This is a genomic window from Nitrospirillum karajorum (assembly GCF_036348415.1).
Lineage (GTDB): Bacteria > Pseudomonadota > Alphaproteobacteria > Azospirillales > Azospirillaceae > Nitrospirillum > Nitrospirillum amazonense_B.
Map to the genome: position 1 here is coordinate 169,800 of NZ_JAZBQB010000004.1, position 115,343 is coordinate 285,142.

Here is a 115,343-nt window from a genome sequence, read left to right on the forward strand (position 1 = left end):
GGCGATGGCGCGGGCCGCCTGGTCCAGGTGAAGGTCGGTGGAACTGGCGATGATCACGCCCTTCACGGCGCCATCGGACAGGGCCGTGTCCAGGTCGGTCACCTTGGCGCCGGTTTCGGCGGCCACGGCGTCGGCCGCGGCGGTGTTGGGGTCGGTGACGTACTTCAGGCGCAGAGCCGGATGGGCCGCGACGTTGCGGGCATGAATACGGCCGATGCGGCCGGCGCCCAGGATGGCGATGTCGAACATGCAGGCTCCCTGTCAAGGCCTGGCCGCCCGGCGTGTCCGGAGGGTCGCCGTCCGGCGGGCGGTCACGATCATATTATGGAATGAAAATATCATACCATGGGGTATGATGGAATATCCATAACGCCGGGTGGCGTTGCCTTCGCCCGGTGACCGTTTATTCTTAGGGTCATGTCGAATTCTGGAGGGACGATGACGGAGAGTGCCACCGCGCCGCGCACGGCGGAAGAGCTGCGCGCGGCCATATTGGAACGCTACGACACCTTCAGCAAGCGGCTGCAGCAGATCGCGCGTTTCGTCCTGGACCATCCGGACGATCTGGCGTTGGAAACCTTGGCGGTGGTGGCCGAACGCTCGGGCGTCCAGCCGTCCGCCATCGTCCGTTTCGCCAAGGCGCTGGGCTATTCCGGCGCCATGCCCATGCAGCGCCTGCTGCGGGATGGCCTGCTGGCCAACCACACCGCCCTGGGCTATGGCGAGCGGGTACGCCAGTTCAACGCCGCCTTGGACACCCAGGCCGGCGCTGGCGACGACGGGGAATTGCTGGCCGAGTTCGTGGACCGTGACACGCTGGCGCTGGAAAACCTGCGCCAGACCATGACCAAGGCCGAACTGGCCCGCGCCGTGAAGCTGATCGATCAGGCCCAGACCCTGTACATCATGGGCTTCCGCCGCGCGTTCCCAGTGGCCTCGTACTTGGCATATTCGTTCCAACAGGTGGGCAAACGCACCGTCTTCGTCGACGGCGTGGGCGGATTGACCCGCCAGCAGATCGGCGCCATCGGCGAGTCCGACCTGCTGATCGCCGTCAGCTATCACCCCTATGCCGAGGAGACCGTCCACGCAGTGGAAGGGGCCGTGTCGGCGGGGGCCAAGGTCCTGACCATCACCGACAGTCTGGTCAGCCCCATGGCCAAGATGGCGGCGCACGTCCTGCAGGTGCGCGAGTCCGAGGTGCGCGGCTTCCGCTCGCTGGCCGCGTCCTTGTGCCTGGCGCAAACCCTGGTCATCAGCCTGGCGTTCGAACGGGAACGGGCCGGTGCCCGCACCGCCCCGCGCACCCGGCGGCGGCGGTCATGAAATCCATTTCCGATATTTTATTTACAAAAACATAGAACGTGGAATATACGTTCCATTCTATCGGGTGCTGATCCGGGCACCCCCAAGGCTGGAACCGGCATGGCGTCTTCTGCGCAATCCCCCGTCCAAACCCTTCCCAAGTCGCTGGATCTGATCGCCATCGGCCGGTCCAGCGTCGACCTTTACGGCCAGCAGGTGGGCGGCCGGCTGGAGGACATGGCCTCCTTCGCCAAATACCTGGGCGGCAGTCCCACCAACACGGCGGCCGGTGGCGCGCGCCTGGGCCTGCGCACCGGGCTGGTCACCCGGGTGGGGGCGGACCATATGGGGCGCTTCATCCGGGAGGAACTGGAACGCGAGGGTGTGGACGTCACCGGCGTGGTGTCCGATCCGGCGCGACTGACCGCCCTGGTGGTCCTAGGCATCCGCGACCGGGACAATTTCCCCCTGATCTTCTATCGGGAGAACTGCGCCGACATGGCGCTGGACGTCGCGGATCTTGATGCCGACTGGCTGGGCCGCACTGGCGCCGTCCTGATCAATGGCACCCACCTGTCGCAGCCGGGCGCCTTTACCGCCAGCGTGGCGGCGGCCCGACTGGTGAAGGGGACCGGCGGCCGGGTGGTGTTCGACATCGACTACCGGCCGGTGCTGTGGGGCTTGGCCGGCCTTGATCGGGGGAGGACCGCTTCGTTGCCCACGCCGGGGTCACCAACCGCCTGCGCGAGGTGCTGCCCCTGTGCGACCTGATCGTCGGCACGGAGGAGGAGATCCACATCCTGGGCGGCGTGACCGATACGGTGTCGGCCCTGACCGCCATCCGCGGCCTGACCAACGCCGTCATCGTCTGCAAGCGCGGGGCGGATGGCTGTGTGGCCTTCCCCGGGGCCATCCCGGGCGCGGTGACCGACGGGCTGGTGGTCCCCGGCTATCCGGTCGAGGTATTCAACGTCCTGGGTGCGGGCGATGCCTTCATGGCGGGCTTCCTGCGCGGCTGGCTGCGGGATGAACCCTTGGAACGGTGCTGCGCCTGGGGCAACGCCTGCGGTGCCATCGTTGTTTCCCGCCATGGCTGCGCCCCGGCCATGCCCACCTGGCCGGAACTGGAATGGTTCCTGGCCCAGCCCAGCCTACCCCGCCGCCTGCGGGATAGCGCTGAGCTGGAACACATCCATTGGGCCACCACCCGTCGGCACCGATATGACGAACTGACCGTCCTGGCTGTGGACCACCGCAGCCAGTTCGAGGATCTGGCGCGGGAGCTGGATGCCGATCCCGCCCGCATTCCCCAGTTCAAGGCCCTGGCCCTGAGGGCGGTGGAGCGGGTGGCCGGCGGCGATGACCGCTTCGGCCTGCTGCTGGACGGCCGGTACGGCTTCGATGCGCTGGCCAGCGCCGCCGACGCCCCTTATTGGATCGGCCGCCCCATCGAGGAGCCGAAGTCCCGCCCGGTGGTGTTCGAAAGCTCCGCCGACGTGGCCACCGAACTGACGGAATGGCCCTTGTCCCATGTCGTCAAATGCCTGGTCTTCTACCACCCGGATGATCCGGAGGATTTGCGGGAGCGGCAGGAGCGGCAGTTGCTGCGCCTGTTCGACGCCTGCCGCAAGACGCGGCATGAGATGCTGGCCGAAGTGATCGTCCCGGCGGGATTGCCGGTCGACGCCACGACGGTGGCGCGGGCCATCCGGCGCTTCTACGCCATCGGGGTGAAGCCCGATTGGTGGAAGTTGGAGCCGGTGGCGGACCCCAACGCCTGGCGCAACATCGAGGCGGCGGTGCTGGAGAACGACCCCTATTGCCGCGGCGTGGTCCTGCTGGGCCTGTCCGCGCCGGAGGAGGAGCTGCTGGCCTCCTTCCAGGCCGCCGCCCCGTTCGGCATCGTGAAGGGCTTCGCCGTCGGGCGCACCATCTTCTATGATGCCGCGCGCGGCTGGCTTGCCAACCGGCTGGATGAGGATGAGGTGGTGGCCATGATGGCGGGCAAGCTGAAGACCCTGGTCGATGCCTGGCGGCAGGCCCGCGCCGCCGCCATGGGCGGGCGGGCGGCGTGACCGGCGCACGGCGGCGCCTGACGGCCGCCCAGGCGACCGTCCGCTATCTGGTGGCGCAGCAGGTGGATGGGCACGGCGGGCCGGTGCCATACTTCGCCGGCTGCTGGGCCATCTTCGGCCATGGCAACGTGGCCGGGTTGGGGGAGGCGCTGCAGGCCAGCCAGGATGTGCTGCCCACCTACCGCGCCCATAATGAGCAGGGCATGGCCCATGCCGCCATCGCCTACGCCAAGCAGGCGCGGCGCCGGCGGGCCATGGTCTGCACCACCTCCATCGGTCCTGGCGCCACCAACATGGTGACGGCGGCGGCGTTGGCGCATGTCAATCGCCTGCCGGTGCTGTTCCTGCCCGGCGACGTCTATGCCAGCCGCCGGCCGGACCCGGTGCTGCAGCAGATCGAGGACTTTGGCGACGGCACCGTGTCGGCCAATGATTGCTTCCGGCCGGTGTCGCGCTATTTCGACCGGCTGACGCGGCCGGAACAGATCCTGGACGCGCTGCCCAAGGCCATGGCCATCCTGACCGACCCGGCGGCCTGCGGCCCTGTCACCCTGGCCTTCTGCCAGGATGTGCAGGCGGAGGCCTGGGACTATCCCGAGGATTTCTTCGCCCCCCGCCTATGGCGCATCCGCCGCGCGCCGGCCGACCCCTATGACCTGGCCGACCTGGTGGTGCGCATCCGTGCCGCGCGCCGGCCGCTGATCATCGCCGGCGGCGGCGTGCTGTATGCCGGGGCCGAAACCCTGCTGGCGGACCTGGCGGCGGCCACCGGCATCCCGGTGGCGGAGACGCAGGCCGGCAAGGGCGCGCTGACCTGGGACCATCCATGCAACCTGGGCGCCATCGGCGTGACCGGCACCGGGGTGGCCAACGCGGCGGCGGCCCAGGCGGATCTGGTCATCGGCATCGGCACCCGCCTCCAGGATTTCACCACCGGGTCCCGCGCCCTGTTCCAGGGAACGGAGCGCACCTTGGTCCAGGTCAATGTGTCGGCCCATGACGCGGCCAAGCAGGGGGCCGTGGGCGTGGTGGGTGACGCCGCCGCCGTGCTGGCCGGGCTGGCGCCGCTGCTGGCCGGGTGGCGGGTGCCGGCCGATTGGGCGCGGTCCCTGGCGGCGCCGGCCTTGGCCTGGGATGAGGCTTGGCAGGCGGCCACGGCGGCCCCGAAAGACGGGGGCGCGGCCCTGCCCACCGATGCCCAGGTGCTGGGCGCGGTCTGGCGCCAGGCGGCGCCCGACGCTGTCGTGGTTTGCGCCGCCGGCGGCCTGCCCGGGGAACTGCACAAGCTCTGGCGGGTGCGGCGGCCCGGCGGTTACCATGTGGAATACGGCTATTCCTGCATGGGGTATGAGATCGCCGGCGGCCTCGGTGTCAAGCTGGCGGAGCCGGAGCGCGAGGTCCATGTCCTGGTGGGTGACGGCAGCTATCTCATGATGAATTCCGAGATCGCGACGGCGGTCATGCTGGGCCTGTCGCTGACCATCACCGTGCTGGACAACCGGGGCTTCGGCTGCATCAACCGGCTGCAACGCGCCACCGGTGGCGCGCCCTTCAACAACCTGCTGGCCGACACCCGCCACACGGCCCTGCCGGCCATCGACTTCGCCGCCCACGCGGCCAGCCTGGGCGCGCAGGCCACCAAGGTGGCGGACATCGCGGGGCTGGAGGCGGTCCTGGCCCAGGCGCGGACGGGTGGGGGTGTGCACGTCATCGTCATCGACACCGACCCGGCCGTGTCCACCCCGGCAGGGGGCGCCTGGTGGGATGTGGCCGTGCCGGAAGTGTCCGAGCGGCCGTCCGTGCGTGCGGCCCGCGCCGCCTATGACGAGAAAACAAAAGACCAACGCTAGGGAGAGCAGCCCCCATGTCCATCCGCCCCGGGTCCATCCGCTTCGGTGTCAGCCCCATCGCCTGGATCAACGACGACATGCCCGAGCTGGGCGGGGCGACGCCGGTGGAAACGGTGCTGGCCGATGCCCATGCCATCGGGTTCAGCGGGATCGAACTGGGGGGCAAATTCCCCCGTGATCCCGGGGCGCTGAAGCCCTTGCTGGCCAGCCATGGCCTGGATCTGGTGGGCGGCTGGTACAGCGGCGGCCTGCTGGCCCACGACGCTGAGGCGGAGATCGCCGCCCTGCAAGGGCACCTGGCCCTGCTGAAGGCCATGGGCAGCACCGTTTTCGTCCATGCCGAAACCAGCAACGCCATCCATGGTGACCGTGCCCGGCCCCTGGCGCGAACGCCCCGGCTGGATGAGGCCGGGTGGGCCGCCTTCGGCCGGCGGCTGACCGATGTCGCCGACTACATCGCCGGGCAGGGGCTGCGTTTCGCCTATCACCATCACCTGGGCACGGTGGTGGAGCGGCCGGAGGACCTGGCGCGCTTCCTGGCCCACACCGGCTCGTCGGTGGGCCTGACGGTGGATACCGGCCACGCCGCCCTGGGCGGCATCGACGCGGTGGAGGTCATCCGCACCCATCCGGCCCGCGTGGCCCATGTCCATTGCAAGGATGTGCGCCAGCCGGTGTTCCAGGCCCTGATGGACCGGGGGGCAGCTTCCTGGACGGCGTGCTGGACGGCATGTTCACGGTGCCCGGCGACGGGCGCCTGGACTATGGCGCCGTCATGCGCGCCCTGGCCGATATCGGCTATGCCGGCTGGGTCATCATCGAGGCGGAGCAGGATCCCGCCAAGGCCGACCCGCGCCGCTATGGCGAGATGGGCTTGCGCCACCTGCAACAGGCGGCTGCCGGTGCCGGCCTGGCGGTGGTGTCATGAGCGCGTCCCCGCTGCTGGTGCGGCCCCAGGCGCCGGACGCCAACGGCCGTGTGCTGGAGGTGACGCCGCAAAGCGCCGGCTGGGCCCACGTCGGCTTCCGCCTGCACCGGCTGGCCCCGGGCCAAGCCTTGGACGCGGTGGAGCCGGGGCGCGAGGCCTGCCTGGTGGTGCTGTCGGGAACCGCTCAGGTGGCGGCGGCGGGGCTGGATCTGGGGCCCGTCGGCGGTCGCGCCAGCGTGTTCGAGGATAGGGCGCCAGGTGCCGTCTATGTGCCGGCGGGCCAGGATTATCGCGTGGTGGCGACGGATGCGGTCGAATTGGCCGTCTGCACCGCTCCGGGACACGCGGCCGCCGAGGCCCGCGTCATTCCGGAAACGGAAATGCCCCGTGAGGTGCGCGGCCAGGGCACCAACACCCGGTACGTGCGCAACATCCTGCCGGAGGGCAAGCCGGCGGACAGCCTGCTGGTGGTGGAGGTCATCACCCCCGGCGGCCACTGGTCCAGCTATCCGCCGCACAAGCACGACACGGCGGAGGCCGGGCATGAGACGGCGCTGGAGGAAACCTATTACCACCGCCTGAACCCGCCGCAGGGCTTCGCTTTCCAGCGCGTCTACACCGACGACCGCAGCCTGGACGAAACCATCTGCGTGCAGGACGGCGACCTGGTCATGGTGCCGCGCGGCTACCACCCCGTGGGCGCCCCCCATGGCTACGACCTGTATTACCTCAACGTGATGGCGGGTCCGGAACGGCGCTGGATATTCCGCAACGACCCCGCGCACGACTGGATCATGCGGCGGTAGGGGGTCACCCCGCCGTCCTTACCGCGACATCGGGAGTCACCGCCGCCCCGGCTTCGCGCTGGTCGAACCGCGCCCGGGCCCGCAGGATCTCCGGGGTATTGGTGCTGGCCCAGTCCGCCAGTTGAGTCACCGTGTGCAGCAGGTTCTCCCCCAACGGCGTCAGCGCATAGTCCACCCGGGGGGGCACGGTCGCGAACACCGTGCGGGTAATCAGCCCATCCCGCTCCAGACTGCGCAATGTCAGCGTCAACATGCGCTGCGAGATCCCTTCGATACAGCGCTTCAGTTCACTGAAGCGCTTGGGGCCCGATCCCAGCATGACGATGGCAAGGACACTCCATTTGTCCCCAACCCTGGTCAGCACCTCCCTGACCAACAGGCAGGACGACTCACCCCTGAATCCCACGGTTCCCCCAGTGTGCCTCGGTGACCTGAAAGTGCCGTCTTGTGCGTCCATTTGGTTCCCTCAATATACCCGATATCGAAATGAAACCAGGTTATCTGGTGTAACTAAGGGGCATATCTGTGACCATACTCCATGTCGACAGCAGTATACATGGCGATAAGAGCGTGAGCCGTGCGCTCAGCCATTCCACCGTCGCCCATCTCGCCGCGCTGAACCCGACCCGACCCATCATCCGGCGGGATCTGGCTGCCGCGCCGTTGCCCCATTTGGTATCGGGTGAGACCGATCCCTCCGTGGCGGAGGAATTCCTTTCCGCGCAGACCATCATCGTCGGGGCGCCGATGTACAATTTTGGCATTCCCTCGCAGTTGAAGGCCTGGTTGGACCGGTTGGCCATTCCCGGCAAGACCTTCCGTTATGATGCCCACGGTCCCGAGGGCTTGTGCGGCGGCCGCAAGGTCATCGTGGTTTCTTCCCGGGGCGGCGTTTTCTCCGCCGGCTCGCCCTATGCAGCCTTCGACCACCAGGAAGGGCATCTGCAGGCCTTCTTCACGTTCCTGGGCATCCCGGACATCACCTTCGTCCGGGCCGAGGGCCTGGCCCTGGGTGAGGAGGCCCAGCGGCGCGCCCTGCAGACGGCGGAGTCAGAAATCCTCAAACTCGTCGCCTAAAGCGGAGGCGAGGCATACCATGCCCATCCGGATTTCCCCCTTGGGTCGCGTCAGGACGCGTCATGGCGGGCCCAATTTTTCGGTGAGCGGGATCGACCTGCACGGGGCGGCGGGGGACCGCTGCCCCGTCATGGTCCTGGACGACTTCCTGGTTAGCGGCCGGCCATTCCCGCCCCATCCCCACGCCGGCTTCTCGGCCGTCACCTATGTCTTTCCAGACTCCAAGGGCGGTCTGCGCAGCCGGGACTCCCTGGGCAATGACGTCCAGGTCGGCCCCGGCGGTATCGTCTGGACAGAGGCCGGCAGCGGCATGCTGCACCATGAGCTGCCTACCCAGCCCGGCCAACCGCTCCACGGATTGCAATTCTTCGTGAATGCCCGCCCGGCCAACAAACTGGCACCCCCCAGAGTGTTGTGGCTGGATGGGCATGAGGTGCCCGCGTGGCGGAACGATGCGGGCGACCAGGTGCGCATCGTCGTCGGTGAGTTCGGCGGTGTCGTCTCCCCCATGATCCCGCGGGAGCCCTTTTCCCTCCTTGACCTGAACCTGCGCACCACGCTTACCCTTCCCCTCGCGGCGGACCAGGTCTGTGTCGTCTATGTCCTGTCCGGCGAGATCAGCCTAGGGGCCGGCCATGACACCATGGCGTTGACAGCCGCCGACGTCGTGACGCTGCACGGCGATGACGGCCCCCTGACAGTCCAGGCGCGTAAGCCAGCCCAGGCGCTGGTGTTCCTCGGATTGGAGATGCCCGACCCGGTGGTCATGCACGGTCCGTTCATCATGAACGCGCCGGCGCAAATCAACGACGCCATCCTCCGCTACCAAAAGGGCGAAATGGGCAGGCTCGCGCCCCTCCCGGGTGATGAGTAAGGCCGCCGTGCCATCCAGGCTTCAGAAGCCATCTGGAATCACAGAGGTATGATCATGACGAAGTCGATCGCCATTCTCGGCGCCGGCCCTGGCCTTGGCGCGTCCCTGGCCCGCACGTACGGGAAGCAGGGGTATGCTGTCGCCCTGGTGGCTCGGCGGGCCGCCGCCCTGGAGGCGATGGTGGCCCAGCTGAGCGGCGAGGGCATCACGGCCGCCGCTTTCACCGCCAATCTGCGGGATCCGGTAGAGGTCACAGCGGCCATGGCCGATATCCAATCGCGCTTCGGAGACATCGAGACCCTCTATTACGGTCCCAGCGCGCCAGAGGTGTTCGTTCCGGCCTTTTCCCTTGCGCCCGATGACGTCAAGGCGAAGACAGAGCTTTTCCTTTACGGCCTGGTCGCCGCGGTGCAGGCGGTGCTGCCCGGCATGCGACGGGCGAAAGCGGGCACCATCCTCGTTGCCCTGGGCGGATCGGCGGCCGTTGGCCTGCCCTTCATGAGCGGCCCAGGACCCGCCCTGGCCGCGGCGCGGAATTATCTCCACTCGCTGCATGGCGAGTTGGCCAATGAGGGCATCTACGTGGGCATGCTCACCCTTTCCGCCGTCATTCGGCAGAGCGCCTGGCATGCCGGGCTGATCTCGGGTGACATCAAGATCGATCTGCCGCCGGGCTTCGCGATCCCGGAGATCGAGCCCTCGGACCTGGCCCAGATGCTCTGGCAACTGGCGGAGGCCCGCCAGGCGCCGGAATTGGTTTATCCGGCCGCACCCTGACGGGACTGGGGGCCTGTGATGAGTCATGGGCCCCACCGGCCGCGTGAGCGGCGGTTGGAATGGACCGGTGACCTATCCCTCTGTGTTCAACAAACAGGGCTTGAGACGCCCTACGGTCCATCGGCCATCTGCGCGCCCGCCGAATTCCAATTTCATATGCGCGTCAGCTTGAAATAGAATTTTCAAATCAAAAATAGTTAAAATAGAAAAAATGAATTGACTTGGCTCCCCGTCGGGCGTTCCTTTGTGGCTAGAACGGTGCGCTGAATCCGTGTTCCCCGGGGCGGGTGCCCAGGGAGCCAGCCGCCGCTCCACAAAAATCGGGGAGCAAGACATGGGCCTGGGCAAATTCAGGGCTGGCCTGCTGGCGGGATCGACGATGTTGGCGTTCTCGCTGCCGGCCATGGCGGGTAGCATCACGGGCACGATCGTGGACCCGGCAACGGGCAAGCCCCTGCCGGCCACGGCCATCACCATTCCCGGTACATCCTACACCACCGCCTCGGGTGAGGACGGTACCTTCACCCTGGCCAACGTGCCGGAAGGGACCTACATGGTGACGGCTGCGCGCGCCGGCCTGCACACCAGTTCGACCCGCGTGACCGTGCCCAAGGATGGCTCGGTCATGGTCAGTTTCGAGGCGTACTCCGCGGCGCTTGAGGAAATCGTGGTGGCGGCCAACCGCTATCAGGCCTCCAGCCTGCAGATGAACGCCAGCAACACGGTCGACGTCATGTCGGCGGCGGACCTGGAACACACGGCGGTGCACAACGTGGCGGAGGCCTTGGGCCTGCTGCCGGGCGTGAACGTCATGAACACGGGCCAGTCCTTCGTGGGCGGCATCGACGGCGCGTCGCGCGGCGAGGGCATGTTCACCTCCATCCGCGGCCTGAACGGCGAGTACAACGTCAACCTGATCAACGGCGTCAACGTGGCCCAGGGCATGCCCTACAGCCGCGAGGTGCAGTTGAGCCTGCTGCCTCCCTCGGGCCTGAGCACCATCGTCGTCAACAAGACGTCAAAGGCCGACATGGACGGCGACGCCATCGGCGGCACCGTCGATTTCCGCACGCCCACGGCCTTCGACTACAACCAGCCGCTGATGTTCAGCTTCACCGCCAGCGGCCGGCTTGAGACACGGGCGCAGGACTACAACAAGAGCAGCCTGGGATACGGCCTGGCGGGCGAGGCGGCGGGTAAGTTCGGCCGCGACAACCAGTTCGGCGTCTATGTCAGCGCCTATTACGACATCCGCCATTACGCCAACAGCGAAATGGGCGCGGTGATGGAGTCCACCTGCTGCGACAACGCCTGGGCCTTCGCCGTGGCCAACGCCGACGGCAGCAACCCCAGCAACCTGGACCCGTCCAAGAACCTGGAGACCACGGGTTTCAACGCCGGCGTCTCCTCCGGCTATACGGAGCGCTACGGCGGCAACGTCTCGCTGGACTGGCGACCGGACGACACCACCAGCGCCTTCTTCCGCCTGGGCTACGCCGTGGCGCAGACGGAACAGAACAGCACGCTCAGCCAGTTGGTCGGCATGAACGTGACCTATGACCAGATCGGCAGCACCAGCCTGTACCGACCCAATATCCAATATCTGTCCACCCGCCTGTGGTACGAGACCAACCCGGAATATTCCGATCTGGCGACGGCGCAGCTGGGTGGTGAGAAGAAGTGGGGCAACTGGACCGTCAGCCCCAGCGCCTTCATCAGCTGGGGCGACAATGACCGCCCCAACCACATCGAAATCTCCACCCGCTCCACCCAGAACGACGGCAACGGCTTCGCCTACGGCAACAGCACGCTGGCGACGTATGTGAACGACCTGCCCTATCCGCTGGTCAGCTCACAGATCATTTCGCAGTTGGGCAACGTCGCCAGCCTGCCGGCGCGCGACCGGGGCGAGCTGACGGAACAGTACAGCGGCCAGGTGCGCGGCGGTGGCAAATTGGACGTCCGCTACGACGTGAACGCCGGTCCGCTGGACTTCATCAAGTTCGGCGTGAAGTACCAGGACAGCGAGCGCCAGGTGACCAACCGCGACTGGTACAACGGCAACTTCAGCGACGGCCGCACCTTCGGCTCGCTGGGCATCATCAGCGGCAATTATTCGTCGGTCTATCCGGGCGTCTACAATTGGTCCGTGCCGGTGATCGACCAGGCCGCCCTGTTCCGCCTCTACAACACCTATTCCAGCCCCAGCAACCTAGACAGCTGCAGCAGCCTGTATGTCAACAACTGGAACTGCAACACCCAGAAGGGGACGGAAGCGGTGTCGGCCGCCTATGTCCTGGCCAACCTTAAGTTCAACGACCTGGAGGTCATCCCCGGCTTCCGGTTCGAGCACACGGCTATCCACAACACCTTCTGGGTCACGCCGCACGATGCCGATGGCAACGAGCTGGCGGGGCATTGGGGCTATAACTCCACCCACTACAATGAGCCGCTGCCCAGCATCTTCGCCAATTACCGGCCCAACGACGATTCCGTCTACCGCGCGGCCATCTGGACCAGCTACACCCGTCCGCCCTTCGTGCAGTTGGGCGGCGGCTCGCAGACCAGCATTTCCAACGGCGTCACCACGATCACCGAAGGCAACCCCAACCTGAAGGCCATCACCGCCGTCAACTATGACGTCTCCGGCCAGTGGGACACGGGCCACGGCGGCAACCTGATGGTGGCGGGTTATGCCAAGCAGCTGTCGAACTACATCTACGATAACGGCAGCACCTATACCAACTCGGCAGTCACCAACAGCAGCTCTGTGATCTTCCACCACCCCACCAACGGCGGGGATGGTCAGGTCTATGGCATCGAACTGTCCGCCCGGCAGAAGTTCCAGGACATGCCGGCGCCCTTCGATGGCTTCGGCCTCGGCGCCAACCTCACGCGGCAGTGGACCTCGGTCAACACCAAGGCGGCGGGGCTGGACCCGAACGAGCGCATCCAGAACGCCCCGGAATGGATGGCCAATATCGAGGCCTTCTATGAAAAGGACGGCTTCACCCTGGACCTGATCTATCACTACACCGGTGCCTATGTGGCCCAGTACGATTACCTGGGCCTGGGCAGCAGCTGGGATGACCTGTGGGTCCGGTCGTCCCAGCGGGTGGATCTGCATGCCGGCTACGACTTCGGCTACGGCGTTCGGGCCGACCTGTCGGTGGCCAACCTGTTCGACGACGTGTCCTACTGGTCGCACATCGGCAAGTCGAGCCTGGCCATCTCTGACGTGGTGGAGACGGGCCGGACCATCCTGGTCAGCATGAAGTACAGCTACTGATCCGCTTTGAGATGAAGGGTCCCGGTGGCGATCACCGGGACCTTTTTCTATTCTGCGCGGGTCTGATCGGCGGCGTGATCCGCGATCTGAACCAGCGATGACGGAGGGCCTTTCCCATGATGACACGGCGTGACCTGCTGGGCGGCGTCGCCACGGCGGCCCTGGTGCCGCTGGCGGGCGGTGTGTCGGGCGCCTTCGCCGCCGCCAAGGCGGCCGGGGGCTTTTGCCGGCATGTCGACCCCTTCATCGGCACCGGTGGCCATGGCCATACCTTCCCCGGCGCCACCGTCCCCTTCGGCATGGTGCAGTTGAGCCCCGACACCAACACTGCCGGCTGGGACGCCTGTTCCGGCTATCACATCCAGGACACCACCATCCTGGGCTTCTCCCACACCCATCTCAGCGGCACGGGCGTGGGTGACATGATGGACGTGCTGGTGGTCCCCAGGGTGGGCCCGGTGCGGTTGGATCCCGGCACGCCCGAGGCCCCGGGCGAGGGCTACCGCGCGCCCTTCGACCATGCCGATGAACAGGCGTCGCCCGGCTATTACCGTGTACGTTTGAAAGACAGTGGCATCGAGGCCGAACTGACGGCCACGGCGCGGGCGGGCCTGCACCGCTATCGCTTTCCCAAGGGGAAGGACGGGGCGCACCTTCTCATCGACCTGGCGCACGGCTACCAGGACCCCGCCGGCTCGGTCACCCGCATCACCGGCGCCACGTTGCGCCTGGTGGGCAACGACACGCTGGTCGGCGGCCGCCAGGTTCATCAGTGGGGGCAGGGGCGCGTCATCCACTTCGCGCTGAAACTGTCACGGCCCTTCGCCGGGGCAAGGCTCTACACCAACGATCACGCCCTGCCTGAGGGGGCTAGGGAGGTGCAGGGCGCTGCGCTGAAATGCGTGCTGGACCTGCACGACGCCGCGTCCGCCCCCCTGTTGGTCAAGGTGGGACTGTCGGCCGTCGACGTGGACGGCGCCCTGCGCAACCTTGAGGCTGAAATCCCCGGCTGGGATTTCGACGGCGTGCGCGCGGCGGCCACAGCGGCGTGGGAGGCGGAGCTGGGCCGCCTGGCGATCACCAAAGGCGGCGACGCCGCCGACCTCAAGATTTTCTATACCTCGCTCTACCACGCCCTGCTGGCGCCCACCCTGTTCAGCGACGTGGACGGCCGCTACCGCGCCATGGACAGCACCGTGCGCCAGTTGCCGGCCGGGGCCAACAACTACTCCACCTATTCACTGTGGGACACCTATCGCGCCCTGCATCCGCTGTTCACCCTGGCGCAGCCACCCCGGCGCGTGGGCGACATCGTCGGCGGCCTGGTGCGCATGGCGGAGGAAAGCCCCGCCGGGCCGCCCGTCTGGCCGTTGCAGGGCACCGAGACGGGCTGCATGATCGGCTGGCATTCCGCCGTGGTGCTGGCCGAAGCCGCGGCCAAGGACATTCCCGGTGTCGATTACGCCCGCGCCTGGCCCATTTTCCGCAAACAGGCGTTCCAGGGCCAGACCAGCGGCCTGCCGGAATACCGGCGCCTGGGCTATATCCCCAGCGACACGGTGGAAGAGGCGGTCAGCAAGACCCTGGAATACGCCTATGACGACTGGGCGATCGCGCGGCTGGCCGAGGCGGCAGGCGCGACGGAGGAGGCCCGGACCTTGCGCCAGCGTTCCCTGAACTATCGCGCCCTGTTCGACCGCGACGTCACCTTCATGCGCCCGCGTTTCACCGACGGCAGCTGGGCGCAGGCCTTCGACCCGCGCGGTATGGGCCATAGCCGCAAGTGGCGCGATTTCACCGAGAGCAACGCCTGGCAGGCGACCTTCCTGAACCAGCACGACATCTATGGCTACATGGCCATGTTCGGTGGGCCGGCGGCATTCGAGGCCAAGCTGGATGAGCTGTTCACCACCAGTTCCGACCTGCCGGACGACGCGCCGCCGGACATCGCCGGCCTGGTGGGCCAGTACGCCCATGGCAACGAGCCCAGCCACCACATCGCTTACCTCTACGCCTATACCGGTGCCCACCATAAGACCCAGGCGCGGGTGCGCAGCCTGCTGAAGACCATGTACCGGGCGGACCCGGATGGCCTGGCCGGCAACGAGGATTGCGGCCAGATGAGCGCCTGGTACCTGATGAGCGCGCTGGGCCTATACGCCGTCGACCCCGTCACGCCCATCTACGTCTTTGGCTCCCCCCTGTTCGACCGGGTCGAGGTGGCGGTGGGTGAGGGCCGGACCCTGACCATCGAGGCCGCCGGCAACGCGCCCGACAGTCCCTATATCCAGTCGGTGACCTGGCAAGGCAAGCCGTACACCCGCAGCTGGATCCGGCATGCCGACCTGGTCCGGGGCGGGCGGCTGGTATTCACCATGGGGCCCAAGCCCAACCCCGCCTTCGGCGCCGGCAAGGACGACCAGCCGCCCTCCTTCACGGGCTCAAGCGCTTGAGACGCTTTTGCCGTTCCGTCAGCCCCCTGGACATGGCATGATTTATTTAATTCATTTTCATTAAGATAAGCCTGTCCAGGGGGCGCTCATGTCACACAGTTCCTTGCCGTCACGCCGTGCCCTTCTGGCCAGTGGGGCGGCGACCGGCGTCCTGTCGCTGGCGGGACCGGGCGCCCTGGCCGCGCAGCCGGTACCGGCGCCCCGGCCCTGGGGGGCCGTGCCCACGGCGCGGCAACTGGCGTGGCATGAGATGGCCGCCTACGCCTTCGTCCATTTCAGCATCAACACCTTCACCGACCGGGAATGGGGCTATGGCGATGAGTCGCCGGCCCTGTTCAACCCCACCGATTTCAGCGCCGACCAGATCGTCGGATCCGCTAAGGCCGCGGGCCTGACCGGCCTGATCCTGACCGCCAAGCATCATGACGGCTTTTGCCTGTGGCCCAGCCGGTATACCGAGCACTGCATCCGCAACAGCCCCTACAAGGATGGGCGGGGTGACATTGTCGGTGAAATGGCGGCGGCCTGCCATCGGGCGGGCCTGCGGTTCGGGCTCTACTTGTCGCCGTGGGACCGCAATCATGCGGAATATGGCCGGCCGGCCTATATCACCTACTACCGCAACCAGTTGCGCGAGCTGCTCACCAGCTATGGCCCCCTGTTCGAGATGTGGTTCGACGGCGCCAACGGCGGCGATGGCTATTACGGCGGCGCGCGGGAGAAGCGTTCCATCGACGCCGAAAGCTATTACGACTGGACCAACACCTGGGCCCTGGTGCGGCAGTACCAGCCGGACGCCGTGGTCTGGGGCAACTGGGGCCGGGATTCTCATGGGCCTTGGGGGGCGGACGCCCGCTGGGTGGGAAATGAGGAAGGCTACGCCGGCGAGCCCTGCTGGGCGACCGTGGGCGACGCCCCCTACACCCAGGAGATCGGGGAGCATGGCGTGCGGGGCGGGGCGCACTGGCGTCCGGCCGAGGTCGACGTGTCCCTGCGTCCCGGCTGGTTCTGGCACGCCCGCGAGGATGCCGACGTGAAGTCGGTGGGCCGCCTGGTGCGGCTGTATTTCGAGTCCGTGGGCCGGGGCGCCAACCTGATCCTGAACCTGCCGCCCGACCGGCGCGGCCGCATCCCCGATCATGACGCCGCGATGCTGGCGGGCTGGGGCGATACCCTGCGCGCGACCTTCGGCACGGACTTGGCCAAGGGGGCCGTGCCGCGGGCCAGCGCGACGCGCGGCCCAGGCTTCGGCCCGGACACTGTCCTGGATGGGCGGCCGGATACTTATTGGTGCCCCCCCGACGGCATCAGGGCCGCCGACCTGGTGCTGGAGTGGCCGGCACCCCGCGTTTTCGACGTCATCCGCCTGCGCGAGTACCTGCCGCTGGGTCAGCGGATCGGCACCTTCACCCTGGAGATCTGGGAGGGCGACCGGGCGGACTGGGTCGAGGTGGCCCGCCACACCGCCATTGGCAGTCAGCGCCTGGTGCGCCTGCCGGCGCCGGTGACCACGACGCGCTTGCGGTTGCGCATCCTGGACGCCGACGCCTGCCCGGCCATCCGCGAGGTGGGTCTGTTCCGCCTGCCCGACTTGGTGGAAGAGCCGGCCATCCACCGTGACCGCCGCGGCATGGTCACGCTGTCCAGCGACCTGCCGGGCGCCGCCCTGCACTACACCACCGACGGCACCACTCCGACCCCGCACTCACCCCTCTATCAGGATCCGTTTCCCCTGCCGGACGGCGGCATCGTCCAGGCCCTGTGCCATCTGCCGCGCACCGGAGCCAGCAGCGCCGTTGCCAGCCGGATCTTCGATGTGTCCAAGGCGGACTGGCGGATCGTGTCGGCCACGGCGCCGGGTGCCGAGGCGATCATCGATGACGATTCCGGCAGCCTCTGGGTTACCGGCGGTGCCGCCTTACCCCATTCCGTCGTCGTGGATTTAGGCGAACGGCGCCCGTTGAAGGGCGTCACGCTGCTGCCGGCCGGTCAGCGTCCGCCGGGCGTGGGGGCGCCCGCCGGCTATCGCATCCAGGTCAGCGAGGATGGCAAGGACTGGGGCCCTGCGGCGGTGGGCGAGTTCGCCAACATCGCGGCCAATGCCAGCGAGCAACGGGTGATGTTCCCGGTGGTGCGGCCGGGCCGTTTCGTTCGGCTGGAAATCACCCGCACCGCCGGCGGTGAAGGCCAGGTGGCCTTCGCGGAATTGGGCGTGGTGACGCGCTGAACGTCAGGCCCTGGGGATCGTCAGGGCCAGGAGATCGTCAAGGTTTGGGGATCAGCCAGGTTTCCGCCACCTGGTGTCCCCGGCCGCTGCCGCCCATGCCGGGCGGACGCGTCCATTCCAGGTCCAGCGTCCCGCCACGGGTCGCCGCCTGCGGAATGTCGAACTCCAGCGTTGACGGGTTGCGCGGGCGGCCCAGGGGCGGGTGGATCTCGATATGGCCGTTGGCGACCAAGCGCATGGGCAGGGCGTAGTCTTCGCCCGCATAGGTCACGCGCAGGGTGTACTGGCGCGCGGGATCAAGATGCCGATAGCGCAGATGGATCGGCCGTTCGTACAGCGTCTCGGCATAGGTGATCCAGGACAGGCGCCAGCCGTCGTCGGGGATCTTGTCGGCGATGCCGTCAATGGCGCTGTCGTAGAGTTCCGGGTCCTGGGCATAGTCCCGCCCCCGCACCAGATGCGGCTCCTTCCAAGGATCGCCCAGGTCGTCATACAGGCTGCCCGGCGCCGGCTGAGCCCAGGCGACGATCTCCGCCAGCCGCTTCTGTCGCGCGGCCTCATCCGGCAAGCGGGTGATATCCTCGAACTGCCGCGTCAGCCAAACGCGGTCGTTGAGGCTGGTGTCCACGCGGTCCAGGTTGGCCCCGCGCTCGATTCCCGACGCGCCATAGCGGCTGACGCTCAGTTGCAGGCCGACATGGGCATAGAGACGCCCCGCCAGGTCAAAAAGTTTGTCTCGCAGGCGGCCGGTCTCCGCCCCATCCGGCTGTGCCAGCGTTGCCGAGGCCGCCGCCATCGCGTCCAGGCTGCCTCGCGCGGGCGCCTGGGCCAGCAGGGCCAGGGCCTGCGCCTCGCGACTCCCTTCGGCCGTGGCCCGGGCCCGGGCGTAGGCATCGTAATAGGCGCGATAGAGCAGGGACTCGAAACGCCAATTGTCCGTCAGCGCGGGCAGGCCCGCCAGGGCCTGGAAGCCCTGCAAGGTGGCGTCGATGCCGCCGTTGTCCTTGATGGGGCCCACCCAGGCACGTTCCAACCCCATGATCAAGGCGGCCAACCGGTCGCCCGCGCCGGCATCGAGGAAATAGCGCGCATAATCGCGCAGGATATCCTCGGGTCGGGTGGTCGGATCCCAGCCCAGCCGCGTCCACAGCGCCTTGTTGACGTCATCGTTCACCCCTTCCGAATAGGTGACGAAGCCGGCGGTAAGCCCGGCGAAGTGCCGGAAGATCAGCGTCTGGGCCTCAGGGCGGGGATTGACCGGTTCCCGCCCCTCCAGCAGGGCGAAGGCGGGATCCCACCGCGGCACCGGGAACTGGGCGTGCAGGGTGTGGCCGATGTCGGGATAGAATTGGACGGGATAGACGCGAGGCACCCGGGCGCGCTGCACCGGCAGTGAATCGCGCGATTGAGGTCCAAAGAAAACCCCGGTCAGCCAATCCGGGCGCTGGGCCACCAGGCGATAGAAATCCTCATAGTGCGCTTGGTCGAACCCCTGGGCGGACACCCAGAGCTGGGCGCCCGGATGATAGCGCCGCAGGATACGCGCCTCCCGTTCCAGCAGGGGGAACAGCAGGGCGGGGGGCGTATGTCCCGGATCTCCGCCCGGCACGTACAGGGCATGGATGTGCGGAAAGCGCCGGACCAGATCCTCGAACGCGGCCAGTTCCTGGTCCACCGTCGCCGGGTCGGCGTAGTTGTCGCGCATCTCCGGGTAATAGAGATCGCAATCCAGGCCGTACTTGTCCAGCAGGCGGGCGATGCCCAGGGTCGTGTCCAGGGCCGGGGCCGGAAACAGGGGGCTGGTCGGCTCATCGTCCGAGGCCGGGGCGATTAGCTGGATGGCATTGGTGCCGAACACCGCCAGGTCGCGGATGTGCTGTTCGAACTGCGCCAGCGTCCAGGCGTCATAGGTATTGTTCTTGAAGCGATAGCCGATCTGATGGCCGCGCACCGGCTGCGCCGGGCTGGTGGACAGATTCAGCGGATGATCCAGGACGACATGGCCCGGCGTCATGCTCAGCGTGCGCAGGACATGCCCGATGCCGAACAGGACGCCACGGCTGTCATTGCCGGCGATGACCAGGGTGGTTTGCCGCCCATGGCTTTCGGTCCGAAGGCTGTAGCCCTCGGGCTTGGTCGCGCCGGCGGCATGGGTGATAACAATGCGCACGGGTGCGTCGTCCATGGGTGCCGGGTCCTGGGACGGCGACACCTGGGACCAGGCGATGCCGGTGCGCTTGCGCACCTCATCCACCAGCATGTCAACGGCGGCGGCCTCCGGCCCCTGGACCCGCAGGGCCACGACAACGGCCGCCGACAGATCCAAGGGGGATACCGTCTGCGCAACACCTTGGATGGGGTGGGACACGGCGAAGGCCACGGTGGCCAGCACCACCGCGGCCCAATGCCGAGGGGACACCATTACAGCGTGCGTTCCCACAGGCGCGCGGCGCCGCGCACGCCGGAGGAATCACCCCAGCGGGCCGGAACCAGCTTCGCCTCCCAGACGTCGGTGAAGAGATAGGGCCGGATGGCGCCGGCCAGCCGGTCATAGATCTCGGTGACGTTGGACAGGCCGCCGCCAAAGACGAAGACGTCCGGATCGACGATGTTGCTGACCAAGGCCAAGCCGCGACCCAGCCGGTCGATGAATCGATCGAAGGCCGCGACGGCGTCCGGCTCGTGGCGCCGCATGCTCTGGATGATGGTCTCGGCGTCCAGTTTGCGCCCCGTGACCGCCTTGAACTCCCGGCTCAACCCCGTGCCGGACACCCAGGTTTCCAGGCAGCCCTTATTGCCGCACCAGCAGTCGGGCGCCGGCACCTCATCGGCCTTGGGCCAGGGCAGGGAGACGTGGCCCAATTCACCGGCCAGGCCGTTGGCGCCCTCGATCAGGCGGCCATCGATCACCAGCCCGCTGCCGCACCCGGTGCCGAGGATGACGGCAAAGGCGATGCGCGCGCCGGCGGCAGCGCCGTCGACAGCCTCGGACAGGGCCAGGCAGTTGGCATCGTTGGCAACCCGGACCTCACGGCCCAGGGCGGCGGCAACGTCGCTGTGGAAGACGCGCCCGTTCAGCCAAACCGAATTGGCGTTGCGCATGAGCCCGGTCTGCGGCGAAATCGAGCCAGGGACACCGATGCCAACCGTGCCCTGCGCGCCCGCTTCCGCTTCGACCCGGCTGACCAGGCGGCAAATGGTGGCGATGGCCGCGTCGTAGCTGCCAGGATTGGGCTCGCGCAGCCGCGACAGGAAACGGCCGTTGAGATCCAGGGCGGCGGCCTCGATCTTCGTGCCGCCAAAATCGACCCCGATTTGAATCATGCGTAAGCCCTCATGCAGGCTGCTGGTAGATGACAGAGATTAGGCTGTGCCTGTCGCCCCTGTTCGGCGCCTTTGCTCCGGCCCGTTGAAAGAACCATACCGATTAAAAAGGTAAAATTAAATAATTAATGCCGTCATTCGGCCGCCGTTTTCATAAGAGTTGTGCGACTGGGCAAAAGGCGGTCGTTGAAGGGCAGCAACGCCGCCCCCACCGCGGGGGCGTCGGTGGCCGTGGCAGCGCGATGGACGGGAACGATGACGGGAATGACCCCGGAATGCGCCCGCAACCGATCGTTGATCATCGCCGCCAGGCGGTCGATCAGCGGGGCCGGCAAGCGTCCGCCGAAAAACACCGCCTCCGGGTTCACCAGGCAACTGACGGCAACGATGGGCGTGGTCAGCAGTTCGGCCGCCAAATCCAGCCAGTCCGCCAGAAGCTGTTGGCCGATGTCGTCCAGTTCCAGCAACTGTTCCGGCCGGGTGACGATGCTGCCCCGGGCGGCGAGATAGGCAAACAGCGCCGACAGCGAAACCGCCTCTTCCAGGGTGCGGGCCTGGGTGCGGGGGAGACGATGGGCAGGAAGCCCAATTCGCCGCTGCGTCCCTGGGCGCCCCGAAAGTAGTGGCCATCGATGACCATGCCGCCACCCAGGCCCTGGTTGATCAGGACATAGAAAAAGCTGGGGTCGCGCAGGCCATAGCCGAACTGAAGCTCGCCCAGGGCGGCGGCGGCGGCGTCGTTTTCCACGAAAACCGGCAGCGGCGTGACCGCGGTGAACAGGCCGGCGATATCCGTCGTGCTCCAGGCCTCGAAACTCTTGGGACGGTTGGGCAGGTTCACCCGGCCGAGGTCATCGGGCAGGGCAACGCCAATGCCGATGATGCGGCTGAGGGGGAAAGCCTGGGTCCGCGTCAACGTGTCCATCTGCGCCGTGAAAAAGGCGCTGACCGCCTCCGGCAAGGGGAAGCACGCTTCCAGGACGGCCCGGTGGCGCACCTGCCCCAGCAGGTCCAGGACCACCAGGGTGACGTTGTCACGATCCACGTTCACGCCGATGGCGAAACAGCCGTCCGGGTTGATGGCCAGGCGCATGGCCGGCTGCCCCCGGGTGCCCTGCATGCGGCCCACTTCCAGGATCAGGCCGTCATTCAGCAACCGCCGGGTGATGTTCGCGATGGCCGGGGGGGTCAGCCCTGTCAGCCGGCCAAGGTCGGCGCGCGTGAGCGGCCCGCTGACGCGAATCGCCTGCAGCATCACCCTCTGGTTGTGGTCGCCGGCGCGCTCCAGGTTCGTGCCGGAAAGGCTGGCGCCCAGGGTGGGGTGAAGGTCTGGAGGTGGGGGGCTGAGGGGCGGCTGCATCCGGCCGTGTTCCCTTTTTCAAATTAATTGTTTATTCGTTCCCATGATGAGACACCGCTGTCATAGACACAATGACGCATTTGCGGGCGGGCGAAGAAAATTAGCCAGAGAGTTGCGTCAGGCTAACGTCATACCGCCATCGCGTTGCCCCGCCACCCAGGTGTCCAGGACCCGCTGGTCGGCGTCCAACAGCACCAGGTCGGCCTGGAAGCCGGCGGCCAACTGACCCAAACGCCCGTCCAGTCCAAGGAAGCGCGCCGGGTACAGAGACGCCATGCGCAAGGCCTCTTCCAGATCAAGACCCAGCAGGCTCATGGCGTTGCGCACCGCCTGCGCCATATCGATGTCGGCGCCGGCCAGCACGCCGTCATCCGTCACCAAGCGGCCGTCACGGCGGTGTATGCGGTCGCCATACAGGGTGAAGCTGATGGCGTCCGTTCCGGTCGGCGGCATGGCGTCGGTGACCAGCATCATCTTGCCCCGCGGCTTGACGGCCAGGGCCAGGGCCAGCAGGTCGGGATGGACGTGGATGCCATCGACGATCAGGCCACACCAGGCGTCCTTGGCGGTCATCGCCGCGAGGGCGATGCCCGGCGAGCGGTTGTTGATGGGCGGCATGGCGTTGAACAGGTGCGTGAAGCCGCGCAGGCCGGCGCGCACGGCCGCCTGCGTGCGCTCATGGCTGGCGGCCGAATGGCCCCCGGCCACCACCACGCCCGCCCGCACCAGGCGGGCGATGTCCGCATCCTCCACCTGCTCCGGCGCCAAGGTCAGCAGCACCCGGCCCAGGTCCCCGAATTGCCGGGGCAGGGCGCACAGCCGGTCCAGGTCCACCCCGTTCGGGCGGCGGATATGGCTTTCCTTATGAACACCGCGCCGGGCGGCGCTCAGGAAGGGGCCTTCCAGGTGAACGCCGATGATGCCGCTGCCGGGCACGGTGGCGGCTTCGGCGGCAGCCTCCGCTGCGGACACCATGGTGTTGAGGTCGTCGGTGATGACGGTCGGCAGCAGCGCCGTGGTGCCAAAGCGCCGATGCGCCGCCGCGATGGCCAGGGCGCCGGCGACGGTGGGCGTGTCATTGAACAGCACACCGCCGCCGCCGTTGACCTGCGTGTCGATGTAGCCAGGGGCCAGCAGGCTGCCTTCCGGCAGGGTGACCCGGGCCGCCCCCGCCACGGTGGCGACGGCGGGCACGATGTCCAGGATGTCGGTACCATCCAGCAGCAGGGCGTGACCGTCCAGCAGCACGTCCCCGGTGAACAGGCGGGCCCCCGTCAGAAGTTGGCGCATGTCAGACGGTCTCCGTCACCTTGGCCAGGTTGGGCGGCACATCCGGGTTGAGGCCCCGCCCGGTGGCGATGCGGTGGATACCCATGTAGAAGCTCTGCACCGAGGCCAGCGGGGCCAGTTCCGCCGGGATGCCGGGCACCGTCGGCAGCGGCACCACGCCGGGAATGTCGGTGGCCGTCGAGAGTACCGTGGCGCCCAGGCTCACCATGCGGCGGATGGCGTCCAGGGTCGGCGGCAGGGTGGCGTCATCCTGCGTCAGCGCCAGCACCGGGAAGTCAGGCCCCACCAGGGCCAGGGGGCCGTGGATGACCTCGGCCGCGCTGAAGGCGTCGGCGTGCAGACGGCTGGTCTCCTTGCACTTCAAGGCCATTTCCTGGGCCGCCGCCGCGCCCAGGCCGCGACCGGTGATGTACAGGCCGCGGACCGTCGCCAGGTGTGACAGGCCGGGGTACCAATCCAGCGCGGCCGCCTTTTCCATCCATTCGGGCGCGCTGGCCACGGCGGCCAGCAGGACCGGATCGGCCTGCCAATGCGCCACCATCTGCAGGAAGGCGAACAGCGAGGTCAGATAGGACTTGGTGGCCGCGACGCTTTTTTCCGGGCCGGCGCACAACGGAATGGCCACGTCCACCATCTGGAACAGCGGCGACGTCTCATCGTTCACGAAGGCGACCGTCAGCGCGCCGCCGGCCTTGGCCGTTTCCGTCAGGCGCAGCAGGTCGGGGCTGCGTCCCGATTGCGACACCGCGACGTACAGCGAGTCCTTCAGATGCAGGGGCGTCTGGTACAGCGACACCACCGACGGACCGATGGAGGCGACGGGCAGGCCCAGCCGGGTCTCGATCAGGTATTTGCCATAGGTCGCGGCATGGTCGCTGCTGCCCCGCGCGCCGGTGACGACGAAGCGCGGCGCCAAGCGGCGCAGGCGATCGCCCAGTTCCTGGAACAGGGGCGCGCAGCGCTCAATCTGACGACGCATCGCATCAGGGGTTTCGGCGGCCTCACGGGCCATCAGGGGGGTGGTCGTGCTCATGGCAGGGCGCTCTTGGCGATTGGGCGTTGGGTTATGTCGCGGGGGGCGGCTTGGCGGGCCATCAGCAGGGCGCCTTCCAGCGCGTCCCCCTCCGGTTCGACCAGCAGGGACCGGGCCCAGGGGCTGAGCCACGGCGTCAAGGGGGCCGACAACCCGCCCATCAGGCACAGGTTCGGGGCGCCCAGGGCGTGCAGATGGCGGATGTAGGTTTCCAGCTCTTTCGCGGCGCCCGAGATGATGGAGCAGGCGACGGCGTCGCCCTTGGCGGCATGGGCCAGGACATCGGGCGCCAGGCGGCCATAGTCGGCAGGGCCCGCATCGTTCACCCAGCCGACGACGGCAGCCGGCGTGCCGCCTAGGCGGTCGCGGATTTGCCGGGTCAGGCCGGTTTCCGGTGCCAGATTGTCATGGGCCCGCAGCGCCAGGCGGATGGCCTCCCGCCCGATGCTGGCGCCGCTGCCCTCATCGGACACCTCGAAGCCCCAGCCGCCGACCGCATGGCCCCGGCCGCCGATCAGGGCATAGCCGGCGCTGCCGGTGCCGGCGATCAGAATGGCGCCATCCCGGCCGGAGAAGGCGCCCAGGCAGGCGGCGTGCGCATCGGTCTCGGCGGCGAGGCAGGCGAACGCCGGGCCGGCGGCCCGGGTCCGTATGCTGTCCGTCGGCGTCACGATGCCGGCCAGACCCAGGCCGACATGCAGCCGGGGGAAGATGCTGGCGTCCAGCCCGGCCTGGGCCAGGGCTGCGTGCGTGGCCTCCAGGATGCTGGACCAGGCGCGATCCAGCCCCAGCCGGATGTTAGCGGGGCCGCCCAGGCCCTCGCCCAGCAAGGTGCCGTCGGCGGCGCGCAGGCGGGCACGGCATTTGGTGCCGCCGCCGTCGACGCCTAGATAGTAGCGATCGGGTGTCATGAGCATTTTCAGAAATGAACGAGGGATCAGGCGAGGGAAGGGACCTCGGCGACGACCTTGCGGCCGACGCGGTGGCCGTAGAGCGCGTAGAACAGGATGTAGAGATAGGCCGGCGCCATCAGCGCGAGGAACACCGCCTGGAAGGGATAGTGCTGTTTCAACTGCACGAACAGCTGGGGCAAGACGGCGCCGCCGGCGATACCCATGATCATCAAGGCCGACCCGACCTCCGTCCGCCGACCCAGGCCACGGATGCCCAGGGGGAAGATGGCGGGCCACATCATGGCGTTGGCGAAGCCCAGCGCCGCCACGCACCCAACCGAGACATATCCACTGGTGGCGAAGGCGGCGACGGTCAGGATCACGCCCAGGATCGCCGACAGGGCGAGATAGCGCTCCTGCGACAGGACCTTGGGAATGAGCAACAGCCCACCCAGGTATCCCGCCAGCATCGCGGCGAGGGTGAAGGAGGTGAAGAACTTGGTCTCATCCAGCGGCAGATCGAAACCGTGACCGTAGGTGCCGATGGCATCGCCGGCCATGACCTCGACACCGACATAGAGGAAGAGGCACAGGACGCCCAGCCACAGGTGCGGCGCGCGGGACAGGGCGGGGGCGGCATCACCGGCCGAGTCGTCGGCGCCAACATTGGCCTCCGCCGAAACCTCGGGCAGGGACGAGCGGATGACCCATACCGCCAGCACGGCCAGCAGCGCCGCCATGACCAGATAGGGCATGTGGATCTTCGCGGCGAAGGCGGACAGCAGCATTTCCCGCGCTTCCGGCGTCGGGGCCGCCTTGACCTGCTGGTCCAGGGTGTCGATGCCGCTCAGCACCAGGGCGCCGATGACGATCGGCGCCAACATGCCGGCGACCTTGTTGCAGATGCCCATGACGGCGATACGCTGCGCGGCGCTGTCGATGGGGCCCAGGATGCTGATGTAGGGGTTGGCGGCCGTCTGCAGCAGCGACAAGCCGGCACCGATGACGAACAGCCCCGTCAACGCCCCGGGATAGACCCGAATCGTGGCGCACTCGCCAAAAATGACGGCGCCGATGGCCATGACGAACAAGCCGAACCCCATGCCCTTCTTCATGCCTGTCCGCCGCAGCACCCAGGAGGAGGGCAGGGACAGGAAGAAATAGGACAGATAGAAGACCATGGGGATCAGGAAGGCGTTCACGTCATCGAGATTGAAGGCCAGCTTCACGAAGGTGATCAGCGGGCCATTCAGCCAGGTGACGAAACCAAAAATGAAGAACAGGACGCCGATGACCACCATGGAGGCGCGATTCTGGTTCGGTGAGGGGGGCGGTTTCACAAAGGCCATGGGCGCCATCCTTAATCGGTGATCAGGGTCCGGGATCGTGAAAGGAACAACTGGGGGCAGTGTTCAGAGGGGGCAGAGTCGGGTGTGATATGGCCGTCCGCCAGCCCTGGGCAGGTTCAGCGGTCCCGTCCGCATCCTGCCGGATTTCCTCGCTTCCGCCATCACCCGTTGCCTTATAATCACGCCAAAACGGGATTTATGAAAGCAAATTAAAAAAAAATTGACGCCGGGGAGGCTGTGCGGCACTTTGGTTACGGTAACAACGCCTCCAGTATTGCCGATACGGAGCGAAGCGATATTCAAGAGATCGGCAGGATCTACAAGAATAAAGCACAGCAGGGGAAACCACATCATGGGATTTAAGAAATACGCCTTGGTTACCACCATGCTGATGAGCATGGGGACGGGTTCGTTCATAGCAGCGCAGGCCTATGCGGCCGACGCCAATCCTGACGATGAGCTGCAAGAGATTGTCGTCACCAGTATTCGTAAGAGCCTTGAGCGCTCCATTGAAGTGAAGCGCCAGGCGAATGCCATCGTTGACGTCATCTCCGCCGAAGGCGTGGGCAAGTTCCCCGACACCAACGTCGCGGAATCGCTGTCCCACCTGCCCGGCATCAGTGTTGACCATCAGTTTGGCGAAGGTGAAAAGATCAGCATTCTGGGCACCGACCCGGCGCTGAACCGCATCCTGGTCGATGGCCAGACCATCGCCTCGGCCGACTGGGGCGGTAACCCCAACGACCCGAACAGCCGCACGTTCAACTACAGCCTGCTGTCGCCGGAAATCATCGACCAGGCCGAAGTGTACAAGTCCACTGAAGCTCGCATCGACGAAGGCAGCCTGGGCGGCACCGTCATCATCCACACGCGCAAGCCGTTGGATTTGGACGCCAACACCATGCGCGGCTCGGTCGGCTATTCGTACAACACCCGGTCTGAGCTGGGTAACCCACGCGGTTCCTTGCTGTACAGCTGGAAGAATCCGGCCAGCAACTTCGGTGTGATGGTCGCCGGCACCTATGACAAGCAGGACCTGTCGCGCGCCGGTATCGAGTTCTTCGGCTACCAGAAGGGCAGCACCATCACCTCCAACCCGACGGTGACGGGCAGCGGCAGCCTGGCCAACGCCACTTTCCCGGCCGGTATCAACGCCGCCTATTTCAAGCAGACCCGTGAGCGTGAGGGCCTGCAGGGTGCCATCCAGTACGAGCCGACCGACACGATCGACCTGAACCTGTCCGGCCTGTTCATCCACGGCGTCTACAACAACTTCAGCCAGTCGCGTTTCATCTACCCGGCGGCCAGCACCAACCTGTTCAACGCCGTGACCATCAACAACGGCCTGATCACCAGCGCCTCGCTGGGCAACGGCGCCTACACCGAGTTGGACACGAACTACCGCAAGACCACGGTGCAGACGGCCCGTGTCAACCTGGCCGGCACCTGGACGCCGACCAAGGATTGGAAGGTCTACACCGACGTGGGCTACACCCGCGCTTTCGGTGGTAAGGACCCGGAATACCTGCTGTCGTTCTATTCTTCCACGCCGTACAGCTTCTCGTACGACGGCACGCACACCAACGTGACCTCGACCGACGGCTCGTCGTCCATGGACAACATGGCCACCAACGGCACCGGCAAGCAGGTTGGCGGCATCGCCGCCCAGCTGAACGCCGACTCCGAGGCCTACGGCCAGATGGATGTGACCCACGACATCAACTGGGGTCCCATCACCACCATTCAGGCCGGCGTCAAGTACACCGACCATATGAACACGGTCCGCGCCTATGGCAGCCGCACCTATTCCAACGGCAGCACGACGCTGGCCCAGTTGGGCGGTTCCCAGGTGCCGAGCGGCCTGTTCGATGGCCTGAACGCCTCGGGTGACTGGCTGAACTTCTACACCATCAGCCAGGACGCGGTGATCAACTACCTGAAGGGCCTGAACACCACCTACTACCGGGACTTCGGTTCCGAGTACAAGGTGACGGAGCAGAACAGCGCTGCTTACACCCAGGTCAACTTCGCCGGTGAAAAGTACCGCGGCAATGTCGGTGTCCGTTATGTCCACACCGCCGACGACATCAAGTATTGGGAATACGACAACGGGGCCAGCGACCCCTATGGCGTGACCCAGACCAGCCGCTATGGCCGCTTCCTGCCGACGTTCAACTTCGCCTACGACGTGGCCGACGATATCATCGTTCGCTTCGGTGCCGCCAAGGTGATCGCCCGTCCGCGCTACGCCGACATGGCCGGTGCCTTCTCCAAGGACGATACCCAGCACACCGCCAGCGGCGGCAATCCGAACCTGAAGCCCTACGAGTCCAACAACTACGACGTTTCGGCCGAGTGGTACTTCAACAAGGACTCGCTGGTTTCGGGTGAGTTCTTCTTCCGGCAGATTTCGTCCTACATCGTCAACACGGCGACCGACATGGTGCTGCAGGACAACACCCATGGCGGCACGGCGGTTTACAGCGTGTCGACGCCGGTCAACTACTCCGATGCCAACGTCAAGGGCTTCGCGGCGATGTATCAGACGAACATCGCTTACGGCTTCGGCGTCCAGGCCAACTACACCTACTCCATCGCCGATACCGGCAGCGCCAACATCAACATGCCGTACCTGTCGCGGCACACCTTCAACTTCATCCCGTACTATGAACAGGGCCCGATCCAGGCCCGCGTGAGCCTAGGCTGGCGTTCGCCGTACTTCACCAGCATCGGCCGCCTGGACTCGCGTAACATGGTCGACTCTTACATGCAGTTGGACTTCTCGACCACGTACAGCATCGACGAGCACATGCAGGTCACCCTCAACGCGTCCAACCTGCTGGATGAGATGTACTACTGGTACAACAACACCAAGGCGGCGCCGATCGGTTACTACAAGAACGGCAGCGTCTACTCGATCAACATGTCCTACAAGATGTAATCCTTCCTCCCCCTGGGCCGCCGCCCGTGCTTTGGCGGCGGCCCATTCTTTTTTAAATTAAAGAAAATACCTGGCAGAATAGCCTGTGGGCGGTTGTCCACGATAGGCATGGGTCCTTCTCTATCCCCGCCTTTTGGCGGGGCCAACGGCAGGGGAGCCTGAGGGTCATGGGATTAGGAACAAAGGGCGGGTTTGGCCTTGCGGCCGCCACTCTCGGGCTTGACGCCCTTATCCGGCGGGCCGGCATGACCGACGGCCGTCCATTCCCCTCCTTCCCCTTGATGGTCTACAGTGGCCCGACGGCCGGGGCGCAAGGCCAGCGGCCTCGCGCCCTGGGCCGTGCCCGGCCCTGTGGCTGAGCGGCACGCCACTCCCATCCAACAAAACCCAAAACCGGAGGCAAAACATGACCCGCCCCTCTTCCCGACGCCTGATCCATACGCGGATCAGGGCCGGCCTGCTGGCGGCGGCGTTGGCGCTGCCACCGGCCACCGCGGCCCTCGCCGCTTCGCCGCAGCCGGCGACCGCCCCGACCGCCCCGACCGCGTCCCTATCCCCGGCGCAGATCGATGCGCAGTGGGAAAAGCGCGGCGCGAAGCATGTGCCGGAGATTGCTGCGGAATTGAAGCAGGTGGACGAGGGCGACGCGCAGGGTCCCTTCCGTCCCGACTGGGCGTCGCTGAAGGCCTATCAGGTGCCGCAGTGGTATGCCGATGCCAAGTTCGGCATCTTCATCCATTGGGGGCTCTACTCCGTTCCCGCCTTTGGCAGCGAATGGTACTCGCGCCTCATGTACACCAAGGGCACCAAGGAATACGAACACCACATCAAGACCTTCGGGCCCCAGGACAAGTTCGGCTACAAGGACTTCATCCCCCTGTTCAAGGCGGAGAAGTACGATCCGCGCGCCTGGGCCAGCCTGTTCCGCGCGGCCGGCGCCCAATATGTGGTGCCGGTGGCGGAGCATCACGACGGCTTCGCCCTATACGATACCAAGCTGTCGGATTGGTCGTCCGTGCGCATGGGCCCCAAGCGCGACCTGATCGGCGAGTTGGCCCGGGCGGTACGGGCCCAGGGCCTGCACCTCGGCCTATCATCCCACCGGGCGGAGCATGACTGGTTCTTCGACGAGGGGCGCAAGATCCCGTCGGACGTGAACGATCCGCGCTACGCCGACTTCTACGGCCCGGCGCAACTGCGCGTGAAGGAGAAGGGCACCGACGACGCCGATGTGTTCGGCGACTTCACGCCGGTCTCGCAGGCCTGGCTCAGCAACTGGCTGGCCCGGTCGGCGGAGTTGGTGGACCTTTACCACCCCGACCTCATCTACTTCGACTGGTGGATCAGCCACCCGGCGTTCCGCAGCACGTTGCCGAAGTTCCTGGCCTATTACTACAACGCCCAGGCCAAGCTGGGTGGTTCCGCCATCGTCAATTACAAGATCGGCGCCTTCCCCGAGGGCGCCGGCGTGCTGGACATCGAACGCGGCCAGTTGCCGGGCATCCAGCCGCGCGTGTGGCAGACCTGCACGTCCATCAGCAATGACAGCTGGGGCTATGTCGAGAATGACACCTATAAGTCGCCTCAGGCGCTCATCCACCTGCTGGCCGACGTCGTGTCCAAGAACGGCAACCTGCTGCTGAACATCGGGCCGCGGGCCGACGGCAGCATCCCGCAGGGTGCGCAGGACACGCTGATGGCCATGGGCGCCTGGCTGAAGGTGAATGGCGAGGCCATCTATGGCACCCGCCCGTGGCGCCAGTTTGGCGAAGGCCCCACCGAGGTGGCCAGCGGCTCCTTCCAGGAAACCAAGACCAAGCCCTACACGGCGCAGGACTTCCGCTTCACCACCAAGGGCGGGACGCTGTACGCCATCGAGCTGGGCTGGCCGGCGGAAGGCGAGGTGGTGATCCACAGCCTGAAGGCGGATGACGCGGTGAAGACCGTGACCCTGCTGGGCGCCCAGGGCGGCACTCCCGTGAACGTCCGCCAGGAGGCCGACGGCCTGCACCTGACGCTGCCCAAGCGCCCCGACGAGGGCGGGGAGGGCGCCGTCGCCGCCTACGTTTACCGCATCGAGATGCACTGAGCGGGCACGGCCAAAGGCCGCCCGCGAGGCTGATCCCCGGCCGCGAAGCTGATCAAGGAGATTTCATGAAACGTCTGTTGGGAACGCTGGCCGTCGGCCTGTCCATGATGGCGATGGCCTGCACGTCTTCCGTGGCGCTCGCCGCTGGGGCAGCCACTGGGGCTAAGGCGCCGACGGCGCTGTTCTATATGATGGAAACCCAGAAATCGATTAACTCGTTCGAGCAGCACATCGACAAGATCGACCTGCTGGTTCCCACCTGGTACGGCGTCGACCAGAACGGCCTGGTGTATGGGCAGCCCAACCCCTATGTGCTGAAGCTGGCGCACGAGAACAAGGTGCCGGTGATGCCCATCATCTCGCCGGTGGACAAGCAGAAGTTCCATGAGCTGATCACCAGCGAGACGGCCAAGAAGGCCATGATCGCCTCGCTGTTGCAGCAGGCCAAGGAACACGGCCTGATCGGCTATCAGTTCGATTTCGAGAATATCGCCTGGACCGACCGCGACGCCTTCACCCTGCTGATCAAGCAGACGGCGACCGCCCTGCACGGCGCCGGCCTGAAGCTGTCCATCGCCGTCGTGCCCAACGCGCCGGGCCATGCCGGCCGCGGCCCCTTCTCCAAATGGATGTGGGAATTCTGGCGCGGCGCGTTCGACTACAAGGCCATCGGCGACGCCGTCGACCTGTTCTGCCTGATGACCTATGACGAGCACACCCGCTGGACCGTGCCCGGCCCCGTCGCCGGCATGCCTTGGGTCATGGAGCACCTGAAGTACGCGCTGCAGTTCATTCCCAAGGAAAAGCTGTCTCTGGGCATCCCGCTCTACGGTTACCGCTGGTACACCGACAATCCGGTGAAGCCGGACGGGACCGAGGCGTCCAACATCGCCGGCGCCTATTTCGATGCTGATGAGTCCATCCCGCAGGCCAAGCAGTATGGCGCGCAGATCCAGTGGGATCCGGTGGAGCACGAGGCTTTCTATTACTTCTACCGCGACCAGATGCGGGAATGGGTGTTCATGCCCGAAGCCCGCAGCTTCCACGACCGCTATGCCCTGGTGAAGGAATACGGTCTGGAAGGCTTCTGCTCCTGGGTCCTGGGGTCTGAAGATCCCAAGGTTTGGGACGAGTTGCCCAAGTCGCAGCGCTGACGCACGAAAGGGGATGGGTGTGAGGGGACTGGGGAAGCGGACCACGACGGCGGTCCTGGCCATGGCCTTGGGTGTTGCTCTGGGCGCCCAAGGGGCCGCACCCTTGATGGCATCCGCCGCGGAAGCGGCACCGCCGCCCTTGATTCCCCTCGCGGCCCAAGTCAATCCAGGGCAGGGCACCTTCACCCTGTCGGCGGGGGCGGTCATCGCCGTTCCCGCCGGCGACGCCCAGGCCCGGTTCGCCGCCCTGCAACTGGCCGATCTGGTCCGCCGCGTGCGCGGGCTGGACCTGATGGTGCGGGAGGGCCGCCAGGGGGCCGCCATCACCCTGGCCCTTCAGGCCGATGCGCCGGTGACGCAGGCGGAAGGCTACACCCTGGAGGTGACGCCCAGCGGTGCCCACATCACCGCCCGGGATGAGGCCGGTCTCTATTATGGTGCCATGTCCCTGGCCCAACTGCTGACGCCGGAGGCCGCACCCGGGGCGGACCAGGGACCGGTGACCATAGCGGCGCAGGAAATCCGTGACTGGCCGCGCTTTTCCTGGCGCGGCATGATGCTGGACGTGGCCCGTCACTTCCAGCCGCTGGACAGCGTCAAGGCTCTGATTGACCAGATGGCGGCGCACAAGCTGAACCGCCTGCACCTTCATCTCACCGATGACCAAGGCTGGCGGCTGGAGATCAAGCATTACCCGGAACTGACCAAGGTCGGCGCCTGGCGCACACCGCCCAGCGTCGTTTCCGGACAATCCACGACGCCCTATGGCGGGTTCTATACCCAGGACCAGATCCGCGACCTGGTCGCCTATGCCGCCGCCCGGCACATCACCATCGTGCCCGAGATCGACATGCCCGGCCACGCCCAGGCGGTCATGGCCTCCTACCCCAAGATCGGCGTCACCGGCGCCCGGCCCGCCGTGGCGGTGGACTGGGGGGTGAACCCCTACCTGTTCAATGTCGATGAGCCCAGCTTCACTTTCATCCAGACCGTGCTGGACGAGGTGATGGCCCTGTTCCCCTCCACCTACATCCATGTCGGTGGTGATGAGGCGCTGAAGGACGAGTGGAAGTCTTCGCCCAAGGTCCAGGCGCGCATGCGCACGCTAGGCCTGAAGGATGAGAACGCCCTGCAAACCTGGTTCATCGAACGGGTTGGCCAATATCTGGCGGCCCACGGCCGGCGCATGATCGGCTGGGACGAGATCCTGGAGGGCGGTATCCCGCCCACGGCCACCATCATGTCCTGGCGGGGCATCAAGGGGGCGGTGGACGCCGCGCGCATGGACCATGACGTGATCCTGTCGCCGGCCCCCACCCTGTACCTGGACAGCCTGCAAAGCCGCCGCGATGACGAACCGGCGGGGCGCCTGGCCATCGTCACCCTGTCCGACATCTACGCCTACGACGCCATGCCGGCGGAACTGAGCGCCGAACAGGCCCATCATGTGCTGGGCGGCCAGGCCAACGTCTGGACCGAATACATGATGACGCCGTGGCATGTGACCCACGCCGTCTATCCCCGCATCGACGCCCTCGCTGAAGGCCTGTGGTCCCCGAAGGACAAACGCGACTGGCGGGGCTTCCTGGATCGGCTGCCGGCGCAGCTCGCCCGCTATCGCCACCTGGGCGTGGACGCCGCCGACAGCGCCTTCGCCGTCGACTTCACCGTGGAGGGCGGCGCCAACGCGGCGCTCGCCGCCGGCACGGCCACGGTGGCCCTGTCCAACCAGGCGGGTGTGGGCACCATCCGCTACACCACGGACGGCAGCACGCCGACCAGCGCCTCGACCCGCTATGAGGCGCCGTTGCACCTGACCCTGCCGGCCACCCTGAACGCCATGGTGTTCAGCGACGCCGGCCAGGTGCTGGCCGCCCCCCGCCGCTATGACCTGACGGCCGAGGCGCTGCGCACCCGGCAAAGTGGAGAGCTTCAGGCCTGCCCGCAGGGGGAAATGGGCCTGCGCATCCCGCTGACGCCCGACGCCACGACCAAGGGCCCCGTGTTCAACGTCAACCTGTTCGACGCCTGCTGGGTCTATCCCAAGGCCCGCCTGGACGGCGTCACCACCCTGACGGTGAACGCGGCCCGCCTGGCGCGCAATTATGGCCTGGCCCACGACGCGGTGAAGGTGCGCAGCCATCCGGCCAACACCCCCAACGGGGAACTGGTGGTGCACGTGGACGGCTGCGACGGGCCGGTCGCCGCGACGGTGCCGCTGCCGTCCCCGGCGACAGCACCCCAGCAGTTCCCCCTGACCGCCCGCCTGCCCGCCACCACGGGGCAGCGTGACCTATGCCTGATGTACACGGCACCTATCCAAGGTCCGCTATATGCCATAGGAAGCGTCAGCCTGCGGGCCGCCCCATGAGTAAGCTGATGCCGAATCAGAGGAAATTCCCCATGTCCCGTGCCCTTCACCGCCCGCAGTCCCTGGCATTGGTCCTGGCATTGGCCCTGGCGGCGCCCGGCCTCGCGTCGGCGGCGGTGGTGACGCGCGACCTGGACCAGGGCTGGACTTTCCGCCTAGCGCCGCAGGATCCGGCCGCCAAGGCCCATGGGGGGAGACGCAGTGGCGGGCCGCCACCGTGCCAGGCGCGGTGCAGACCGACCTGTTGGCCCTGGGCCGCATCGGCGACCCGTTCTATCGTGACGCCGAGGCCGGCCTGCAGTGGATCGGCCTGGCCGATTGGGACTACCGCACCACCCTGTCGGTGGATGAGGCGACGCTGCGCCACGACCATGTGGACCTGGTTTTCGAGGGGCTGGACACCTTCGCCGACGTCAGCTTGAACGGCAAACCGCTGTTGTCGGCCGACAACATGTTCCGCCGCTGGCGCGTGCCGGTGAAGCAGGCCCTGCAACCCGGCGCGAACACCCTGTCGGTGGCGCTGCATTCCCCCATCGCCAAGCTGCAGCCCTGGCTGCTGAAGCAGCCCTACGCCCTGCCGGGTGAGTTCGACAGCGCCTTCGGTGACGAGCCCGTGGGCAAGCAGACGTCGAATTACGTGCGCAAGGCTAATTACCAGTATGGCTGGGACTGGGGCCCGCGCTACGTCACCCTGGGCATCTGGCGGCCGGTGCGGCTGGAGGCCTGGAACGGCCCCCGCCTGGCAGACTTCCACATCGCCCAGCAAAGGGTGGACTCCAGCGCCGCCAGCGTGCGGGCGGAGTTCGAGATCACCGCCGACCATACCGGCAGTGTGCGCATCACCGTGACGCCCACGGCGCCGGACGGCACGGCCCTTCCCGCCGTGACGCAGGACGTGACGCTGGACGCCGGCACCAACCAGGTCAGCCTGCCGCTACGCATCGATCATCCGCACCTGTGGTATCCGGTGGGCTATGGTGCGCCCGACCTCTACACCTTCAAGGCGACGATCAGCGATGGGGCGGAGGTGGTGGCGACCACGGCGCGCCGCACCGGCCTGCGCCAGGTGGAACTGCGCCGTGCGCCTGACCAGTGGGGCAAGAGCTTCGAGTTCGTGGTGAACGGCATCCCCGTTTTCGCCAAGGGCGCCAACCTCATCCCCATGGACAGCTTCCCCAGCCGGGTGCCGGCCGAAGCCGCCCGCGCCCTGCTGCAATCCGCCCGTGACGCCAACATGAACATGCTGCGCATGTGGGGTGGCGGCCACTACCAGGACGACGCCTTCTACGACCTGGCGGACGAGATGGGCATCATGGTGTGGCAGGACTTCATGTTCGGCGGCGCCATCACCCCCTATGACGTGGCCTTCCGCGAAAGCAGCCGGGCCGAGGCGGTGGACCAGGTGAAGCGCCTGCGCGACCACCCCAGCATCGTCCTATGGTGCGGCAACAACGAGGTGCAAACCGGCTGGGAATCCTGGCCCGACCGCCAGACGTTCAAGGACAGCATCGCGCCGGCGGAGCGGGAACGCATCGTCACCGGCATGACCGTGCTGTTTGGTGACGTGCTGCGTGGCGTGGTCACCAAATATGCCGGCGGCGTGCCCTATTGGGCCAGTACCCCCAGCACCGACTTCGACGGCCCCGCCGATGTCATGGACGACGGCGACAAGCATTACTGGAAGGTGTGGTCCGGTTCCGCCCCGCTGGAGGATTACCTGGACACCACGCCGCGCTTCCAGTCCGAGTACGGCCTGCAATCCTTCCCCGTGATGCGGACCGTCCGGGCCTTCGCCAACGCCGAGGACCTGGCCAGCCCGAACTCGCCGGTCATGCGGGCGCACCAGAAGTTCGCCAATGGCAACGGCAATGACCGCCTGCTGTTCTACATCCGCAAATACTATGGCGAGCCCAAGGACTTCGCCGCCTTCGTCTACCTCAGCCAGGTGATGCAGGCGGAGGGCATCCAGATGGCGGCGGAACACCTGCGCGCCTCCCGCCCGCACAGCATGGGCTCCCTCTACTGGCAGCTGAACGACGTCTGGCCGGGCGCCTCCTGGTCCAGCATCGATTATTTCGGCCGGTGGAAGGCGCTGCAGTTCCATGCCCGCCGCTTCTACGCCCCGTTGCTGGCGGCGGCCCAGCGCCATAACGGCAAGACCGACATCCACCTGGTGTCAGACCTGACCGCGCCGCTGGCGGCGCAGTGGCGCCTGCGGGTCATGGACCTGGACGGTACCGTGCGGCAGGAGCGGACCACGCCGGTCACCCTGGCGCCGCTGTCCAGCACGGACGTCGGCACCTTCGAGGATGCCGCCCTGCTCAAGGGGGCCGATCCGGCCCGCACCGTTGCGGTGGTGGAACTGCTGCAGGGTGGCCAGCCGGTGTCGCGTGAGATCGTCTATTTCGCCGACGCCATCGACCTGGCCCTGGCGGATCCGGGGCTGACCGCGGACCTGCAGCCCGCCGCCGATGGTTATACCCTGACGATCAAAGCGCAGCGCCTGGCCCGGGGCGTCTGGGTGGAGTTCGGCGACCGGGATGCCAGCCTGTCGGACAACGCCTTTGACCTGTTGCCGGGCCAGACGATCTCGCTGGCCGTGCGTAGCGCCGCCGACATCGCGGCCCTGCGCCAGGCGCTGTCCGTGCGCTCGCTGGCCGGCGCCACCAAGGGCCCCCGGTCGTGAGGGCGCGGTTGGCGCGCGGCCGCGCGGCCGCTTGGGGGGTGTTGCTGGCTTTGGCCCTGCCCACCGGCGCCTGGTCCCAGACCGGGGCCGCCCCGTCCGATGCCGACGCACTGGTCAACCACATGACCCTGGCGGAGAAGATCGGCCAGATCCAAAGTGCCGCCCCCGCCATACCGCGCCTGGGCGTGCCCGCCTATGAATGGTGGAATGAGGGGCTGCACGGTGTCGCCCGTGCCGGCTACGCCACCGTCTTTCCCCAGGCCATTGGGCTGGCCGCGACCTGGGACACCGACCTGCTGCGCCGGGTGGGTGATACCGTCTCCACCGAGGCGCGGGCCAAGTACAACGTTGCAGGGGGGGCCGCCGGCGCCAAGGCGGACCACGACCGTTACCAGGGCCTGACCATCTGGTCGCCCAACATCAACATCTTCCGCGATCCGCGCTGGGGCCGGGGGCAGGAGACGTACGGCGAGGACCCCTATCTGACGGGACGCCTGGGCGTCGCCTTCATCCAGGGCATCCAGGGCCCGGATCCCGCCCATCCCAAGGCCATCGCCACCGCCAAGCATTTTGTCGTGCACAGCGGACCGGAAGCGGGCCGGCATTCCTTCGACATCGACGTGGCGCCCCATGACCTGGAGGCGACCTACCTGCCGGCCTTCCGCGCCGCCGTGACGGAAGGGCAGGTGGGCTCCATCATGTGCGCCTACAACGCCCTGCACGGCATCCCCGTCTGCGCGGATCCGGAATTGCTGAACGGCCGGCTGCGCCGGGATTGGGGCTTCAAGGGCTACGTCGTGTCGGACTGCGACGCCGTGGACGACATGACGCGCTTCCACCATTACCGCGCCGACAACGCCGCCTCGGCCGCTGCCGCCGTGTTGGCGGGCACCGATCTCAACTGCGGTGGCGGCGGGCGCTACGCCTATGCCGACCTGGGCGCCGCCGTCAGCCAGGGCCTGGTGACGGAAGGGGCGGTGGACCAGGCGGCCCGCCGCGTCATGGCCGCCCGCGCCCGGCTGGGCGCCTTCGCCGCCACCGATCCCTATGCCGACATCGGCGCGGAGCGTATCGACGACGTGAACGCCCGCGCCCTGGCGCTGGAGGCGGCGCGCAAGTCCATCGTGCTGCTGAAGAACCGCAACAACGCGCTGCCGCTGGCGCCCGGAACCAACCTGGCCGTGGTGGGCCCCAACGCCGACGCGCTGGGCGTGCTGGAGGCCAACTACCACGGTACCGCGGTTCAGGCCTACACGCCCCTGGCGGCGCTGCGCATGGCACCCGGCCTCGGCACCATCCGCTATGCCCAGGGCTCCGCCCTGGCCGAAGGGGTGCCCGTGCTGGTGCCGGAAACGGCGCTGCGCACGGGAGCGGGCAGCGGGGCGGAAGCCGGCCTGACCGGTGACTACTTCGATAGCCTGGACTTCAGCGGCGAACCGCAGGTGACCCGCACCGACCGCACCATCGATTTCGATTGGGACAAGGTGCCGCCGGTGCCAGGGATGGACGCGCGGCGCTACGCCGTGCGCTGGACCGGCCTGCTGGTGCCGCCGGGCCCCGGCGACTACACCCTGGCCGTGCGCGTCGACCGCTGCTTCGATTGCCGGGGGCATGATCCCATCCGCCTGTACCTGGACGGCCGGCTGGTGCTGGACGACCCCGGCACCGGCAAGGACAGCGATCTGATGGTGCCCCTGCACGTCGAGGGTACCAGCCCCCATCGCCTGCGCCTGGAACTGGTGCATAGCGGCCAGGACCAGGGCGTGCGCCTGATGTGGCTGGCCCCGGCGGAGGTGCAGCGGGCGGAGGCCGTGGCCGCCACCAAGGGCGCCGGCGCCATCATCGCCTTCGTCGGCCTGTCGCCGGACGTGGAGGGCGAGGAACTGGGCATCGCCGTTCCGGGCTTCGACGGCGGCGACCGCACCGACATCGGCCTGCCCCTGCCGCAGCGCCAGTTGCTGGAGGCATTGGCCGCGACGGGCAAGCCCCTGGTCGTGGTGCTGATGTCGGGCAGCGCCGTGGCGCTGCCCTGGGCGCAGGACCACGCCGACGCCATTCTGGCCGCCTGGTATCCGGGTGAGCGGGGCGGCCGCGCCATCGCCGAGACGCTGACGGGCAGCAACAACCCCTCCGGTCGCCTGCCGGTGACCTTCTACCGCTCCGTCCGCGACCTGCCGGCGTTCGTGGATTACGCCATGACCGGCCGCACCTATCGCTATTTCGAGGGGACGCCGCTGTATCCCTTCGGCTTCGGCCTCAGCTATACCCGCTTCGCCTATGATGATCTGGCCCTGTCCACGGCCGAGTTGACCGCCGGGCAGCCCCTGGCGGCCAGCGCGACGGTCAGGAACGTGGGCGACCATCCGGGGGATGAGGTGGTGCAGCTCTACATCACTCCGCCGGCCGGTGCCCTGGCCCCGCGCCGCATGCTGGCCGGCTTCCAGCGCATCCATCTGGAACCGGGGGAAAGCAAGCGGGTGACGTTCGCGGTGCAGCCGCGTGACCTGAGCGGTGTGGACGCCGCCGGCAACCGCGCGGTGGAGGCGGGGCGCTATCAGGTCTTCGTCGGCGGCGGCCAGCCTGACTTCACCACCGGGCTAGAGAAGTCGGTCGACATCCAGGGCCGCCAGGCCCTGCCCAAATAAACGGGGCCGAAATGAGGGAAGCGCGATGATCAGCCGTCGTGACACGATGTTGGGCCTGGCCGGCGGGGTGCTAGCCGGCGCCCTGCCGGCCATCCCGGCCCGGGCGGAAGCCCGGCCCAGCCGCCGCCCGCCGCCCGCCCAGCGCAAAGTGTCCAGCCCCGCGGTGGAGCGCGAGCTGGCGCGGGTGAAGGCGGCCATCGGCGACCCGGAACTGGCCTGGCTGTTTGAGAACTGCTTCCCCAACACCCTGGACACGACGGTGGAACTGGGGCGGCTGGACGGCAAGGCCGACAGCTTCGTCATCACCGGCGACATCGAATGCCTGTGGCTGCGCGACAGCTCCGCCCAGGTGTGGCCCTACCTGCCGCTGGCCAAGAACGACGCCGTATTGCGCCAGGTGTTCCAGGGCCTGATCCATCGCCAGGCGCGCTGCATCCTGATCGACCCCTACGCCAACGCCTTCCTGCCGGACCCCAAGGGCACCACCCCCAACAAGTGGGCGGTGGACGACATGACGGAGATGAAGCCCGGTGTGGCGGAGCGGAAGTGGGAGATCGACAGCCTGTGCTATCCCATCCGCCTGGCCCACGGCTATTGGCGGGCCACCGGGGATGTGACGCCGTTCGATGAGGAATGGCGTGCGGCGATGCGCCTGGTGGTGGCCACCTTCCGCCAGCAGCAGCGCAAGGACGGCCCAGGCCCCTATCGCTTCCAGCGCAAGGCGGAGACGCCGACGGAAACCCTGGCGCTGGACGGCTACGGCTTCCCCACCCGCAAGGTGGGCATGATCCACGCCATGTTCCGCCCCTCGGACGACGCCTGCCTTTACGCGTTCAACATCCCCGGCAACCTGTTCGCGGTCACGGCCCTCCGGCTGCTGGCGCCCCTGTGGCGTGCCGTGGGCGGGGAGGATGCGCTGGCCCAGGACGCGCTGGCCCTGGCGGCGGAGGTGGAAACGGCGGTGCGGGCCCATGGCCGCATGACCGACGCGGCCGGCCAGGAAATCTGGGCCTATGAGGTCGACGGCTTCGGCAACCGCCTGTTCATGGACGATGCCAACGTGCCCAGCCTGCTGGGCCTGCCCTACCTGGGCTGCTGCGCTGCCGACGATCCCCTGTACCGCCGCACCCGGGCGCGGGTGTGGAGCGACGACAACCCCTATTTCTTCAAGGGCGCCGCCGGGGAAGGCGTCGGCGGCCCGCACGAGGGCCTGCGCATGATCTGGCCCATGGCCATCATCATCCGTGCCCTGACCAGCGATGACGATGGCGAAATCCGGCAGTGCCTGGGCTGGCTGAAGACGACGCACGCCGGTACCGGCTTCATGCATGAGGCGTTCGATCAGGACGACCCCACCCATTTCACGCGGTCCTGGTTCGCCTGGGCCAACACCCTGTTCGGCGAGCTGATGATCGACCTGCTGGCCCGCAAGCCGGCGCTGCTCCGCGCACCCCTGCGCTGAGCCGGTAGGACACGCATGCCAACGCCTGACACGGCCCCGCCCCAGGACCTCACGAACCGGACAGCCATGATCCCCCGCAGAACCTTCTTGGCCGGCGCCGCCGGCCTCACCGCCGGCGCCATGGCCCCTTTCACCGCCGCGCGGGCTGGCAGCAGCCGGTTCACCACCAACGGCGACCACTTCCTGCTGGACGGCCAGCCCCTGCAGATCCTGGCCGGAGAGCTGCACTACCCCCGCATCGCCCGTGCAGACTGGCGCGACCGCCTGCGCAAGCTGAAGAGCCTGGGGCTGAACACGCTCAGCGCCTATGTCTTCTGGAACGCCCATGAAAAGGTGCCGGGCCAGTATGACTTCACCGGCAACCTGGATCTGTCCGCCTGGCTGGCCCTGGCGCAGGAGGAGGGCCTGCACGTCCTGCTGCGCGTCGGGCCCTATGCCTGCGCGGAATGGGATGGCGGCGCGTTGCCGGCCTGGGTGTTCGCGGACGAGAGCGTCAAGGCGCGGTCGCTGGATCCCACCTACATGCAGCTTTCCGGCCGCTGGCTGAAGCGGCTGGGGCAAGAGGTCGCGCACCTGGAGATCGACAAGGGCGGCCCCGTCCTGATGACCCAGGTGGAGAATGAGTACGGCTCCTTCGGGCAGGACCGCGCCTACATGGAAGCCGTGCGCGACCAGATCCGATCGGCGGGGTTCGACGGCGCGCTGTACACGGTGGACGGCGCGTCGGTCATCGAGAAGGGCGCCCTGCCGTCGCTGATCAACGGCATCAATTTCGGCACCACGGACAAGGCGGAGGAAGAGTTCAAGCGCTACGCCGCGTTCAAGCCGTCCGGTCCGCGCATCTGCACGGAACTCTGGGGCGGCTGGTTCGATCATTTCGGCGAGGTGCATTCCGCGATGCCGGCGCCGCCCTTGCTCGACAGCCTCAAATGGATGCTGGACCGCCAGATCTCGGTCAGCTTCTACATGGCGCATGGCGGCACGTCGTTCGGGTTCGATGCCGGTGCCAACTTCGATCGCAAGACCGAAACCTATCAGCCCGACATCTCCAGCTACGACTATGACGCCCTGTTCGATGAGGCCGGGCGCCCCACGCCGAAATTCAGCGCGGTGCTGGAGGTGATGAAACGCTATCTGCCGGCGGAGCGGTTCGCCCCCCTGCCGGCGCCACAGAAGGCGCTGGAAATTCCCCGCTTTCGGCTGACCGAGACGGCGGCGGTCACGCCCCTGTTCGGCAAGCCGGTGGCGGCGCCGGCCCCCCGGACACTGGAATCGCTGGGCCAAAGCCATGGCCTCATGCGCTATCGCCATCGCTTCACCAAGGCCGCCAAAGGCACCCTGCACATTGGCGAGGTCCGCGATTATGCCGTGGTGTCGGTCAACGGGCGCCGCGTCGGCGTGCTGGACCGGCGCCTGAACGAACGGGAAATCGCCCTGTCCGTCCAGGCCGGGGACAGCCTGGAGATCCTGGTCGACACCATGGGCCACGTCAATTACGGCGAGCGCATTGGGCGGGACCAGAAGGGCCTCATCGGTGGGGTGACGCTGGACGGCCAGCCCTTGCAGGGCTGGACCCATGAGGGGCTACCGCTGGACGACCTGGCCGGTCTGGCGTTTCAGGCCGGCATGGGCGACGGCCCCGCGTTCCATCGGGGCACGTTCGAGATCAACGAGGCCGGCTACACCTTCCTGGACATGCGCGGCTGGGGCAAAGGCTACGCCTGGGTGAACGGCCACAATCTCGGCCGCCATTGGTCGGTCGGGCCGCAGCGCACCCTGTTCGTACCGGAAAGCTTTCTCAGGGTCGGGGTGAACGAGGTCATCGTTTTCGACCTGCATCCGGTCCTGGACACCAGCCTGGCCGGCGGCCGGGCGCAGATTTGGGATCTGCCCGGACAGGTCAAGGAATAGGTGTCCGCACACTGATATCAGCGGAGCGAGCGCCCCAGGGCGCAGTGAGGAAGCCAAGGCCACGGATGTGGCCGCCCGGCGATTGAGGGGCATTTGAGCGGTCACGATCAAATGCCGTAGGTATGAACCCGCCGGTTCCCACAAGGGACGGCGGCACCGTGGGCGCCCCGCCAGCAGGCGGGACGCGATGGGGAAGGAGAAGATCATGCTGACACGTCGGACGTTGCTGGGGGGCACCGCCGGCCTGGCCTTGCTGGGCGGAAGCGGGCTGCCGGTGGCGGCGGCCTGGGCCAGGGAAGGGGCAGGGGAGGGCGAGGACCTCACCCGCTGGGTCGATCCCTTCATCGGGACGGGCGGGCATGGCCACACCTACCCCGGCGCCACCGTGCCCTTCGGCATGGTGCAGCTGAGCCCGGACACGGACAATGGCCGCTGGGATTCCTGCTCCGGCTATCACCAGGATGACCGCACCCTGATGGGCTTTTCCCATACCCATCTCAGCGGTACCGGCGTGGGCGACATGCTGGACGTGCTGGTGGTGCCCCGGGTTGGCCCCGTGGTGCTGCAGCCGGGCAGCCTTGAAGCCCCCGAGGGCGGCTATCGCGCCCGCTTCGACCATGCCGACGAGCAGGCCACCCCCGGCTATTACCGCGTGCGGCTGAAGGACAGCGGTATCGCGGCCGAACTGACGGCCACGGCCCGCGCCGGCCTGCACCGCTACACCTTCCCGGCGGGGGCCACCGGCGACGGCGCACACCTGCTGATCGACTTCCATCACGGCATGCAGGACAAGCACGGCGTGCCCACCCGGGTGACCGACGCCAGCCTGAAGCTGGTGGGCAACGACACCCTGGTCGGCGGCCGGCGGGTGCATCAGTGGGCGGACGGACGCCACATTTACTTCGCCCTGAAGCTGTCGCGCCCCTTCACCACGGCGCAGCTCTATTCCGACGACCAGCCGGTGGCGGGCGACCAGGCCGCCGGCACGAACCTCAAGTGCGCGCTGCACCTTGCCGACGCCGCCAAGTGCCCCCTGCTGGTCAAGGTGGGTCTGTCGGCGGTGGATGTGGACGGCGCCCTGCGCAACCTGCAGGCCGATCTCCCCGGTTGGGACTTCGACCGCGTGCGCGGTGCCGCCCGCGACGCCTGGCAGGCGGAACTGTCCCGCATCCGCATCGACGCCGACAGCGATGTCGACCGCCGCATCTTCTATTCCGCCCTGTATCACGCCCTGCTGGCGCCCACCCTGTTCAGCGACGTGGACGGGCGCTATCGCGGCATGGACGACGCCGTGCATCAGATGCCGGCGGGGCGCCACACCTATTCCACCTATTCGCTGTGGGACACCTACCGCGCCCTTCATCCCCTGTTCACGCTGGTGCAGCCGGAGCGCGTGCCCGACCTGGTGGACGGGCTGGTGCGCATGGCGGTGGAAAGCCCGGCCGGCCCACCCGTCTGGCCGCTGCAGGGCCGCGAGACAGGCTGCATGATCGGCTGGCATTCCGCCGTCGTGCTGGCGGAGGCGCAGGCCAAGGGCTTCAAGGGCATCGACTACAAGGCCGCCTGGCCGGTGTTCCGCAAACGCGCCTTCGAGGATACGACCCTGGGCATGGGCGAATACCGGCGCCTGGGCTACATCCCCAGCGACACGGTGGACGAGGCGGTCAGCCGCACGCTGGAATACGCCTATGACGACTGGGCCATGGCCCATCTGGCGGCAGGGGCCGGCGCCCGTGACGACGCCCGCGCGCTGGTCGACCGCTCCCGCAATTACCGCCATGTCTTCGATCCGGCGCTGACCTTCGTCCGCGCCCGCGACAGCGCCGGCAAGTGGATTGAACCCTTCGACCCGCGCGCCATGGGCCATATGAAGAAGTGGCGGGATTTCACGGAAAGCAACGCCTGGCAGGCGACCTTCCTGAACCAGCACGACCTTTACGGCTACATGGGCTTGTTCGGCGGGCCGGAGGCGTTCGAGCGCAAGCTGGATGAGCTGTTCACCACCAGTTCCGAGATGCCGGCGGACGCGCCGCCCGATATCGCCGGCCTGGTGGGACAGTATGCCCACGGCAACGAGCCGAGCCACCACGTGGCCTATCTCTATGCTTATGCCGGCGCGCATCATAAGACCCAGGCGCGCGTCCGCATGCTGTTGCGCACCATGCACCAGGACAAGCCGGACGGCCTGGCCGGCAATGAGGATTGCGGCCAGATGAGCGCCTGGTACCTCATGAGCGCCCTGGGCCTGTACGCCGTCGATCCCGTCACCCCCATCTATGTTTTCGGCTCCCCCCTGTTCCGGCGGGCGGAGGTGGTGGTGGGACCGGGGCGCCGGCTGGTGGTGGAGGCGCCGGGCAACGGCGCGGACAGCCCCTATATCCAGTCGGTTTCCTGGAACGGCGCCGCCTACACCAAGAGCTGGATCAGCCATGCCAGCCTGGCCGCCGGCGGACGCCTGACCTTCCAGATGGGCCCCAAGCCCAACCCCCGGTTCGGCGCCGACCCCGCCGACCGGCCGCCGTCCTTCACACCCGTGAAGATGTGATCTCCTGCAGGGAAGACCGCGATGCCCCGCCATGTCCTGATGCTGGATCTGAAGTCCGACCCAGCCCTGATCGAGCGCTATCGCCAGTGGCACGCACCGGGCCAGGTGCCGCCGGCGGTGGTGCGGTCCATACGCCAGGCCGGCATCCTGGACATGGAAATCCATCTCTGCGGTGATCGGCTGGCCATGATCGTCGAGGTATCGGACGACTATGATCCGGCGGCCAAAGCCGCGGCGGACGCCGCCGATCCGGATGTGCAGGCCTGGGAAACCCTGATGAACACCTTCCAGCGCCCCTTGCCCTGGGCGCGGGATGGGGAGAAGTGGGTGCCGGCGGAGAGGATTTTCAGCCTGGGCGATCAGACGACGGGGGAGGATGCCGGCATCTGACGGTGCCATTGGGGTCGCCGAACTGAATGTCCGTTTTCGTGGCATATATGACATTCAGGCCATGAAGGCCGAGGGGTAAAAAGGGACTTGTCACGCCAACCGGCGCGGGACGGGGCAGGGCCCCGTCACTACCCTTCGGAGTTTTCCATCATGCAGATGACCGGCAACACCATCTTCATCACCGGCGCCACCTCCGGCATCGGCCGCGGCTTGGCCGAACGCTTCCACGCCCTGGGCAACAAGGTGATCATCGCCGGGCGCCGGCAGGCTCTGCTGGATGAGGTCGTGGCGGCCAACCCCGGCATGGCGGGCATCCAGATGGACATCACCGACCCGGCCAGCATCGCCCAGACCGCCGAAACCCTGATCCGCAATTACCCCACGCTGAACGTCCTGGTGAACAACGCCGGCATCATGCCCTTCGACGATGCCAGCGGGGTGGTGGATGACAGCGTCAGCCAGGCCATCCTGACCACCAACCTGCTGGGCCCGATCCGCATGACCTCGGCCCTCATCGAGCATCTGAAGCGCCAGCCGCAGGCCACCATCATCAACAACACCTCGGTGCTGGCCTATGTGCCGCTGGCCGTGACCGCCGTCTATTCCGCCAGCAAGGCGGCCCTGCATTCCTACACCCTGTCACAGCGCTTCATGCTGCGGGAAACATCGGTCCGGGTGCAGGAAATCGCGCCGCCCTGGGTCAACACCGACCTGATCAAGAAGAGCGACGACCCGCGCGCCATGCCGCTGGACGCCTTCATCGACCAGACCATGGCCGGCCTGGCGACCGACGCTGAAGAGGTGGTGGTGGAAGCGGCCCGCGGCTTCCGCAACAACCCGGGTCCCGGTGAACATCAACTGGTGACCGATTTCAACGCCGCGCTGATCGCCAACCCCATCCCGGTCTGATGCGGTTCCGACGGGCGCGCCAAGTCCAGCGCGCCCGTCAGGCCCCCATCTGCTGGACGGCGTGCCGCACCGCCTGGGGGCCATGCCCGAAGCGGCGCAGGAAGGCGCGGCGCATCCGTTCCCGGTCGGTGAAGCCCGTCTGATGGGCCACGTCGTCCAGGGTGCGCCGGCCGTCGGCCAGCAGGGCGCGGGCGGCGTCCAGCCGCAGGCCCTCCACCGCCTTGCCGGGGGATAGGCCGGTTTCCTGGCGGAACAGCCGGCTGAACTGCCGGGGGCTCAGCCGGGCGATATCCGCCAGCTCCTCCACAGACAGATCCCGTCCCAGGTTGCCCCGGGCGTAGGCCAGCACGCGCTGGATCCGGTCAGTGGTCGCGGGCAGATTCAGCAGGGCGGACAATTGCGGCTGCCCGCCGGGCCGGCGGTGATACAGGACCAGGTGCCGCGCCACCGCCTGACAGATCTCAGGCCCCAAATCCTGCTCGATCAGCGCCAGGGCAAGGTCCACGGTGGCGCTCATGCCTGCCGAGGTCCAGATATTGTCATCGGTCACGAAAATGCGATCGGCCTGCACCCGGATCTTGGGATAGCGGTTCTGCAGATCGGCGGCATGGGCCCAATGGGTGGTCGCGCGCCGACCGTCCAGCACCCCGGCCTCCGCCAGCAGAAAGGCACCGGTGCAGGGCGCCGCCAGCCTCCGGGCACCCGCTGCGGCCCGGCGCAGGAAGGATCGCATGCCCCGCGATGGCGTGGGCGATGCCGCCGGGTGCGCGAACGCCCCGATGGAAAAGGTGGTGTCGAAGGATTGGTCGCCGATGGCGGCCGTGCGCACGGCCAAGCCGACGGAACTGGGGATCTCGCCCCCCGCCTCCGACAGGAAAGAGACGCTGTAGGCCGGCCTCGGCAACGCCGTGTTGGCCTGTTCGAAAGCGGCAGCGACCGCCAGGTTCATAACCTGGAAGCCGGGTGCCAGAATTAAGCCCACCGTGTGCATCAGGCGTCCATCCCGTTCCATGTGCCGCCGCGGTGTCTTCCGCAGCATGGAACCAGAGTGATCGCCGACCATCGCGTTTTAAATCCTACCGCCATCTTGGCGGCCCCATACCGAGGTATGAGGTCACGCGCCGTGCCAGTTGGAGCATCTTGGGTTGCCAGCCAATTGGTTAACACGCCGCACTCCGCTCGCGACGGGGAGTATCATCACATGCCTCACGATCCCGACCCGGACGATCCCCGGCACTCAAAGTCCCTGGTCATCGTAATCGACGATGACGCGCTTTTGCGCGAAGCCCTCGTCGACCTGTTCCTGTCGGTGGGTTCCGATGTGGCCAGCTACGATTCCGCCGCCGCCTTCCTCAACCACGGCATTCCCAACCGTCCTTGCTGCCTGGTGCTGGATGTCCGCATGCCGGAGCAAAGCGGACTGGAGCTTCAGGCACGCCTGAAGGCGGAAGACCGGCAACCGCCCATCGTCTTCATCACCGCCCACGCGGATGTGCGCATGTCCGTCCGCGCGATGAAACAGGGGGCGGTCAATTTCCTGCCCAAACCGTTCCGCGAACAGGATCTGCTGGACGCGGTATGGGAGGCGATCCGTTACGACCGGGAGCGGTGGATACAGCGGCGGCAGCTGGCGGATTTGCGGCGTCTGGCCCAGGAACTCACCCCCCGCGAGGTGGAGGTGCTGAAAGCCATGGGCCGTGGCCTTTTGAACAAGCAGATCGCCCATGAGCTGGGGATCGCCGAGATCACGGTGAAGATGCACCGCAGCAGCGCTTTCCGCAAATTGGGCGCAGTGACCTCATCGGACTTCATCCAGAAGGTCGGCATGCTGGAACTGAGCTGAGGCGCCCAACCACGGCTTTAGCGAAACATCTGCCGGTCATACGGCAAAATGAAGCGGAAGATGGTTCCCAGCTTCTCCACACTCACCACGGACAGATCACCGCCGTGGCTGTTGATGATGGACTTGCAGATGACCAGGCCCAGCCCCATGCCATCCTCCTTGGTGGAGAAGAAGGGCTCGAAAATCCGGCTTAGGGTTTCCTCACTCATTCCTGGGCCGTTATCGCGGATTTGAACTTCCACCCCGCCCTCCCGCTCCTTGTCGCAAAGGGCCACCGTGACCAGGCGCTCGGACATCTGCGCCTGTGCCATGGCCTGCATGGCATTGAGCGCCAGATTGATGATCACCTGCTTTATTTCAACCTCGTCCACCCGGACGGCGGGAAGGTCGGGCTCGATCAGGGTCCGGATGGTGACGTCATAAAGGTGCGCTTCGCTGTCGATCAACGCCAGCGCGTCCTTGACCAAAGCGTCGGCGCTGGTGGTGGTGCGTTTGGGCGCCTTGCGCAGGAAGGTCTTGATGCGGCCCACGACATCGCTGGCCCGCTGGGCGTTACGGCGGATCTGGTACAGGGCGTTCAGCGCCCTGTCGGTTGAGGGTTCCGTCCGCAGCAGCCACTGTTCCGCCGCGACGGCGGAGGCGGCAATGGCCGCGATGGGCTGCGCCACGTCATGGGCGATGGATGCGCTCAACTCTCCAACCGTGGAAACCCGCGCGGCATGCGCCAAATCGCCCCGCGCGTTCAAGACCATCTCCTGCGCGCGCTTCTGGTCGCTGACATCGAAGGCGTAGAACAGGATGCGCCGCGCATCGCCCGAGGACGGCAAGGTGGCGCGCCAGATGATCGGCACCACGCGGCCGTCGATGGTATGCAGCACCCGTTCCCCCTGTGCCGATACCTTGCCATCCAGCAGGGCCTGATACACGCGGGCGGTGATCTCCCGTGTGGCGGGCAGCAATTGGGGCGCGATCTCCCGGAAATGCGCCTTGTCACGCGCACCCAGCAGACGCAGAACGGCGTCGTTCGCGTCCACCAACCGATGGAACCTGTGGTGATCCCGCGCCAGGTCGGGGTCGGCATCCAGGTGGGCAATGACATCGGTGACCCCCTTCGCCCTCAGGGCCACCAGGAAGGGGCGCACGCCGGACCAGTCCTCGATCAGCATGGGGATGGGCGCATCGTCGAAATAGGCCCGCCTGAAGGCGCGATAGCGCTGAAAGCAACTGACCAGCAGCCCGGCGAACACGCAGAGCGCCACCCCCGCTGCGAGGATAAGGGTCGGCAAATCTCGATTCATCATCGCCGCATCTATGGGGTGGACCGGAAGGGGGGAACGCGAACGCTCCATTCCAGCGAGGTCCGTGGACCGGCACCGGCGCCTCGAGATGCAATTTATCGGTTTCGCATGGTCTTGGACCTTAGACCGGGGAGGGCCACCCGCGCCCCCACCCTAGACCACGGTATAGGGTATCACCTACCCGGTAGGGGTTGGCACCAGCATGCGTACGATTCCATAACTTCACCCACCAAATCACGATGCTCCCGCCTTGTTTGATGGGGAGTGGACCATGGATCAGTATGTGCAAGCCGACGCGTACGCGGCGGAACAGATCGGTGCGAAGCATGGCGGAGCCGATGGCGCCCAGGCGGAACGGTTGATGTCACTGGCGATCAACGCCAGGGACGCGCTGGATTTCGATCTGTCGGCCGTTCGGGAATATCTTGAAGAAATAACCAGCGTTCTTGGAATCATGGACCCCGGACGCGAGGGGGTTGAGTTGGTTTCCGTGACGCCTGTCGCCCGGGGGTGTCCAGGCAAGGGAGGTCTGACGCCGTGGCAGCTCAAGCAGGTTATGGACCATATCGAGAAGGGGCTGGCGCTGCCCATCCTTCTGAAGGAACTCGCGGAGGTCAGCCGCCTCAGCTATTCCTATTTCGCGCGCGCCTTCAAGGTGACGGTGGGGGAGACGCCCCGGGACTTTGTCGCCAAGAAGCGCATACGCCGGGCGCAGATGCTGATGCTGTCGACCAACGACACCTTGAGCGAGGTCGCTTGCGCCTGCGGCTTCTGCGACCAGGCCCATTTCTCCCGCATCTTTCGCCGCCTGGTGGGCGAAACGCCGCTGCGCTGGCGCCGAACCTGGAAACGGAATTGGCACCCGGGGCCGCAGGACACCGTCACCGCTCGACTGGCGCAATGATGGCTTGCGTGGCGGGGCCGCGTCGTTTCTGTTTCCGATGGCGCCCGGGCTCGCCAGGGCCCGGGCCCGGTGGTAAATACCTCCAGCGATTCATAATAGTTTAAATGTCTTGGTTGTCTTTAGGGGCCGGGGTTTGCGATCGGACGCGGCCAGGGCGACGCGTGGTCGGCGGGGGCAGGACCGGAACCAGGATGAGTGAAAGCGACCGGGATGACCGCTGAGAAGGCTGTTGCTGTGATTGACGACGACGCGTCCGTCCGGACAAGTCTGGAGGACCTGTTGCAGTCCTTCGGCTACGCCACGATGGCGTTCGCGTCGGCGGAGGAGTTCCTGGCATCGGACCTGGGGCTGGTCGACTGCGTCATATCCGACATCCAGATGCCTGGCATGTCCGGGCTGGAAATCCAGCCGCTGTTGCGCAAGCGGGACGTGACGTGCGCCGTCATTCTCCTGACGGCGTTCCCCAGCGAACAGGTCCGCACCCGCGCGCGCAAGCTGAACGTCCACGATTTCTTTGAAAAGCCCTGCAATCCCGAGGCGCTGATCGCCAGCGTCGAACGGGCACTGGCGCCTTCGGCCTGACCCCACGGGCCTCCGCGGGAATAAACAAAGCGCGTCCCGCACCGATTGGGTGATCGGTTGCTGAAATAAGATTCCACCTCTCTCCACTATATCGGACGAGTGGATCACAGTTCGTTACCTAGCCGGCCGATATGAACACTATGCCGCCTCAGGACATGCTCGGTGCTTTTTGCGATCATGGGCAGCCTGTGTTACGGTAACGGTCGATTGTTAAGGAATGGTCATGGCTGCGGGAACCCCGCTCCCGTGTCATCCGTCTCCTGTTCCCCCCTCGACGCGACACACCACCTCCATGACCAAGATCGAGTACGTTGAGGACGCGCCCTTTGTTTACGTCGTCGATGATGATGAGGATGTGCGCGGCGGCGTGACCGATCTGTTCCGGTCCGTCGGCCTTAACGTGAAGAACTATCCCTCAACCCGGGATTTTCTCGCCGATACCTTGCCGGACCGGCCCAGTTGCCTGGTGCTGGACGTGCGCTTGCCGGGGGAAAGCGGACTGGAATTTCAGAGCCGCCTGAACGCGACCGGAGCCCGGCTGCCCATCATCTTCATCTCCGGCCATGCCGACGTTCCCATGTCGGTGCAGGCGATGAAGTCAGGCGCCGTGGACTTCCTGCCCAAGCCGTTCCGGGAGCAGGAGCTGCTGGACGCCGTGTCCGGCGCCTTGCGCGTGGACGCCCAGCGGCGGCGGGAGGAACGGGACTTGGACGAGCTGCGCCAACTGGCCGCCCAACTCACCCCCCGTGAGGTGGAGGTGCTGAAGGCGGTGGACCGGGGCCTGCTGAACAAGCAGATCGCGTTTGAGATGGGCATCGCCGAAATCACTGTGAAAATGCACCGCAGCAGCGCCTTCCGCAAACTGAAGGCCCGCAGCGTCGCCGACATGATCCAAAAGGTCCGGCGCTTGGCTTTGAAGTAATACCAAGGAGCGATGATTTCCATTCATCGCTCCTTGGTATCGGCGGCGACTGCCGCCGCGCGCCATAAGGCGCGGAAGCCAAGCCGCCGGATGGCGGCGCCGGCGATTGAGGGCGATGGGCCTGGCCATAGGTCAGGATATCGCTACTTGGTATAAGTCCTCTCCAGGCGCCGCATCATGAAGCATCGGCGGGGGACCGGCTGGGGTGTCCAGCCGGCCTTGCATCGCTGCGTCAGTCGGCCCGCAGGCGGGCGACGTCCCGGGCGGTGATCGTCGACGCGACGGCACCGAACCGGGCGGTGACGTAATTGGCCACGGCGGCGATTTCCTCATCCGAGTAGGCGCCGGCGAAGCCGGGCATGTAGGGGCGCCCCGCCACCTGCGGGCCAGAGCCTTTCAGGATCATCAGGGCGACGTTGGCGGCGCTGGGGTCGTTCACCGCCCGCTTGGCCGTCAGTTGCGCCTCGGCCGAATTGACGCCGGCACCGCTCCAGGCATGGCAGCTGGCACAGGCCCCTTCGAACATGCGCTTGCCGTCGATGGCGCCTGCCACGGCGGCGCCATGGTCACGCGGCGCGGGGCCGGCGGGGGCCGGCAGGTCGGTGTGCACCGCCGGCACGCTTTGTAGATAGGTTCGGATGGCCACGATATCGGACGGGACCAGCTTGGAGAAGCTCAGCTCGACCGCCTCCCGCATGGGGCCGGAGGCGACGCTGCGGCCCTTGGCATGTCCCTGCGCCAGATAGGCATCGATCTCCGGCGCCGACCAGGCGCCGATGCCGCTGGTTTGGTCCGGGGTGACGTTATAGGCGTTCCAGCCCTCCGCTTGGCCGCCGGCGAACTTGTGCCGGGTATCCATCGCCTGGAACAGGGTGCGGGGGGTATGGCATTCACCGCAGTGGGCGGCGCCTTCGACCAGATAGGCGCCGCGGTTCCACTCGGGCCCCCGGTCGGCCACGGGCTCGAACCGATGGCCGGGGTTGAAGAATGCCCCCCAGACCGCCATCAGCCAGCGCTGGTTGAAGGGGAAAGCGAAGGTGTCGGGCAGGTTCGCCTGACGCACCGGCGCCAGGGAGAACAGATAGGCCTTGATGGCCAGCACGTCCTCATCCGTCATCAGGGTGTAGGAGGCGTAGGGGAAGGCCGGGTAAAGATGCCGCCCGCCCGGCGCCACCCCCTTATGCACCGCCTTCAGGAAGTCCGCGTCCGTCCAGCGACCGATGCCGGTTTCGGCATCTGGCGTGATGTTGGGGGTGTACAGCGTGCCAAAGGGCAACTTGAACGGCCGGCCGCCGGCATAGGGGGTTCCCCCCTCCGCCGTATGACAGGCCTGGCAGTCGGCGGCGGCCGTCAGATAGGCGCCCCGCTCCAGCAGGGCGGCGTTCGCCAGTTCCTTGGGGACACCGGTGGGCGAGGGGCCCTTGTAGTCCGCCAGCGAGACCCGCGTCCCCTTGGCGAAATCCAAGGGGCCGGGCAGGAAGACCGCATGGGCGAGAACCGCGGCGCCGGCGGCGACAACGATCCCGGCGGCGATCAGCGCCCTTCTTTTCGTGGTTCCACGCATCAGGTCCGCCCCCCCTTGGCAAGCAACGTCTGATCGATGGGCATGCGAGTCAGCTGCACCCCGGTGGCGGCATAGATGGCATTGGCCACGGCGGGCTGCACCGTGGTGGTTCCAGGCTCGCCGATGCCGCCGGGTGCCTCGGTGGAGGGGACCAGATGCACCTCGACCGCCGGCATCTCATCGATGCGGACGACACGGTAATCGTGGAAATTGCTCTGCTGCACCCGGCCCTTCTCGAACGTGATGCGGCCGTGGAGCGCCGCCGACAGGCCGAAGACCAAGCCGCCCTGGATTTGGGAGATCACGCCATCCGGGTTCACCACCATGCCGCAATCGACGGCGGTGACCAGGCGGCGCACCCGTATCGCGCCGTCATCGCCCACCGCCACCTCGGCGATGGTCGAGAGGAAGCTGCCGAAGACCGTTTGCAGGCAAATGCCCCGGCCCACCCGCTCGCCCGCCTTGGCAGCCAGGGGGGTACCCCAGCCGGCCTGCGCCGCCGCCGTGTTCAGCACCTGCAAGGCCCGTGGGTTGGCGGTCAGCAGGGCGCGGCGGAAGTCCAGCGGGTCGTTCTTGGCTTCACGCGCCAGTCGGTCGATGAAGCTTTCGACGCTGAAGATGTTGTTATTGGGTCCCACGCCGCGCCAGAAGCAGGTGGGCACGCCTTGCGGCTCATGGCGCACATAGTCGACATGGAAGCCGCCGACGGCGTAGGGCTGGTCGGCGGCGCCGTCGATGGCGTCGATGTCGACGCCGCCACTGAACGCAGGGGGCAGCCAGCGGGCGATGACGGCGGGGCCCACGACCTTGTGGCGCCAGGCCACCGGCTTGCCGTTTTCCAGGCGGGCCGACAGCCAGCTGCCGTAGGTGGAGCGGTACATCGCCTTCTGGATGTCCTCCTCCCGCGTCCACACCACCTTGACCGGACCATCGACGTGGGCGGCGATGCGCACCGCCTTGTCCACCATATCCACCTCCAGCCGCCGGCCAAAGCCGCCGCCCAGCAGGTGGTTGTGTATGGTCACCTGGTCGGGTTTGAGGCCCGCGGCCTGGGCCGCCTTGGCCTGGGCCATGGTCATCACCTGGGTGCCGATCCAGATCTCACAGGCGCCCGGCCGCAGGTGCACCGTGCAATTCATCGGCTCCATGGGGGCGTGCGCCAGGAAGGGCAGCTCATAGCTGGCGCTGATCACCCCGGCGTCGCCTGGGTGGGCGTCCGCGCCCTCGCTTTTGACAGGCACACCCGGCTGCTTCGCCGCTTCGTGCATCGCCGCACGCAGGCTTTCCGTCGAAAGCGTCGCGTTCGGCCCCTCGTCCCACTCGATGACCAGCTTGTCCAGGCCCTTCTTGGCGGCCCACATGTGGTCCCCGACCACGGCCACCAAATCCTCCAGCACCACCACCTGACGGACACCGGCCACGGCCCGCGCCTGGGTGTCGTCAACGCGCCGGATCTTGCCGCCGGGCACGGGGCAGCTGGACAGGGTGGCGACTTTCACACCCGGCGGCAGGGCGTCGATGCCATACTTGGCCGTGCCGTTGCCCTTGGCCTCGATATCCAGGCGGGTCTGCGTCTTGCCCAACAGGCGGAAGGTCTTCGGATCTTTCAGCGGCGGATCTGATGGCGGGGTCATCTGGGACGCCGCCGCGGCCAGCGCGCCGTAAGGCAGGGACCGGCCGCTGGGGGCATGCCGGACGATGCCGTCCTGGGTTTCGCACGCCGCCGGCTCCACCTGCCAGCGCTTGGCCGCCGCCTGCACCAGCATCGCCCGCGCCGCCGCGCCGGCTTTGCGCATGGGCGTCCAATAGGCGCGGACGGAGGTGGAGCCCCCGGTGGCTTGCACCTTGAAGATCGGGTTGCCGTAAAGCGCGTCGCTGGGCGGCGCCGCTTCCAGCCGGACGGCGGCCAACGGCAAATCCAGCTCCTCCGCGATGAGCATGGTCATGGCGGTATAGATGCCCTGGCCCATTTCCACCTGGGGCATGATCAGGGTCGCGGCGCCATCGTTGGCAATGCGGATGAAGGCGTCGGGCGCGAAAACGGCGGGGGCATCCTCGCGCGCCACGGCCAAACGGCCCAGGGGCAGATCCACGGCCAGTAGCAGGCCGCCATAGGCCAAGCCGCGCAGCAGGTCGCGGCGCGAGGCGCCAGAGGGAGAGGAGTGCATGTCCATCAACTCACCTCAGGCTTGAGACGCGGCGCGCTTCACGCCGTCGCGGATGCGGACATAGGTGCCGCAGCGGCAGATGTTTCCCGCCATGGCGGCGTCGATATCGGCGTCCGTGGGCGCCGGCGTCTGCGTCAGCAGTGCCGCGGCGGCCATGATCTGGCCCGACTGGCAGTAGCCGCACTGCGCCACCTGAAGATCCATCCACGCCTTCTGCACCTTGGCGCCGGCGGGGGTGGCGCCGATGCCTTCAATGGTGACGACGGGCATGTCGCCCACATCACCCACGGCCAACTGGCAGGAACGCACGGGCGTGCCGTCCACATGCACGGTGCAGGCGCCGCACTGGGCGACGCCGCAGCCGAACTTGGTGCCCGTCATGCCCAAGACATCCCGCAATACCCACAGCAGCGGCGTGTCCTGCTCCACCTCCACATCGTGGACGGTGCCGTTGATGGAAATCTTGATCATGGAATTCCCCGTTCTGGCGGTAGCTGATGCCGCTGCGCGCCCTGAAGCGCATATCGCTTCGCAGACTCAACTGTTACCCAAGGGTTGGACCTTGGGCATTCATACCGTGGTATGGGTGCCGCCGGGGGTGCGATGTCGTTGCGTAAAAGGCGGAGGATGCGGGGGAGGCCGCGGGTATCAGTCCACCGCCACGGGCAGGCGGATCTGGAAACGCGCCCCGCCCGCCGGAAGACTGCTGGCCGACAACTGACCACCGTGCCGCTGGACGATGGATCGGCAGACCGACAGGCCGATCCCCATGCCGTGGCTCTTGGTGGAGTGGAAACTCTCGAACACACGCTCCAAATCGCCCGATGGTATGCCGGGTCCGTTGTCGTCGATCGTGGCGGTGACCCAGTCGCCATCGGCCCGCAGGGTAACGGTGATGGCGCGGTCCGCCGTATCACTCTGGACCAGCGCCTGATGCGCGTTCAGCAGGATGTTGAACACCACCTGCTGCAGCTGGACCCTGTCCCCCTCCACCACGCACGGGGCCTTGCCAGCGTCGATGCAGACGGCCACACGGGCATGCTCCAGCTCATGGGACAGGAAGGCCACGGTATCGCGCGCCAGCTTGGCGATATCGACCGGCTCGGTCTGGAAGGGGGCCCTCACGGCCATGTCACGGATGCGGCTGACGATGGCTGTGGCCCGGTCCACGCTGTCCATGATCTTGCCGACCAGGTCCCGTACCACCGGCACATCCACGACATCGCGCGACAGCCACCGCTTCACCGCCTCCCCCCGGGAGGAGATGGCGCTCAGGGGCTGCGCCACCTCATGGGCCAGCGACGCCGTCAGCTCACCCAGGATGGCTACCCGCGCCGCATGGGCCAACTCCGCCTGCATGGCCTGCATCGCGCTACGCGCCGCCTCCTGCCGGGAAATGTCGATCAAGCCGACATAGGCGATGTTCTGGCTGCGCAATTCCGGCGGCACGACGTTGAACCAGAGGCAGGGCACCAGGCTGCCGTCCAGACGGCCGATCAGGTGTTCTCCCTGATAGGTGCTGTGGCCGCCAAAGCTGGCGGTCATGGACTCACGCAGGCCGCGCATATGATGCGGCGTGGTGACCCAGCGGATGGGGCCCAGCAACGCGTCCTTGGACGTGGCGCGCATCAGGGTCAGCGCGCTGGCGTTCGCGTCGACGCAGAGGATTTCCGACTTGGCCTGCTCCAGGAAGTCGGGATTCTGGTCAATATGGGCGCCAAGATCGACGACGCCTTGCTCACGCAAGGCCGCGTAGGTGCGGTTTATGGCGGCGGTGTCGAAGCGGAAGAAGGCGACACCGCTCGCTTCGAACAGCATTCGCAACCGGTTCTCGCTGCGCGCCAACTCGGCCAGCGCCTTTTTCTGGTCATCGATGTCGATCACGCCGATGATGACCCGCCCCGAAGGTACCGTTTCGGACGGGAAGGCGGTGGTGAACAGGCATTCGAACGTCGTGCCGTCGACACGGGCCAGCCTGACCTCGGCGACGTAGCTGGGGTCGCGTCGCATCCCCCTCAGCAGGCCGGTGGTGAAATGGACCAGGCTCTCGTCCGGCCAGTAGGGCCGAATGTCGGCGAAGTCGCTCTGCTCCCGCCCGCCGAACAGTTCCATCGTTCGCTGGTTGACGGCGATCACCCTGACCTGCCGTTGCAGCCAACGGACGTAATCGGGGTTCGCCGCGAAGTAGGCGGCCATGTCGGTCACGCCCTCGGCCATCTTCTGGCGTACGGCCATCGCCGCCGCGCGGAAGTCCATATCCCAGAAGGAAACGGCCAGGGCATGAAACAGGTTGGTGTTGCGGACGCTCACGTCTTCCAAAGTCGCCAGGGTCGCCCGCGCCGCCGTGACATCGCGGGCCGCATCCATGAAAAGACCGCCGTCCAGGCGGCTGATGCTGACCTCAAGGATCAGCATGGTGCCTTCAGCGCCGCGCCGATGCACGTCCCCCCGCCACACGCCGCCGCCAGCCAGGGCGCCGTCGATTTCCTTCCGCGCCGCCTCATCCTGCGGTCCCAGTACATCCGTTGCCATGCGCCCTTGGGCCGCGTCCGCCACAATGCCGTAAAGCCGCTCCGCCGCCGGGTTCAGGGCCAGCAGCCGCCCCGCCTCATCGTACAGGACAACGGCGTCGTTCAGTCCCTGCAGCAGGGAGGGGAGCAGGGGCGGGAGGGGCGTCGGGTCGGGCAAGGCGGCCAATCATCGGGCGGGGTCGGTATGGCCGCAGCCAATGCGCGATGGGGATGATTGTCAAGCCCGCGCGCCACCTTTAACCACCACCCGCCAATTCCAGCACAGCGGCCGATGCCCCCCGCCCGCGTGGCAGCCGCTCCTCGATCCGCCGGAACGTGGCCAGGGCCTGGGCCACCACCTGGTCCATGTTGTAATACCGATATGTCGCCAGGCGGCCGACGAACCAAGTATCGGGCGTCGCGTCGGCCATGGCCTCGTACCGCTTGTAAAGCGCCTGGTTCTCCGGTCTCGGGACGGGATAGTAGGGGTCGCCCACATCGCTCGGGTACTCGTAGGTCAGGGCCGTCTTGGGATGGTCCTGACCGGTCAGGTGCTTGTACTCCGTCACCCGGGTATAGGCCTGGTCCTGGGGATGGTTCACCACCGCCGCCGGCTGGTGCCAGGGCCGGTCCACGGTCACATGATCAAACCGCAGCGACCGATAGGGCAGGGGGCCGTGGCAATAGCCGAAGAACTCATCGATCTGCCCGGTGTAGATCAGGCGCTTGTAAGGAACCACGTCCTGGATGTCGGCGTAATCCGTCTGCAGCATGATCTTGATGTTGGGATGGCGCAGCATGCGTTCGAACAGGCGCGTGTATCCGTCGCGCGGCATGGCCTGGAAGCTGTCGGTGAAGTAGCGGTCGTCAGTGTTGGTGCGGGTGGGCACGCGGGCGGTAACGGACTTGTCCAACTGGCTGGGGTCCAGGCCCCATTGCTTGCGGGTGTAGCCGCGGAAGAACTTCTCATACAGTTCCCGCCCCACGGCGCTGACCACCACATCCTCCGACGTCTGGATGGGCGCCACCGGTTCCGCCCTGGCCCGCAGGAAGGCGGCGGCCTCCTCATCGTTGGTGAGGGACAGGCCGTAGAGGATGTTGAGGGTGGTGCGGTTGATGGGGATGGGTACCAGCTTGCCATCCACCGACGCCAGCACGCGGTGGCTGTAGTCCCGCCAATCGGTGAAGGCGGAAAGATAGTCGACAACCTGAGCGTTGTTGGTGTGGAAGATGTGCGGCCCGTATTCATGGATCAGCAGGCCGTCGGTGGTGTGGCGGTCATAGGCATTGCCCGCGACGTGTGGCCGCCGGTCGATCAGCAGCACACGCTCGTCGCGCTGGCTCGCCAGGCGCTCGGCCAGCACGCTGCCGGCGAAGCCGGCGCCAACGATCAGCCAATCAAACATGGGCGGGCTCCGCGACAGCGCTTGCCACCACGCCACGCCGGGTCGGCTGGGCAGGGGACGCGGCCCGCCCCTGGGCCTTGGCCCCGGCGACCCCTTGGATCAGTCCCCGCATGGCGGCCCAGGTCCTGTCCCAAGATGACAAGGAAAGTTGACGTTTTACCGCCGCTTGCCACAGATCCCGCGGCTGCGTCAGCAATCCGTCCAGCTGCCGGGCCATGTCGAGGGCGTTGTCCGCGATCTTGACCAGATCCTTGGCGCCGTAGGGCGTCACCACGTCGGTAATGGGCGTGGAAACCACCGGCACCCCCGCCGCCAGGAACTCGGGCGTCTTGGTCGGGCTGATGAAGCGCGTGGCCTCATTCAAGGCGAAGGGCATGAATCCCGCGTCCCAGCCGGCCAGATAGCCGGGCAGCGCGTCATAGCTCTTGGGGCCCAGCCAATGCAGGTTGGGCCGCCGGGGCAGGCCGGCGGGGTCGATCTTGACCACGGGTCCCAGGATAATGAACTGCCAGTCGGGGCGCAGGTCGGCCAGTTCCCCCACCAGATCTCGGTTCATGCGCTCATCGATCACACCGAAGAAGCCGACGCGCGGATGGGAAATATCGGCCTGGTCCGCCGGCTCGTCCCCGTCATGACTCCGGGCCCGGGCGAAGTGCGCGGCGTCGATGCTGGACGGGAAGGGATGAACGCTGTGATGGCGGTGGCGCTTGGCGGCATACAGGCTCATGCCCCCGGTGAAGACCAGATCCGCCTTGGCGAACAGGGCGTTCTCCTGCGCCAACAGCCGGGGTGAGGCGCCCAGGAAGGCGGACAACTCATCCATGTTGTCGTAGACCGTGACGGCGGCCGGAAGATCGGCGCTGAAGTCCACCGCGGCGGGCGTGTAATACCACAGCACGCGACACGAGGGGTCCCGACCGGCCAGCAGCGCATGGATCAACTGGCTGAGATGGAAGCTCAGGGCATCGCCCTCCAGGCCCTGCGGCAGCAACGGCACGACCACTAAAACGCCGTCCGGACGCGGCGAGATGTCCAGCCGGGGCGAAGCGGCGCCATCGCCATCGGGCGCCACGAAAACCGGTTCCTCGACAAACAACACGCGATACTGCTTGGCGGCCCGGCTCAGCAGGTGCTGCGGGCGCTGGCGCACGAAATCCCACCGCAAATGAGAAAAGCAGACCAGGTCGGCCGGATGCGCCGGGTCGGGCATGATCGAGTCAAGGCATGGGCTGAGTGCCCTTGCGTCTTGCATGGCATTACTCCTGCCGCCGGGTTTCCGGGGCTGCGCTGGTGGGGAGGGTTGATCCAGAGGCGAGGGCGCCGTCGGGGGCTCTGGGGGGTAAGTGCAGAAGGGAGTGAAAGTTCCGGAGCGCCCTGCCAATGCTCCCGCCCCTGAAAATGCCTTCCGCTAAAAACGCCTTTTGGGATTGAACTTACCGGCCTCTCGGGGATTACCCCGGCTGAACCGCGGCAACCTTGGGGCTGACATGGACGTGCTGGATGACGTGCAGGATCGGGATCTGTTCCAAAGCTTCTTTTGGGGCGGCTTTGAATGTTCGACCCATCGCCGTACGGACGGGCGCCGCTTGGACCTGCTTTCCGCCACCGGCCACGACCGGCATGCCGAAGCGGACTATCGATTGCTGGCCGCCGCCGGCATTCACACCGTGCGGGAGGGGGTGCGCTGGCATCGGATAGAAGCCATCCCCGGCCGGTTCGACTGGTCCAGTCTGCTGCCCATGGTCCGAGCGGCACGGGTGACCGGCATGCAGGTGGTTTGGGATCTGTGCCATTACGGCTGGCCCGACGGGCTGGATATCTGGTCGCCGGACTTCGTCGGTCGCTTCGCCCGCTTCGCCGCCGCCACGGCCCGGCTTATCGGCGCTGAAAGCGATACGGCGCCCGTCTTCTGCCCGATGAACGAGATCTCTTTCCTGGCGTGGGCCGGCGGGGACATGGGCTACATGAACCCGTTCGGGAATGGCGAGGGCGATCGCCTCAAATGCCTGCTGGTCCAGGCCGCCATCGCGGCGGTGGATGCGGTGCGGGCGGTCGATCCCCGGGCCCGGTTCGTCTATGCCGAGCCCGCCATCAACGTCGCCGCCGGGGCGCCGGCGGCGGAGGAGCAGGCGGCGGCGCAGAGCTACCACCTGTCGCAGTTCCAGGCCTACGACATGCTGAGCGGCCGCCTGCGGCCGGATCTGGGCGGGGGGGCCGGCTATCTGGACATCGTCGGCGTGAACTTCTATCCCCATAACCAGTGGTATCTGGGCGGCGCCACCATCCCCTTCGGGCGCCACGATTACCGCCCCTTGCATGAATTGCTGGTGGAGTTCCATGGCCGCTACGGCCGGCCCATGGTCGTCTCGGAAACCGGGGCGGAGGGCAGCGCCCGGGCGGCCTGGCTGCATTACGTCACCGCGGAGGTGCGCCAGGCGCAGGCCCTGGGTGTCCCCGTTCATGGCGTCTGCCTTTATCCCGTGCTGGATTATCCGGGGTGGGACAACGACCGGCCCTGCGACGTGGGGCTGCTGACCACGCGCGATGCCGATGGTCGCTGCGGCCTTCATCGCCCGCTGTTCGAAGAGCTTCTGGCGCAACGGATGCGCCTGTCCCAGGCGACGCCGGTGCCTCGGGCCGATAGCGCCTGGGGGGCAGCGAAGGGGATTTTAAGCCATGGCTAAGCCACCGGCCGAGGCCGACGCCGATCTGCCGCCGCACCTGACGGCGCCGTGGCGTTTCATCCGCCATTACCTGCGTGAGTGGGAAGGGCACTTTCTGGGCCTGGCCCTGCTGGTGACCGCCGCCGCGTCCTGTGCCGTGGCGGTACAGTACGCCATGAAGCTGTTGATCGACACGATGGCCGCCGGCCAGCCAGAGGGTGGTGGCGTCACGGCCGGGGTGTGGCGCTCGCTCGCCTTGTTCATCGGCCTGATCGGGGCCGAAAGCGTCCTCTGGCGGTTGACCGGCTGGCTGGGCTGCCGCACCACCATCGGGGTCGGCGTCCACATGCGCCTGGATCTGTTCGCCCACCTCAGCAGCCTGCCCATGCGCTATTTCACGGAAAACCTGGCGGGCTCGCTGGGTCAGCGCATCACCGCGACCGCCGGCAATTTCGGCGCGCTGTGCAACACCGTCATCTGGCGGGTGGCGCCGCCGTGCGTGGATTTCCTGGGCGCGGTGGTGGTGTTCTCCACCATCGACTGGCGCATGGCGGCGGCCCTGGCCGTGTTCGTCGTGGCCGTCACCACGGGCTTGATCCTGTTCGGCCAGGGGGGGCAGCCCCTACACCGCGCCTATGCCGCCCGCGCCGGTGAGGTGGCGGGCGCCTTGACCGACGTCATTTCCAACATGTGGGCGGTGAAGGCGTTTTCCGCCCGCCGACGGGAATATGACCGACTGGCCGCCAGTTTCCGGGACGAGGCGGCAGTGCAGCAGTCCAGCTGGATGCACATGGAAAAAACCCGGATGCTGTATGACATGGTGTTGTGGCTCATGGCCGGCGCCATGCTGTGCTGGGTGCTGTTCCGCTGGGGCCAAAAGGGCGTGACCACGGGCGACGTGGTGATCGTCAGCGCGCTGACCTTCCGCATCCTGCATGGCGCGCGCGATCTGGCCCTGGCCTTGGTCGACGTGGTCCAACACGTCGGCCATATCGAGGATACCCTCCGCGTCATCGGGCTGCGGCCCACGATCGCGGACGACCCGGCCAGCGTGGCCTTCGACCCCTGGGCCGATCCCGGCTCGGTGGAGTTGCGGGGCGTCGCCTTCACCTATGGCATCTCGCAGACACCGTCGGAAAGCGAGGGGGACGGCGCACCCCGCCCCCCTTCCCGGGCGGAGACGTTGCAGGACCTGACAGTGCGCATCCCCGCCGGTCAAAAGGTCGCGGTGGTGGGGCCGTCCGGCGCCGGCAAATCGACGCTGGTCGCCCTGTTGCAGCGCCTCTACGATGTCCAGGACGGCGAACTGCTAATCAGCAACCACGCCGTGGCCGCCATCCGCCAGGACGATCTGCGCGCGGCGCTGGCCGTGGTGCCGCAGGAGATCACGCTGTTCCACCGGACGATCCTGGAGAACATCCGCTTCGGTCGCCCCGACGCGACGGAGGAGGAAATCCACGCAGCCGCCCGCGCCGCCAACTGCCACGACTTCATCCTCTCCCTGCCGGACGGGTACGGGACGCTGGTGGGCGAACGCGGCACCAAGCTGTCGGGCGGGCAGCGGCAGCGCATCGGCATCGCCCGCGCCTTCCTGAAAGATTCCCCCATCCTGATCCTGGACGAGGCGACATCGGCCCTGGACACGGAGTCAGAATTGAAAATCCAACGTTCCCTGGTGAAGCGCATGGCCAACCGCACGGTCATCGCCGTGGCGCATCGGTTGTCCACCGTCGCCGCCTTCGACCGCATCCTGGTCATGCAGGACGGCCGCATCGTGGAGGACGGAACCGCGGCGGACTTGCGCCGCCGGGGCGGCCTGTTCGCCCGCATGTGGCGCTTGCAGGCGGAAGGACTGTCAGCGGCCGAGTAAGCCCCCGACGATCAGGGCTGGGCGGGGTGCGCCAGCGCCTCCTTGATGGCGCGGGTAAGATCCTCGATGCGGTAGGGCTTGGCGAGTACGGGAAAGCCCTGCTGCACCGCAGGTTCCTCGCTGTAGCCGGTGGACAGGATAACCGGCAGATCCGGATGGCGCCGACGGATTTCACGGGCCAGGGTCAAGCCATTCACCGCACCCGGCATCACGATGTCGCTGAACACCAGGTCGTAGGCGCCACCGCGGTCCATCAGGTCCAGCGCCTCCTGACCGCTGCCGACATGAGTCACGCAATAGCCCAGTTCCTCCAGCGCGGTGGTGATCACTGGCCCGAGGACAGCATCGTCCTCCGCCATCAGGATGCGCGCGCTGCCGCCTTGCGGTTCGGTTCGCGCGGCCTCCGAAGGCCGCTGTGCCGCCCGGGTGGTGCGGGGCAGCGACAACGATACCGTGGTGCCCTTGCCCGGACGGCTACTCAGCCGGGCCTCTCCCCCGGACTGGCGGGCAAAACCGTAGACCTGAGAGAGGCCCAGGCCCGTGCCCTTGCCCAAGGGCTTCGTCGTGAAAAAGGGATCAAAGGCGCGGCTGGCCACCTCGGGCGCCATGCCCATGCCCGTATCGCCCACCTCTATTTCCACCATATCCCCCCGACGACCCGCATCCGGAACATTGCGGACGCCCAAGGTCAAGGTGCCGCCGTTCGGCATGGCGTCCCTGGCGTTGGCCGCCAGGTTCAGCAGTGCGACCTCCAACTGCACCGGATCGGTTTCCACCGGCCACAGATCGGCGGGCAGCGTCGCCTTCACCTCGATATCGCCACGCACCACCTGCCGGATCAGGCCAAGGCAGCCGGGCAGGACGTCACCCAGGTCGACCGCCTCCAGGTCCATGGGCCGCTGGCGGGAAAAGGTCATGAGTTGCTGGATCAGGGTCCGGCCGCGATCCACCGCCTGCAGTCCCCCTTCCAGCAGACGATGGCGGCGTGACGGGTCCATCGGGTTGCGCGCCAACATCTCCAGGCAACCGGATATGGCCTGAAGCAGGTTGTTGAAGTCATGGGCCAAGCCCCCGGTCAACTGGCCGATGGCTTCCATCTTCTGGGAATGGCGCAGGCGTTCCTCCCATTCCCGGCGCTCGGTGATGTCGCGGGTGATCTTGGCGAACCCGATCAGCTTGCCCGCCGGGTCGCGGATGGGGTCGATAATGACATGGGCCCAGAAGCGGGAACCGTCCTTGCGCACGCGCCACCCCTCGCGCTCAAAGCGGCCCTCGGCCTCGGCGATGGCCAGCGCCCGGCCCGGCAGGTTGTCGGCGCGATCCTCCTCGGTATAAAAGCGCGAGAAGTGTTCGCCGATGATTTCCTCGCGGCTGTAGCCCTTGATGCGCTGCGCGCCGGTGTTCCAGTTGGTCACATGCCCCGTGGGATCCAGCATGTAGATGGCATAGTCGGTGACCCCCTGGACCAGCAGGCGGAACCGCTGCTCACTGTCATGCAGCGCCTGCCGCGCCAGGCGCCGTTCCGAGATGTCCCGCGTGATCTTGGCGAACCCCACCAAATCCCCGGCGGCGTCCCGCACCGCTTCAATCACCACGCTGGCCCAGAAGCGGGTGCCATCCTTGCGGACACGCCATCCCTCCGCCTCGAACCGGCCGTCAGCCCCGGCGATGGCCAATGCCCGCTCGGGCACGCCGGCCTTGCGGTCGTCCTCGGTGTAGAAGAGGGAGAAGTGCTGGCCCAGGATCTCGTTCGTTTCATAGCCCTTGAACCGCTCTGCGCCAGCGTTCCAACTGCTCACGAAACCATTCGGGTCCAGCATGTAGATGGCATAGTCGCTAATGCCATCCACGAGAAGCTGGAAGCGCTGTTCAGCGCCAACCAGGTCTCCGTGAACCGGATCTTGAGTACTCACCGATGTCCTCACAGTGCGAAAACATATGCCCCATCCTGCTCATCTTCATGGCCCATCATGGTTAGGGCGAAGGGCAGGGGTTTGATGGCACCCATTTGCGGGTGCGGGATGGCCCAGAGCCTTTGATTAGAAGAGGCTCTGATTGAACTGTTTGGCCAATAAAGATGCATCTAGTATACCGCATATAAAATAAAAGCCGGCAATTTGCTTTATCCCTGCATGCCTATTCCAAAAGGGCCAATGCCGGCTGGCGGCGGCCATGTCACGATCGGTGCCTTCGTCACTGCATGGCCGCCGCCCTGGGGTCGATCCTGCCGCAGCGCTACCGCTTGCCGCCTTCCTCCAGCACCTCGTCGCGTGCGAGGAACTTCTTGGTCAGGGCGGGCAGGTGCTCCACCAGCCAGGCCGCCATGGCCTTTTCCTCCTGAAGGCTCTGTTCACACAAATCGCGGGTTTCGGCATCACCGACCGCCTCGGCGGCGGCAATCAGGATGGTGTAGGAGGCAATCTCCATATTCTCGAAAGCGTAGCTGGCCAAAGCGCCTTTGACGATTTCGTCATCCACGAACATGCCGCTCAACCCCTGGCCGAAAGCTGTGGCCCGGCCGGCGAGGTCCTTGATGGCCGAGGTGTCGCCCCCGATGCGCTCCAGGCAGCGTTCCAGGCGCTGGGCCTGGGTGCGGGTTTCGGCGATGTGCTGCTGCAACCTGTCCCGCACGGGCGGGTAGTTCTCAATGCGCTCACACAGGGCGGTCATCATCGTTTCCGCCTGCTGCTCCATGGCGTGGGCATCGCGCAGCCAATCAACCAGATGTTCCTCGTTCGTGGCCATGGCCAATGCTCCTTGCTTGAGGGTCGACGCCCGCCATCGCTGAAAACCGCGTCGGGTGAAAACCGCGTCGAGGCGCCGCGCAAACAAGCCGCCACGTCAGAAGCGGTTCCCTGAAAGCCAATCAAACGCGTGAATTATTAAATTTATCTGTGACGGAGACGCAAAATACCAAGTCAAGCGGAGCTTAAGCTCCGCCATAATCTTAAATACCTGGAACAATACCAGACATGCGGCCTTTAGTTCCGCGAGAGCGACAGGATGTTCATTTGGCGACACCATCAGGAGGACGACGATGTTCATGCATAACAAGCGCCTGCAATACACGGTCCGCGTGTCGGAGCCCAACCCCGTCCTGGCCAGCTTCATGCTGGAACAGTTCGGCGGACCACAGGGCGAACTGGCCGCGGCCATGCGCTATTTCACGCAGGCGCTGGGCGAAACAGACCCGGGCCGCAAGGACATGCTGTTCGATATCGCGACCGAGGAACTGAGCCATCTGGAGATCATTGGCAGCATCGTCGCCATGCTCAACAAAGGCATCAAGGGCGACCTGGCCGAGGCCAACATGGCGGAGGCGGATCTCTACGCCGCTCTTAACCAGGGCGGTGACAGCCATACCCAATCACTGCTGTATGGCGGTGGCCCGTCATTGACCAATTCATCCGGCGTTCCCTGGACGGCGGCCTATATCGACAGCATTGGCGACCCCACCTGTGATCTGCGGTCCAACATCGCGGCGGAAAGCCGCGCCAAGATCGTCTATGAGCGCCTGATCAACATCACCGACGACACCGGCATCAAGGACGCGCTGACCTTCCTGATGACCCGGGAGATCGCGCACCAGAAATCGTTCGAGAAGGCGCTGTACGCCATCGAGCCGAACTTCCCGCCCGGCAAGTTGCCCGGCAAGCCGGAATTCGCCGACCTCTACGTCAATACCTCGCAAGGCGAGGGGGACGCCGAGGGTCCGTGGAACGCCGGCGGCAGGTGGCAACGGCTGGACGACGTGGCGGGCAGCCTTCCCTTGGACGGCGGCGCCGGGTTGCCCTCGGTCACCTTGACCGAAGCGCAGCAGCAGGCCGCCGAGGCCCTGATGGCGCGCACCATGTCCAATCCGGAGAGCGACCCCATCACGGGTGCGGAACTGGGCTCCGGCCAGGTCATCGAGGATCTGGCCGACGCCTGACGTCGCTGAGGCGGGAACCCCCGACGACACCCCTCCCGCCCAACTTTGCCACGCCGGCCACCCGCGCCGGCGTGGTCTTTTTTTTCAAGTGGTGGGTGAGACCATGGTGGACACGACTGTCCTTGTCCTGGGTGGCGGCAACGCGCTGGGCGCGTATCACGGCGGGGTTTACGAAGCCCTGTGCGAAGCCGACATCCAGCCGGACTGGATCGTCGGCGCCTCCATCGGCGCCATCACCGGCGCCTTGATCGCCGGCAACGCGCCGGAGCATCGGCTGCCGCGGCTGCGGCGTTACTGGGAACTGGCCTGCGACCGTGACCTATCCTGGGGGGTGCCGGCCTGGGCGGACGATTGGCCCTGGGGCGTCGTGCCATGGTGGCGCGACCATGAAAACGAGGCGCACGCGCTGCGCTCGCTGCTGGCCGGCAAGCCGGGCTTCTTCACGCCGCGCTTTCCCGGCCTGCTGACCATCCTACCGGCCCTGCCGAACGACATGGCGTTGCTGGACCACCGCCCGATGGCGGCGACGCTGCGGGGCCTTGTGGATATGGATCGTCTTCAGGGCGGCGCCATCCGGCTGACGGTGGGGTGCCTCGACGTCACGACGGGGGAGGAGGTGTATTTCGACAGCACCACGACGCCGCTGACCTGGGACCATTTGCTGGCCAGCACGGCGGCCATGCCCCTGTTCCCGCCCATCAAGGTTGGCGAACATCTGCTGTGCGACCTGGTCCACCGCAACAACATGCCGTTGGACAGGCCGATTTTGGAGAAGGCGGAGGGCGACCTGCTGTGCTTCGCCAGCGAGCTTTTCGCCATCGGCGGCCCCGCGCCCTCGGACATGGCGGGGACGCTGGCGCGCTGCCAGGACCTGCAATGCGCCAGCCATGCCCAGCGATCGTTGGCCACGCTGCGCCGGGAGTATGATGTGCGCCGCCGTGCCGGCCTTCCCGGCAGCTTGACCCTGGTCCACGTCGCCCACCGTGCCCCCACTCACGAGAAAGCCGGCAAGAGCCTGAATTTCTCCGCGCGGTCCATCGCCGAACGTTGGCAAGCCGGCCGCGACGACATGCGCGGCGCGTTGGAGCGGTGGCGGGCGCAATCGCCAACGGAACGCTTCACCTATGTGACGGCACCGACGTCACCATGAACGGACACCTTTGGGATGATCGGTCGATCCAGTGCTCAGGATCGGCGGGGCCTCGTCTCGGGCGCGCGTGCGATGACCGGCAGCACCACGAGCGCCACCAGGGCGATCATGGCGCCGGGCACCAGCGCCCACCCGGTGGCGGTCAGCAGGGCCTGGGCCAGGAACGGGGTCAGTCCGCCAAACAGGGCGGTGGCCCCGGTAGCCCCCAGCGCCAGGCCCGTCAGCCGACCTTCGCCGGGAAACTGCTCCGCCGTCGCCACCGCGCCGACCGCGCTGACGCTCCCCGCGACCGCCGCCAGCAACACCGCCCCGCATAAGGCTTGTACGGTGGAGTTGCCCGACATCAGCCAGAACAGGGGCAGGGGCAACAGGGCGCTGGCGAGGGCCAGGCCGATCAGGACGGGCTTGCGGCCCACACGGTCCGACAAGGTCCCGACCAGAGGCGTGACCGCGATCACCACCCCGGCCGCGACGGTGGACAGCCAGAGCGCCGCGCCTTCACTCAACGATCCCGCTGAGGTCAGGAAGGCGGGCACATAGGTGATGCCGACGTAATAGGTGATGGAGCCCAGCGCAGAAATCGCGAAAGAGCGGAAAATCCCCGCCCGGTGATGCGCCAGGGCATGACGCAACGGCCGGGCCGGCACGGCACCCGACGCCTGTTGGCGCTCGAAGTCCGGGGATTCCCGCATGGTGGACCGGGCGACCCAAACAAGTCCAGCCAAGGCCGCGCCGACGAGGAAAGGGATGCGCCAGCCCCAGGACGTCAATGCCGCCGGGGACAGTCCGTGGACGGTCAAGGCGGAAACACCCACGGCCAACAGGCCGCCGACCTCGCTGGCCGCAGACGCGCAGGATGTGACCAACCCCCGCCGCCGCGGATCGGCCCCCTCCATCAAATAGGCCACCACGCCGGTATATTCTCCGCCAACCGAGAAACTCATGACGCAGCGGAGCAGCAAAAGCAGCCCTCCCGCCGCGATACCGATGCTGTCGAAGGTCGGCAACAAGGCGGTGGCCAACATGGCGAAGCTCATCAGCGCCATGGACAGCAGCATCATGGGGCGGCGCCCGACGCGGTCCCCGACATGCCCGAAGACCACAGCGCCCAGCGGGCGCAACAGATAAGCGATGGCGAACCCGGCCAGGGCGGTGATCAGCGAAGCTGGCTGACCACCAAAAAAGAGGCGGGCCAACACCGGAGCGAAGTAAAGGTACAGGGTGAAGTCATACCATTCCACCACGGTGGAAAGTGCCGCGACCACCATGGACCCGCGATGGGCGTTGGCGGGGACGGGGGGATCAGACTGTCGACGAACCACCAGCATTCTCCCACCGCCACCCCATGGGCACCAGCCCAGGTGGCACCGCCAACGACAATGCGGAAGAACGCCTGGAACCGGGAAGCTATTTAGCGCTAGGGGGGCCGACATTCCGGCCGGCACCATCCAACCGGAAGACTGACAGTTTAACTTTGCGGGTGGGCTCAAGTCGAAGTGCGACATGGCTTTTTCATCCTAACCAACCGCCCCAAGTTCCGCGAGCTTGGCGTGGAAGACCTCCGCTGGCGTTCGGTAGTTAAGGCATCGGCGAGGCGTCGCATTGAGGCGCTCGCACAGAGCCGACAGCGCGCCGGGGGATCGATCCCCCGGCGCGCTGTCGAGCGGCAGATGTCGCCGGACCCGGCCGTTGGCGTTCTCCACGCCGCCCTTCTGCCAAGGACTGTGCGGATCGCAGAAGTAACAGTCCGCAGGAACAGCCCGATAGCCCATGAACTCGGTACCGCGATCAAAGGTGATGGTTTGCCGGGCGGGCGCGGGCAGGGACGTCAGGAGAGCCGATAGACTGGCCGCCAACGGCCCAGCCCGGCGATCCTCATTGGCTTGCAGGATGAGATAGCGGCTCTGGCGCTCCTGCAAAGAAGTCACGTTGGCTTTACCGAATGCCCTGGCAAACAGAACCAGGTCGCATTCCCAATGGCCGAACTCACTGCGATCCGCCACGCTGGCAGGCCGGGCGGTAATCCAACGCTCCGGCGGGATCGCACCCTGGCGGGGCTTGCGGCCCCGCAGTCGGCGTCGGCGATGCCTGGCCATCGCTAGAAGGGCAAACAGACCGTCGCGCCGGCCTTCGGCACTGTAAACATACCTGTAGATGGTCTCATGAGAAACACAGCCGACAGCCTCCGGCTCCACCTTCAGCCGCCCAGCGATCTGTTCCGGCGACCAGCCCGCACGAAGCTTCGACAGCACGTGGGCCAGAAGCGCCGGATTACGGGCCAGCTTGGCACAGCCATACCGCCGACGGCCCGCCGCCCGATGCGCCGCCACGCAATAGTAGCCACGATAGCCATGGCCCCAGCGGTCTCGCTCCGCCGTGTGGTAGAAGTGACGCGCAATCTCCCGATAGACCGTCGACCGGTGCCGACCCAGCGTCGAGGCCAGGGCCGCAACCGAGAGACCGGCAGCAAGACCGGCTTCAATCAGCCGACGTTCCGACAAATCCAGGTGAGAGTAGTGAGACCCCATCTGCGACCTCCTGTCCAACTCACTGAGAACGTTGGAAAGTCGCACTTCGTTTTTGAGTCCACCCCCGCCTACAAACGGTGTTTCAACCGGATAGAAGTGTCAGGGTGTCCCGCAAAGTAGAACTGTCAGTGCTGGGGGTGGGCGGGGAGCGGAGCCGAAGGCGCAGCGGACCGGCCACCCCCAACACGCAGCGACGTCGAGCCCCTCTTGCGACCCGGCTTTCCCCCCGTCTTGGCGTAACCGATGCGCTCGCTGTGGGTCTGCACCTGGGGCGCAAGCCTGGTGTCCTGCATCGTCTTAATCTCTGCCAGAACCGCCGACAGCCGCTTGTTCTCAACCACCGCCCCCAGGCTCACCCGCTGGCTCTTGTCGAACTCGGTGTAGGGCAGGGCAACGCCCTGCCAGCGGAACTCCACCCGGCCGTCGGCAAAGGCGTAGCTGTCCACATACTGCCCCACCAACCCCCGCGTCACCGCCGTCTCTTCCAGCATCACCCGCCGGCGCTCATACGACAGCGTCAGCTGCCGCCCCACATATCGCCGCTCCCGCCAGCACAGGATGTCCCCCAACCGCTCAGCCAAAGCCCCCAGCGGCCGGTGCAAATCCTCCGGCCGGGCAGGGACCACGGCAAACTGGGCATTGAAGCGTTCCATGAACCCTTCCAGGAAAGCGTTGCCAACCGCCATATCGCTGATCCCGGCAAGCCGCAGCTCCTTCACCAGCCGATCCTGCAGCGTCCGGTTCACCCGCTCAACCCGGCCCTTCGCCTGGCTGGAGTTCGCGCACAAAACCTCAATCCCCAGTTCCGCCATGGCCCGCCCGAACTGCGTCAGGCCCTGACCTGTCCGCGCCTCCGTCTTCGCCACCCGGAAAACCGTGTGCTTGTCGGAATAAAACGCCAACGGCCGACCATGCCGAACCAGGTACCCCTCCAACGCCGCGAAGTAGCTGAACGCGCTCTCCGACGCCACAAACCGCAACTGCATCAGCCGACCCGTCGCGTCATCGATGAACACAAGCAAGCTGCACGGCCCAGCACGGTCCTCAAACCACCGGTGCTCACTGCCATCGATCTGTATCAGCTCCCCCAGGCATTCCCGCCGCAGGCGAGGGCGGTGGAACTGCCGCCGCTGCGCTCGTGACCGCCACAGCCCAGCCGACGCCATCCAACCCCGCAGCGTCTCCCGCGACACCTCCAGCCCATGACGCTCCGCCAGCTTCTCCGCCGCCAGCGTCGGACCAAAATCCCCGTAATGCCGCTGCACCAGTTCCAGCGCCAGCTCCCGAACCCCACCATCCAGACGATGGTTCGACGGGCGACCGCGCGCCTGGTGCACCAACGCGCCGCCGCCACCATCCCGATACCGCCGCAGCAAGCGCCATACCTGCCGCTCGCTCAAGCCCAGAACAACCGCAGCGGACGACGCCGTCAGACGGCCGCCAACCACATCCCCAAGAACCTCCACCCGCCGAACTTCCCGATCGCTCATCACCACCCAGCCCATCACCAACCTCCCAGCCGGCACCACCCAACCAGGAGACTGACACTTCTACTTTGCTCTGGTCTGACAGTTTAACTTTGCGCCTACAAACAGAAAACCGATAATCATAATTATGGAAATAAATATTTGGGCCTTTCGTAATTCCGGGCGATGGCTGGCGGGGCTTGCGGACACAGTAGGTGCTGGACGGAAACCCCACTTGCGCTATGTTGTGACTGAATTGTCAATTCCTGATAGTTCCCAGGCAGCAGCGGAGGAAAGCATGGATCGGCTCTTTCCCTATGGTCTCGACGCGCCGCCCGTCGTCCGCAATTTGTTGCTGGGCTCGTTTTTCTGCGGGGCGCTGTTCGCGCTAGACCTCATCGGGATTCTACCGATCCACGTCAATGGCCTCATCTGGCCCACCTTGTCGATGGGCGCCGGCGCGATCGCCATGATCTGGTCGAGCGCCCGCGGCAAGATCCGGGAGCGTGAGATCATCCTCGACCGCATCGACTGGCGCGGTGACGAGCGGGTGATCGATATCGGCTGCGGGCGCGGCTTGTTCACCGTCGCGGCGGCCCGCCGCGTGCCGCGGGGCCATGTGGTCGGTATCGACATCTGGCAGGCGGAGGACCTTTCCGGCAATGGCCCCGGCGCGGTCATCATGAACGCCGCGCGCGAAGGCGTCTCCGGCCGCGTCGAATGCCGCAGCGCCGACATGCGGGAGATCCCCTTCCCGGACAACAGCTTCGATGTCGCCATCTCATCAGCGGCCATCCACAACCTCTATGAGGCTGCGGATCGCGCCCGCGCGATCCGCGAAATCGCCCGCGTTCTCGCACCGGACGGCCGTCTGGTGATCAGCGATATCCGGCATTTGTCCGATTATGCGCGGTTAGCGCGCGAAGCCGGCATCGCAACCGTCATTTCGCGCAGCATCGGGGATCAGATCTGGCGCTTCGGCAGCTTCGGCTTTCTGGCACCAGGGCTGGTGCTAGGCCGTAAAGGCCCCGAATGAGGCGGCCGCATCCGAAGCCGACCCCATCACTCCCGGTATTGGCTGCGGATGTCCGCCGACATGAGCAATCGGCGGACATCCACACGCCGGGTCACACCGCCGCTTGGGCCGCGTTCAGGCGGGCGATGGTCTCGTCCGTGGTCCACAAGCCGCTGGCCAGCCATCTGAAGTTGGTCAAGGCCGCCAGATAGCCGTCGCCCTCCGGCACCTTGCTGGCGGCCGTCGCATCCCGCACCACCACGACCTCGAAGCCATGCTCCACAAAGTCCCGCAAATGGGATTCCACGCAGAAGTTCGCAGCCATGCCCGCCAGGATGACCTGGTCCACCCGATGCTTGCGCAACTGGAACAACACGTCGTTGGTCTGCGGCCCCGCGATCTTGTGCGGGGAACAGACGATGGTCCGCCCATCCTCGATCAGGGATTTGTATTCCGGCATCCAGTCGGCACCGGACCCCGCGAAGCCCTCCAATGACAGGGGATCGCGCCGGTCGAACATGCGCATCTTGTGCATCAGCGCCTCGCCCGGCGCCGCGAAGTCCCAGTGGTGATCATGCGGGTAATAATAATGCGGGGAAATCACGACGGGCAGGTCTACCGCCTTGGCGGCGGCCATCAGCCGGCCCAGGTTGGGCACGGTGCCGATCTCGGTGATGTTCTCGCCAAAGGCGCCCCAGGCGGCACCGTGCGGGCTCAAGAAGTCGATCTGCGGATCGGTGACGACCAGGGCCGCCCGGCGCAGGTCCAGGGTCACCGGGGTGGCGGGAAGCACGGGGTTTTCCGGGTCGGCATACAGCGGGTTCGGCTTGCGGCTGGTGGCGTCGGACATGTCGTTGGCTCCGGATCGGTAGGAGGCGGCCTCGTGGGCCGGCCGCACTTTCCGCCCAGTCAGGTCCGGGGGCTTGTCCTGGGTGGCAGGATTTGCACGAAACGGTACACATATCGCCCGCGCGGGCGGGATGCGCTTGCCAAACGTCCAGTCCCAGGGCTTCATCCGATGCGCGCTGATCAAGGTCAACGGCGGTTTTTTCTTCGAGAAACGGGATAGTCGGCACACCCAAATGAGCGATCTGACCGGGGAGTTGACTGTCCTCGCAGCGTTGATCCTGCTGGCCACCGTCAGCGCCGCCCTGTTGGTCAGCCGGCGGAAACTGAACGTCACCCGCGCGGCGCTGACGGAAAGCGGCCGGGAGCTGGACAATCTCCGCCAGTGCAACGTCGCGTTGGAACAGCGGCTGGACACCCACGCCCGCGACCTGACCCTCAGCGGAGCCCGGTACCGCCGCCTGTTCGAGGTCAGCACCATCAGCTTCTGCGAACAGGACATTGGCGAAGCCAAGACCTTGCTGGATGGACTGAAGGCCCAGGGCATCACCGATTTCCGCGCCTATGTCGCCGCACACCCGGAGTTCCTGGAGCGGTGCGTCAATGCCATCAGGACGGTCGAGGTGAATGACGCCCTGGCGCAGTTGCTGGGATATGAGGACAGGGAGGAACTGGCCGCCAAGCCGCCGCGACAAAACGCCGAAAACGCGCTGCAGGTGCTGACCCACCAGTTGGAAGCCGCCTTCAATGGCTGGAGGAACATCGCGGGCAGCACGGTGCTGATCGGCAAGGACGACCGGCGCATCCCCGTGCTGTACCGCGTACGTCTAGTGAGCGAAACCGTGCAGATGTCCAGTCATGTCGACTTGACGGAACGGGAACGGATCGAGGCCATGCGTCTGGCGGCCCAAGCGGAACTCGCCAGATCCAACCGCATCGCCACGGTGGATGCCCTGTCCACCTCGCTGGCGCATGAACTGAACCAGCCGATCGCCGCCATCCTGACCGATGCCGGAACGGGTGTGCGCCGGCTGCAAGCCACGCCGCCCGATACCGACGCGGCGCTGCGGGTCCTGCAGCGGATGCAAATCAATGGTCAGCGTCTGGCCGACATCGTGCGGCGGACGCGGGACCAGCTGGTCAAAGGCACGCGGGAGATCGCGCCGCTGAATTTGGCCAAACTCTTATCTGAAACCCGCAGCCTGCTGGAACGTGACCTGATCGTTCATGAAACGCTGCTGGTCATCACCTGCCCGCCCGACCTGCCGCCGGTGGTCGCCGATCGCGTTGAACTGCAGCAGGTGCTGGTGAACCTAATCATGAACAGCCTGGATGCCATGGCCGACACCCCGCCGCGGGCACGAAGCGTCACGGTGACGGCGCAAGCCATGGATAAGGGATTCGTCCGGGTATCGGTGGCCGATACGGGCCCCGGCATCACCGCCGAAGCGCTGTCGAAAATATTCAAGCCCTTCTTCACCACCAAAGTCGGGGGCATGGGCATGGGGCTACAGATCTGCCAGTCGGCCATCGAGGCCTTGGGCGGCGCGCTTACCGCGCACAACGCGCGGCAAGGAGGCGCCATCTTCGAATTTACCCTGCCCCTCGCGGGCATGGAATTAACATTGGGACGGACCTGGGGCACCTGACCCGCCCCGAATCAGGATCAGCCGAAATCAGTGCAACCAGCCCGCGTCATGGCCGTGGCGGATTTCGGCGGGCTGAACCAAGGCGGCCGACACGACCCGGACGCGATGAATACGGCCGTCCAGCCGCGCCTCCCAGAAATCGAGGAAACGACGCAGTTGGGGAAAACGTGGAGCCATGTCCAGTTCCTGCCAGACATAGGCCTGCAGCAAGCCCGGATGGTCGGGCATGCGATACACGATCTCGGCCGTGGTCAGCCGCCAGCCCAGAAGTTGCTTTTCCAAGTCAGTCATGGCATCCCCCAATCCTTGGGACGAAGGAAGGGAATTGTGACACCACACAACCGGCGGAGGTCAATATTTAAATTATAAATCAAGTAATTAGCAGCAGAGAACCGGGATTGCTGCCAACCGTCACGTCTCTGGGCGTGGAGTCCGCCCAGAGGCATCACGGTACGGGCCGCCGGTCCCGTTGGGTCCCCCGCAGGACCGGCAGCGGCTCCCTTCATCATTCGCCTCAGGCGGCCTTCTTTTCCTTTTCATCGGCCGGCCGCTGTTCCAGGAGCGGCCCCGCGCCGGCTGCGGCGATTTCAATACGGCGCGGCTTCATCGCCTCCGGCAACTCGCGCTTCAGGTCTATGGTCAGCAAGCCATTTTCCAGCGAGGCCCGGTCGACAAAGACAAAGTCCGCCAACTCGAACCGGCGCTCGAAGGAGCGGAACGGCAAACCGTGGTGCAAGTAGTGCGCCTTTTCCTCCCCCGCCTTGCGGCCTTGCACGATCAGCAGGTTGGGGTGGGCGGTCAGGGCCAGTTCCTCGATGGACCAGCCAGCCAGGGCGATGACGATGCGATAGGCGTTCTCGCCGGTCTTCAGGATGTCATAGGGCGGGTAGCTGTCCGCCGGCGTGGCGGTGGACAGGTGTTCCAGCACCGAGGCCAAGCGGTCAAACCCGACGCCGGAACGGAACAAGGGAGAGAAATCAAAAGCGCTCATAGCCATGTCCTCCAGTGAGCAACGAGGTACGAGCGGCACCGGGAACCTGCCCGGGGCCGGTTCAGGCCGGATCCGCCATCGGCATCCAGCGCATATAATCTAAAATGCTGTGGCAGATAAATCAACTATTTATTTTGGCTTCCCTCAACAAAGAACAGAAATTTAAGGAATATAGAGGGGCCACGGCGGATAATACCGCCGTGGCGCAGTGCACATTATCCAGCTTCTATTGTATTTATGCGCAGATACTTAGTCGAATTCAGCTGGGGACGGGGTGGCGGCGGGCTTCTTTTCCGGGATCTGCGCCACCATGGCCTCGGTGGTGATCAGCAGGCCGGCGACGGAGGCCGCGTCCTGCAAGGCGGTGCGAACCACCTTGGCAGGGTCGATGATGCCGGCGGCCACGAGGTCGCGGTACTGGCCGGCCTGGGCGTCGAAACCCCAGTTGTAGTCCCCGTTCTCAGCGACCTTGCCGACCACGACCGAACCGTCATAGCCAGCGTTGGCCGCGATCTGCCGCACCGGCGCCTGCAGCGCCTTGCGGATGATATCCACGCCCATGCGCTGGTCGTCGTTGGACGGCTTCAGGCCCTCCAGCACCTTGGCTGCGCGGGCCAGGGCTACGCCGCCACCCGGCAGAATCCCTTCCTCCACCGCCGCACGGGTGGCGTGCATGGCGTCGTCGACACGGTCCTTGCGTTCCTTCACGTCGACCTCGGTGGCGCCGCCGACACGGATGACGGCAACACCGCCCGCGAGCTTCGCCAGACGCTCCTGCAGCTTCTCACGGTCATAGTCCGAGGTGGTTTCCTCGATCTGCGCCCGGATCTGCGCGCACCGCGCCTGGATGGCGTCCTTGGCGCCGGCGCCTTCAACAATGGTGGTGTTGTCCTTGCCGATGACCACCTTCTTGGCCCGGCCCAGCATGTCGATGGTGACAGTGTCGAGCTTGATGCCCAGGTCTTCGGAGATGACCTGTCCGCTGGTGAGGATGGCGATGTCCTCCAGCATGGCCTTGCGGCGATCACCAAAGCCCGGCGCCTTCACCGCCGCCACCCGCAGGCCGCCGCGCAGCTTGTTCACCACCAGGGTCGCCAGGGCCTCGCCCTCCACATCCTCGGAAATGATCAGCAGCGGCCGGCCGCTCTGCACCACCCGCTCCAGCACCGGCAGCAGGGCTTGCAGGCCCGACAGCTTCTTTTCGTGGATGAGGATGTAGGGGTCCTCCAGTTCCACCGTCATCTTGTCGGCGTTGGTCACGAAATAGGGCGAGACATAGCCCCGGTCGAACTGCATGCCCTCGACGATGTCCAACTCGGTGTCGAAGCTCTTGGCCTCCTCCACCGTGATCACGCCTTCGTGACCCACCTTCTCCATGGCCTTGGCGATCATCTCGCCAATCTCGGCCTCGCCGTTTGCGGAGATGGTGCCCACCTGGGCGATCTCGGCATCGGTGGTGATCTTCTTGGCCTTGCCCTTCAGCTCCGTCACCACCGCGTCTACGGCCAGGTCGATGCCACGCCGCAGGTCCATGGGGTTCATGCCGGCCGCCACAGCCTTGGCACCCTCGCGCACAATGGCCTGGGCCAGCACGGTGGCGGTGGTGGTGCCATCACCCGCCAGGTCGTTCTGCTTGGCCGCCACCTCGCGCAACATCTGCGCGCCCATGTTCTCGAACTTGTCGGCCAGCTCGATTTCCTTGGCGACGGTCACGCCGTCCTTGGTGATGCGGGGCGCGCCGAAGCTTTTCTCGATGACAACGTTGCGACCCTTGGGACCCAGCGTGACCTTGACAGCGTCCGCCAGGATGTCGACGCCCCGCAGCAGGCGCGCGCGGGCATCGGCCGAGAACTTCACGTCCTTGGCTGCCATTTCCTTACTCCCGTGATGATGTACTGCGTCAGGCGGCTTTCCGGGCCGCGCTGGTGTCGATGACGCCGAGGATGTCGCTCTCCTTCATGATCAGGAGATCCTCGCCGTCGATCTTGATCTCGGTGCCGGACCATTTGCCGAACAGCACCCGGTCGCCGACCCGGACGTTCAGGTCGATGACATGCCCCTTTTCATTGCGGGTGCCGGGACCAACCGCGAGCACCACGCCCTCCTGGGGCTTTTCCTTGGCGGTATCGGGAATGATGATGCCGCCGGCGGTCTTCTGCTCGCCGTCAACGCGGCGCACGACCACACGGTCGTGCAACGGGCGGAATCGCATGGGTGTCACTCCTCATTACAAGCGAATGCCATGGATCTCTATGAGACGGTCCTCCCTCCTGGGCCGAACCGCGGGGAAAAATTTATTCAGCGCGAAATTCCTGTCAAGAGGGGTGCGTCGTCGTTTAACGCGCCTACAGATTGCCCCGCGGCGAACGGTCAGCCACACTGCGCGAGCATCTGACGGAGTGGAGGAAAACAAGTCTGATGGCCATGTCCGGCAACCTGTTGACCGCCCTGCCCCCGGCGTTGGACCAGGAATGCTTCACCGACATCCTGCGACGGCCCGGCTGCCGCATTGAGCGTATCGTGTCCCAAGGGCAGATGACGCCGATCGACCGGCCTTACGTCCAGGCGCATGACGAATGGGTGCTGGTCCTGACCGGCGCCGCGCGGGTGGAGGTGGAGGGCACGGAAACGGCCCTGGCGCCCGGCGACCACCTGTTCATCCCAGCCAACGCCAGCCATCGGGTGACGTTCACCGACCCGGACCAGCCAACGGTCTGGCTGGCCGTCCACATCGGGGAGGCAGCCGCCTGAGCGTCATACCACCAGCGACGACAAGGCCGGCGGTTGCTCCAACAGATCGGCCACGATGCGCAGGCTTTGCGCCAATTCGGTCCGCGACGGCGAAGCGCCAAGGCCCAGGCGCACGGCCTCTGGCGCAGGGCCGAGGGCGAAGGCGTCGCTGGCCACCACGCCGATGCCCACGGTGCGCAAGCGGGCGGTAAATTCGCCCCGGGTCCATGGCGGCGACAGTCGCAACCAAAGGTGGAATCCCTCCGCATCGGCGTCGATGGCGTCACCCGGCAGGATCTCAGCGGCCAAGGCCTGGCGGGCCGCCGCCTCCTGCCGGATCGCCTCCAACACCCGGGCGGCGATCCCGCTTTCGATCCACCGCGTGGCCAGGGCCGCGGTCAATGGCGAGGCCATGGAGGCGGTGGCGCGCAAGGCTCCCGCCAAGCGCACCGCCGCCCGCGCATCCGGCGCCACCAGATAGGCGATGCGCAGGGCAGGCGCCAGACACTTGGCCAAGCCGGCCACATGGTAGGTGGCGTCGGGCGCCAGTGCGGCGAACGGGGGTACCGGCGCCCGAGGCAGGGCGCCATAGGCGTCATCCTCCACAATGGCCACGCCATGGGCGCGGGCGATGTCGGCCAGGGCCGCGCGCCGCGCGGCCGGTATGGTCAGGGTGGTGGGGTTCTGGATGGTGGGGCTGGTGTAGAAGGCGCGCGGCCGGTGGGCGGCGCACAGGGCCTCGAACGCATCGGGCAACGGCCCCTGCGCGTCCCCCGGCACGGGCACGGCGCGCAGACGCAGATGGGCCGCCAGCGACAGGAACCCCGGATAGCTCAGGGATTCCGCCAGCACCACCTCTCCCGGTGCCGCCAGAACCCCCAGGGTGGCCAGCAGAGCGCCCTGCGCCCCGGGACAGACCAGGGTGCGGTCCAAGGCGGCGGCCGGCAAACGGGGCGACAGCCAGGCGACGCCCGCAGCACGATCCCGCGCGCTGCCGCCCGGCTCCTGATAGCGCATCAGCAGGTCCAGCCCGCGCGCCTCCTGACCGTGTGCCTCCTCCAGCTCCGTCAGGGCCGACCACATGGCGGCGGCCAAGGCCGGATCATCGAAGCGGGGCGGCAGGTTCATGCTCATGTCCACCAGGCCGCCGGTGAGCGCGGCGCCGGCCGGACGCGCCGGCGCCGCGACTGGAACCGGCATGGTCGACGGACCACGGACATACGTGCCCTGGCCCACCCGCCCCTCCACCAGACCGCGGCGCCGCGCCTCGCTGTACGCGCGGCTGACGGTGGTGAAATCCAGCCCCAGCTGATCGGCCAGGGCGCGCTGGGGCGGCAGGCGCGTTCCCACGGGCAGCCGGCCGGCGGCGATATCGGTGGCGATGGCATCGGCGATGGCCAGGTAAACCGGCCCGGCCGCCTTGCTGACAACAGGCCTCCACTGAGCGCTCGTCATGTCTCCATCCCTTGCAGGCTTCTTGGTATCCATATATATGGATATTGCATGTTTCTGCCACCGGGCAGGCGCCTCTGTTCTCAGTTTATAGGGACGCCCGTCGAGAAATGGATGGAAAAATGGATCTGAACGCCAAATTCCAGGCGCTGCTGGCCGATATGAAGCTGGAGGGCCGCTATCGCACCTTCATTGAGCTTGAGCGTATCGCCGGCGCCTTCCCCACCGCCCTTTGGCATGCGCCGGATGGCGGTAAGCGCCGCGTGACCGTGTGGTGCAGCAACGACTATCTGGGTATGGGCCAGAACCCCGACGTCCTGGCGGCCATGCACCTGAGCCTGGATCTCTCGGGCGCCGGCAGCGGCGGCACACGCAACATTTCCGGCACCAACCGCCAGCATGTGGCCCTGGAGGCGGCGCTGGCCGACCTGCATGACAAGGAATTGGCGCTGATCTTCACCTCCGGCTGGATATCCAACCTGGCGGCGCTGGGAACGCTGGGTCGCGCCCTGCCCGGCTGCGCCATCTTTTCCGACGCGCTCAACCACAACTCCATGATCGAGGGCATCCGCCGCTCCGGCGCCGAGCGCTTCATCTTCCGTCACAACGACGTGGCGCACCTGGATGAATTAATGGGCCAAGTGGCAGCGGACCGGCCGAAGATCGTGGCCTTCGAAAGCGTCTACAGCATGGACGGCGACATCGCCCCCATCGCCGCGATCTGCGATGTGGCCGAAAAGCATGGCGCCATCACCTATCTGGATGAGGTGCACGCTGTCGGGCTGTACGGCGCGCGCGGCGGCGGCGTGGCGGAGCGGGATGGCGTCGCCCACCGGGTGACCTTGATCGAAGGCACGCTGGCCAAGGCCTTCGGCGTCATGGGCGGCTATGTCGCCGGCCCGGCGCTTATGATGGACGTCATCCGCAGCATGGCCGACAGCTTCATCTTCACCACCTCGCTCTGCCCCCACCTCGCCGCCGGCGCGCTGGCCGCAGTGAACCATGTCGCCACCCACCCGGAGGAGCGCGCGGCCCTGGCCCGCAATGTGGAGACGCTGCGCGGCATGCTGCTCGCGGCCGGCATCCCGGTGATGGACAGCGCCAGCCACATCCTGCCGGTGCTGGTGGGGGACGCGCATCTGTGCAAGCGCACCAGCGACCTGCTGTTGCAGGAGCACGAAATCTATGTCCAGCCCGTCAACTATCCCACCGTCCCCCGGGGAACGGAACGATTGCGCATCACCACCACCCCCTTCCACACGCAGGAGCACATGCGGGTGCTGGTCTACGCGCTGAGGACAGTCGGCCGCCAACTGGGCTGGGTCGAGCAACGCGCGGCCTGATTCTGCCGGAAAAGATAGGACGCTCTATACGAAATTGTATGGAATTGGCCATCCTTGACGGGGCCGAAGTCGCGGCCGTTTGTGCCCGGAACGACGCCCCCAGCCTGGAACAGGAACGGAAATCCGGGCGATGATGGGGCGGGCATGTTTTCCGTCAACACAGCCAACTGTTTTCGCGGCTTGCCAAGCTCGCCCCAGGAACCATACAAAGCATACATACAAATACCGCCTTCCCGGCACTTCTGTAGGTTGCGCAGGCCGGAAATTGTATGGAGAGGATTGCGGTGTGTTAACGAACCAGATCAAGACCGCCGTGCGCCATGCCGGCGGCATCGCGTCACGGGCTTGGCGCCGGCCGGCCCAGACACTCGCCCCCCTGGCCCTGCTAATGCTGTCGGGCTGTGGCGATATCGAGCTGCTGAACCCCAAGGGCGCCATCGGTGAACAGGAAAAAACCCTTATCCTGCTGGCACTTGGGCTGATGCTCCTGGTGGTCATCCCGGTGATGGTGCTGACCGTGGTGTTCGCCTGGCGGTATCGCGAGACGAACACCAAGGCCACCTACGCGCCGAAATGGTCCCATTCCAACCGGATCGAGGTTGTGGTGTGGTCCATTCCCTGCTGCATCATCATCTTCCTGGCGCTGCTGATCTGGCGCACGACGCACGAGCTGGATCCCTACCGCCCACTGGTGGCCAAAGTCGAACCGGTGCGGGTGGAGGTGGTCGCCCTGAACTGGAAGTGGCTGTTCATCTATCCCGACTACGGCATCGCCTCGGTCAACCGGCTGGAACTGCCGGTGGACACGCCCGTCAACTTCACGCTGACGGCGCAGTCGATGATGAACTCCTTCTTCATCCCGCAGTTGGGCAGCCAGAATCTACGCCATGGCCGGGATGCGCACCCAGCTGCACCTGATGGCCAACCAGCCGGGCACCTATGCCGGCCTGTCCTCCGCCTTCAGTGGCGAGGGTTTCTCCGACATGCATTTCGATGCCGTGGCCGTGGACCGCGCCGGCTTCGACGCCTGGGTCGCGGAGGCCAAGGCGGCCCCGGCCACCCTGGACGCCGACGTCTACAAGGCGCTGTCGGCCCCCAGCGTGAAGCATCCGGTGACCCTGTACGGCACCGTCGAATCCGGCCTGTTCGACCACATCGTCGACCAGTTCATGCCGGCCATGGCCTTCAACGACAAGCTGGCGCTGTGCACCGCCCCCCGGGCCCCCTCACCAGCCCAGGCTCAGGCCCAGTCCACGCCCAAACCTTCATCCGTCACGGAGTAACGCCGCGATGTTCGGTAAACTGACCCTGGCGGCCATCCCCTGGGATGAGCCCATCATTATGGGAACGGGCGCCGTCGTCGCCCTGGGCGGCCTGGCCCTGCTGGGCCTGATCACCTATTTCGGCAAGTGGCGCTATTTGTGGGATGAGTGGATCACCAGCGTCGATCACAAGAAGATCGGCGCCATGTACTTCATCTTGGGTCTGGTCATGCTGCTGCGCGGCTTCGCCGACGCCATCATGATGCGGGCGCAGCAGGCCATCGCCAACAATGACGCGGCGGGCTACCTGCCGCCGCACCATTACGACCAGATCTTCACCGCCCATGGCGTGATCATGATCTTCTTCGTGGCGACACCCTTCATCCTGGGACTGATGAACGTGGTGGTGCCGCTGCAGCTGGGGGCCCGCGACGTCGCCTTCCCCTTCGTCAATTCATTGGGCTTCTGGCTGTCGGTGGCCGGCGCGGTGCTGGTCATGCTGTCCATGTTCGTCGGCGATTTCGCCGCCACCGGCTGGGTGGCCTATCCACCCTTGTCGGAACTGGGCTACAGCCCCTCGGTCGGTGTCGACTATTACATCTGGTCACTGCAGATCTCAGGGTTGGGCACGACGCTGGCGGGGGTGAACTTCATCGTCACCATCCTGCGCATGCGCGCACCCGGCATGAACCTGATGAAGATGCCCGTCTTCGTCTGGACCTCGTTGATCACCAACATCCTGATCGTCGCCGTCTTCCCCGTGCTGACTGCCACGCTGGCCCTGCTGACGGCCGACCGCTACCTCGGCATGCACTTCTTCACCAATGAGCTGGGCGGCAACGCGATGATGTACATCAACCTCATCTGGGTGTGGGGCCACCCGGAGGTGTACATCCTGATCCTGCCGGCCTTCGGCGCCTTTTCCGAAATCATCGCCACATTCTCGCGCAAGCCGCTGTTCGGCTACACCTCGATGGTCTACGCCACCTCGTCCATCGGCATCCTGTCCTTCTTCGTCTGGCTGCACCACTTCTTCACCATGGGGTCGGGCGCCAACGTGAATGCCTTCTTCGGCATCATGACCTCCATCATCTCCATCCCCACAGGCGTGAAGCTGTTCAACTGGCTGTTCACCATGTACCGGGGGCGGGTGCGCTTTCATTCCGCCACGCTGTGGACCATCGGCTTCATGGTCACCTTCGCCGTGGGCGGCATGACCGGCGTGCTGCTGGCCGTGCCCGGCGCCGACTTCGTGCTGCATAACAGCCTGTTCCTGGTCGCCCACTTCCACAACGTCATCATCGGCGGCGTGGTCTTCGGCTGCCTGGCCGGCATGACCTTCTGGTTCCCCAAGGTCTTCGGCTTCACCCTGGATGAGTTCTGGGGGAAGGTGTCGTTCTGGTGCTGGCTCATCGGCTACTGGCTGGCCTTCACGCCCCTGTACATCCTGGGCTTCAAGGGTATGACCCGGCGCATGAACCACTATGACGTGCCCGGCTGGCACCCCTATCTGGTGGTGGCCCTGGTGGGGGCGTGCATCATCGGCGCCGGCATCCTGGCCCTGCTCATCCAACTGGTGGTCAGCATCCGCGACCGGGAGAAGAACCGTGACCTGACGGGCGACCCGTGGAACGCCCGCAGCCTGGAATGGTCCACCGCCTCCCCCGCGCCATTCTACAACTTCGCCCATGTGCCCACGATCACCTCGCTGGAACAGCATTGGACGGACAAGGAGACAGGCCGGGCCGGCGTGCAGGTCATGGGGTATGAGGACATCCACATGCCGCGCAACACCGCCGCCGGCGCCGTCATCGCCGCCTTCGGCCTGGTGATGTCCTTCGCGCTGATCTGGCACATGTGGGGCATCGCGCTCTTCGGCCTGGCCGCCATGGTGGCGACCTTCATCCAGCGCAGCTACGACCGCGACGTCGACTATTACGTCCCGGCATCCGAGGTCGCCCGCATTGAGAACGCGCGCTACGCGCTGCTGAAGCAATCGGAAAAGGTGGCTTGATCATGAGCACCGCCTTGGCAACCAACACCGCCAACCACCCCGGCGCCCACGCTGGCGCCCACGCCGGCACCCATCACGCCCATGACCATGGGCATGACGACGGCAGCAAGACCGTCCTGGGCTTCTGGCTGTACCTGATGAGCGATTGCCTCATCTTCTCCTGCCTGTTCGCCACCTTCGCCGTGCTGGCCGGCAACGTGGCCGACGCGCCCACGGGCAAGCAGCTGTTCGACCTGCCCTATGTGGCGGGGGAAACGGTGCTGCTGCTGGTCAGCAGCTTCACCTTCGGCCTCGCCATGCTGAACATGCACGCGGGCCGCCAGGCCAAGGTGATCGCCTGGCTGGGCGTCACCTTCCTGGTGGGCGCCGGCTTCATCGGCATGGAGGTGCATGAGTTCGCCAACTTGATTGGCGAGGGCGCCGGCCCGGGGCGCAGCGCCTTCCTGTCCGCCTACTTCACCCTGGTCGGCACGCACGGTCTGCATGTCACCGCCGGCCTGCTCTGGCTGGCGGTCATGATGCACCAGACGGCCAAGTTCGGGCTGGACGGCATCGTGCGCCGCCGCCTGTCTTGCCTCAGCCTGTTCTGGCATTTCCTGGACCTGATCTGGATCTGCGTCTTCACCTTCGTCTATCTGCGGGGGGCCCTCTGATGTCCGCGACCACGCATACCAACACCGCCAGCGCGGCCCACGGCACGCTGACCTCCTACATCACCGGCTTCATCCTCTGCCTCATCCTGACGGGCCTGTCCTTCGGCGCCGTCATGGGCGGCGTGCTGCCGCCGGAGAAGATTCTGGGCGCCATCAGCGGCCTGGCGGTGGTGCAGTTGCTGGTGCAGCTGATCGTCTTCCTGCACCTGGGCCTGGCGCCGGAGCAGCGCAACTACACCGTCATCGGGGCGTTGACCGTGCTGCTGATCGCCACCATCGTCATCGGATCGCTGTGGGTGATGCACAACGCCAACGTGAACATGATGCCGACCCAGATGTCCGTGGAACGGGCCCTGTCCAAAGACTGATGGCTCCCAGGACCGACCGCTGACGGGGCGGCCGTTCGCGGCCGCCCCAACCTCTGTTACGCTCCCCTCCCCCCGCCCCACCGGAAAGGCCCCCGTCCCATGGTCAATCCCATCGTGCGCGCCGCCGTGGTGCAGGCCGCCCCCGTGATGTTCGACACGCCCGCCACCATCGCCAAGCTGGTGGAGCTGGCGGAACACGCCGCGGTCCAGGGGGCGGAAATCGTGGTCTTTCCCGAGGCCTTTGTCGGCGGCTATCCCAAGGGCCTGAACTTCGGCGCCCACCTGGGCATGCGCAGCCCCGAGGGGCGGGAGGATTTCCGCCGCTATTACGAATCCGCCATCACCATCCCGGGACCGGAGTTCCAGGAAATCAGCGAGGTGGCGCGCCGCGACCGCTTGCACCTGGTGGTGGGCGTCATCGAGCGCGAGGGCGGCACCCTCTATTGCACCGCCCTGATGGTCGGACCCGATGGCCGCCTGCTGGGCAAGCACCGCAAGCTGATGCCCACGGCGCTGGAACGCCTGGTGTGGGGATTTGGCGACGGATCCACCATCACCGTGGTGGACAGCGCCATCGGCCGCTTCGGCAGCGTCATCTGCTGGGAAAACTACATGCCCCTGTTGCGCATGGCCATGTACGCCAAGGGCATCGAATTTTATTGCGCGCCCACCGTCGATGACCGCGAGACCTGGCTGCCCACCATGCGCACCATCGCGCTGGAGGGGCGCTGCTTCGTGCTGTCATCCTGCCAGTACCTGACCCGCGCCGATTGCCCCGCCGACTATGCCGCCGTGCAGGGCGACGACCCATCCACCGTGCTGATCCGCGGCGGATCCTGTATCATCGACCCGCTGGGCAACGTGCTGGTCCCACCCTGTTTCGATGGCGAAATGACCCACCTGGCGGACCTGGACCGCCGCCTGATCGCCCGTGGTAAGTACGACCTGGACGTGGCCGGCCACTACGCCCGCCCCGACGTCTTCAGCCTGACCGTGGACGTGCGCCCGAAAAACCCCGTCACCTTCATGGCACCCCCGCCCATGGGCATCGATCCCCTGGGCATCGATCAAATCGTGGGTGAGCCGGTGGTGATCGGGGGTAGGAGGGACTGAGGGACGAAATCCCGCCGGCCAGGTTAAGGGCAACGGGCCCTCGGCCACTGGATGCCGGACCTTGTGGAAAGACCGTGCGCCCGCGAGGTCCGTCCCACGGGCGCACTTGGCATCACTTTCCTGACCAAACGTCCGGATGGGCATCCATGTAATCACCCAGCGCCTGGGCGATCTTGGCGTCGTCCGCCAGGCTGGGATGGGCGTGGCAGCCGGTGAAGGCGATGTCATGCATGGGCAGGAAGGCCACGCGGCGCTCACCAGCCGCCTGCAGTTTCTCCGCCACCTTCGCCACCTCGTCCCTGATCTCGCCGTCGGCCATGTCGGTCGCCCACAGCAGGAAATAGGCCTGGGGGTTGCGGGCGCGCAGTCCCTGGACGAAGCGCACATACGTCGCCTCGTAATCCGCATGCAGGGCGTCGCGCGTCGCCCACTTCTCCCCCGCATGCAGCGGCGTGGTGAAGTCGTTGGTGCCCAGGGCGATGACGATGACCTGGGGATGCCAGGCCGCATCCTCATAACGGATGGCATGGTTGAACAGGGTGTAGGGGTAGGCTTCCGGCAGGGTATCGGCGGCGAAGCCATTGTAATTGCGCACGATGCCCCGACCGGAAATGGCGTTCACCTGATAGTCGGCGCCGTAGCGGCCGGCCAGGCGCGGCGCGATCCCCTGCGAGGTGTCGGTGGTGCTCCACACCTCCGCCACCGTGCACGTCGCCTGGAAGGCGGTCTGGTCCGCCGTGTTGCCATAGCCCACGGTGTGGCTGTCGCCGATGAACTCGATCTGCCGGGTGCGAGCCGGCAGGGGCAGCGCGGTGACACCCGCCGGGGCATAAAAGCCGCCGAAGGTGCTGGGGCCAGCCTGGGTTTCGCTGGCCGTGTCCACACGCAGGGTGTGTGCGCCGGCGCGCAGCCCGGCAACGCGGTAGACGCCCGGCGCGGGCTTCACCAACGCGACCGGCGCGCCGCCGTCGACGCTGACACGCAGGCTGACATCCCCGGGCCCGACGCGGAACAGCGCCGACGCGCCGCGAAACCGGGTTTCCACATAAGTGCCCGGCCACTGGCGGCGAAAGCCGCCGTCGGAACCGTCCGCCAGCACCCGGCCGCCAGTATGGCTCGCCAGCGGGGCGGCACCTGACGGCAGGTCGGCGACCGGCTCGACCTTCGGAACGGCTTCACCAGCCAGAACCGGTCCTGCCGCCAAGGCGACCGCCATCGTCAAAACGAACAGAGATTTCACCGCTGATCCTCCCAACCGCCCTTCCTTGGGCGCCCTCACCGGGCAAAGCCGCCGGAGAGTAACGATACCGCCGGCCGGCTTCCAGCCCGGAACGGCGGATGACACCACGCGGTCGTGGGGCCCTGCCGCGAGCCGGTCAAAAGCGCCTGAGTCCCGCTTCCGATGCTGCCGTACGGGCCAGGAAAGCGGCCGTGAAACCGCCGCCACCGACCCATTGGCGCCCGGAATGATGGTGCAAATGACACACTTACGCCCCCAAATTCGCAATGTTCAGATTTTTGTCGCCCCTACCCACACCCTGTGGTAGCGTTACCATTGCATAGGGTTGGGGGCTTGCCACGACAGTGGTGGCTTTAGAATTACTCTAGCGAACGGGAGGAGGAACGCAGGCCGGCAAATGATGCCGCCTGCCTGTATGACATAAGCCTTACGCGGTATTTTGCATATAAATATGATAGCGCTAACAGAAACTGTTGGCGTGTCCGTATTTATCTGCCCCGTTTCGGCATATCACAAACAAAACCGTCTTTTTAAGACTAGGGAGGGATAATATGGTGAAGCTACAAAGAAAAATGGGAGCGTCCAAGTCAACGGCGCTGACTGTTCGCAAGGCTGTTCTTGCCGGCGTCTCGCTGGCGGCCCTTGCTGGACTGACCGCGCCCGCGTTCGCGCAAACAACGCAAGCCAGCCCGGCACAGGGCGGCAGCAATTCCGACACGCTGGAAGACATCGTCGTCACCGGCATTATCGGCTCACTACAACGTAACCTTGACATCAAGCGTGAGGCCAACGGCATCGTCGACGCCATTTCGGCGGAGGATATCGGCAAGTTCCCCGATTCCAACGTCGCGGCCTCGATGCAGCGCATTCCCGGCGTGTCCATCAGCCGCGGCACCAGCAGCATGGGCGGCGTGCCCACCTCCACCGGTGACGCCACCGCCATCACGGTGCGCGGCTTCGGCCCCAGCTTCAACGAAACGCTGTTCGACGGCCGCGTTTCCGCCTCGGCCGCCAGTTCCGGCCGCGGTTTCGACTTCAGCTCCGTCAGTTCCGACTTCATCGGTCAGATCGATGTGCTGAAGTCGCCGGATGCCTCGCTGTCGGCCGGCGCCATCGGCGCCACGGTGAACATCAAGTTCCCCAAGCCCCTGGAACATTCCGGCTTCCGGGCCGCAGGCTCCGTTTCCGGTTCCTACGCCTCCGACGCGGACGGAGCCTCGCCCAACGGCGCCCTGCTGGTCAGCGACACCTTCGCCCACGACACCTTCGGCATCCTGGTGGCGGCCGGCTATAACGAAACCCAGACCCTGGGCAACCATGTGAACAACCAGGGCTGGATCGGTACCACCAGCGACAAGTTCGGCAGCCTGGCGTCGGGTACGAAGTCCGGGGTTCCGGCCTGGTTCATCCAGGATTACGGCATCTACCAGGAACACAGCGACACCACCCGCAAGTCCGCCCGCCTGGCCCTGCAGTGGCAGCCGTCCGATCAGATCGAAGTCACCCTGAACGACGACTTCCAGCGTGAGGACGCGCACCAGAACCAGTACGGCTACAGCATCTGGTTCAACTCGGGCAGCCTGCAGAATGTGAAGCTGAACAGCAACGGGTCGGTGACCGACTTCGTGCAGCCCAACACGCCCACCGACTTCCAGGCGCAGTACAACAGCCAGGTTCTGCAGAACAACCTGTACGGCCTGAACGTCAAGTGGACCCCGACCAACAACTGGACCGTCACGGTCGATGCCGCCCGGTCCGAATCCTGGCAGAACCCTGGCGATCAGCTGACCAGCATGGACGCCGACGTCGGCTATGGCTCGTGCGCCAGCGGCACCTGCATCAACACCAACAACGTGGGCATCACCGGCGTCGCCGCCGGCGCCCTGCCCTATCCCACCGTCTACGGGCCCGGTGGTAACACGTCGCAGTTCACCAATGGCTACATCGGGTCGCACGTCTTCCCGATGACGTCAACGCGCAACTACAACGTCATCGACCAGGGCAAGGTCGAAGGCCAGTGGAAAAGCGGCGACACCACCATCCGCTTCGGCATGCAGTACATCGACAACAAGGAAGACCTGGCCAGCTACGACACCTTCACCAACAGCGATTGGCAGGCGTACAGCGGTTATGGTCCGGCGTCGGGTTCGCCCACCGGCGTGGCGCTGCCGCAGAGCTGGTTCACCCAGACCTTCAGCACCGCCAACTTCATCCCCGGCTTCGCCAACAACGGCAATCTGCCCTCCCAGATCCTGATGGCCAACCCGGGCCAGATCCTGAACTACCTGCAATCGCTGGGCAATCCGCAGACCAAGAACATCCCGGGCTTCAACTACGGCTGCTGCACCCCGCCCTTCGACGGGACCTATCGCCTGATCCTGTCGCCGGGTTCCAAGCGCGATATCGAGGAAGAGACCTTCGCCCCCTATGTCGCGGCGACGTTCAAGACCGACGTGGCCAACATGCCGCTGAAGGTCAACATGGGTGTCCGCGAGGAAATCACCCATGTCACGTCTTCCGGCCTGGGCCAGACGCCCACCGCCTTCACCGTCACCCCGGGTGACAAGACGGCCTTCACGGTGGCATATGGCCCGGTCACCACGGTCAGCGGCACCAACAACTACCAGTACCTGCTGCCCAACCTGGACCTGACCTTGGGCGTCACCGACGACCTGCAGGTGCGCTTCAACGCGTCGCGCACCCTGACCCGGCCGCCGTTGAACAACATGACACCGGTGTACAGCATCAGCACCCAGCGCGTCGGCACGGTGTCGGCCTCGGGCGGCAACCCACAGCTGATGCCCTACCTGTCCGACAACGTCGACATCGGGGCGGAGTACTACTACCAGCGCAACTCCTACGTCGCCATCGACGGCTTCATGAAGAGCGTGACCAACTTCGTGGTCGGCGGCACGTCGCAGAAGAGCTTCAGCGGCGTCACCGACCCGACCACGGGCAAGGATGTCCAGTACAGCTACAGCACCTACCTCAACGGGCCATCGGCTCAGGTCTACGGTCTGGAAATGGCGATCCAGCACGTGTTCGGCGACACCGGCTTCGGCTTCCAGGCCAACGCCACAGTGGTCGGCACCGACAAGCCTTATGACCCCAACAACCTGTCGGTCAGCGGCTTCGCGGTCACGGGCCTGGCCAACTCCGCCAACTTCGTCGGCTTCTTCGACAAGTACGGCTTCCAGGCGCGCATCGCCGTCAACTGGCGTGATGAGTACCTGGATCACTTCGGTCAGGCGCAGGGCGGCTCCATCTTCGGGTCCGAGCCGACCTTCGTCGATCCGGCTTGGGAAGTGGATTTCAGCACCAGCTACGACATCAACCAGTATGTGAGCGTCTACTTCGAAGCCTTGAACCTGAGCAACGAGACCTACTCGACCCACGGTCGGTACAAGGAACAGCTGCTGGATGCCGTCGCCTATGGGCAGCGGTACACCATCGGCGCCCACTTCAAGTACTGAGTTTGTTTGTGAGCGTACCTTCCTCCTGAACTCCGGGGGCCGCCGTGGCACGTGGCGGCCCCTTTTTCCCTCTGGAGCGATAGGGGAAAGGCCCTACACTGGCGCAAAATCGGTTGCCGAGGACCCCGTCAGGGAGGCGGGACGGCACCTCAGACCCAGGATGCCTTCATGGACCGTCCCATCCAGCATATCGTCATCGTCGGCGGCGGCACCGCCGGCTGGCTGACCGCCGGCATCGTCGCCGCCCGGCACAAGGCGCGCATGGCCGCCGGCTTCAAGGTGACCTTGGTGGAATCACCCAACGTCGCCATCATCGGCGTGGGCGAGGGCACATGGCCCACCATGCGCACCACGCTGGAAAAGATGGGTGTGTCGGAGACGGAGTTCTTCCGCCATTGCGATACCGCCTTCAAGCAAGGCGGCAAATTCGTGGGCTGGACCACCGGCGCCGCGAACGACGCCTATTACCACCCGCTGATGCTGCCCCATGGCTGGTCGCAGGTGAACCTGGCACCTCATTGGCTGCAGGATGCGCGGGGCCGCACCTTTTCAGACGCCGTCTGCCCGCAAGAGGCCATCTGCGAGGAGGGCTTGGCGCCCAAGACCATCGCCACCCCCGAATATCGGGGCGTGGCCAACTACGCCTATCACCTGGACGCCGGCAAGTTCGCCAGCTTCATGCAGCGGCATTGCACGGAGAAGCTGGGGGTCCACCATATCCTGGCCGATGTGACCGAGGTCCGGCAGGATGAGAATGGCGACATCGCCAGCCTGGTGACCGCACAGGCGGGCGAGATCGCCGGCGACCTGTTCGTGGATTGCACCGGCTTCCACGCCCTGCTGATCGGCAAGACCCTGGGCGTGGGGTTCAAGGAATGCCGCGACGTGCTGTTCTGCGACACGGCCCTGGCCGTGCAGGTCCCGTACGAGAGCGCGGACGCCCCCATGGCGTCGCAGACCATCGCCACCGCCCAATCAGCGGGCTGGATCTGGGACATCGCCCTGCCTACCCGGCGTGGGCTGGGCTACGTCTATTCCAGCGACCATATTGATGAAGAGGCGGCGCGGGCCGAACTGGCGCGCTATGCCGGTACGCAGGCCGAGGCGCGCAAAATCCCCATCCGCGGCGGCCACCGCGAGACGTTCTGGAAAAACAATTGCGTGGCCGTGGGGCTGGCCGCCGGGTTCCTGGAACCGCTGGAGGCTTCCGCCATCATGCTGATCGAGCTGTCGGCCAAGATCATCGCCGAACAGCTGCCCGCCCGCCGCAGTGTCATGGACATCGTGGCCCGCCGCTTCAACGAGGTGACGCGCTATCGCTGGGGCCGCATCATCGACTTCCTGAAGCTGCATTACGTCCTGACCCAGCGGACGGACACGGCGTTCTGGCGGGACAATGTCGATCCCGCCTCCGTCCCTGAGCGCTTGCAGGACCTGCTGCGGCTGTGGAAATACCGTGCCCCGTGGTTCCTGGATGAGTTCGATCGGCTGGAGGAGGTGTTCCCCGCCGCCAGCTATCAATATGTGCTGTACGGCATGGGGTTCCGCACCGAGGTGGACTCGGCCGAGAACGGCGCCGACGCCACCCTCGCCAGCCGTATCTTGGAGGAGAACGCGGCCATGGTGCAAAAGATGCGCGCCAACCTGCCCAAGAACCGCGACCTGGTCCGCAAGATCCGCGACCACGGCATGCAATCGATCTGAGCCTGACGGGACCCATGACCAACATCGCCATCGTCAACGCCCACACCCACCGCGATCTGCATGTGAAGGCCAAGGCCAGCCCCGCCTTCGACGCCAAGCATTTCGTCGCCGTCATCGTGGCCGAGTTCCCGCTGCTGGCCGTCCAGTGCCCCATCCTGTTTTCCAAGGATGCGGAAACGGGCGCCTTCCTGTGCGGCGCCGTGCTGGGTTTCCAGCAGAACGAGAACCTGTTCCTGACCCAGGAGGGCTGGCAGGGCTATCGTCCCCTCAATCTTCAGCGCGGCCCCTTCTACACCGTGGGCGACGACCTGGGCATCGACCTGGACGACGCCAGGGTCGGCCGCGACGTGGGCGAACCGCTGTTCGGCGCCAATGGTGAGATGACGCCCTATCTGAAGGGCATCATCGCCGCGATGCAGGAACTGCGCCCAGGGTTGGAGCGGACCAAGCGCTTCATCGACACCCTGATCGGCCTGAAGCTGATCGAGCCCATCGATATCAGCCTCAGCTTCGATGACGGCAGCCAGTTGCAACTCGACGGCCTGTACACCATTGACCGCGACGCCTTGCGCGCCCTGCCCGACGCGGCGGTGCTGGACCTGTTCCGTCGGGGCTATATGCAACTGATCTATCTGATGATCGCGTCGCTGAAGCACATCCCCCTGATGGCGGAGCGCAAGAACAAGCGGCTGACGTCGGCGCCATGACGTCGGCCGTCGACGAACGCGACGGCCGCACGCTCACCTCCGCGGATCAGTTCCGGGAAGAGGTGGTGGCCGCCTGCCGGCCCCTGGTGCTGCGGGGTCTGGTGGACCACTGGCCAGCGGTGGACCAGGGGAGCCCTGGGGCCTTGCGCGATTACCTGGCCCGGTTTGGGGCCGGTGTCGCGATGGAGACCTTCGTCGGCCCGCCGCACATCCGGGGCCGGTATTTCTACGCCGATGGCCTCAAGGGCTTCAATTTCGAGCGTCGTACCCTGCGCCTGGCCGAGGCGCTGGACCAGATGGTGCAGGCGCTGGACGACCCGGACGCCCCGACGCTGTACGCCGGCTCCCTGGCGCTGGACGACCATTTGCCGGGCTTCATGACGGAAAACGTCATGCCCCTGTTGCCACCCGACGTGGCTGGGCGCATCTGGCTGGGCCATGCCTCCCGCGTCGCCACCCATTACGACGCCTTCGAGAACCTGGCGTGCGTCGTGGCCGGAACGCGGCGCTTCACGCTGTACCCGCCCTCGGCGATCGGCGATCTCTATGTCGGGCCGATCGACAACACCCTGTCCGGCCAGCCGGTCAGCCTGGCGGCGTCCGACCCCGACAACCCCGCCTATCCCCGGTTCCACGCCATTCGCGACCAGGCGCTGGTGGCGGACCTCAATCCAGGTGACGCCCTGTTCCTGCCCAAGCTGTGGTGGCACCAGGTGGAGGCTACGGCCCCGTTCAACGGCATGGTCAATTATTGGTGGGATGCCTTCGCCGCCGGGCCGGACGCGCCCTTCACCAGCCTGCTCCTGGCCATGATCACCCTGGCCGAACGGCCGGAAGTGGAGCGCCAAGCCTGGCGGGCCTTCTTCGACCATTACGTCTTCCGCCCCCAAGGCCATCCCCTGGCCCACCTGCCGGTGGAGCAGCACGGCGTGTTGGGTCCCCTGAAGGCGGGCAATTACGGCCGCCTTCGCGCCCGGGTGATGCAGCTGTTACGCGGGGGGTGAGGTTCAGGTCACCGCCGCGCAATGCCGGTCGATGAAGGCCTGATGGTGGGGCATGGTCTGGACCACGCGACCAATGACGTCGTGGATGTTGGCCAAGGCCCCCCGGATCTTGTCCGGGTCCAACAGGTCGGTCATGGGATCGGGGCGCCGGGGACGGATATCCTGGCCGGTGAAGACATAGAGCCAGCTTTGCTCCGGGAACAGCTCGGTATCCTCGCGCTGGATACGGCCGTAGCCCTGGAACAGCTCGATCTTGGCCCGCAGGCTGTCGGGCCATTCGATGCCGGCGCAATGGCGCCAGAAATCGCTGTCCCGCCGCTGGCCGGTGGCGTAGTGCAGCACCAGGAAATCCCGGATGCGCTCATACTCGAAGGCCAGCATGCGGTTATAGCGGGCGATATCCGCCGGCTCGCAATGCCGGTCCGGCAGCATCTGGATGAACAGGGCCAGCCCGCGATGGACCATGTGGATGCTGGTGGATTCCAGCGGCTCCAGGAAGCCGCTGGCCAGGCCCAGGGACAGGCAGTTGCGCTTCCAGCTTTCCCGCCGACGGCCGGTGACGAAGCGCAACACGCGCGGGTCGGCCAGGGGCTTGCCCGCCAGGTTGGACAACAGCGTCTCCCGCGCCGCCTCGTCGCTCAGGAAATCGCGGGCGTAGACCACGCCGTTGCCCTCGCGGTGCTGCAGGGGGATGCGCCACTGCCAGCCGGCCGGCCGCGCCGCCGCCAGGGTGTAGGAGGGCGGCGGGCCCGCCCGTTCGCTGGGGACGGCGACGGCGCTGTCGCAGGGCAGGAAGCGCTGCCAGTTCTCATAGCCGGCCTGCAGGGCCTCCTCGATCAGCAATCCACGGAAGCCGCTGCAATCGATGAAGAAATCACCGTCGATGCGGCGGCCATCCTCCAGGCCCAGGGCCTCGATGAAGCCGTCCTCGGGGCGCAGGTCCACCCGCACCACCTTACCCTCCACCCGGGTGACGCCGCGGGCCTCGGAATAGCCGCGCAGATAGCGCGCGAACAGCGCCGCGTCGAAATGCAGGGCGTACGTGATCCCCTCCAGAGGGGAGCCGGGAGCCTGCACCGGGCGCATGAAGCGGTTATGTGCCGCCGCCATGGCCTGCAGCGAATATTCCTCCAGCGGGGCGGCGTCACCTGTCAGGCGCTGGCGCATCCAATAGGCGGGGAAGCCTATCCCCTCCATCTCGAAGCCGGTGCGGCCGAAGGGATGGAAATAGGAATGGCCCACACGGGTCCAATCCTGGAAACGGATGCCGAGCTTGAAGGTGGCGTTGGTCTGGCGGATCAGGTCGTCCTCATCGATCCCCAGCACGCGGATGAAGTTCATGATGGGGGGGATGGTCGCCTCCCCCACGCCAATGGTGCCGATCTGTTCGGATTCCACCAGTTGGATATCGCACTTCAGGTTGCGCAGGAACCGGGCCAGGCTGGCGGCCGCCATCCACCCGGCGGTGCCGCCGCCCACGATGACGATGCGCCGCAATGGCGCGTTGGTAGCGGTATCATCCGAAGCGTGCGACGTGGCCATGCGTTGGGTCCCCGGCGGTTTCTCTCCCTGTCCCATTCTTTTATCGCGCCCGGCCCCGCCTCGTCACAACTTTCTGTGGCATCCCCTTGATCAAATTGGGGCTTGAAGCCGGCGGCCCTCATCGCCAGATTGGCGGCCATGCGCTGGTTGCTCGCCCTTCTGCTGCTGTTCACGGCGGTGTTCGACGGCCCGTCCCTGACCGAAATGTCAGGCGGCGCGCCGACGTGCGGCGTCACGCAGGAGCATGTGGCGGTGGAGGGCGCGCCCGACCCCACCGATGGCCTGCGCCACAGCGCGGTCCATTTCCATGCCGGCCAGGGCCCCTGCGGCCATGTCCATGTGGCGGATGCCGTCGGCCCCGCCTTCGTGCCGGGCCCGGGCGTCCGCATCCGGCCGGTGGCCCTGCCCCCGCTGGACCAACCCTACACCACCCGCGCCATCGCACCCCCGGACCGGCCCCCGGCCGCCTGATCGATTCCATCCCACGCCGCGGCACCTGATGCCCTTCCCGCCAGGAAGGGTCCGGGTCACCGCGTCATCGATCCTGCTTGTCCGGAGCCCTTAATGCGCATCCCGATCATCGGGCTGGCCGCGGCCTTGACCGCCGCCTGGCCCGCCTGGGCCGTGGCCGAACCGCCGCCGGCCCCGCCCCTGTCCGCCCCCTTTTCGTCCACCGCGCAGAGTGCCGACACGGCCCTTACCGCGCTGATCACCCAGGCGCTGGCCACCAACCCCCGCCTGAAGGCGGCCCAAGCCCGCGCCGCGGCCGCCCAGGGCGATGTCATGCAGGCGGGCGTCCTGCCCAACCCGCAACTGTCGCTGCAGACGGAGAACCTGGCCGGGTCCGGCCCCTATCGCGGCACCCGGGCCATGGAGACCACGGTCGGCCTGAACCAGCTGATCGAACTGGGCGGCAAGCGCGGCAGCCGCCAGGCCATGGCCACGGCGGCGGAAAGCCGCGCCCGCCTGGACGCCGACATCGTGCGCCTGGATCTGATCCGCGACGTGCGCGTGGCCCATGCCGCCCTGCTCGCCGCCACGGCCCGGCGCGCCATTGTCGAGGAACAGCGCGGCCTGGCGGCGGAGACGGCCCGCGCCGTGGCCGCGCGGGTCCAATCAGGCCATGACAGCGCCATTCAGGAAGACCGCGCCGCCACCGACCTGCGCCAAGCAGAGATCGAGGCCGCCCGCGCCGCGCGGGATGAAGCGGCGGCGCGCCGCAGCCTGGAACTGCTGGTGGGCGGGCCCGTCCCTGCCCTGGACCCCGCCGCGCTGCGGGATCTGGGCCCCTCCCTACCGGTCCCTGGTGCCGATGGCAGCCCCGACGTCGCCCGCTGGCGGGCGGAGGTGGGCCGCAGCCGCGCCGCCATCGCGGTGGAACGCGCCCGCGCCGTGCCCGATGTGACCGTCGGCGCCGGGGTGCGCCGTTTCAATGATGGGCGCGATACCGCCCTGGTGCTGGGCGTCACCATTCCCATCCCGGCCTTCGACACCAACCGGGGCGGCATCCACCGCGCCTATCAGGAAAGCGTGGAGGCGGAGATGGAACTGGACCGCGCCACCCGGGACCAGGACACCGCCTTGGCCATCGCCAGCGACCGTGTGGCCGTGGCGCGTCAGGAGGCGGACACCTTGGCCCGCCAGGTCGTGCCCGTGGCCGAACAGGCCGCCGCCGCCACGCGGGAGGGCTATCGCCAGGGCAAGTTCCCCTACCTCGACGTGCTGGACGCCCAGCGCACGCTGCTGGCCGCCCGCCTGACCCTGGTCGCGGCCTATCAAGACTATCACCAGAGCCGGGCCGATCTGGACCGGCTGACCGGCGCCGGGGAGGCCCAGCCATGACCACCATCAGCACCAAAGCCCTGTTGCGCCTGGGCGCCGGGGCCCTGACCCTGGGCGCCCTGGCCGCCTGGATCGCCACCGGCCAGGCGCCCAAGGGGGAACCGGCCGAGCATAAGACGGAGGCGCATGATGACAGCCTCGTGCGCCTGACGTCGGAACAGGCGCGGGCCGCCGGCATCACCACGGCGACGGCGGGTCCTGGGCGGCTGGTGCGCCGGGTGCGCGTCACCGCCACGGTGACGGCCGACCAGGACCACATCGTCCACATCGCCCCGCGCATCGCCGGCGTGGTGGCTGACGCGCGCAAGCGGCTGGGCGACGCGGTGACGGCCGGCGAGGTGCTGGCCCTGATCGACAGCACCGAGGTGGCCGACGCCCGCGCCGAATATCTGGCGGCGCGGGAAAATGAGCATCTGGCCCGCACCACCGCCGACCGGGAGGAGGCGCTGTGGCGCCAGCGCATTTCCCCGGAACGCGACTATCTCCAGGCCAAGGCGGCGGCGACGGAGGCCGCCATCCGCACCGGCCGTGCGCGCCACAGCCTGCAGGCGCTGGGATTGGATGAAGCCAGCGCCAAGTCCACGGGCGCCGGCCTGCAACGGCTGGAACTGCGCAGCCCCATCACCGGCCAGGTCATCGCCCGCACCGCCACGCGGGGCGACCGGCTGGCCGCCGATGCCGACGCCTATGTCGTCGCCGACCTGTCGCAACTGTCGCTGACCTTCCCCGTCTACGCCCGCGACCTGCCGTTCGTCGCCGTGGGCAAGGCGCTGCAGGTGAGCGGCGCCGACGGACGCACCACCACCGCCCGCGTGACCCATGTCGGCCCCGTGCTGGACCCGGCCACCGGCTCCGCCCCCGTGGTGGCGACACTGGAAAACCCGGACGGGTCATGGCGGCCCGGCGACTTCGCCACCGGCACGCTGGAAGCGGACGCACAGGAGGCGGCGTTGCTGGTGCCGGAAAGCGCCGTGGTGACCCTGGACGGCCAAACCCAGGTTTTCGCGCCCGTGCCCGGCGGCTATGCCCGCCGGCCGGTCACCCTGGGCCGTGGCGACGGCACCCAGGTCGAGGTGCTGGCCGGGCTGAATCCCGGCGACACCATCGCCGCCGGCAATGCCTTCATCCTGAAGGCGGAGGCCGGCAAGGGCGACGCCGGCCATGATGAGTGAGGAGACGAGCCATGCTTGAGCGCATCCTCACCCTGTCCGTGCGCCACCGCTGGATGGTGCTGGCGCTGGCCGTGCTGGCGGCCGCCGCCGGCGGCTGGGCGGCGCGGTACCTGCCCATCGACGCCGTGCCCGACATCACCAACAAACAGGTGCAGATCAACACCACCGCCCCGGCCCTGTCGCCGGTCGAGGTGGAAAAGCAGGTGACCTTCCCCATCGAGACGGCCTTGGCCGGCATTCCCGGACTGGAAGGCACCCGGTCGCTCTCGCGCAACGGCTTTTCCCAGGTCACCGCGCTGTTCGCGGAAACCGTCGACATCTATTTCGCCCGCCAGCAGGTGGCGGAGCGCCTGAACGAGGCCAAGGCCGCCCTGCCCGAGGGCACGGAACCGCACATGGGCGCCCTGTCCACCGGCCTGGGCGAGGTCGCCATGTGGACCGTGGCCCTGGCCCCGTTCGACGCGGCCCGCGTGAAGCCGGGGGCCGCCGGCTGGCAGGCCGATGGCAGCTATCGCACGCCGGAGGGCCAGGTGCTGACGATCGAGGCGCAGCGGGCGACATATCTGCGTACCGTGCAGGATTGGATCATCCGGCCGCAGCTGAAGTCCGTCCCCGGCATCGCCGGTGTGGATGCCATCGGCGGCTATGTGAAGCAGTACCAGGTGGCGCCGGACCCGCTGCGCCTGGCGGCGCGAGGCCTGACACTGGCCGATGTCATCCAGGCGCTGGAACGCAACAACACCAGCGCCGGGGCCGGATATTTGGAGCGCCGGGGCGAGGCCTATGTCGTGCGGGCCGACGGCCGGCTGCGCGACATGGGGGAGATCGGCGCCGTGCCCATCGCCAGCCGGGACGGCACCCCCGTCTTCCTGCGCGACGTGGCCACCGTGACCCTGGGCCATGAGCTGCGCACCGGCAGCGCCAGCGAGAATGGCCGGGAGGTGGTGGTGGGTACCGCGCTGATGCTGGTGGGCGGCAACAGCCGCACGGCCGCCGCCGCCGTGACCGCCAAACTGGCCGAGGTGACCCGCACCCTGCCGCCCGACGTGGTGGCCCAGGTGGTGCTGGACCGTACCAAGCTGGTGGACGCCACCATCCACACGGTGGGCAAAAACCTGGCGGAGGGCGCGCTGCTGGTGGTGGCGGTGCTGTTCGCCCTGCTGGGCAACATCCGCGCCGCGCTGATCACCGCCGCCGTCATTCCCGTGACCATGCTACTGACGGCCATGGGCATGGTGGAGGCGGGCGTCAGCGCCAACCTGATGAGCCTGGGCGCCCTGGACTTCGGTCTGATCGTCGACGGGGCCGTCATCATCGCCGAGAACTGCCTGCGCCGGCTGGGCCACCGGCAGCAGATGGCGGGCCGGCCATTGACGACATCCGAACGGATGGCGGAGGTGGTGGCCGCGACGAAGGAGATGATCCGCCCCTCCGTCTACGGCCAGGCCATCATCATCCTGGTCTATGTGCCGCTACTGACCTTCACCGGGGTGGAGGGCAAGATGTTCCGGCCCATGGCCCTGACCGTCATCACCGCCCTGGTCGCCGCCTTCGCCCTGTCCCTGACGCTGGTACCGGCGCTGATCGCCCTGGTCATCACGGGGCCGGTGAACGAGCGGGAGAACCGCGTGGTGGTGCTGGCCAAGGGGTGGTACGCCCCCCTTCTGGACCGGGCCCTGGCCACACCGACACCCTGGATCTTTGGGGCGGCCTGCCTGTTCCTGGCCAGCCTGGGCCTGCTCACCCGCATGGGGCAGGAGTTCATTCCCACGCTGGACGAGCAGGACATCGCCGTTCAGGCGGTGCGCATCCCCAGCACCTCGCTGACCCAATCCACCACCATGCAGAAGGACGTGGAACGCATCATCAGCGGCCTGCCGGAGGTGGCCTTCGTCTTCTCCAAGACCGGGACGGCGGAGATGGCGGCCGACCCCATGCCGCCCAACGCGTCCGACACCTTCATCATCCTCAAGCCGCGGTCGCAATGGCCGGACCCGGCCTTGCCCAAGACCGACCTGGTGGCAAGGGTCGAGACAGCGCTGGGTCAGTTGCCCGGCAACGCCTATGAATTCACCCAACCCATCCAGATGCGCTTCAACGAACTGATTTCTGGTGTGCGCAGCGACGTGGCGGTGAAGCTGTACGGTGACGACTTCGACACCCTGCAGGCTTCGGCCGCCCGCATCGCCGGCGTGCTGCAGGGCACCGCCGGCGCGGCGGACGTGCGGGTGGACCAGGCGGCCGGCCTGCCCACCCTGGACATCCGTGTCGACCGCCAGACCGCCGCCCGCTTCGGCCTCAGCGCGCAAGACGTGCAGGACGTCGTGGCCATGGCCGTAGGGGGCCGTGCCGCCGGCCAGGTGTTCGAGGGCGACCGCCGCTTCGACATCACCGTGCGGCTGGCGGATCCCCTGCGCAATGACCTGGACACCTTGCGCACCCTGCCGGTTCCCCTGCCCACCGGCAGCCAGACCGGCGGCGGCGCGGATGCCGCCCGCTTCGTGCCGCTGGGCACGGTCGCCAGCTTCACCCTGGCGGAAGGGCCCAACCAGATCGGGCGGGAGAATGGCAAGCGGCGTATCGTCATCCAGGCCAACGTGCGCGGCCGGGACATCGGCTCCTTCGTGGCGGAGGCCCAGGGGCGGCTGGCCGCCGTCCCCCTGCCTTCCGGCTACTGGGTGACATGGGGCGGGCAGTTCGAGAACCTAGCGGCGGCGCGGGCACGGCTGACGGTGGTGGTGCCGGCCTGCTTCATCGCCATCTTCCTGCTGCTCTACGGCGCCTTGGGCTCTCTCCGCGACGCGGCGCTGGTGTTCAGCGGCGTGCCCTTGGCACTGACCGGCGGCATCGCCGCCCTGTGGCTGCGCGGGATGCCCTTCTCCATCTCCGCCGCCGTGGGGTTCATCGCCCTGTCCGGCATCGCCGTGCTGAACGGCCTGGTCATGGTGTCCTTCATCCGCCAGGCCATCACCAACGGCGGCGATCCCCTGGCCGCCATCCGCGACGGGGCGCTGACCCGGCTGCGGCCGGTGTTGATGACGGCGCTGGTGGCCTCGCTGGGCTTCGTGCCCATGGCGCTGGCCACCGGCCCGGGGGCGGAGGTGCAGCGGCCGCTGGCCACCGTGGTCATCGGCGGCCTGATCAGCGCAACGGCGCTGACCCTGGTGGTCCTGCCGGCCCTGTACCGCCGCTTCGCGGCGCCGGGGACGGCGCGGGCGGGGGCGGCGGTACCCTCACTGGCCGAATAGCGCGGAACCGGTCCTCCGTTTCGGCGGTTTCCCCGGGGCACCACCCCTGGGGAGATCGCCGGAATGGCCGCGCGTTCGTTCTGGAAAGGCTATCTCAAGCTGTCCCTGGTCACCTGCCAGGTGGCCATGACACCCGCCACGTCGGAGAATGAGAAGGTCCGCTTCCATACCCTGAACCGCGCGACGGGCAACCGCGTGGTCAGCCATTATGTCGACGCCGTCAGCGGCGATCCGGTGGATGAGGAGGATGAGGCCAAGGCCTATCCCAGGGGCGAGGACGATTACCTGATCCTGGAGGATGACGAGTTGGACGCGGTGGCGCTGGAAAGCACCCGCACCATCGACATCGAGATGTTCGTGCCCCGCGATAGCATCGAGTGGATCTGGTACGACACCCCCCACTATCTGACGCCCAGCGACCCCGTGGGTGAGGAGGCGTTCTCCGTCATCCGCGAGGCCATGGCCGCCACCGGCAAGGTCGGCATCGCCCGCCTGGTGATGTACCGGCGGGAGCGGGCGGTGATGCTGGAACCCCAGGGTAAAGGCATCATCGTCTGGACCCTGCGCTACGGCGATGAGGTGCGCGACGCCGACGCCTACTTCGGCGACATTCGCGAGGAAAAGCCCGAGCCCAAGCTCCTGTCCCTGGTGAAGACGCTGATCGAGGAGCGCACGCGGCCCTGGGACCCCTCCCTGGTGGACGACCCGGTGCAGGACCGCCTGCTGGACCTGATCGCCGCCAAGAAGAAGGGCCACAAGCGTCCGGCCAAGACCAGGACTCCTGAGGCCGATACGCCCAGCAACGTCATCAACATCATGGACGCATTGAAGAAAAGCCTGGCCGCCGAGGGCAAGGGCGGGACCAGGCGGCGATAGGTCCCAATGGTACGAGAAAACTTTACGTCTTTTTAGGACGCGACCGCGTCCGCCGCAGCATTCCGGGAAGCGTCAGCGGACTGGAATGCGAGGAAGCCAAGCCCCGCGGAGGCGGGCGGCCGGCGCCTGAGGCATAAAGCTTAAGAATACGGCACGGCCTGGAATTCCGGCAGCGCCTCCGCACGAGCCGACAGGCGGACCAGGCCGGGATGCTTGGCCGGGTCGATCAGACCTGGGGCCATGTTCTGGGCGAAGTACCAGGCGACGGCGGTGGTGATATCGGCCTGGTTGGGACGGTCGCCGCCCATCCAGGCGCCGCCGTCCCCCACCTCGCGCTCGAGCAGGTCGAAGGCGGTGATGGCCTGGGCGCGCACCCGCTCCAGCCAGGGTTGGTGCTGCTTGTCCTCGGGGCGCAGCTCCAGCTCATAGACCACCTGCACGGTCTTCTCGCACGCCACCAATGCCAGGCCGATAAGGCGCTGGGCCTGGATGAAAGCGGCAGCGTCGGCGGGCATGAGGTGCCTGTCCGCTGGAACCAGGCGTTCCAGCGCGTCCAGGATCAAGGTGCTGTCCATGAGCACCGTGCCGTCGTCCAGCACCAGGGTCGGCGCCTTCACCACGGGATTGATGGCGGCGAAGGTGTCATAGTGGCGGAAGACGGATACGCGTTCATGCTCGAAGGGCAGGCCCATGGCCACCAGCGAGATCCCGACGCGGCGGACATAGGGTGAATCAGGCATTCCGATCAGACGCATGACGGGACCTCCTGAGCTGTTGGGAGGCGCATTCTGCCTGAAACGGGGCGCGGCGCCAGCCCTTTGACCCGCCCTCCCTAACCGGCCCGCTGGCGCGCCGGCCGTTTCGCCTCCTCCAAAGGCCGGGCCGCCGCCCGGAAATCCGCCCATTGGTCGGCGGAGAGGGCGGCCAGTCGCGTGGGCGCGGTCATGACGGTGAAATAGGCAGGGCCGACGGCGGGGCTCAATTCTTCCCAGGCCAGAGGCATGGAGACGGCCGCCCCGGGACGTGCCCGTGTGGAATAGGCCGCCACTGCCGTAGCCCCCCGCTGGTTGCGCAGGTAGTCCACCAGGATCTTGCCGCCCCGCTTGGCCTTGGTGATGGTGGCTACGAAACGCCCCGGGCTGTCGGCGGCCATGGCGTCGGCGATGCCCTTGGTGAAGGCCTTCACCGCCGCCCAGTCGGCCTTGGGGCGCAACGGTGCCACCACGTGCAGGCCCTTGCCGCCCGTGGTCTTGACGAAGGCCGCCAGGCCGGCCTGTTCCAGCCTGTCCTTCACCTCCCGCGCGGCGTCGATGACGGCCTGCCACGGCACGCCCTCCCCCGGGTCCAGGTCCAGGGTGAGGGTGTCGGGCCGTTCCCAATCCTTGAGGGTGGCCCCCCAGGGATGGATTTCCAACACCCCCGCCTGCACCAGCCCCAGCAGGCCATCCAGGTCGTTGACCGCGATCAGCGGCCCTTCCGCCGGCTCGGTCGGATCGGGCACCTGGATGATGGCCTTGCTAAGCCCCTTCCAGGCATGCTTCTGGAAGAAAGATTCGCCGGTGACGCCATTGGGGCAGCGCAGCAGGGCCAGCGGCCGCCCGACGATGAAGGGGGCGATGGAGCGCCAGACTTCCGTGTAGTAATCGGCCAGGCCGGCCTTGGTCACCCCCGCGTCCGGCCAATAGACGCGGTCGGGGTGGCTCAGCTTCACCAAGGGCTTGGACAGGGCGGCGCCCGCATCGCGCACCGCTCCCGCCGGCGCCTTGGCGGCCGGTTCGCGCACAACGTCCTTGGGGTCCTTGTCCTCCCGCAGGCCCCGGAAGGCGGCATGGCGGATGTTGCCGTCGCCCGTCCAGGTGCGGAAGTCCACCTCCGCCACCAGCTCCGGCCGAACATAGCGAACCTGGCGCCGCTCCTCGGCCGTCAGGGTGTCGTCGAAAGGACTGTTCTCAACCCGCATGCGTTCCAGGCGGCGGAACAATTCTTCCGCTACCGAAACGGTATAGCCGGTTCCCACACGGCCCACATGGCGCAGCTCGCCCTGGTCGTAGACGCCCAGGACCAGGGAGCCGATGGCGCCGCGCGCGGTGGTGGAGGGCACATAGCCCGCCACCACGAATTCCTGTCGGTTGCCGCATTTGGACTTGATCCAGCCCTTGCCCCGACCCGGCTTGTAGGGGGCATCGCGCACCTTGGAGACGATGCCCTCCAGGCTCAGGCGGCAGGCATGGTTCAGCACCAGGCCCCCGGACTCATCGAAATGCTCGCTGTAGCGCAGCGGGCCAGCGGCCCCCGCCAGCAGATCCTTGAGCGCTGCCTTGCGCTGCTCCAACCCCGCGCCGCGCAAATCCTGGTCCTCCAGGTGCAGCAGATCGAAGGCGTAGAAGACGAAGCGGTCGCTGCGCCCTTCGCTGAGATCGGCCTGCAAGGCGGAAAAGTCGGAGGCGCCGGCAGCGTTCTCGACCACCAGTTCACCGTCGATCAAGGCCTTGCCAATGGGCAGATCGGCCAGGGCCTCCGGTACCGCCTTGCCGAACCGCTTGGTCCAATCCAGGCCGCTCCGGGTCAAGAGTTTCACCCGCCCCGCCTCGATGCGCGCCTGCAGGCGATAGCCATCGAACTTGATCTCATGAATCCACCGCTGCCCCACTGGCGGCTTGGCTTGCAAGGTGGCCAGGGCGGGCTCCACGAAGTCCGGCAGCGGCGCGGTCTTGGCGCCTTTCAGCCCAGCTGTTCCGGCCGCCTTGGGACTGGCGGCACCGGCGGGGGGGCGCGCCTTCTTCTCGACCTTGCTTTTCTCGATCTTGCCCGTCTTGGACGACCAGCCGGGCTCCTCCCCCGCCACATCGTCGATGACCCGGCCCGTCTTCACCGATTCCGGCCGTTCCTCCAGGATATCGGGCTCGCCCTCGCCGCGCGCGGCTTCATCCTCACCCTTGATCAGCAGCCAATTCTCGCGCTTCTCGCCCGGCCGGCCGCGCATGCGCACCAGGTGCCAGTGGCCCCCCAGCTTTTCCCCGTGTAGCTCGAAATCCAGGTGCCCCTTGGCATAGCCTCTGTGCGCGTCACCCACGGGCGTCCATTCACCCCGGTCCCAGACGATGACCGTGCCGCCGCCGTATTCACCCTGGGGGATGGTGCCCTCGAAGTCGCCATAGTCCAGCGGGTGGTCCTCGACATGCACCGCCAGGCGCTTTTCCCCGGGGACAAGGCTGGGCCCGCGGGTGACGGCCCAGCTTTTCAGCACACCGTCCATCTCCAGCCGGAAATCATAGTGCAGGCGGGTGGCGTCATGTTTCTGGATGACGAAGCGATGACCTTCCGTCCGGCCCTTGCGCCCCCGCGGTTCCGGCGTCGCGGTGAAGTCGCGCTTCTTGTGATAGGTTTCCAGGGCCATGGTTCAGCCCGCCTTGCGCTGGGTGGGGCGCCGGGCGGCGGGGACAGCGCTTGGCTTGGCACGGCCAGGTTTGGAGGCCGCTTTTTGGGCTGGCGGTTTGGCGCCCAGTCCGGCGCTTTCCCTCAGCGCCGCCATCAGGTCGGTGGTCTTCCTCGGCGGCGCACGCTTGGCCGCCGGCAGGGCCTTGCCCTCCAGCTTGGCCTTCACCAGGTCGGCCAGCGCCGCCTCGTAGCGATCATCGAAGTCCTCCGGCTTGAAGGTCCCCTTCTTGGTCTCGATGATATGCTTGGCGAGGTCCAGCATCTCTCCCTCGATCTTGATGTCCGCGATCTCATCGAATGCCTGGGCGGCGGGGCGGACCTCGTAATCGAAATTGAGCGTGGTGGCGATCAGGCCGGCGCCGTGGGCCCGGACCAGGACGGTGCGGGCACGGCGGAACAACACCGTTTGGGCCAGTGCCGCCACCTTTTTGGCGCGCAACCCTTCCCGGATGAGGGCATAAGCCTCATCCGCATGACGGTCGCTGGGGGCCAGGTAATAGGGCTTGTCGAAATAGACGTCGTCGATCTCGCCACAGGGGATGAAGGCCAGGACAGACAGGGTCTTGTCGCTTTCCGGCACCGCCGCAGCCACCTCCTCCGGTTCCAGGATGACGTACTCGCCCCGCGCGACCTCATAGCCTTTCACTTGGTCCTCCCGCTCCACCGGCTTACCCGTTTCGCTGTCCACGAACTGGCGGTGCACCCGGTGACCGGTGGCCCGGTTCACGGTATGAAAGGCGATGCGCTCGGACGCCGAGGCGGCGGTGTAAAGCGCCACCGGGCAGCTGACCTCCCCGATCTTCAGGAACCCTTTCCAATTCGCCCTGGGTGCCATGGCAGCCGCCTTCGTGGGGAGAAACAGGATATAAACGCCGGCAGCGGCAAGGGGGTTCCGGGAACTGGCCAGGTCCTGCATCGTTTAGCGGACGCGCGTCACCGCTAGGGGGGACCGCCTGGGGGACCGCTTTGGGGGGAGAGCCCGCGTGAATCTGTTCAACTGCCAGGCCTGCGGCCAGATGCTGTATTTCGAGAACAGGCTGTGCGAACGCTGTTCCCACCGCCTGGGCTACCTGCCCGACGATGACCGGATGCACGCATTGGAAGCGGAGGGGGACGCCTGGCGAGCGTTGGGGACACCCGACGCCCTGTACAAGTTCTGCGCCAATGCCGGGCAGGACGCCTGCAACTGGCTGATACCCGCCGACGCGGCGGAGCCCCTGTGCGCCGCCTGCCGCCACAACCGCACCATCCCCGACGTGTCCCATCCGACCGCGCTGGCGCAATGGCGCAAGATCGAGCTGGCCAAACACCGCCTGTTCTACACCCTGATCAAGCTGGGCCTGCCCCTGGCCAACCGGGCAGACGATCCCGACGGCGGCTTGGCCTTCGACTTCCTGGATGACCCGCCGGAAGGCGCTGTCATGACAGGACATGACAACGGCTTGATAACATTGGCCTTGAAGGAGGCCGACGATGCGGAACGGGAGACGCGCCGCACCCAGCTGCACGAACCCTACCGTACCCTGCTGGGTCATTTCCGGCATGAGGTCGGCCATTATTACTGGGACCGGCTGGTGCGCGACGAAGGCCGACTGGAGGCCTGCCGCGCCCTGTTCGGTGATGAGCGCCAGGACTATGCCGCCGCCCTTCAGCGCCATTATGACCAAGGCGCGCCGGCCGACTGGCAGCAGGGCTTCATCAGCGCCTATGCCGCCAGTCACCCGTGGGAGGATTTCGCCGAAACCTGGGCGCACTATCTGCACATCGTCGACACGCTGGAAACGGCCCATGCCTTTGGCGTGAGGGTGCGCCCCATGGTCGATCACACCGGCGACCTGTCCGCCCGGGTGGACTTCAATCCCTATCGGCGCGGCACCATCGCGGACATGGTGGACGCCTGGCTGCCCATCGCGTTCGCCGTCAACAGCATCAACCGCAGCATGGGCCAGGCGGATTTCTATCCCTTCATCCTGACGCCGGCCGTCATCGCCAAGCTGGGTTTCATCCACAGCCTGATCATCGCCGACCGAAGGGCGAAAACCGCCTAGACGCCGTTTCTGTCCTGGCAGGACAGGAAAAACTTTTTCTGTGACTTATAGGCCATATCGGGCCAGACTGGAGCGTAACAGGATAACGATGTCATCAGCAGGACAAGGGCACGCCCATGCTCGACGGCCACAGCCATGTTGCGCCCCTCCACTCGCTGGCGGCCAGCTTGTCCGGCACCAACCTGGAGCGGGCCGGCGACCATAACCAGCGCGTGACCCTGCAGGCCATCCGCGTGGGTGGCCAGATCACCCGCGCGGAGCTGGTGGAACTGACCGGCCTGACCCTGCCGGCCATCGCCAACATCACCAAGCGCCTGTTGAACGAAGGGCTGATCGTGGAGGCGGGGCGCCAGCATGGCGGCCGGGGCCAGCCGGCCATCCTGTTGCAGATGAACCCGGACGGCTGCTTTTCCATCGGCGTCAACATCGACCGCGACCACATCACCGTGGTGGTGCTGGACCTGTTGGGCAAGGTGCGCGCCCGCGCCTCGCGGGAGATCGACTTCGCGCCGCCGGAAGTGGTGGCCCACTTCTTCCGGACGGAAATCACCGCCATCCTCCAACGCACGGGCCTCCCGCTGTCCCGCTTCATCGGCATCGGTGTCGCCATGCCGGACGACATCGGCCGCGTTCCCCTGCCACGCTGCCCGGACGTCTACGCCGCCTGGCATGACGTGGATGTGGCGGGCCTGTTCGCCGATATCTTGCCGCTGCCCGTGTTCGTGGAGAACGACGCCACGGCCGCGGCCCTGGGGGAACTGCAATTCGGCCACGGCCTGCGCCACCGCAGTTTCTTCTACATCCTGATCAGCGGCGGCCTGGGGGGTGGCATCGTCGTGGACGGCATCCAGTTCCGTGGCGCCCGGGGACGCAGCGGTGAGATCGGCTTCCTGCCCGTCCGGTCCGACCGCACCCGCGCCCGCACCCTGCAGGAGGCCGTGTCCCTGTCCGCCCTCTATGACCGCTTGGCAGCCGCCGGCTGCCCCATCGACCAGCCGGAGCAGCTGTGCCACCTGACCGGCAACCCCGGGGAAGCGGTGATCAATGAATGGATCGAACTGGCCGCCGACCTGATGACCGACCCGCTGGTGGCCACCAACTGCCTGGTCAACCCCGAGGCCATATTCCTGGGCGGCCGCCTGCCGGCCCCCCTGGTGGACAGGCTGGCCGCCGCCCTGAACCATCGCCTGAATGACCATCACATCCCCCAGGTGGCGCCCGTCCTGCGGGCCGCCATGGCCGCCGACGCCCCGGCGGTCGGCGCCGGCATGCTGCCCTTCACCGACCGCCTGCTGCCCAGCCGGGCCGCCCTGATGAAGACGGCGGAAAACTGATACCGGCTTCTGTCTTACCGGACAGAAAAACGCGCTTGATCAATTAAAACAATTTCCTTTAGTTGGATCTTAACAATGGCGCCAGGGAGGGCGGCCCCGGTGATCCAGCGGAAAATCCTTGCACTTCTGGCGCTGAGCCTATTGCTCATCGGCGCGACGCCGGCGTACGCCGCAACGGTGGACGTCGTCACCAGCATCGGCGCGCTGCGCGGTACGGACGATGGCAAAGGCGGCGCCCTGTTCCAGGGCATCCCTTTCGCGCAGCCGCCGGTTGGCCCGCTGCGCTGGCGACCGCCGCAGCCGGTCGGTTGGGCGCAGCAAACGCGCGATGCCACCCATCCCTCACCGCCCTGCCTGCAACGCGGCTATGGCTGGAACGATGCCCTGGCGGCCCGCAGCCAAGAGGATTGCCTGTACCTGGACATCCGCACCCCGGCCATGCTTCCCCGCGCCGCCTTGCCGGTCATGGTCTGGATTCACGGCGGCGCCAACCGGGCCGGCGGGGCGGACGGCACGGTTCTATCCAGCCTCGCCGATCCTGTCGGCCCGAATGGGGGAGTGGTGCTGGTGGCCATCCAGTACCGGCTGGGCACTTTCGGCTTCCTCTCGTTGCCGGAGCTGACGGCGGAATCCCCTCACCACGCCTCGGGCAATTACGGGCTCATGGACCAGATGGCCGCCCTGTCCTGGATACGGGCCAACATCGGCCTGTTCGGCGGCGATCCCAACAACATCACCATTTTCGGCGAGTCCGCCGGCGGCCAGGATGTGGGACAACTGATGTTGGCGCCACCAGCGCGCGGTTTGTTCGCCAAGGCCATCGAGCAAAGCGGGACCGCCGGCTTCGGCGTCCCACCCCGCACCCTGGCGGAGAATGAAGCGCTGGGCCGGCAATTGCTGGACAAGGCGGGGGTGAAGGACCTGGCGCAGCTGCGCGCCCTGTCCGGATCCGCCATTTTGGCGGCCACCGATACGCTGAAGCCAGCCACCATCGCCGATGACAGCTTCATCTGGCTACAGGCGGTCATTGACGGCTGGGTCCTGCCCAAGGCACCGGAAGCGCTGTTGGCGGACGCCGCCCCCGTCCCCTTGATGATCGGCAGCAACGCGCGTGAGCTGACCCTGTATGGCGGGCCGGATGCCGTGGTCCCGACGATCCATCAGGCCTTCGGTGCACATGCGGCAGCGGCGCTGGCCTTCTACGGCATCAAGGGCGGCATCCTGCCCGCGCCCGATCCGCGCCTGGGTGACGTGGCGACACAGCTGGCCGACGATTTGACCTTCCGCTGCCCCACCTTGCACGTCGCGGCGGCACATGCGGTCGCCGGCCATCCCACCTGGGTCTATCACTTCGACCACAGCCCGGCGCAGGGGCCGGTCACTCACGGCAGCGACCTGCCCTTCCTGTTCAGCGGACTGCCCGCGGGGGCGCCAGGCGACGACACCCCCACCCTGCAACGC

At 66.7% G+C, this 115,343-nt stretch carries 87 protein-coding genes and 2 pseudogenes (2 of these 89 cut by a window edge); 54 read left to right on the forward strand and 35 right to left on the reverse strand.

What is annotated here, in order from left to right:
* Nucleotides 1-249: the beginning of an inositol 2-dehydrogenase gene (gene iolG, locus UCD39_RS26605; RefSeq protein WP_330498634.1), read on the reverse strand. Its footprint begins 747 nt before the window's first position; 249 of the gene's 996 nt are visible here — the first part of the coding sequence; it begins with the start codon at nucleotides 247-249; its stop codon lies off the left edge, out of view.
* Between the two features lie 189 nt (nucleotides 250-438).
* Here iolG and UCD39_RS26610 point away from each other — a divergent pair, with 189 nt between their 5' ends.
* From UCD39_RS26610 to iolB, 7 genes and pseudogenes are all read left to right on the forward strand, one after another.
* Nucleotides 439-1,326: a MurR/RpiR family transcriptional regulator gene (locus UCD39_RS26610; protein WP_330498635.1), complete on the forward strand. Its 888-nt coding sequence runs from the start codon at nucleotides 439-441 to the stop codon at nucleotides 1,324-1,326.
* Nucleotides 1,327-1,425: 99 nt separating this feature from the next.
* Nucleotides 1,426-2,076, forward strand: coding sequence for a PfkB family carbohydrate kinase (locus UCD39_RS26615; protein WP_330498636.1), 651 nt, complete (start codon nucleotides 1,426-1,428; stop codon nucleotides 2,074-2,076).
* A complete protein-coding gene (locus UCD39_RS26620) occupies nucleotides 2,055-3,380 on the forward strand; it encodes a PfkB family carbohydrate kinase (protein WP_330498637.1) in 1,326 nt (441 codons plus the stop codon). Before UCD39_RS26615 ends, UCD39_RS26620 begins: the two co-directional genes overlap by 22 nt.
* Nucleotides 3,377-5,230: a 3D-(3,5/4)-trihydroxycyclohexane-1,2-dione acylhydrolase (decyclizing) gene (iolD, locus tag UCD39_RS26625; protein ID WP_330498638.1), complete on the forward strand. Its 1,854-nt coding sequence runs from the start codon at nucleotides 3,377-3,379 to the stop codon at nucleotides 5,228-5,230. Before UCD39_RS26620 ends, iolD begins: the two co-directional genes overlap by 4 nt.
* A gap of 77 nt (nucleotides 5,231-5,307) precedes the next feature.
* Nucleotides 5,308-5,859, forward strand: a pseudogene (locus UCD39_RS26630) (TIM barrel protein); the annotation flags it as partial.
* A gap of 89 nt (nucleotides 5,860-5,948) precedes the next feature.
* On the forward strand, nucleotides 5,949-6,158 hold the full coding sequence (locus tag UCD39_RS26635; protein WP_330498954.1) for a TIM barrel protein: 210 nt from the start codon (nucleotides 5,949-5,951) through the stop codon (nucleotides 6,156-6,158).
* Nucleotides 6,155-6,964, forward strand: a complete 810-nt coding sequence (iolB, locus tag UCD39_RS26640) for a 5-deoxy-glucuronate isomerase (protein ID WP_330498639.1) — start codon at nucleotides 6,155-6,157, stop codon at nucleotides 6,962-6,964. The genes UCD39_RS26635 and iolB overlap by 4 nt, the downstream gene beginning before the upstream one ends.
* Before the next feature lie 4 nt (nucleotides 6,965-6,968).
* Here the strand turns inward: iolB and UCD39_RS26645 are convergent, their stop codons facing one another.
* Nucleotides 6,969-7,421 carry a winged helix-turn-helix transcriptional regulator gene (locus UCD39_RS26645; protein ID WP_330498640.1) on the reverse strand — a complete coding sequence of 151 codons (453 nt, stop codon included), beginning with the start codon at nucleotides 7,419-7,421 and terminating at the stop codon, nucleotides 6,969-6,971.
* A gap of 68 nt (nucleotides 7,422-7,489) precedes the next feature.
* Here UCD39_RS26645 and UCD39_RS26650 point away from each other — a divergent pair, with 68 nt between their 5' ends.
* The 6 genes from UCD39_RS26650 to UCD39_RS26675 all read left to right on the forward strand — a co-directional run bounded on the left by UCD39_RS26650 (nucleotide 7,490) and on the right by UCD39_RS26675 (nucleotide 17,661).
* Nucleotides 7,490-8,041: an FMN-dependent NADH-azoreductase gene (locus UCD39_RS26650; protein ID WP_330498641.1), complete on the forward strand. Its 552-nt coding sequence runs from the start codon at nucleotides 7,490-7,492 to the stop codon at nucleotides 8,039-8,041.
* Nucleotides 8,042-8,123: 82 nt separating this feature from the next.
* Complete coding sequence (locus tag UCD39_RS26655) at nucleotides 8,124-8,915, forward strand: pirin family protein (protein WP_330498642.1); 792 nt, start codon at nucleotides 8,124-8,126, stop codon at nucleotides 8,913-8,915.
* A gap of 48 nt (nucleotides 8,916-8,963) precedes the next feature.
* A complete protein-coding gene (locus UCD39_RS26660; RefSeq protein ID WP_330498643.1) occupies nucleotides 8,964-9,692 on the forward strand; it encodes an SDR family NAD(P)-dependent oxidoreductase in 729 nt (242 codons plus the stop codon).
* Between the two features lie 334 nt (nucleotides 9,693-10,026).
* Nucleotides 10,027-12,981 (forward strand): TonB-dependent receptor, encoded by a 2,955-nt coding sequence (locus UCD39_RS26665; RefSeq protein WP_330498644.1) that lies wholly within the window; start codon nucleotides 10,027-10,029, stop codon nucleotides 12,979-12,981.
* Nucleotides 12,982-13,097: 116 nt separating this feature from the next.
* Nucleotides 13,098-15,434, forward strand: a complete 2,337-nt coding sequence (locus UCD39_RS26670; RefSeq protein WP_330498645.1) for a GH92 family glycosyl hydrolase — start codon at nucleotides 13,098-13,100, stop codon at nucleotides 15,432-15,434.
* Between the two features lie 88 nt (nucleotides 15,435-15,522).
* Nucleotides 15,523-17,661 (forward strand): alpha-L-fucosidase, encoded by a 2,139-nt coding sequence (locus UCD39_RS26675; protein ID WP_330498646.1) that lies wholly within the window; start codon nucleotides 15,523-15,525, stop codon nucleotides 17,659-17,661.
* 37 nt (nucleotides 17,662-17,698) lie between these two features.
* On the opposite strand, the gene UCD39_RS26680 is transcribed toward UCD39_RS26675, so the two are convergent.
* The 9 genes from UCD39_RS26680 to UCD39_RS26720 form a co-directional block, all read right to left on the reverse strand.
* A complete protein-coding gene (locus tag UCD39_RS26680) occupies nucleotides 17,699-20,083 on the reverse strand; it encodes a beta-N-acetylhexosaminidase family protein (RefSeq protein WP_330498647.1) in 2,385 nt (794 codons plus the stop codon).
* Nucleotides 20,083-20,985, reverse strand: a complete 903-nt coding sequence (locus UCD39_RS26685) for an ROK family protein (RefSeq protein WP_330498648.1) — start codon at nucleotides 20,983-20,985, stop codon at nucleotides 20,083-20,085. Before UCD39_RS26685 ends, UCD39_RS26680 begins: the two co-directional genes overlap by 1 nt.
* A 134-nt stretch (nucleotides 20,986-21,119) precedes the next feature.
* The gene (locus UCD39_RS26690; protein WP_330498649.1) at nucleotides 21,120-21,452 is read right to left on the reverse strand and encodes a hypothetical protein; all 333 of its coding nucleotides are present in this window, start codon (nucleotides 21,450-21,452) and stop codon (nucleotides 21,120-21,122) included.
* On the reverse strand, nucleotides 21,383-22,345 hold the full coding sequence (locus tag UCD39_RS26695; RefSeq protein WP_330498650.1) for an ROK family transcriptional regulator: 963 nt from the start codon (nucleotides 22,343-22,345) through the stop codon (nucleotides 21,383-21,385). Before UCD39_RS26695 ends, UCD39_RS26690 begins: the two co-directional genes overlap by 70 nt.
* 117 nt (nucleotides 22,346-22,462) lie before the next feature.
* Nucleotides 22,463-23,635 carry an N-acetylglucosamine-6-phosphate deacetylase gene (gene nagA / locus UCD39_RS26700; RefSeq protein WP_330498651.1) on the reverse strand — a complete coding sequence of 391 codons (1,173 nt, stop codon included), beginning with the start codon at nucleotides 23,633-23,635 and terminating at the stop codon, nucleotides 22,463-22,465.
* Between the two features lies 1 nt (nucleotide 23,636).
* Nucleotides 23,637-24,668 carry an SIS domain-containing protein gene (locus UCD39_RS26705; protein WP_330498652.1) on the reverse strand — a complete coding sequence of 344 codons (1,032 nt, stop codon included), beginning with the start codon at nucleotides 24,666-24,668 and terminating at the stop codon, nucleotides 23,637-23,639.
* Entirely contained in the window at nucleotides 24,665-25,579 is a 915-nt protein-coding gene (locus UCD39_RS26710; protein WP_330498653.1) for a glucosamine kinase nucleotide-binding domain-containing protein, read from the reverse strand. Before UCD39_RS26710 ends, UCD39_RS26705 begins: the two co-directional genes overlap by 4 nt.
* Before the next feature lie 26 nt (nucleotides 25,580-25,605).
* A complete protein-coding gene (locus UCD39_RS26715; protein ID WP_330498654.1) occupies nucleotides 25,606-26,910 on the reverse strand; it encodes a sugar MFS transporter in 1,305 nt (434 codons plus the stop codon).
* Nucleotides 26,911-26,973: 63 nt separating this feature from the next.
* Nucleotides 26,974-27,309 carry a hypothetical protein gene (locus UCD39_RS26720; RefSeq protein ID WP_330498655.1) on the reverse strand — a complete coding sequence of 112 codons (336 nt, stop codon included), beginning with the start codon at nucleotides 27,307-27,309 and terminating at the stop codon, nucleotides 26,974-26,976.
* On the opposite strand from UCD39_RS26720, the gene UCD39_RS26725 reads away from it, so the two are divergent.
* From UCD39_RS26725 to UCD39_RS26775, 11 genes are all read left to right on the forward strand, one after another.
* Entirely contained in the window at nucleotides 27,296-29,851 is a 2,556-nt protein-coding gene (locus tag UCD39_RS26725) for a TonB-dependent receptor (RefSeq protein ID WP_330498656.1), read from the forward strand. The genes UCD39_RS26720 and UCD39_RS26725 overlap by 14 nt on opposite strands.
* Before the next feature lie 406 nt (nucleotides 29,852-30,257).
* Nucleotides 30,258-31,940 (forward strand): alpha-L-fucosidase, encoded by a 1,683-nt coding sequence (locus tag UCD39_RS26730; protein ID WP_330498657.1) that lies wholly within the window; start codon nucleotides 30,258-30,260, stop codon nucleotides 31,938-31,940.
* 65 nt (nucleotides 31,941-32,005) lie between these two features.
* Nucleotides 32,006-33,094, forward strand: a complete 1,089-nt coding sequence (locus UCD39_RS26735; protein WP_330498658.1) for a glycosyl hydrolase family 18 protein — start codon at nucleotides 32,006-32,008, stop codon at nucleotides 33,092-33,094.
* Between the two features lie 106 nt (nucleotides 33,095-33,200).
* Nucleotides 33,201-35,465, forward strand: coding sequence for a family 20 glycosylhydrolase (locus UCD39_RS26740; RefSeq protein ID WP_330498947.1), 2,265 nt, complete (start codon nucleotides 33,201-33,203; stop codon nucleotides 35,463-35,465).
* Between the two features lie 217 nt (nucleotides 35,466-35,682).
* A complete protein-coding gene (locus UCD39_RS26745; RefSeq protein ID WP_330498659.1) occupies nucleotides 35,683-38,151 on the forward strand; it encodes a beta-mannosidase in 2,469 nt (822 codons plus the stop codon).
* Nucleotides 38,148-40,796 carry a glycoside hydrolase family 3 protein gene (locus tag UCD39_RS26750; protein WP_330498660.1) on the forward strand — a complete coding sequence of 883 codons (2,649 nt, stop codon included), beginning with the start codon at nucleotides 38,148-38,150 and terminating at the stop codon, nucleotides 40,794-40,796. The genes UCD39_RS26745 and UCD39_RS26750 overlap by 4 nt, the downstream gene beginning before the upstream one ends.
* Before the next feature lie 25 nt (nucleotides 40,797-40,821).
* Nucleotides 40,822-42,258, forward strand: coding sequence for a glycoside hydrolase family 125 protein (locus UCD39_RS26755; RefSeq protein WP_330498661.1), 1,437 nt, complete (start codon nucleotides 40,822-40,824; stop codon nucleotides 42,256-42,258).
* A gap of 66 nt (nucleotides 42,259-42,324) precedes the next feature.
* Nucleotides 42,325-44,169, forward strand: coding sequence for a glycoside hydrolase family 35 protein (locus UCD39_RS26760; RefSeq protein ID WP_330498662.1), 1,845 nt, complete (start codon nucleotides 42,325-42,327; stop codon nucleotides 44,167-44,169).
* 205 nt (nucleotides 44,170-44,374) lie between these two features.
* Entirely contained in the window at nucleotides 44,375-46,714 is a 2,340-nt protein-coding gene (locus tag UCD39_RS26765; RefSeq protein WP_330498663.1) for a GH92 family glycosyl hydrolase, read from the forward strand.
* Nucleotides 46,715-46,735: 21 nt separating this feature from the next.
* Complete coding sequence (locus tag UCD39_RS26770) at nucleotides 46,736-47,104, forward strand: L-rhamnose mutarotase (RefSeq protein ID WP_330498664.1); 369 nt, start codon at nucleotides 46,736-46,738, stop codon at nucleotides 47,102-47,104.
* Nucleotides 47,105-47,254: 150 nt separating this feature from the next.
* A complete protein-coding gene (locus UCD39_RS26775) occupies nucleotides 47,255-48,013 on the forward strand; it encodes an SDR family oxidoreductase (protein ID WP_330498665.1) in 759 nt (252 codons plus the stop codon).
* Between the two features lie 37 nt (nucleotides 48,014-48,050).
* Here the strand turns inward: UCD39_RS26775 and UCD39_RS26780 are convergent, their stop codons facing one another.
* Nucleotides 48,051-49,076 (reverse strand): GlxA family transcriptional regulator, encoded by a 1,026-nt coding sequence (locus UCD39_RS26780; protein ID WP_330498666.1) that lies wholly within the window; start codon nucleotides 49,074-49,076, stop codon nucleotides 48,051-48,053.
* Between the two features lie 138 nt (nucleotides 49,077-49,214).
* On the opposite strand from UCD39_RS26780, the gene UCD39_RS26785 reads away from it, so the two are divergent.
* A complete protein-coding gene (locus UCD39_RS26785; protein WP_330498667.1) occupies nucleotides 49,215-49,856 on the forward strand; it encodes a response regulator transcription factor in 642 nt (213 codons plus the stop codon).
* 17 nt (nucleotides 49,857-49,873) lie between these two features.
* Here the strand turns inward: UCD39_RS26785 and UCD39_RS26790 are convergent, their stop codons facing one another.
* Nucleotides 49,874-51,142, reverse strand: coding sequence for a two-component system sensor histidine kinase NtrB (locus UCD39_RS26790; RefSeq protein ID WP_330498668.1), 1,269 nt, complete (start codon nucleotides 51,140-51,142; stop codon nucleotides 49,874-49,876).
* A 283-nt stretch (nucleotides 51,143-51,425) separates the two neighbouring features.
* On the opposite strand from UCD39_RS26790, the gene UCD39_RS26795 reads away from it, so the two are divergent.
* The 3 genes from UCD39_RS26795 (at nucleotide 51,426) to UCD39_RS26805 (ending at nucleotide 53,562) form a co-directional block, all read left to right on the forward strand.
* Nucleotides 51,426-52,058 (forward strand): helix-turn-helix domain-containing protein, encoded by a 633-nt coding sequence (locus UCD39_RS26795; protein ID WP_330498669.1) that lies wholly within the window; start codon nucleotides 51,426-51,428, stop codon nucleotides 52,056-52,058.
* Between the two features lie 210 nt (nucleotides 52,059-52,268).
* Complete coding sequence (locus tag UCD39_RS26800) at nucleotides 52,269-52,640, forward strand: response regulator transcription factor (protein ID WP_145733364.1); 372 nt, start codon at nucleotides 52,269-52,271, stop codon at nucleotides 52,638-52,640.
* 292 nt (nucleotides 52,641-52,932) lie between these two features.
* On the forward strand, nucleotides 52,933-53,562 hold the full coding sequence (locus UCD39_RS26805; RefSeq protein ID WP_330498670.1) for a response regulator transcription factor: 630 nt from the start codon (nucleotides 52,933-52,935) through the stop codon (nucleotides 53,560-53,562).
* A 232-nt stretch (nucleotides 53,563-53,794) separates the two neighbouring features.
* Here the strand turns inward: UCD39_RS26805 and UCD39_RS26810 are convergent, their stop codons facing one another.
* From UCD39_RS26810 to UCD39_RS26835, 6 genes are all read right to left on the reverse strand, one after another.
* A complete protein-coding gene (locus UCD39_RS26810; protein WP_330498671.1) occupies nucleotides 53,795-55,126 on the reverse strand; it encodes a cytochrome c in 1,332 nt (443 codons plus the stop codon).
* A complete protein-coding gene (locus tag UCD39_RS26815; protein WP_330498672.1) occupies nucleotides 55,126-57,300 on the reverse strand; it encodes a xanthine dehydrogenase family protein molybdopterin-binding subunit in 2,175 nt (724 codons plus the stop codon). Before UCD39_RS26815 ends, UCD39_RS26810 begins: the two co-directional genes overlap by 1 nt.
* Before the next feature lie 9 nt (nucleotides 57,301-57,309).
* Nucleotides 57,310-57,765: a (2Fe-2S)-binding protein gene (locus tag UCD39_RS26820; protein ID WP_145733357.1), complete on the reverse strand. Its 456-nt coding sequence runs from the start codon at nucleotides 57,763-57,765 to the stop codon at nucleotides 57,310-57,312.
* 177 nt (nucleotides 57,766-57,942) lie between these two features.
* Entirely contained in the window at nucleotides 57,943-59,982 is a 2,040-nt protein-coding gene (locus UCD39_RS26825; RefSeq protein ID WP_330498673.1) for an ATP-binding protein, read from the reverse strand.
* A 79-nt stretch (nucleotides 59,983-60,061) separates the two neighbouring features.
* A complete protein-coding gene (glf, locus tag UCD39_RS26830; RefSeq protein ID WP_330498674.1) occupies nucleotides 60,062-61,210 on the reverse strand; it encodes a UDP-galactopyranose mutase in 1,149 nt (382 codons plus the stop codon).
* Nucleotides 61,203-62,420, reverse strand: coding sequence for a glycosyltransferase family 1 protein (locus tag UCD39_RS26835; protein WP_330498675.1), 1,218 nt, complete (start codon nucleotides 62,418-62,420; stop codon nucleotides 61,203-61,205). Before UCD39_RS26835 ends, glf begins: the two co-directional genes overlap by 8 nt.
* 277 nt (nucleotides 62,421-62,697) lie before the next feature.
* Between UCD39_RS26835 and UCD39_RS26840 the strand changes: the two genes are divergently transcribed.
* Both UCD39_RS26840 and UCD39_RS26845 read left to right on the forward strand, forming a co-directional pair.
* Nucleotides 62,698-63,894 (forward strand): beta-glucosidase, encoded by a 1,197-nt coding sequence (locus UCD39_RS26840; RefSeq protein ID WP_330498676.1) that lies wholly within the window; start codon nucleotides 62,698-62,700, stop codon nucleotides 63,892-63,894.
* Entirely contained in the window at nucleotides 63,887-65,743 is a 1,857-nt protein-coding gene (locus UCD39_RS26845) for an ABC transporter ATP-binding protein (RefSeq protein WP_330498677.1), read from the forward strand. The genes UCD39_RS26840 and UCD39_RS26845 overlap by 8 nt, the downstream gene beginning before the upstream one ends.
* An 11-nt stretch (nucleotides 65,744-65,754) precedes the next feature.
* Here the strand turns inward: UCD39_RS26845 and UCD39_RS26850 are convergent, their stop codons facing one another.
* Nucleotides 65,755-67,656 (reverse strand): hybrid sensor histidine kinase/response regulator, encoded by a 1,902-nt coding sequence (locus UCD39_RS26850; RefSeq protein ID WP_330498678.1) that lies wholly within the window; start codon nucleotides 67,654-67,656, stop codon nucleotides 65,755-65,757.
* A gap of 322 nt (nucleotides 67,657-67,978) precedes the next feature.
* A complete protein-coding gene (locus UCD39_RS26855) occupies nucleotides 67,979-68,488 on the reverse strand; it encodes a ferritin-like domain-containing protein (protein WP_330498679.1) in 510 nt (169 codons plus the stop codon).
* Nucleotides 68,489-68,780: 292 nt separating this feature from the next.
* Here UCD39_RS26855 and UCD39_RS26860 point away from each other — a divergent pair, with 292 nt between their 5' ends.
* Both UCD39_RS26860 and UCD39_RS26865 read left to right on the forward strand, forming a co-directional pair.
* A complete protein-coding gene (locus UCD39_RS26860; RefSeq protein WP_330498680.1) occupies nucleotides 68,781-69,674 on the forward strand; it encodes a manganese catalase family protein in 894 nt (297 codons plus the stop codon).
* Between the two features lie 103 nt (nucleotides 69,675-69,777).
* Nucleotides 69,778-70,824 carry a patatin-like phospholipase family protein gene (locus tag UCD39_RS26865; protein ID WP_330498681.1) on the forward strand — a complete coding sequence of 349 codons (1,047 nt, stop codon included), beginning with the start codon at nucleotides 69,778-69,780 and terminating at the stop codon, nucleotides 70,822-70,824.
* 35 nt (nucleotides 70,825-70,859) lie between these two features.
* On the opposite strand, the gene UCD39_RS26870 is transcribed toward UCD39_RS26865, so the two are convergent.
* From UCD39_RS26870 to UCD39_RS26880, 3 genes are all read right to left on the reverse strand, one after another.
* Complete coding sequence (locus UCD39_RS26870; RefSeq protein WP_330498682.1) at nucleotides 70,860-72,152, reverse strand: MFS transporter; 1,293 nt, start codon at nucleotides 72,150-72,152, stop codon at nucleotides 70,860-70,862.
* A gap of 189 nt (nucleotides 72,153-72,341) precedes the next feature.
* Nucleotides 72,342-73,352 (reverse strand): IS30 family transposase, encoded by a 1,011-nt coding sequence (locus UCD39_RS26875; RefSeq protein WP_330498683.1) that lies wholly within the window; start codon nucleotides 73,350-73,352, stop codon nucleotides 72,342-72,344.
* A 125-nt stretch (nucleotides 73,353-73,477) separates the two neighbouring features.
* Complete coding sequence (locus tag UCD39_RS26880; protein WP_442943531.1) at nucleotides 73,478-74,857, reverse strand: ISNCY family transposase; 1,380 nt, start codon at nucleotides 74,855-74,857, stop codon at nucleotides 73,478-73,480.
* A gap of 259 nt (nucleotides 74,858-75,116) precedes the next feature.
* Here UCD39_RS26880 and UCD39_RS26885 point away from each other — a divergent pair, with 259 nt between their 5' ends.
* Nucleotides 75,117-75,854, forward strand: a complete 738-nt coding sequence (locus UCD39_RS26885; RefSeq protein ID WP_330498684.1) for a class I SAM-dependent methyltransferase — start codon at nucleotides 75,117-75,119, stop codon at nucleotides 75,852-75,854.
* Between the two features lie 91 nt (nucleotides 75,855-75,945).
* Here UCD39_RS26885 and UCD39_RS26890 read toward each other — a convergent pair whose 3' ends face one another.
* On the reverse strand, nucleotides 75,946-76,683 hold the full coding sequence (locus UCD39_RS26890) for a cysteine hydrolase family protein (protein ID WP_330498685.1): 738 nt from the start codon (nucleotides 76,681-76,683) through the stop codon (nucleotides 75,946-75,948).
* 232 nt (nucleotides 76,684-76,915) lie between these two features.
* Here UCD39_RS26890 and UCD39_RS26895 point away from each other — a divergent pair, with 232 nt between their 5' ends.
* Entirely contained in the window at nucleotides 76,916-78,328 is a 1,413-nt protein-coding gene (locus UCD39_RS26895) for a sensor histidine kinase (protein ID WP_330498686.1), read from the forward strand.
* A gap of 27 nt (nucleotides 78,329-78,355) precedes the next feature.
* On the opposite strand, the gene UCD39_RS26900 is transcribed toward UCD39_RS26895, so the two are convergent.
* The 4 genes from UCD39_RS26900 to groES form a co-directional block, all read right to left on the reverse strand.
* A complete protein-coding gene (locus UCD39_RS26900; RefSeq protein WP_330498687.1) occupies nucleotides 78,356-78,619 on the reverse strand; it encodes an usg protein in 264 nt (87 codons plus the stop codon).
* 223 nt (nucleotides 78,620-78,842) lie between these two features.
* On the reverse strand, nucleotides 78,843-79,319 hold the full coding sequence (locus tag UCD39_RS26905; RefSeq protein ID WP_330498688.1) for an Hsp20 family protein: 477 nt from the start codon (nucleotides 79,317-79,319) through the stop codon (nucleotides 78,843-78,845).
* Between the two features lie 249 nt (nucleotides 79,320-79,568).
* Complete coding sequence (groL, locus tag UCD39_RS26910; RefSeq protein ID WP_330498689.1) at nucleotides 79,569-81,191, reverse strand: chaperonin GroEL; 1,623 nt, start codon at nucleotides 81,189-81,191, stop codon at nucleotides 79,569-79,571.
* Between the two features lie 28 nt (nucleotides 81,192-81,219).
* Nucleotides 81,220-81,531, reverse strand: a complete 312-nt coding sequence (gene groES, locus UCD39_RS26915; RefSeq protein ID WP_322481513.1) for a co-chaperone GroES — start codon at nucleotides 81,529-81,531, stop codon at nucleotides 81,220-81,222.
* A 206-nt stretch (nucleotides 81,532-81,737) separates the two neighbouring features.
* On the opposite strand from groES, the gene UCD39_RS26920 reads away from it, so the two are divergent.
* A complete protein-coding gene (locus UCD39_RS26920; RefSeq protein WP_330498690.1) occupies nucleotides 81,738-82,070 on the forward strand; it encodes a cupin domain-containing protein in 333 nt (110 codons plus the stop codon).
* 3 nt (nucleotides 82,071-82,073) lie between these two features.
* Here the strand turns inward: UCD39_RS26920 and UCD39_RS26925 are convergent, their stop codons facing one another.
* Entirely contained in the window at nucleotides 82,074-83,504 is a 1,431-nt protein-coding gene (locus tag UCD39_RS26925) for an aminotransferase-like domain-containing protein (RefSeq protein ID WP_330498691.1), read from the reverse strand.
* Nucleotides 83,505-83,623: 119 nt separating this feature from the next.
* Here UCD39_RS26925 and hemA point away from each other — a divergent pair, with 119 nt between their 5' ends.
* The 7 genes and pseudogenes from hemA (at nucleotide 83,624) to UCD39_RS26955 (ending at nucleotide 90,254) form a co-directional block, all read left to right on the forward strand.
* The gene (hemA, locus tag UCD39_RS26930; RefSeq protein WP_330498692.1) at nucleotides 83,624-84,844 is read left to right on the forward strand and encodes a 5-aminolevulinate synthase; all 1,221 of its coding nucleotides are present in this window, start codon (nucleotides 83,624-83,626) and stop codon (nucleotides 84,842-84,844) included.
* Nucleotides 84,845-85,232: 388 nt separating this feature from the next.
* Nucleotides 85,233-85,661: pseudogene (locus tag UCD39_RS28645) on the forward strand (cytochrome ubiquinol oxidase subunit II family protein); the annotation flags it as partial.
* A gap of 70 nt (nucleotides 85,662-85,731) precedes the next feature.
* Nucleotides 85,732-86,127 (forward strand): COX aromatic rich motif-containing protein, encoded by a 396-nt coding sequence (locus tag UCD39_RS26935; protein ID WP_330498693.1) that lies wholly within the window; start codon nucleotides 85,732-85,734, stop codon nucleotides 86,125-86,127.
* Nucleotides 86,128-86,134: 7 nt separating this feature from the next.
* Nucleotides 86,135-88,120 (forward strand): cytochrome o ubiquinol oxidase subunit I, encoded by a 1,986-nt coding sequence (gene cyoB, locus UCD39_RS26940; protein WP_330498694.1) that lies wholly within the window; start codon nucleotides 86,135-86,137, stop codon nucleotides 88,118-88,120.
* A 2-nt stretch (nucleotides 88,121-88,122) separates the two neighbouring features.
* Nucleotides 88,123-88,773 carry a cytochrome o ubiquinol oxidase subunit III gene (gene cyoC / locus UCD39_RS26945; RefSeq protein ID WP_330498695.1) on the forward strand — a complete coding sequence of 217 codons (651 nt, stop codon included), beginning with the start codon at nucleotides 88,123-88,125 and terminating at the stop codon, nucleotides 88,771-88,773.
* Complete coding sequence (gene cyoD / locus UCD39_RS26950) at nucleotides 88,773-89,141, forward strand: cytochrome o ubiquinol oxidase subunit IV (protein WP_330498696.1); 369 nt, start codon at nucleotides 88,773-88,775, stop codon at nucleotides 89,139-89,141. Before cyoC ends, cyoD begins: the two co-directional genes overlap by 1 nt.
* A gap of 99 nt (nucleotides 89,142-89,240) precedes the next feature.
* Nucleotides 89,241-90,254 carry a carbon-nitrogen hydrolase family protein gene (locus tag UCD39_RS26955; protein ID WP_330498697.1) on the forward strand — a complete coding sequence of 338 codons (1,014 nt, stop codon included), beginning with the start codon at nucleotides 89,241-89,243 and terminating at the stop codon, nucleotides 90,252-90,254.
* 112 nt (nucleotides 90,255-90,366) lie between these two features.
* On the opposite strand, the gene UCD39_RS26960 is transcribed toward UCD39_RS26955, so the two are convergent.
* Nucleotides 90,367-91,494 carry an SGNH/GDSL hydrolase family protein gene (locus tag UCD39_RS26960; RefSeq protein WP_330498698.1) on the reverse strand — a complete coding sequence of 376 codons (1,128 nt, stop codon included), beginning with the start codon at nucleotides 91,492-91,494 and terminating at the stop codon, nucleotides 90,367-90,369.
* A 572-nt stretch (nucleotides 91,495-92,066) separates the two neighbouring features.
* Here UCD39_RS26960 and UCD39_RS26965 point away from each other — a divergent pair.
* The 4 genes from UCD39_RS26965 (at nucleotide 92,067) to UCD39_RS26980 (ending at nucleotide 98,382) form a co-directional block, all read left to right on the forward strand.
* Nucleotides 92,067-94,967 (forward strand): TonB-dependent receptor, encoded by a 2,901-nt coding sequence (locus UCD39_RS26965; RefSeq protein ID WP_330498699.1) that lies wholly within the window; start codon nucleotides 92,067-92,069, stop codon nucleotides 94,965-94,967.
* A gap of 168 nt (nucleotides 94,968-95,135) precedes the next feature.
* Nucleotides 95,136-96,671 (forward strand): tryptophan halogenase family protein, encoded by a 1,536-nt coding sequence (locus UCD39_RS26970; protein WP_330498700.1) that lies wholly within the window; start codon nucleotides 95,136-95,138, stop codon nucleotides 96,669-96,671.
* 14 nt (nucleotides 96,672-96,685) lie between these two features.
* Nucleotides 96,686-97,378, forward strand: a complete 693-nt coding sequence (locus UCD39_RS26975) for a SapC family protein (RefSeq protein WP_330498701.1) — start codon at nucleotides 96,686-96,688, stop codon at nucleotides 97,376-97,378.
* On the forward strand, nucleotides 97,375-98,382 hold the full coding sequence (locus UCD39_RS26980) for a cupin-like domain-containing protein (protein WP_330498702.1): 1,008 nt from the start codon (nucleotides 97,375-97,377) through the stop codon (nucleotides 98,380-98,382). The genes UCD39_RS26975 and UCD39_RS26980 overlap by 4 nt, the downstream gene beginning before the upstream one ends.
* A 3-nt stretch (nucleotides 98,383-98,385) precedes the next feature.
* On the opposite strand, the gene UCD39_RS26985 is transcribed toward UCD39_RS26980, so the two are convergent.
* The gene (locus tag UCD39_RS26985; RefSeq protein ID WP_330498703.1) at nucleotides 98,386-99,924 is read right to left on the reverse strand and encodes a tryptophan halogenase family protein; all 1,539 of its coding nucleotides are present in this window, start codon (nucleotides 99,922-99,924) and stop codon (nucleotides 98,386-98,388) included.
* A gap of 138 nt (nucleotides 99,925-100,062) precedes the next feature.
* Here UCD39_RS26985 and UCD39_RS26990 point away from each other — a divergent pair, with 138 nt between their 5' ends.
* The 5 genes from UCD39_RS26990 to ku (UCD39_RS27010) all read left to right on the forward strand — a co-directional run bounded on the left by UCD39_RS26990 (nucleotide 100,063) and on the right by ku (UCD39_RS27010) (nucleotide 107,062).
* Entirely contained in the window at nucleotides 100,063-100,395 is a 333-nt protein-coding gene (locus UCD39_RS26990; protein ID WP_330498704.1) for a hypothetical protein, read from the forward strand.
* A 93-nt stretch (nucleotides 100,396-100,488) separates the two neighbouring features.
* On the forward strand, nucleotides 100,489-101,766 hold the full coding sequence (locus tag UCD39_RS26995; RefSeq protein ID WP_330498705.1) for a TolC family protein: 1,278 nt from the start codon (nucleotides 100,489-100,491) through the stop codon (nucleotides 101,764-101,766).
* On the forward strand, nucleotides 101,763-102,938 hold the full coding sequence (locus UCD39_RS27000; RefSeq protein WP_330498706.1) for an efflux RND transporter periplasmic adaptor subunit: 1,176 nt from the start codon (nucleotides 101,763-101,765) through the stop codon (nucleotides 102,936-102,938). Before UCD39_RS26995 ends, UCD39_RS27000 begins: the two co-directional genes overlap by 4 nt.
* Nucleotides 102,939-102,949: 11 nt before the next feature.
* Entirely contained in the window at nucleotides 102,950-106,186 is a 3,237-nt protein-coding gene (locus tag UCD39_RS27005; RefSeq protein WP_330498707.1) for an efflux RND transporter permease subunit, read from the forward strand.
* 63 nt (nucleotides 106,187-106,249) lie between these two features.
* Nucleotides 106,250-107,062, forward strand: coding sequence for a non-homologous end joining protein Ku (gene ku, locus UCD39_RS27010; RefSeq protein ID WP_330498708.1), 813 nt, complete (start codon nucleotides 106,250-106,252; stop codon nucleotides 107,060-107,062).
* A gap of 140 nt (nucleotides 107,063-107,202) precedes the next feature.
* Here the strand turns inward: ku (UCD39_RS27010) and UCD39_RS27015 are convergent, their stop codons facing one another.
* The 3 genes from UCD39_RS27015 to ku (UCD39_RS27025) form a co-directional block, all read right to left on the reverse strand.
* Complete coding sequence (locus UCD39_RS27015; protein WP_330498709.1) at nucleotides 107,203-107,817, reverse strand: glutathione S-transferase family protein; 615 nt, start codon at nucleotides 107,815-107,817, stop codon at nucleotides 107,203-107,205.
* Between the two features lie 77 nt (nucleotides 107,818-107,894).
* On the reverse strand, nucleotides 107,895-110,459 hold the full coding sequence (ligD, locus tag UCD39_RS27020) for a DNA ligase D (protein ID WP_330498710.1): 2,565 nt from the start codon (nucleotides 110,457-110,459) through the stop codon (nucleotides 107,895-107,897).
* Nucleotides 110,460-110,462: 3 nt separating this feature from the next.
* Entirely contained in the window at nucleotides 110,463-111,335 is an 873-nt protein-coding gene (ku, locus tag UCD39_RS27025) for a non-homologous end joining protein Ku (RefSeq protein ID WP_330498711.1), read from the reverse strand.
* A gap of 148 nt (nucleotides 111,336-111,483) precedes the next feature.
* Here ku (UCD39_RS27025) and UCD39_RS27030 point away from each other — a divergent pair, with 148 nt between their 5' ends.
* The 3 genes from UCD39_RS27030 to UCD39_RS27040 all read left to right on the forward strand — a co-directional run.
* A complete protein-coding gene (locus UCD39_RS27030) occupies nucleotides 111,484-112,548 on the forward strand; it encodes a zinc-binding metallopeptidase family protein (protein WP_330498712.1) in 1,065 nt (354 codons plus the stop codon).
* 116 nt (nucleotides 112,549-112,664) lie between these two features.
* The gene (locus tag UCD39_RS27035) at nucleotides 112,665-113,882 is read left to right on the forward strand and encodes an ROK family transcriptional regulator (protein ID WP_330498713.1); all 1,218 of its coding nucleotides are present in this window, start codon (nucleotides 112,665-112,667) and stop codon (nucleotides 113,880-113,882) included.
* Nucleotides 113,883-113,981: 99 nt separating this feature from the next.
* A protein-coding gene (locus tag UCD39_RS27040; protein ID WP_330498714.1) for a carboxylesterase/lipase family protein crosses the window boundary here: on the forward strand, nucleotides 113,982-115,343 show its 5' portion. It continues 168 nt past the right edge of the window; only the first 1,362 of its 1,530 coding nucleotides appear in the window; its start codon is at nucleotides 113,982-113,984; its stop codon lies off the right edge, out of view.

Excerpts from the sequence above, each read along its gene's own strand:
- UCD39_RS26610 (WP_330498635.1), top strand. The coding sequence starts at position 439 with ATGACGGAGAGTGCCACCGCGCCGCGCACGGCGGAAGAGCTGCGCGCG.
- UCD39_RS26615 (WP_330498636.1), top strand. The coding sequence starts at position 1,426 with ATGGCGTCTTCTGCGCAATCCCCCGTCCAAACCCTTCCCAAGTCGCTG.
- iolB (WP_330498639.1), top strand. The coding sequence starts at position 6,155 with ATGAGCGCGTCCCCGCTGCTGGTGCGGCCCCAGGCGCCGGACGCCAAC.
- UCD39_RS26645 (WP_330498640.1), bottom strand. The coding sequence starts at position 7,421 with ATGGACGCACAAGACGGCACTTTCAGGTCACCGAGGCACACTGGGGGA.
- UCD39_RS26660 (WP_330498643.1), top strand. The coding sequence starts at position 8,964 with ATGATCATGACGAAGTCGATCGCCATTCTCGGCGCCGGCCCTGGCCTT.
- UCD39_RS26665 (WP_330498644.1), top strand. The coding sequence starts at position 10,027 with ATGGGCCTGGGCAAATTCAGGGCTGGCCTGCTGGCGGGATCGACGATG.
- UCD39_RS26670 (WP_330498645.1), top strand. The coding sequence starts at position 13,098 with ATGATGACACGGCGTGACCTGCTGGGCGGCGTCGCCACGGCGGCCCTG.
- UCD39_RS26675 (WP_330498646.1), top strand. The coding sequence starts at position 15,523 with ATGTCACACAGTTCCTTGCCGTCACGCCGTGCCCTTCTGGCCAGTGGG.
- UCD39_RS26680 (WP_330498647.1), bottom strand. The coding sequence starts at position 20,083 with ATGGTGTCCCCTCGGCATTGGGCCGCGGTGGTGCTGGCCACCGTGGCC.
- UCD39_RS26685 (WP_330498648.1), bottom strand. The coding sequence starts at position 20,985 with ATGATTCAAATCGGGGTCGATTTTGGCGGCACGAAGATCGAGGCCGCC.
- UCD39_RS26695 (WP_330498650.1), bottom strand. The coding sequence starts at position 22,345 with ATGCAGCCGCCCCTCAGCCCCCCACCTCCAGACCTTCACCCCACCCTG.
- nagA (WP_330498651.1), bottom strand. The coding sequence starts at position 23,635 with ATGCGCCAACTTCTGACGGGGGCCCGCCTGTTCACCGGGGACGTGCTG.
- UCD39_RS26705 (WP_330498652.1), bottom strand. The coding sequence starts at position 24,668 with ATGAGCACGACCACCCCCCTGATGGCCCGTGAGGCCGCCGAAACCCCT.
- UCD39_RS26710 (WP_330498653.1), bottom strand. The coding sequence starts at position 25,579 with ATGACACCCGATCGCTACTATCTAGGCGTCGACGGCGGCGGCACCAAA.
- UCD39_RS26715 (WP_330498654.1), bottom strand. The coding sequence starts at position 26,910 with ATGGCCTTTGTGAAACCGCCCCCCTCACCGAACCAGAATCGCGCCTCC.
- UCD39_RS26725 (WP_330498656.1), top strand. The coding sequence starts at position 27,296 with ATGCTGATGAGCATGGGGACGGGTTCGTTCATAGCAGCGCAGGCCTAT.
- UCD39_RS26720 (WP_330498655.1), bottom strand. The coding sequence starts at position 27,309 with ATGCTCATCAGCATGGTGGTAACCAAGGCGTATTTCTTAAATCCCATG.
- UCD39_RS26730 (WP_330498657.1), top strand. The coding sequence starts at position 30,258 with ATGACCCGCCCCTCTTCCCGACGCCTGATCCATACGCGGATCAGGGCC.
- UCD39_RS26735 (WP_330498658.1), top strand. The coding sequence starts at position 32,006 with ATGAAACGTCTGTTGGGAACGCTGGCCGTCGGCCTGTCCATGATGGCG.
- UCD39_RS26740 (WP_330498947.1), top strand. The coding sequence starts at position 33,201 with ATGGCATCCGCCGCGGAAGCGGCACCGCCGCCCTTGATTCCCCTCGCG.
- UCD39_RS26755 (WP_330498661.1), top strand. The coding sequence starts at position 40,822 with ATGATCAGCCGTCGTGACACGATGTTGGGCCTGGCCGGCGGGGTGCTA.
- UCD39_RS26760 (WP_330498662.1), top strand. The coding sequence starts at position 42,325 with ATGATCCCCCGCAGAACCTTCTTGGCCGGCGCCGCCGGCCTCACCGCC.
- UCD39_RS26765 (WP_330498663.1), top strand. The coding sequence starts at position 44,375 with ATGCTGACACGTCGGACGTTGCTGGGGGGCACCGCCGGCCTGGCCTTG.
- UCD39_RS26770 (WP_330498664.1), top strand. The coding sequence starts at position 46,736 with ATGCCCCGCCATGTCCTGATGCTGGATCTGAAGTCCGACCCAGCCCTG.
- UCD39_RS26775 (WP_330498665.1), top strand. The coding sequence starts at position 47,255 with ATGCAGATGACCGGCAACACCATCTTCATCACCGGCGCCACCTCCGGC.
- UCD39_RS26780 (WP_330498666.1), bottom strand. The coding sequence starts at position 49,076 with ATGGTCGGCGATCACTCTGGTTCCATGCTGCGGAAGACACCGCGGCGG.
- UCD39_RS26785 (WP_330498667.1), top strand. The coding sequence starts at position 49,215 with ATGCCTCACGATCCCGACCCGGACGATCCCCGGCACTCAAAGTCCCTG.
- UCD39_RS26795 (WP_330498669.1), top strand. The coding sequence starts at position 51,426 with ATGGATCAGTATGTGCAAGCCGACGCGTACGCGGCGGAACAGATCGGT.
- UCD39_RS26800 (WP_145733364.1), top strand. The coding sequence starts at position 52,269 with ATGACCGCTGAGAAGGCTGTTGCTGTGATTGACGACGACGCGTCCGTC.
- UCD39_RS26805 (WP_330498670.1), top strand. The coding sequence starts at position 52,933 with ATGACCAAGATCGAGTACGTTGAGGACGCGCCCTTTGTTTACGTCGTC.
- UCD39_RS26810 (WP_330498671.1), bottom strand. The coding sequence starts at position 55,126 with ATGCGTGGAACCACGAAAAGAAGGGCGCTGATCGCCGCCGGGATCGTT.
- UCD39_RS26815 (WP_330498672.1), bottom strand. The coding sequence starts at position 57,300 with ATGGACATGCACTCCTCTCCCTCTGGCGCCTCGCGCCGCGACCTGCTG.
- UCD39_RS26820 (WP_145733357.1), bottom strand. The coding sequence starts at position 57,765 with ATGATCAAGATTTCCATCAACGGCACCGTCCACGATGTGGAGGTGGAG.
- glf (WP_330498674.1), bottom strand. The coding sequence starts at position 61,210 with ATGTTTGATTGGCTGATCGTTGGCGCCGGCTTCGCCGGCAGCGTGCTG.
- UCD39_RS26835 (WP_330498675.1), bottom strand. The coding sequence starts at position 62,420 with ATGCCCGACCCGGCGCATCCGGCCGACCTGGTCTGCTTTTCTCATTTG.
- UCD39_RS26840 (WP_330498676.1), top strand. The coding sequence starts at position 62,698 with ATGGACGTGCTGGATGACGTGCAGGATCGGGATCTGTTCCAAAGCTTC.
- UCD39_RS26845 (WP_330498677.1), top strand. The coding sequence starts at position 63,887 with ATGGCTAAGCCACCGGCCGAGGCCGACGCCGATCTGCCGCCGCACCTG.
- UCD39_RS26855 (WP_330498679.1), bottom strand. The coding sequence starts at position 68,488 with ATGGCCACGAACGAGGAACATCTGGTTGATTGGCTGCGCGATGCCCAC.
- UCD39_RS26860 (WP_330498680.1), top strand. The coding sequence starts at position 68,781 with ATGTTCATGCATAACAAGCGCCTGCAATACACGGTCCGCGTGTCGGAG.
- UCD39_RS26865 (WP_330498681.1), top strand. The coding sequence starts at position 69,778 with ATGGTGGACACGACTGTCCTTGTCCTGGGTGGCGGCAACGCGCTGGGC.
- UCD39_RS26870 (WP_330498682.1), bottom strand. The coding sequence starts at position 72,152 with ATGCTGGTGGTTCGTCGACAGTCTGATCCCCCCGTCCCCGCCAACGCC.
- UCD39_RS26875 (WP_330498683.1), bottom strand. The coding sequence starts at position 73,352 with ATGGGGTCTCACTACTCTCACCTGGATTTGTCGGAACGTCGGCTGATT.
- UCD39_RS26880 (WP_442943531.1), bottom strand. The coding sequence starts at position 74,857 with ATGGGCTGGGTGGTGATGAGCGATCGGGAAGTTCGGCGGGTGGAGGTT.
- UCD39_RS26885 (WP_330498684.1), top strand. The coding sequence starts at position 75,117 with ATGGATCGGCTCTTTCCCTATGGTCTCGACGCGCCGCCCGTCGTCCGC.
- UCD39_RS26890 (WP_330498685.1), bottom strand. The coding sequence starts at position 76,683 with ATGTCCGACGCCACCAGCCGCAAGCCGAACCCGCTGTATGCCGACCCG.
- UCD39_RS26895 (WP_330498686.1), top strand. The coding sequence starts at position 76,916 with ATGAGCGATCTGACCGGGGAGTTGACTGTCCTCGCAGCGTTGATCCTG.
- UCD39_RS26900 (WP_330498687.1), bottom strand. The coding sequence starts at position 78,619 with ATGACTGACTTGGAAAAGCAACTTCTGGGCTGGCGGCTGACCACGGCC.
- UCD39_RS26905 (WP_330498688.1), bottom strand. The coding sequence starts at position 79,319 with ATGAGCGCTTTTGATTTCTCTCCCTTGTTCCGTTCCGGCGTCGGGTTT.
- groL (WP_330498689.1), bottom strand. The coding sequence starts at position 81,191 with ATGGCAGCCAAGGACGTGAAGTTCTCGGCCGATGCCCGCGCGCGCCTG.
- groES (WP_322481513.1), bottom strand. The coding sequence starts at position 81,531 with ATGCGATTCCGCCCGTTGCACGACCGTGTGGTCGTGCGCCGCGTTGAC.
- UCD39_RS26920 (WP_330498690.1), top strand. The coding sequence starts at position 81,738 with ATGGCCATGTCCGGCAACCTGTTGACCGCCCTGCCCCCGGCGTTGGAC.
- UCD39_RS26925 (WP_330498691.1), bottom strand. The coding sequence starts at position 83,504 with ATGACGAGCGCTCAGTGGAGGCCTGTTGTCAGCAAGGCGGCCGGGCCG.
- hemA (WP_330498692.1), top strand. The coding sequence starts at position 83,624 with ATGGATCTGAACGCCAAATTCCAGGCGCTGCTGGCCGATATGAAGCTG.
- UCD39_RS26935 (WP_330498693.1), top strand. The coding sequence starts at position 85,732 with ATGGCCGGGATGCGCACCCAGCTGCACCTGATGGCCAACCAGCCGGGC.
- cyoB (WP_330498694.1), top strand. The coding sequence starts at position 86,135 with ATGTTCGGTAAACTGACCCTGGCGGCCATCCCCTGGGATGAGCCCATC.
- cyoC (WP_330498695.1), top strand. The coding sequence starts at position 88,123 with ATGAGCACCGCCTTGGCAACCAACACCGCCAACCACCCCGGCGCCCAC.
- cyoD (WP_330498696.1), top strand. The coding sequence starts at position 88,773 with ATGTCCGCGACCACGCATACCAACACCGCCAGCGCGGCCCACGGCACG.
- UCD39_RS26955 (WP_330498697.1), top strand. The coding sequence starts at position 89,241 with ATGGTCAATCCCATCGTGCGCGCCGCCGTGGTGCAGGCCGCCCCCGTG.
- UCD39_RS26965 (WP_330498699.1), top strand. The coding sequence starts at position 92,067 with ATGGGAGCGTCCAAGTCAACGGCGCTGACTGTTCGCAAGGCTGTTCTT.
- UCD39_RS26970 (WP_330498700.1), top strand. The coding sequence starts at position 95,136 with ATGGACCGTCCCATCCAGCATATCGTCATCGTCGGCGGCGGCACCGCC.
- UCD39_RS26975 (WP_330498701.1), top strand. The coding sequence starts at position 96,686 with ATGACCAACATCGCCATCGTCAACGCCCACACCCACCGCGATCTGCAT.
- UCD39_RS26980 (WP_330498702.1), top strand. The coding sequence starts at position 97,375 with ATGACGTCGGCCGTCGACGAACGCGACGGCCGCACGCTCACCTCCGCG.
- UCD39_RS26985 (WP_330498703.1), bottom strand. The coding sequence starts at position 99,924 with ATGGCCACGTCGCACGCTTCGGATGATACCGCTACCAACGCGCCATTG.
- UCD39_RS26990 (WP_330498704.1), top strand. The coding sequence starts at position 100,063 with ATGCGCTGGTTGCTCGCCCTTCTGCTGCTGTTCACGGCGGTGTTCGAC.
- UCD39_RS26995 (WP_330498705.1), top strand. The coding sequence starts at position 100,489 with ATGCGCATCCCGATCATCGGGCTGGCCGCGGCCTTGACCGCCGCCTGG.
- UCD39_RS27000 (WP_330498706.1), top strand. The coding sequence starts at position 101,763 with ATGACCACCATCAGCACCAAAGCCCTGTTGCGCCTGGGCGCCGGGGCC.
- UCD39_RS27005 (WP_330498707.1), top strand. The coding sequence starts at position 102,950 with ATGCTTGAGCGCATCCTCACCCTGTCCGTGCGCCACCGCTGGATGGTG.
- ku (WP_330498708.1), top strand. The coding sequence starts at position 106,250 with ATGGCCGCGCGTTCGTTCTGGAAAGGCTATCTCAAGCTGTCCCTGGTC.
- UCD39_RS27015 (WP_330498709.1), bottom strand. The coding sequence starts at position 107,817 with ATGCGTCTGATCGGAATGCCTGATTCACCCTATGTCCGCCGCGTCGGG.
- ligD (WP_330498710.1), bottom strand. The coding sequence starts at position 110,459 with ATGGCCCTGGAAACCTATCACAAGAAGCGCGACTTCACCGCGACGCCG.
- ku (WP_330498711.1), bottom strand. The coding sequence starts at position 111,335 with ATGGCACCCAGGGCGAATTGGAAAGGGTTCCTGAAGATCGGGGAGGTC.
- UCD39_RS27035 (WP_330498713.1), top strand. The coding sequence starts at position 112,665 with ATGCTCGACGGCCACAGCCATGTTGCGCCCCTCCACTCGCTGGCGGCC.